The organism is Pseudomonas sp. GW821-FHT11D10 (genome assembly GCF_058808435.1).
Genome location: NZ_JBXARR010000006.1, coordinates 230,687 through 345,359, shown reverse-complemented (window position 1 = coordinate 345,359; position 114,673 = coordinate 230,687). Strand labels below are relative to the sequence as shown.

Annotated in this window: 101 protein-coding genes (1 of these 101 only partly in view); 51 read left to right on the top strand and 50 right to left on the bottom strand. The window is 61.3% G+C overall.

Going from position 1 to position 114,673, the window contains the following annotated elements; translation table 11 throughout:
• Positions 1-88, bottom strand: the 5' end (the start) of a protein-coding gene (locus AC1RT4_RS19965) for a YbfB/YjiJ family MFS transporter (RefSeq protein ID WP_493087300.1). 1,133 nt of this gene lie to the left of the window's left edge; only the first 88 of its 1,221 coding nucleotides appear in the window; the start codon lies at positions 86-88; its stop codon lies beyond the left edge, outside the window.
• 112 nt (positions 89-200) lie between these two features.
• Here AC1RT4_RS19965 and AC1RT4_RS19960 point away from each other — a divergent pair, with 112 nt between their 5' ends.
• Positions 201-1,076: a LysR family transcriptional regulator gene (locus tag AC1RT4_RS19960; protein ID WP_493087298.1), complete on the top strand. Its 876-nt coding sequence runs from the start codon at positions 201-203 to the stop codon at positions 1,074-1,076.
• Positions 1,077-1,403: 327 nt separating this feature from the next.
• Positions 1,404-2,066 carry a hypothetical protein gene (locus tag AC1RT4_RS19955; protein WP_493087296.1) on the top strand — a complete coding sequence of 221 codons (663 nt, stop codon included), beginning with the start codon at positions 1,404-1,406 and terminating at the stop codon, positions 2,064-2,066.
• A gap of 50 nt (positions 2,067-2,116) precedes the next feature.
• Here AC1RT4_RS19955 and AC1RT4_RS19950 read toward each other — a convergent pair whose 3' ends face one another.
• The gene (locus tag AC1RT4_RS19950) at positions 2,117-2,839 is read right to left on the bottom strand and encodes a pirin family protein (protein ID WP_493087294.1); all 723 of its coding nucleotides are present in this window, start codon (positions 2,837-2,839) and stop codon (positions 2,117-2,119) included.
• Positions 2,840-3,050: 211 nt separating this feature from the next.
• Between AC1RT4_RS19950 and AC1RT4_RS19945 the strand changes: the two genes are divergently transcribed.
• Positions 3,051-4,001 (top strand): GlxA family transcriptional regulator, encoded by a 951-nt coding sequence (locus AC1RT4_RS19945; RefSeq protein ID WP_493087292.1) that lies wholly within the window; start codon positions 3,051-3,053, stop codon positions 3,999-4,001.
• 90 nt (positions 4,002-4,091) lie between these two features.
• Positions 4,092-5,564 carry an ATP-binding protein gene (locus AC1RT4_RS19940; protein WP_493087290.1) on the top strand — a complete coding sequence of 491 codons (1,473 nt, stop codon included), beginning with the start codon at positions 4,092-4,094 and terminating at the stop codon, positions 5,562-5,564.
• On the opposite strand, the gene AC1RT4_RS19935 is transcribed toward AC1RT4_RS19940, so the two are convergent.
• Entirely contained in the window at positions 5,526-8,312 is a 2,787-nt protein-coding gene (locus tag AC1RT4_RS19935) for an ATP-binding protein (protein ID WP_493087288.1), read from the bottom strand. The two genes, AC1RT4_RS19940 and AC1RT4_RS19935, sit on opposite strands and share 39 nt — an antisense overlap.
• Positions 8,313-8,645: 333 nt before the next feature.
• Here AC1RT4_RS19935 and AC1RT4_RS19930 point away from each other — a divergent pair, with 333 nt between their 5' ends.
• Positions 8,646-9,215: a flavodoxin family protein gene (locus AC1RT4_RS19930; RefSeq protein ID WP_493087286.1), complete on the top strand. Its 570-nt coding sequence runs from the start codon at positions 8,646-8,648 to the stop codon at positions 9,213-9,215.
• A gap of 7 nt (positions 9,216-9,222) precedes the next feature.
• On the opposite strand, the gene AC1RT4_RS19925 is transcribed toward AC1RT4_RS19930, so the two are convergent.
• Positions 9,223-9,624, bottom strand: a complete 402-nt coding sequence (locus tag AC1RT4_RS19925; protein WP_064595111.1) for a helix-turn-helix domain-containing protein — start codon at positions 9,622-9,624, stop codon at positions 9,223-9,225.
• Positions 9,625-9,833: 209 nt separating this feature from the next.
• Between AC1RT4_RS19925 and AC1RT4_RS19920 the strand changes: the two genes are divergently transcribed.
• The 8 genes from AC1RT4_RS19920 to ycaC all read left to right on the top strand — a co-directional run bounded on the left by AC1RT4_RS19920 (position 9,834) and on the right by ycaC (position 18,548).
• Positions 9,834-10,757, top strand: coding sequence for a LysR family transcriptional regulator (locus AC1RT4_RS19920; RefSeq protein WP_493087284.1), 924 nt, complete (start codon positions 9,834-9,836; stop codon positions 10,755-10,757).
• A 126-nt stretch (positions 10,758-10,883) separates the two neighbouring features.
• On the top strand, positions 10,884-12,632 hold the full coding sequence (locus AC1RT4_RS19915; RefSeq protein WP_493087282.1) for a hypothetical protein: 1,749 nt from the start codon (positions 10,884-10,886) through the stop codon (positions 12,630-12,632).
• A 347-nt stretch (positions 12,633-12,979) separates the two neighbouring features.
• Complete coding sequence (locus AC1RT4_RS19910) at positions 12,980-13,351, top strand: DUF6124 family protein (protein WP_480400830.1); 372 nt, start codon at positions 12,980-12,982, stop codon at positions 13,349-13,351.
• 198 nt (positions 13,352-13,549) lie between these two features.
• The gene (locus tag AC1RT4_RS19905) at positions 13,550-14,845 is read left to right on the top strand and encodes an immunoglobulin-like domain-containing protein (RefSeq protein WP_493087280.1); all 1,296 of its coding nucleotides are present in this window, start codon (positions 13,550-13,552) and stop codon (positions 14,843-14,845) included.
• A gap of 90 nt (positions 14,846-14,935) precedes the next feature.
• The gene (locus tag AC1RT4_RS19900) at positions 14,936-15,352 is read left to right on the top strand and encodes a DoxX family protein (RefSeq protein ID WP_493087278.1); all 417 of its coding nucleotides are present in this window, start codon (positions 14,936-14,938) and stop codon (positions 15,350-15,352) included.
• The gene (locus AC1RT4_RS19895) at positions 15,345-15,971 is read left to right on the top strand and encodes an antibiotic biosynthesis monooxygenase (protein WP_493087276.1); all 627 of its coding nucleotides are present in this window, start codon (positions 15,345-15,347) and stop codon (positions 15,969-15,971) included. The genes AC1RT4_RS19900 and AC1RT4_RS19895 overlap by 8 nt, the downstream gene beginning before the upstream one ends.
• Before the next feature lie 45 nt (positions 15,972-16,016).
• Positions 16,017-17,855, top strand: a complete 1,839-nt coding sequence (locus AC1RT4_RS19890; RefSeq protein WP_085747770.1) for an amidohydrolase — start codon at positions 16,017-16,019, stop codon at positions 17,853-17,855.
• A gap of 66 nt (positions 17,856-17,921) precedes the next feature.
• A complete protein-coding gene (gene ycaC, locus AC1RT4_RS19885) occupies positions 17,922-18,548 on the top strand; it encodes an isochorismate family cysteine hydrolase YcaC (protein ID WP_096821302.1) in 627 nt (208 codons plus the stop codon).
• Between the two features lie 55 nt (positions 18,549-18,603).
• Here ycaC and AC1RT4_RS19880 read toward each other — a convergent pair whose 3' ends face one another.
• Positions 18,604-20,031 (bottom strand): mechanosensitive ion channel domain-containing protein, encoded by a 1,428-nt coding sequence (locus tag AC1RT4_RS19880; RefSeq protein WP_493087274.1) that lies wholly within the window; start codon positions 20,029-20,031, stop codon positions 18,604-18,606.
• A gap of 63 nt (positions 20,032-20,094) precedes the next feature.
• Entirely contained in the window at positions 20,095-21,111 is a 1,017-nt protein-coding gene (locus AC1RT4_RS19875) for an alpha/beta hydrolase (RefSeq protein ID WP_490841064.1), read from the bottom strand.
• A gap of 162 nt (positions 21,112-21,273) precedes the next feature.
• Between AC1RT4_RS19875 and AC1RT4_RS19870 the strand changes: the two genes are divergently transcribed.
• Entirely contained in the window at positions 21,274-22,173 is a 900-nt protein-coding gene (locus AC1RT4_RS19870) for a LysR family transcriptional regulator (RefSeq protein WP_179695662.1), read from the top strand.
• Positions 22,174-22,238: 65 nt separating this feature from the next.
• On the opposite strand, the gene AC1RT4_RS19865 is transcribed toward AC1RT4_RS19870, so the two are convergent.
• From AC1RT4_RS19865 to gspG, 3 genes are all read right to left on the bottom strand, one after another.
• Positions 22,239-22,799 carry a hypothetical protein gene (locus AC1RT4_RS19865; protein ID WP_493087271.1) on the bottom strand — a complete coding sequence of 187 codons (561 nt, stop codon included), beginning with the start codon at positions 22,797-22,799 and terminating at the stop codon, positions 22,239-22,241.
• Positions 22,800-22,878: 79 nt separating this feature from the next.
• Positions 22,879-24,066 (bottom strand): type II secretion system F family protein, encoded by a 1,188-nt coding sequence (locus AC1RT4_RS19860; RefSeq protein ID WP_007956102.1) that lies wholly within the window; start codon positions 24,064-24,066, stop codon positions 22,879-22,881.
• A gap of 14 nt (positions 24,067-24,080) precedes the next feature.
• On the bottom strand, positions 24,081-24,509 hold the full coding sequence (gene gspG, locus AC1RT4_RS19855) for a type II secretion system major pseudopilin GspG (protein WP_007956107.1): 429 nt from the start codon (positions 24,507-24,509) through the stop codon (positions 24,081-24,083).
• A 203-nt stretch (positions 24,510-24,712) separates the two neighbouring features.
• On the opposite strand from gspG, the gene AC1RT4_RS19850 reads away from it, so the two are divergent.
• The 22 genes from AC1RT4_RS19850 (at position 24,713) to relB (AC1RT4_RS19745) (ending at position 48,562) form a co-directional block, all read left to right on the top strand.
• Positions 24,713-25,324 (top strand): lytic transglycosylase domain-containing protein, encoded by a 612-nt coding sequence (locus AC1RT4_RS19850; protein ID WP_493087268.1) that lies wholly within the window; start codon positions 24,713-24,715, stop codon positions 25,322-25,324.
• Positions 25,325-25,524: 200 nt separating this feature from the next.
• Positions 25,525-31,371 (top strand): manganese-oxidizing multicopper oxidase MnxG, encoded by a 5,847-nt coding sequence (gene mnxG / locus AC1RT4_RS19845; RefSeq protein WP_493087266.1) that lies wholly within the window; start codon positions 25,525-25,527, stop codon positions 31,369-31,371.
• Between the two features lie 74 nt (positions 31,372-31,445).
• A complete protein-coding gene (locus tag AC1RT4_RS19840; protein WP_493087264.1) occupies positions 31,446-33,368 on the top strand; it encodes a YncE family protein in 1,923 nt (640 codons plus the stop codon).
• Positions 33,369-33,381: 13 nt separating this feature from the next.
• The gene (locus tag AC1RT4_RS19835; RefSeq protein WP_493087262.1) at positions 33,382-34,032 is read left to right on the top strand and encodes an SCO family protein; all 651 of its coding nucleotides are present in this window, start codon (positions 33,382-33,384) and stop codon (positions 34,030-34,032) included.
• Entirely contained in the window at positions 34,029-34,667 is a 639-nt protein-coding gene (locus AC1RT4_RS19830; protein WP_493087260.1) for an SCO family protein, read from the top strand. Before AC1RT4_RS19835 ends, AC1RT4_RS19830 begins: the two co-directional genes overlap by 4 nt.
• A gap of 9 nt (positions 34,668-34,676) precedes the next feature.
• The gene (locus AC1RT4_RS19825; protein WP_493087258.1) at positions 34,677-36,227 is read left to right on the top strand and encodes an ABC transporter substrate-binding protein; all 1,551 of its coding nucleotides are present in this window, start codon (positions 34,677-34,679) and stop codon (positions 36,225-36,227) included.
• Between the two features lie 15 nt (positions 36,228-36,242).
• A complete protein-coding gene (locus AC1RT4_RS19820; protein WP_493087256.1) occupies positions 36,243-37,196 on the top strand; it encodes a peptidylprolyl isomerase in 954 nt (317 codons plus the stop codon).
• A 221-nt stretch (positions 37,197-37,417) separates the two neighbouring features.
• Positions 37,418-37,951: a response regulator gene (locus AC1RT4_RS19815; RefSeq protein ID WP_085607714.1), complete on the top strand. Its 534-nt coding sequence runs from the start codon at positions 37,418-37,420 to the stop codon at positions 37,949-37,951.
• 83 nt (positions 37,952-38,034) lie between these two features.
• Positions 38,035-39,756: a GspE/PulE family protein gene (locus tag AC1RT4_RS19810; RefSeq protein ID WP_011333429.1), complete on the top strand. Its 1,722-nt coding sequence runs from the start codon at positions 38,035-38,037 to the stop codon at positions 39,754-39,756.
• The gene (locus AC1RT4_RS19805) at positions 39,737-40,540 is read left to right on the top strand and encodes a hypothetical protein (protein WP_493087253.1); all 804 of its coding nucleotides are present in this window, start codon (positions 39,737-39,739) and stop codon (positions 40,538-40,540) included. The genes AC1RT4_RS19810 and AC1RT4_RS19805 overlap by 20 nt, the downstream gene beginning before the upstream one ends.
• A 1-nt stretch (position 40,541) precedes the next feature.
• Positions 40,542-41,087: a PilN domain-containing protein gene (locus AC1RT4_RS19800; RefSeq protein WP_493087251.1), complete on the top strand. Its 546-nt coding sequence runs from the start codon at positions 40,542-40,544 to the stop codon at positions 41,085-41,087.
• On the top strand, positions 41,074-41,622 hold the full coding sequence (locus tag AC1RT4_RS19795; protein ID WP_007956132.1) for a GspMb/PilO family protein: 549 nt from the start codon (positions 41,074-41,076) through the stop codon (positions 41,620-41,622). Before AC1RT4_RS19800 ends, AC1RT4_RS19795 begins: the two co-directional genes overlap by 14 nt.
• A complete protein-coding gene (locus tag AC1RT4_RS19790) occupies positions 41,622-42,140 on the top strand; it encodes a hypothetical protein (RefSeq protein ID WP_493087249.1) in 519 nt (172 codons plus the stop codon). Before AC1RT4_RS19795 ends, AC1RT4_RS19790 begins: the two co-directional genes overlap by 1 nt.
• Positions 42,137-43,984 (top strand): secretin GspD/PilQ domain-containing protein, encoded by a 1,848-nt coding sequence (locus tag AC1RT4_RS19785; protein WP_007956135.1) that lies wholly within the window; start codon positions 42,137-42,139, stop codon positions 43,982-43,984. Before AC1RT4_RS19790 ends, AC1RT4_RS19785 begins: the two co-directional genes overlap by 4 nt.
• Before the next feature lie 2 nt (positions 43,985-43,986).
• Positions 43,987-44,460 carry a type II secretion system protein gene (locus AC1RT4_RS19780; protein WP_007956136.1) on the top strand — a complete coding sequence of 158 codons (474 nt, stop codon included), beginning with the start codon at positions 43,987-43,989 and terminating at the stop codon, positions 44,458-44,460.
• A gap of 5 nt (positions 44,461-44,465) precedes the next feature.
• Positions 44,466-44,840, top strand: coding sequence for a type II secretion system protein (locus AC1RT4_RS19775; RefSeq protein ID WP_007956137.1), 375 nt, complete (start codon positions 44,466-44,468; stop codon positions 44,838-44,840).
• Entirely contained in the window at positions 44,815-45,354 is a 540-nt protein-coding gene (locus AC1RT4_RS19770; RefSeq protein WP_007956138.1) for a type II secretion system protein, read from the top strand. The genes AC1RT4_RS19775 and AC1RT4_RS19770 overlap by 26 nt, the downstream gene beginning before the upstream one ends.
• Positions 45,351-45,743 (top strand): curli production assembly/transport protein CsgE, encoded by a 393-nt coding sequence (gene csgE / locus AC1RT4_RS19765; RefSeq protein WP_493087246.1) that lies wholly within the window; start codon positions 45,351-45,353, stop codon positions 45,741-45,743. Before AC1RT4_RS19770 ends, csgE begins: the two co-directional genes overlap by 4 nt.
• Positions 45,740-46,171 (top strand): curli assembly protein CsgF, encoded by a 432-nt coding sequence (locus tag AC1RT4_RS19760; protein WP_007956141.1) that lies wholly within the window; start codon positions 45,740-45,742, stop codon positions 46,169-46,171. Before csgE ends, AC1RT4_RS19760 begins: the two co-directional genes overlap by 4 nt.
• A gap of 29 nt (positions 46,172-46,200) precedes the next feature.
• Positions 46,201-47,061: a CsgG/HfaB family protein gene (locus AC1RT4_RS19755; RefSeq protein ID WP_007956142.1), complete on the top strand. Its 861-nt coding sequence runs from the start codon at positions 46,201-46,203 to the stop codon at positions 47,059-47,061.
• Between the two features lie 855 nt (positions 47,062-47,916).
• Positions 47,917-48,297: a DUF6124 family protein gene (locus tag AC1RT4_RS19750; RefSeq protein WP_493087243.1), complete on the top strand. Its 381-nt coding sequence runs from the start codon at positions 47,917-47,919 to the stop codon at positions 48,295-48,297.
• Between the two features lie 73 nt (positions 48,298-48,370).
• Complete coding sequence (relB, locus tag AC1RT4_RS19745) at positions 48,371-48,562, top strand: type II toxin-antitoxin system RelB family antitoxin (protein WP_493087241.1); 192 nt, start codon at positions 48,371-48,373, stop codon at positions 48,560-48,562.
• A 139-nt stretch (positions 48,563-48,701) separates the two neighbouring features.
• On the opposite strand, the gene AC1RT4_RS19740 is transcribed toward relB (AC1RT4_RS19745), so the two are convergent.
• The 7 genes from AC1RT4_RS19740 to AC1RT4_RS19710 form a co-directional block, all read right to left on the bottom strand.
• Positions 48,702-48,986 (bottom strand): type II toxin-antitoxin system RelE/ParE family toxin, encoded by a 285-nt coding sequence (locus tag AC1RT4_RS19740; RefSeq protein ID WP_493087239.1) that lies wholly within the window; start codon positions 48,984-48,986, stop codon positions 48,702-48,704.
• Positions 48,976-49,182 (bottom strand): type II toxin-antitoxin system RelB family antitoxin, encoded by a 207-nt coding sequence (gene relB / locus AC1RT4_RS19735; protein WP_034152589.1) that lies wholly within the window; start codon positions 49,180-49,182, stop codon positions 48,976-48,978. The genes AC1RT4_RS19740 and relB (AC1RT4_RS19735) overlap by 11 nt, the downstream gene beginning before the upstream one ends.
• Before the next feature lie 270 nt (positions 49,183-49,452).
• Positions 49,453-50,904, bottom strand: coding sequence for a curlin (locus AC1RT4_RS19730; protein ID WP_007956148.1), 1,452 nt, complete (start codon positions 50,902-50,904; stop codon positions 49,453-49,455).
• Between the two features lie 26 nt (positions 50,905-50,930).
• Positions 50,931-51,395 (bottom strand): curlin, encoded by a 465-nt coding sequence (locus AC1RT4_RS19725; protein ID WP_007956150.1) that lies wholly within the window; start codon positions 51,393-51,395, stop codon positions 50,931-50,933.
• Between the two features lie 99 nt (positions 51,396-51,494).
• On the bottom strand, positions 51,495-53,729 hold the full coding sequence (locus AC1RT4_RS19720; RefSeq protein ID WP_493087236.1) for an Ig-like domain-containing protein: 2,235 nt from the start codon (positions 53,727-53,729) through the stop codon (positions 51,495-51,497).
• A gap of 35 nt (positions 53,730-53,764) precedes the next feature.
• Positions 53,765-55,111, bottom strand: a complete 1,347-nt coding sequence (locus AC1RT4_RS19715; RefSeq protein ID WP_493087234.1) for a hypothetical protein — start codon at positions 55,109-55,111, stop codon at positions 53,765-53,767.
• Between the two features lie 194 nt (positions 55,112-55,305).
• Positions 55,306-55,536: a hypothetical protein gene (locus tag AC1RT4_RS19710; RefSeq protein WP_493087232.1), complete on the bottom strand. Its 231-nt coding sequence runs from the start codon at positions 55,534-55,536 to the stop codon at positions 55,306-55,308.
• A gap of 267 nt (positions 55,537-55,803) precedes the next feature.
• Here AC1RT4_RS19710 and AC1RT4_RS19705 point away from each other — a divergent pair, with 267 nt between their 5' ends.
• From AC1RT4_RS19705 to AC1RT4_RS19685, 5 genes are all read left to right on the top strand, one after another.
• Complete coding sequence (locus tag AC1RT4_RS19705) at positions 55,804-57,252, top strand: ATP-binding protein (RefSeq protein WP_493087230.1); 1,449 nt, start codon at positions 55,804-55,806, stop codon at positions 57,250-57,252.
• A 159-nt stretch (positions 57,253-57,411) separates the two neighbouring features.
• On the top strand, positions 57,412-60,219 hold the full coding sequence (locus tag AC1RT4_RS19700; RefSeq protein ID WP_493087228.1) for a multicopper oxidase domain-containing protein: 2,808 nt from the start codon (positions 57,412-57,414) through the stop codon (positions 60,217-60,219).
• Positions 60,216-61,307, top strand: a complete 1,092-nt coding sequence (locus AC1RT4_RS19695) for an SCO family protein (protein WP_493087226.1) — start codon at positions 60,216-60,218, stop codon at positions 61,305-61,307. The genes AC1RT4_RS19700 and AC1RT4_RS19695 overlap by 4 nt, the downstream gene beginning before the upstream one ends.
• A gap of 104 nt (positions 61,308-61,411) precedes the next feature.
• Positions 61,412-62,905: a sensor histidine kinase gene (locus tag AC1RT4_RS19690; protein WP_493087224.1), complete on the top strand. Its 1,494-nt coding sequence runs from the start codon at positions 61,412-61,414 to the stop codon at positions 62,903-62,905.
• Positions 62,874-64,310 (top strand): sigma-54-dependent transcriptional regulator, encoded by a 1,437-nt coding sequence (locus AC1RT4_RS19685; protein ID WP_273905366.1) that lies wholly within the window; start codon positions 62,874-62,876, stop codon positions 64,308-64,310. Before AC1RT4_RS19690 ends, AC1RT4_RS19685 begins: the two co-directional genes overlap by 32 nt.
• Here the strand turns inward: AC1RT4_RS19685 and AC1RT4_RS19680 are convergent.
• Positions 64,301-64,669, bottom strand: coding sequence for a hypothetical protein (locus AC1RT4_RS19680; RefSeq protein WP_493087221.1), 369 nt, complete (start codon positions 64,667-64,669; stop codon positions 64,301-64,303). The genes AC1RT4_RS19685 and AC1RT4_RS19680 overlap by 10 nt on opposite strands.
• A 164-nt stretch (positions 64,670-64,833) precedes the next feature.
• Here AC1RT4_RS19680 and AC1RT4_RS19675 point away from each other — a divergent pair, with 164 nt between their 5' ends.
• Positions 64,834-65,640, top strand: coding sequence for a class I SAM-dependent methyltransferase (locus AC1RT4_RS19675; RefSeq protein ID WP_493087219.1), 807 nt, complete (start codon positions 64,834-64,836; stop codon positions 65,638-65,640).
• Between the two features lie 49 nt (positions 65,641-65,689).
• On the opposite strand, the gene AC1RT4_RS19670 is transcribed toward AC1RT4_RS19675, so the two are convergent.
• The 16 genes from AC1RT4_RS19670 to AC1RT4_RS19595 form a co-directional block, all read right to left on the bottom strand.
• The gene (locus AC1RT4_RS19670; protein WP_179695632.1) at positions 65,690-66,382 is read right to left on the bottom strand and encodes a GNAT family N-acetyltransferase; all 693 of its coding nucleotides are present in this window, start codon (positions 66,380-66,382) and stop codon (positions 65,690-65,692) included.
• A 117-nt stretch (positions 66,383-66,499) separates the two neighbouring features.
• Entirely contained in the window at positions 66,500-67,288 is a 789-nt protein-coding gene (locus AC1RT4_RS19665; protein WP_493087215.1) for a ChbG/HpnK family deacetylase, read from the bottom strand.
• Entirely contained in the window at positions 67,260-68,447 is a 1,188-nt protein-coding gene (locus tag AC1RT4_RS19660) for a GNAT family N-acetyltransferase (protein ID WP_493087213.1), read from the bottom strand. Before AC1RT4_RS19660 ends, AC1RT4_RS19665 begins: the two co-directional genes overlap by 29 nt.
• A 4-nt stretch (positions 68,448-68,451) precedes the next feature.
• Positions 68,452-69,141: a GNAT family N-acetyltransferase gene (locus AC1RT4_RS19655; RefSeq protein WP_493087211.1), complete on the bottom strand. Its 690-nt coding sequence runs from the start codon at positions 69,139-69,141 to the stop codon at positions 68,452-68,454.
• 68 nt (positions 69,142-69,209) lie between these two features.
• Positions 69,210-71,129 carry a hypothetical protein gene (locus AC1RT4_RS19650; protein WP_493087209.1) on the bottom strand — a complete coding sequence of 640 codons (1,920 nt, stop codon included), beginning with the start codon at positions 71,127-71,129 and terminating at the stop codon, positions 69,210-69,212.
• Entirely contained in the window at positions 71,126-72,433 is a 1,308-nt protein-coding gene (locus AC1RT4_RS19645; protein ID WP_493087207.1) for a lipopolysaccharide biosynthesis protein, read from the bottom strand. The genes AC1RT4_RS19650 and AC1RT4_RS19645 overlap by 4 nt, the downstream gene beginning before the upstream one ends.
• Positions 72,430-73,431, bottom strand: coding sequence for a polysaccharide deacetylase family protein (locus AC1RT4_RS19640; RefSeq protein WP_493087205.1), 1,002 nt, complete (start codon positions 73,429-73,431; stop codon positions 72,430-72,432). Before AC1RT4_RS19640 ends, AC1RT4_RS19645 begins: the two co-directional genes overlap by 4 nt.
• A 13-nt stretch (positions 73,432-73,444) precedes the next feature.
• On the bottom strand, positions 73,445-74,581 hold the full coding sequence (locus AC1RT4_RS19635; protein ID WP_493087203.1) for a glycosyltransferase: 1,137 nt from the start codon (positions 74,579-74,581) through the stop codon (positions 73,445-73,447).
• A complete protein-coding gene (locus tag AC1RT4_RS19630) occupies positions 74,574-75,542 on the bottom strand; it encodes a glycosyltransferase (protein WP_493087201.1) in 969 nt (322 codons plus the stop codon). Before AC1RT4_RS19630 ends, AC1RT4_RS19635 begins: the two co-directional genes overlap by 8 nt.
• A complete protein-coding gene (locus tag AC1RT4_RS19625; protein WP_493087199.1) occupies positions 75,539-76,909 on the bottom strand; it encodes an O-antigen ligase family protein in 1,371 nt (456 codons plus the stop codon). The genes AC1RT4_RS19630 and AC1RT4_RS19625 overlap by 4 nt, the downstream gene beginning before the upstream one ends.
• Complete coding sequence (locus tag AC1RT4_RS19620; protein WP_493087386.1) at positions 76,906-77,958, bottom strand: glycosyltransferase family 4 protein; 1,053 nt, start codon at positions 77,956-77,958, stop codon at positions 76,906-76,908. Before AC1RT4_RS19620 ends, AC1RT4_RS19625 begins: the two co-directional genes overlap by 4 nt.
• A gap of 35 nt (positions 77,959-77,993) precedes the next feature.
• Positions 77,994-79,586: a GumC family protein gene (locus tag AC1RT4_RS19615; RefSeq protein WP_493087197.1), complete on the bottom strand. Its 1,593-nt coding sequence runs from the start codon at positions 79,584-79,586 to the stop codon at positions 77,994-77,996.
• Between the two features lie 17 nt (positions 79,587-79,603).
• Complete coding sequence (locus AC1RT4_RS19610) at positions 79,604-80,629, bottom strand: polysaccharide biosynthesis/export family protein (protein WP_493087195.1); 1,026 nt, start codon at positions 80,627-80,629, stop codon at positions 79,604-79,606.
• Between the two features lie 21 nt (positions 80,630-80,650).
• On the bottom strand, positions 80,651-81,298 hold the full coding sequence (locus tag AC1RT4_RS19605; protein WP_221535076.1) for a CpsD/CapB family tyrosine-protein kinase: 648 nt from the start codon (positions 81,296-81,298) through the stop codon (positions 80,651-80,653).
• A complete protein-coding gene (locus AC1RT4_RS19600; protein WP_493087193.1) occupies positions 81,298-82,044 on the bottom strand; it encodes a sugar transferase in 747 nt (248 codons plus the stop codon). The genes AC1RT4_RS19605 and AC1RT4_RS19600 overlap by 1 nt, the downstream gene beginning before the upstream one ends.
• Before the next feature lie 65 nt (positions 82,045-82,109).
• A complete protein-coding gene (locus AC1RT4_RS19595) occupies positions 82,110-83,462 on the bottom strand; it encodes a UDP-glucose dehydrogenase family protein (RefSeq protein ID WP_493087191.1) in 1,353 nt (450 codons plus the stop codon).
• A gap of 391 nt (positions 83,463-83,853) precedes the next feature.
• Here AC1RT4_RS19595 and AC1RT4_RS19590 point away from each other — a divergent pair, with 391 nt between their 5' ends.
• The 5 genes from AC1RT4_RS19590 to AC1RT4_RS19570 all read left to right on the top strand — a co-directional run bounded on the left by AC1RT4_RS19590 (position 83,854) and on the right by AC1RT4_RS19570 (position 90,472).
• Entirely contained in the window at positions 83,854-85,551 is a 1,698-nt protein-coding gene (locus tag AC1RT4_RS19590) for a sulfatase-like hydrolase/transferase (RefSeq protein ID WP_493087189.1), read from the top strand.
• Positions 85,552-85,601: 50 nt separating this feature from the next.
• Positions 85,602-86,255 carry an ABC transporter ATP-binding protein gene (locus tag AC1RT4_RS19585; protein WP_493087187.1) on the top strand — a complete coding sequence of 218 codons (654 nt, stop codon included), beginning with the start codon at positions 85,602-85,604 and terminating at the stop codon, positions 86,253-86,255.
• Positions 86,252-88,723 (top strand): FtsX-like permease family protein, encoded by a 2,472-nt coding sequence (locus AC1RT4_RS19580; protein WP_493087185.1) that lies wholly within the window; start codon positions 86,252-86,254, stop codon positions 88,721-88,723. Before AC1RT4_RS19585 ends, AC1RT4_RS19580 begins: the two co-directional genes overlap by 4 nt.
• Positions 88,713-89,780: a lipocalin-like domain-containing protein gene (locus tag AC1RT4_RS19575; protein ID WP_493087183.1), complete on the top strand. Its 1,068-nt coding sequence runs from the start codon at positions 88,713-88,715 to the stop codon at positions 89,778-89,780. The genes AC1RT4_RS19580 and AC1RT4_RS19575 overlap by 11 nt, the downstream gene beginning before the upstream one ends.
• Before the next feature lie 113 nt (positions 89,781-89,893).
• Positions 89,894-90,472: a hypothetical protein gene (locus tag AC1RT4_RS19570; protein ID WP_493087181.1), complete on the top strand. Its 579-nt coding sequence runs from the start codon at positions 89,894-89,896 to the stop codon at positions 90,470-90,472.
• A 329-nt stretch (positions 90,473-90,801) separates the two neighbouring features.
• Here the strand turns inward: AC1RT4_RS19570 and AC1RT4_RS19565 are convergent, their stop codons facing one another.
• On the bottom strand, positions 90,802-91,620 hold the full coding sequence (locus AC1RT4_RS19565; RefSeq protein ID WP_493087179.1) for a glycosyltransferase family 2 protein: 819 nt from the start codon (positions 91,618-91,620) through the stop codon (positions 90,802-90,804).
• 243 nt (positions 91,621-91,863) lie between these two features.
• On the opposite strand from AC1RT4_RS19565, the gene AC1RT4_RS19560 reads away from it, so the two are divergent.
• Complete coding sequence (locus AC1RT4_RS19560) at positions 91,864-92,685, top strand: VanW family protein (RefSeq protein ID WP_493087177.1); 822 nt, start codon at positions 91,864-91,866, stop codon at positions 92,683-92,685.
• 49 nt (positions 92,686-92,734) lie between these two features.
• Here AC1RT4_RS19560 and AC1RT4_RS19555 read toward each other — a convergent pair whose 3' ends face one another.
• The 13 genes from AC1RT4_RS19555 to AC1RT4_RS19495 form a co-directional block, all read right to left on the bottom strand.
• Positions 92,735-93,166, bottom strand: coding sequence for a hypothetical protein (locus tag AC1RT4_RS19555; protein WP_493087175.1), 432 nt, complete (start codon positions 93,164-93,166; stop codon positions 92,735-92,737).
• Positions 93,163-93,585 (bottom strand): hypothetical protein, encoded by a 423-nt coding sequence (locus AC1RT4_RS19550; RefSeq protein WP_493087173.1) that lies wholly within the window; start codon positions 93,583-93,585, stop codon positions 93,163-93,165. Before AC1RT4_RS19550 ends, AC1RT4_RS19555 begins: the two co-directional genes overlap by 4 nt.
• Before the next feature lie 71 nt (positions 93,586-93,656).
• A complete protein-coding gene (locus tag AC1RT4_RS19545; protein ID WP_492620416.1) occupies positions 93,657-94,277 on the bottom strand; it encodes a hypothetical protein in 621 nt (206 codons plus the stop codon).
• Between the two features lie 54 nt (positions 94,278-94,331).
• Positions 94,332-94,706 (bottom strand): hypothetical protein, encoded by a 375-nt coding sequence (locus tag AC1RT4_RS19540; protein ID WP_493087171.1) that lies wholly within the window; start codon positions 94,704-94,706, stop codon positions 94,332-94,334.
• Positions 94,707-94,756: 50 nt separating this feature from the next.
• Positions 94,757-95,209 (bottom strand): hypothetical protein, encoded by a 453-nt coding sequence (locus tag AC1RT4_RS19535; RefSeq protein WP_492620418.1) that lies wholly within the window; start codon positions 95,207-95,209, stop codon positions 94,757-94,759.
• A gap of 140 nt (positions 95,210-95,349) precedes the next feature.
• The gene (locus AC1RT4_RS19530; RefSeq protein ID WP_492620419.1) at positions 95,350-95,637 is read right to left on the bottom strand and encodes a barstar family protein; all 288 of its coding nucleotides are present in this window, start codon (positions 95,635-95,637) and stop codon (positions 95,350-95,352) included.
• A gap of 9 nt (positions 95,638-95,646) precedes the next feature.
• Entirely contained in the window at positions 95,647-100,317 is a 4,671-nt protein-coding gene (locus AC1RT4_RS19525; protein ID WP_493087168.1) for an RHS repeat-associated core domain-containing protein, read from the bottom strand.
• Complete coding sequence (locus AC1RT4_RS19520) at positions 100,317-101,054, bottom strand: DUF4123 domain-containing protein (RefSeq protein ID WP_493087166.1); 738 nt, start codon at positions 101,052-101,054, stop codon at positions 100,317-100,319. Before AC1RT4_RS19520 ends, AC1RT4_RS19525 begins: the two co-directional genes overlap by 1 nt.
• On the bottom strand, positions 101,044-103,086 hold the full coding sequence (locus AC1RT4_RS19515; RefSeq protein ID WP_493087164.1) for a type VI secretion system Vgr family protein: 2,043 nt from the start codon (positions 103,084-103,086) through the stop codon (positions 101,044-101,046). The genes AC1RT4_RS19520 and AC1RT4_RS19515 overlap by 11 nt, the downstream gene beginning before the upstream one ends.
• A 126-nt stretch (positions 103,087-103,212) precedes the next feature.
• Entirely contained in the window at positions 103,213-103,728 is a 516-nt protein-coding gene (locus AC1RT4_RS19510; protein WP_003226246.1) for an Hcp family type VI secretion system effector, read from the bottom strand.
• A 314-nt stretch (positions 103,729-104,042) separates the two neighbouring features.
• Positions 104,043-105,428: a 2-oxoadipate dioxygenase/decarboxylase HglS gene (gene hglS, locus AC1RT4_RS19505; RefSeq protein WP_493087161.1), complete on the bottom strand. Its 1,386-nt coding sequence runs from the start codon at positions 105,426-105,428 to the stop codon at positions 104,043-104,045.
• A 111-nt stretch (positions 105,429-105,539) separates the two neighbouring features.
• Positions 105,540-106,478, bottom strand: a complete 939-nt coding sequence (locus tag AC1RT4_RS19500; protein ID WP_007956226.1) for an alpha/beta fold hydrolase — start codon at positions 106,476-106,478, stop codon at positions 105,540-105,542.
• 16 nt (positions 106,479-106,494) lie between these two features.
• Positions 106,495-107,949 carry a flavin-containing monooxygenase gene (locus AC1RT4_RS19495; protein WP_493087159.1) on the bottom strand — a complete coding sequence of 485 codons (1,455 nt, stop codon included), beginning with the start codon at positions 107,947-107,949 and terminating at the stop codon, positions 106,495-106,497.
• Positions 107,950-108,139: 190 nt separating this feature from the next.
• On the opposite strand from AC1RT4_RS19495, the gene AC1RT4_RS19490 reads away from it, so the two are divergent.
• The 3 genes from AC1RT4_RS19490 to AC1RT4_RS19480 all read left to right on the top strand — a co-directional run bounded on the left by AC1RT4_RS19490 (position 108,140) and on the right by AC1RT4_RS19480 (position 111,396).
• Positions 108,140-109,213, top strand: a complete 1,074-nt coding sequence (locus AC1RT4_RS19490) for a diguanylate cyclase (protein WP_493087157.1) — start codon at positions 108,140-108,142, stop codon at positions 109,211-109,213.
• 84 nt (positions 109,214-109,297) lie between these two features.
• Entirely contained in the window at positions 109,298-110,536 is a 1,239-nt protein-coding gene (locus AC1RT4_RS19485; protein WP_493087155.1) for a M20/M25/M40 family metallo-hydrolase, read from the top strand.
• Positions 110,537-111,093: 557 nt separating this feature from the next.
• Positions 111,094-111,396: a hypothetical protein gene (locus AC1RT4_RS19480; RefSeq protein WP_085748230.1), complete on the top strand. Its 303-nt coding sequence runs from the start codon at positions 111,094-111,096 to the stop codon at positions 111,394-111,396.
• A 78-nt stretch (positions 111,397-111,474) separates the two neighbouring features.
• On the opposite strand, the gene AC1RT4_RS19475 is transcribed toward AC1RT4_RS19480, so the two are convergent.
• From AC1RT4_RS19475 to AC1RT4_RS19465, 3 genes are all read right to left on the bottom strand, one after another.
• Entirely contained in the window at positions 111,475-112,344 is an 870-nt protein-coding gene (locus AC1RT4_RS19475) for an isocitrate lyase/PEP mutase family protein (RefSeq protein WP_007956238.1), read from the bottom strand.
• Positions 112,345-112,504: 160 nt separating this feature from the next.
• A complete protein-coding gene (astA, locus tag AC1RT4_RS19470) occupies positions 112,505-113,539 on the bottom strand; it encodes an arginine N-succinyltransferase (protein ID WP_493087152.1) in 1,035 nt (344 codons plus the stop codon).
• Positions 113,540-113,594: 55 nt separating this feature from the next.
• Positions 113,595-114,611, bottom strand: a complete 1,017-nt coding sequence (locus tag AC1RT4_RS19465; RefSeq protein WP_493087150.1) for an arginine N-succinyltransferase — start codon at positions 114,609-114,611, stop codon at positions 113,595-113,597.
• Between the last annotated feature and the right edge of the window lie 62 nt (positions 114,612-114,673).

Below are 114,673 nucleotides of genomic sequence, written 5' to 3'. Positions count from 1 at the left end.
TGCTGACCAGGCTGGCGCAGAGTCCGGCGAAGATCGCCAGCCAGACACTCGTGTCCGGACGTTCGGGCGAAGCAGTTGAAGTGCGCATGACGGCAATCCTGTGGAAAGGTTTATGGCGTCCAGCATATCGGCTATCGTTGCTGCGTTAATGCAGCGAGTTTGCGTGGTTGTGATGCGTTTATGCAGCAATGGAGAACGGTATGAATTGGGATGACGCACGAGTGTTTCTCGCGGTTTGCCGCGAGTCGACATTACGTGGCGCCGCGCGTGTACTGGGCGTGGATCAGGCGACAGTCGGGCGACGCATCACCGCACTGGAAAAGTCGCTGGGCGCGACCTTGTTCCTGCGCACCTCCGAGGGCTATGCGCTGACGGCAGTCGGCGAAGCGGCGCTCAAGTCGGTGGAAAAAATGGAGCATTCGGCGCTGGAGCTGGAGCGGCGTATCCAGGGCCTGGACGATCGCCTGACCGGTAGCGTGCGGGTCAGCACCACTGATTCGCTGGCCATCGATTTCCTGATCCCGGCCATTGCGCAGTTGCACCAACAGCATCCCGACGTGCGCGTGCAGCTGGATGCCTCCACGCAGATCCTCAGCCTGGCCAAACGCGAAGCGGACATCGCCGTGCGCAACACCCGCCCGGACAATCCGGACCTGATTGCCCGACGCATCGCGCGCTGGCCGGTGGGGCTGTTTGCCTCGCAGGCCTATGTCGACCGCCATGGTGTGCCGACGCCGGGCAGTGCGTTCGAGGGCCATGATCTGGTGGTGTACCAACCGTATCTGCAAGGCAACAAAGACCTGACCCTGGTGACGGAACCCGTGACTCGCGGGCGGATCGTTGCCGGTCTGAGCTCCAGCCTGCTGGTACGCCGCTCGATTGCCGCCGGGCTGGGTGTAGGAGAAATCCCGGTCTACATGGGCGAGCGCGACGGTCTGGTCAGGCTGTGGCCGGAGCGTACGCGGCCGTTGCCTTATGAAGTGTGGCTGGTGACCCATGCGGATTTGCGCCATACCGCGCGGGTCAGGGCGGTGATCGAGCAGATTGTCGAGGCGTTTGCGCTGGAGAATGAATAGTCCTTGATGCCGTGTAGGACGGCTACATCAGCTGACGATCTTGCCTACAACAGTGCCAGAATCCGCTGGCTTGTGAGTTTTTTGGCCGGGCCCTATCGTTTCTCACACCCGGAGTGAACAGGTGAAGCGCTTCGAGGTGATCAATCCAGGGAAGTATTGATAAACGTCAGAGGTGCGGAATTGATTGCAAGGGAATTCAGCCAATTTCAAGCAAGCGACATGGCCGGGCAAACGGATAGTACTGAGTCTATGAACTACATAACGCGAGACGAATTCAGCGCCAGGATCGAGGTCATCGAGACAAGAATCGATGCACGGATCGAGTCCATGTCCGCCAAGATCGATGGCTTTCTGACCCAGCAGGCCGAGCGGGACAAGGTGCGGTTGGAGCAGGAGCAGTCTCAGGAAGCTGCTCGATTGGAGTTGGAAGCAACTCGACTGGAGCGAGAGCGCTCTCAGGAAGCCGCTCGTGTGGAACGAGAGCGCTCTCAGGAAAAAGTTCGACTGGAACAGGAGCAGGCTCGGAAAGAGGCTCGGCTGGAGCGAGAGAGGGCTCAGGAAGAAGTCCGCCTGGCTCGGGAGCGGTATCTGGAGGATTTTCGCCAGGAGCAAGAAAGGATTCGGTTGGGAAGGGAAAAGGCCAATGAAAAAGCCTGGCTGGAGCGAGAGAATACTGAACGAAAAATTCGTCTGGCGCAGGAAAAGGTTCATCAGGAGCGCGACAAACGTTATGCGTTGATGGCGGCTCGTATGGATCGATCCCTGGAGCGTATAGACGAGGCAATGAGAATGGTCTCGACGAACAAGGCGAACTACTGGGCCGCGACCACCGTACATTTTCTGGGGATGGTTGCCATTCTCGTCGGCTCCTACTACGCGAACCAGTCAAATGTGCTTGTCACGATGCAGGCCACCCTGGCCATGATTCAATCGGTGAAAGAGGCTGGAAATTCTGCGCCAGCAGTGCTGATGACCTTGCCTGCAGAATGAAAAACGGCCTTCAACGAAGGCCGTTTTTTTGAGCGATGAAAACCACGGGCTTATGGCATTTCCGGCAGTTCCTGCGGGCGCAGATCAAACACCAGGACTTCGGCATCCTGGCCATTGTTCAGGGTCAGTGCCTGTTCTTCACGAACCCGTACGCCGTCGCCTTCCTTCAATTGCACGCCGTTCAGTTCAACGCTGCCGCGAGCAACGTGCACATAGGCATAGCGGTTGGCAGGCAGCTTGAGGGTGGCGCTTTCCTCGCCATCGAACAGCCCGGCATACACCCGTGCATCCTGGCGCACTTTCAGCGAGCCGTGAGTGCCTTCGGGCGAAATGATCAGTTGCAGGCGACCGCGTTTTTTCTGTTCACTGAAGTGCTCTTGCTGGTAACGCGGTTTCGCGCCGCTGACGTCAGGCACGATCCAGATCTGCAGGAAGTGCACAGGCTTGGTCGCCGAGTGGTTGAACTCGCTGTGGGCCACGCCGCTGCCGGCGCTCATCAGTTGCACATCGCCGGGGCGGATCACCGAACCGGTGCCGAGGGTATCCTTGTGTTCCAGCGCACCTTCGAGCACGTAGGAGAAAATCTCCATGTCACGGTGCGGGTGCTGGCCGAAACCCTTGCCGGCAGCAACGCGGTCATCGTTGATCACCAGCAGGTCGGAAAAACCCTGTTCACGCGGGTCACGGTAGCTGGCGAAGGAAAAGGTGTGGAACGACTTCAACCAGCCATGATTGGCCAGACCACGGTCGGAAGCTTTACGAAGGGTCAGCATGATGAAATCTCCTTTCAGGACGTTGATTCGTCCGAGTGAGGAGAAGGTTACTGGTTACCCTGTGATGCAATAAGTAGATGAAAATTGAAATACTGTCCGTTTTGAGTTGACAGTTGTGAGCACTGGATCACGCATTCTTTTCCAACGGTTCCACCGTATCTGGCCATAATGCTCACACTTATGACTCTGCATAGATTTTGGTGATACCCCCATGAAGACCGTGGCAATGGTGCTGTTTCCCGATTTTCTGCTGCTCGACATGGCCGGGCCGCTGGAAGTTTTCTCGGTCGCCAACCGCTACCTGAAACCGCAAGCCCACTATCACCTGACCACCCTGGGCACTGAGCGCGGGCCATTGCGTGCGTCCAATGGCGTCCTCGTGCACACCGATCGGCATATCGACGAAGCCGATAAGCGCTACGACTTGCTGCTGGTGCCGGGCGGCCCCGGCGCCTACAACGAAAAACACCCGCCGTTGCTCGACTGGCTGCAGGGCGCGGTGACGCGCGCCGGGCAATATGGCTCAATCTGTACAGGCGCCTTCGTGCTGGGTCACGCCGGATTGCTCGACGGCTATCGTGTGACCACCCACTGGAATTACACCGAACGCCTGATCAAGGGATTTCCGAAGGCAAACGTCGCCACCGACCAGATTTTTGTCGAGGATCGCAACCTGATCACCTCCGGAGGCGTCACGGCCGGGATCGATATGGCGTTGGCGGTGGTCGCCCGCGATCATGGCAAAAAGATTGCCCAGGACGTGGCCAAGGTGCTGTTGGTCGTCATGAAACGTCAGGGCGGGCAAGCGCAGTTCAGCCCGCTGATGGCGGCAGTGGCGCCCCAGGAAACCCCGATCACCCGGGTGCAGAACCATGTGCTGGAACATCTGGAGGAAGCCTTCACCGTCGAGCGCATGGCGGGGCTTGCGAACATGAGTGCACGGCATTTCGCCCGGGTGTTCGCCCGCGAGGTCAACATGACGCCCATGGAATTTCTGCAAAGTGCGCGCATCGATTGCGCACGTAATCTGCTGGAAATCAGCGATCTGCCGCTGAAAACCGTGGCCTACAAAAGCGGTTTCGGCAGTGTGCGGCACATGCGGTTTCTGTTCGGCGAAAAGCTCGGGCTGACCCCGACGCAATATCGCGAACAGTTCAGCTAGAGCGGTTCTGTCCGTTACGGGCACCCGGATGTCCGTGCTGGACCCCGCGTGGTGGTTGTACCGTCATCGAGGCCTGCGAAGATAACGGACATGAACAGCCTCAACGAATTGAACTCCGCGTCGGTCCTGCGTTTCGGGCCGTACGCGTTCCATTTGCGCCAACGGCTGATCCTCGAAGGGGATCGGCAATTGCGCATGGGCGGTCGTGCGCTGGACATTCTGCAAGTGCTGGTCGAGCGCGCCGGCCGGGTGGTCAGCAAAGAACAACTGATCGCGCTGGTGTGGCCAACGTCGGTGGTCGAGGAGATCAACCTGCGGGTGCACATCGCCGCGTTGCGCCGGGCCCTCGGCGACGGCGAAAACGGTCAGCGCTACATCATCAATGTGCCGCAATGCGGGTACAGCTTCGTGGCACCGGTGCAGGGTGACAGCGTGGCGCAGGTGGTGTTCGAAAGCCTGCAAGCACCCCAACACAATTTGCCCGCACGGCTGACGCCGGTCACCGGGCGCGATTCATTGGTCGGTGGTCTGGTGCGCCAACTGCCGTTGTCCCGGCTCCTGACGGTAACGGGACCTGCCGGTGTCGGCAAAAGCACCGTGGCACTGCGTGCAGCGGAACTGCTGCTGCAGCATTTTCGTGACGGCGTGTGGCAGGTGGACCTGTCGCTGATCGACGAAGAGATTCCGCTCCTTGATCACCTGCTGAAAACCCTTGATATCGATTTCCCCACACTGGCCGCGCGTCACGCCTTGCTGGTGCTGGATAATTGCGAGCACCTTCACGCAGCCTGTCGGAGCTTGCTGGAAACATTGCTCGACGCCGCGCCCCGTCTGTCGATCCTGGCCACCAGCCGCGAACCGTTGCGTCTCGGTCTGGAAGTCCTGCAGCCATTGCCACCGCTGACCCTTCCCAAAGCGTCGGCCCTCAACAGTGTCGCCGAGGTCATGGGCTATTCGGCGGTGCAGCTGTTTGTCAGTCGCGCCCGCGCCCGACAACACGGTTTCTGTCTGCGTGAGCAGGATCTGGAAACGGTGCGCGACATCTGTCGGCGGCTCGACGGCCTTCCGCTGGCGATCGAACTGGCAGCCGCGCAGATCGATGCGCTGGCGCTGGTCGGCCTTCAGACCCAACTGGACCAAGGTCTGCAAGTTCTGAGTCACGGTCGCCGCACCGCTGTGCCACGCCACCAGTCGATGAAGGCTGCGCTGGACTGGAGCTATCAACACTTGAGCGAGCAAGAACAACGCGTGCTGCAGCGGTTATCGGTGTTCAAGATGGCATTCACCCTGGATGCCGCCATCGGTGTGATCAGTTGCGCACAACTACCACCCTCGACACTGGTGTCCGTCGTTGAGCAGTTGGCAGTCAAATCGTTGCTGACAACGGACCGATCCAGCGGAACACTGCGCTACCGAATGCTCAACACCACGCGCCGCTATGCCCGCGAACAACTGGAGCAGGGCGGCGAACTGAGTGATGTCGAGCGTCGGCACGCGCGTTACCTGGGCCGCACCCGGCCAGCCTCAAGCGGCCGACTGACCGCGCAGTTCGTCGAGCAATAAACGCACCTTGCGCAAGTCCGGTGTGGCATAGCCTTCGGTGAAGCGCTGGTAGATCGGTGTTAGCAATTCGAGTGCCTCACGGTAGCGCGACTGGCGCTGCCACAACTGAGCCATCGACGTTGCGCTGCGCAGTTCCCAGGCCAGGGCGCCTTGCGTCCGCGCAATTTCAAGCGATTGCTGCAAAGCGCTTTCGACCGTGTGATGGCAGGGCGATTCAGCCGCCAGCAATCGCTCGGCCCGAGCCCGCAAGATTTCCGCAGTACTCCAGCCGGCTGCGCCACTTTGCGCCCGTTCCAGCAACGCGTCATCGACGAAACCCGGATCCAGCGTGACCATGATTTCCCTGACCAGGCCGCTGTCGGCGGGCGGGATGGCGGAGGCCTTGTCAGCGTCGATCACCTGCGCGTAGTGCCGCGCCCACGTGTAGAACAGCAGCACCGAATGCTTCTGCGCCTGTTCGAGCAGCAGTTGCAGCAGCGCGCGGGCGTTTTGTACGTCGCCGTTGTAATGGGCGATCAGGCACGAGGCGAGTGCCAGGGTGTAGCAGATCGAGGTGCCGTGGTTGATCTGCACCGCGATGTCCAGCGCCTGCCGCGCCGTGCGCCAGGCCTGCTCGGGAAAACCTTGCAGCCACAACACTCGGGCGAGAACGGTCAGCGAGGCGACGCTCTGATCGTATTGCACGCCGAAACCGTGGGTGAAACGGTTGAGGTGGCCACTGTGGGCCATGCGCTGAATGACCTGTTCGGCGTGGGTTCGCGCCTGATGCTGATCGCCGGCGTAATGCAGCGCGAGTACCCGCAAGCGATGGGTACTCAGGGACAACTGCGCATCGCCGTGCACGCCGAGGCTTTCGAATTGCTCGCTCTGCTCCAGCGCCATCCGGTAATGCCCGCAACTGAGATTGACCGCCATGTGCCCCGACACCGCGCGCAACTGGCCGGCCATGTCGTCGTGCCGTTGCGCCAGCAGCCGCGCACTGACAAAGGCTTCGATGGTTTCCGGGGTGCCGCCCCAGGTGTGATAGCAGGCGCTGCCGAGGGCCAGTTTCAAGGCGATTTCCAGTCGCGGGCAGGGCTCGTCGGAGGACGCCAGCAACGCGAGTGCCCGACGCACATGAACGCCGTACTCCTTGAGCAGGGACAACTCCTGCCACAACGGCGCCGAGGTCGCCGTCAGGCGCACGCCGAGCGCGCGCGAGCCTCGGTCATTCAGCGTCCAGTCCAGCGCCGCGCGCAGGTCTTCAAGACCACGGGCGTAACGCTCGATCCAGACTTCGGTCGCTGTGTTTTCCCAATCGGCCTGGGCTTGATGCATCAGCGCCAGGCTGCGTTCGGCATGGCGTTCGCGGGTTTCGCCGAGCTCCGCGGCCTGGTCGAGTTTTTCCAATGCATAGCGACGAGTCGTGTCGAGCAGGCGATAGAACACTTCTTCATCGCCAACCTCGACGTTGAGCAGCGACTTGGCGACCAGTTGCGTGATCGAGGCAAACACTTCGTTCGATTCGATGTGCTGACCGACGATAACCGCCGCCGCAGATTCCAGGGTGAATGCGCCACGAAACACGCCCAGTCGACGCAGGCCGGTCTGTTCGCAGGCGTTGAGCAGGTTGAAACTCCAGTCCAGCGTAGCGCGCAGGGTTTCATGCCGACCGAGGCGAGTCTGATTACCCGCCGGCAAACGCCCCTGAAGCTGACTCAGCAAACCGTCCAGACCAAGGCCCGCCACCTGCGCGGCGGCTAGTTCCAGTGCCAGGGGGATGCCGTCCAGCCGTCGACAGATGTCGATGATCAACGGCAGATCAGCGTTGCCCGGCTCAAAGTGTTCGTGCGCCGCCATCGCCCGTTCGACGAACAGTTGCAGCGCGGAAAATCCCATCGCCTGATCGCGGTCGAGCACTGCAATCGGCGGCGGGCAATCGAGGGATTCCAGACGCTGCACATACTCGCCCTCGGCGCGCAGGCTTTCGCGGCTGGTGGCCAGAATATGCACCTGCGGCGCGCCACGCAGAATGCTTTCGCTGAGCAGCGCCACGGCGTCGATCAAGTGCTCGCAGTTGTCGATCACCAGCAGCATCTGCCGCTCGCGCAGGCTGTTGATCAGGCAGGCCATCGGTTCACTGGCATGCAGCGAAAGGTCCAGCAGGGCGGCGAGGTGCGAGCAGATCGAGCCCGGATCGTTGAGTGGCGCCAGATCCAGCAGACGAATCCCGTCGCGATAACGGCCGATCAGTTGCTCGGCGACACGTAGGGCCACGGTGGTCTTGCCGATGCCGCCGGGGCCGACCAGGGTGATGCAGCGCTGGCGCGGCAGCTGCTTCATCAGGCTGTCGACCACCGACTGGCGCCCGATCATCCGCGTGCGGCGCAATGGCAGGTTATGCCGGCCAATAGTGGCGGCGGCGGGGCGTTGTTCAATGGATTGCAGCACGACCGGCGCGACGAAACTGTAACCGCGCTGCGCCACGGTGACGATGTAGCGCTGCCCGGCCTGACCGTCGCCGAGTGCCTTGCGCAGCGCCGCCATGTGCACCCGCAGATTGATGTCTTCCACTACGCTGTCCGGCCAGACTCCGGCGATCAGTTGCTGCTTGCTCACCACCTCGCCGGCGTGGGCCAGCAGGATCAGCAGAATGTCCATGGCGCGGCGGCCCAGGCGCAAAGGCTGATCGCCCTCAAGCACCAGCCGCTGGCTGGGGTGGATCCGATAGGGGCCGAAACCGATGGCCTGATTCGGGGAAAGACTCAACCGCTCACTCCTTCGACGTTTTTTGTGATCCTGGTCCGCCTCGGTGAAGAATCCGTGACGGGCAGGGCGGGGAGCGACTCGAGGGTCACGCAAGCCGTCTAATCCGCAGTATCCGGGCATATTCCTCAGGATTTGTCGCCAGTGCAACGTGCGTGCAATGCACGCGCCCTGGCTTTGTTCGGCATCCAGTGCCGTCACCACTGTATTTAAAGGCCGGAACCTGTGCCGGCTCACCCGACAGCCGGGAAAAATTAACAACGATTAACTCGTCCGCGCCCGCGTCAGAGCCAAAACTGCGGGGCAATGGAATGCATACGTCCGGAGGACGCTGCGATGAGCAAGGTAGTGGTGGTCTATCACAGTGGCTACGGGCACACCCGCGTCATTGCGCAGGCAGTGGCCCAAGGTGTGGAGCGCCACGTGGGCAGCACCTGCCTGTTGCTGGCGGTGGAAGACGTGGAAGCCCATTGGGATGAGCTGCACCGCGCCGACGCCATCATCTTCGGCGCGCCGACCTACATGGGCAGCGCCTCGGCGGCGTTCAAGCAATTCATGGAGGCCACGGCCTCGTTCTACCTCGCCCGGCCATGGCGCGACAAACTGGCAGCGGGCTTCACCAACTCCGGCAGCCTGTGCGGCGACAAGCTCAATACCCTGCTGCAAATGGCGGTGTTCGCGGCTCAGCACTCGATGATCTGGGTCGGGCTTGATCTGCTGCCGGCCCGTGCGTGCGAAGGTGTGTTCGACGGCCAGTTGAATCGCCTCGGCAGCTCCCTTGGCGCGATGTCCCAATCCTGCGTCGAGGAACCGCCCGAACAGGCACCTCCTTTGGAAGACCAACAAACCGCCGCGCACCTGGGCGAGCGGGTGGCGCGACTGGCTCAGCGGATGGCTCGAGGCTGAAACCGCCTCAGCGGTTTTTCATGACCTGACAACGCCACGCAAACGGATTGATCCCTTCGCTGCGGGTGAAGATGTGGCAGAAGTGCGCCTGATCGCAGAAACCGCATTCGAGGCTGATCTGCGTGAGGCTGTGGTTGGTCTGCTGGATCAACAGCTTGGCCCGGGCGATGCGCTGGGTGCGGATCCAGTCTTGCGGCGAGTACCCGGTGCTGCACTTGAACGCCCGGGAAAAATGGCTGCGTGAGAGTGAGCAGGCGCTGGCCAGTTCGGTGACTTCAAGGCTGTCGCCGAGGCGTTCGAGGATCAATTGTTTCACCAGCCGCTCCCGTTGCGGGCTGAGGCCGCCGGTGCTGGTCTTGCGGGGTTCGCTGGCAGGGGCGCGGGCGACGGTTTGCTGTAAGTGAGCCATGGCCAAGGTCCGTGTCGGTGGGGAACGCACGGTCAGCGCTTTCCCTCAGGTCAATAAAACAACGCTGCGCAGAGGGATTCATTGTTTGGCGAGGGGCGAAGGCTGACGAGTTAAACGTTGTTAATTCCGCCACCGAAGCCGGTTTCGAATGACCGTCGATCAAGTAAAGTGCGCAGCACTTGCGCCTGGCCAATAAGGAAAACACGCCCATGAACCGAAACGATCTGCGCCGCGTCGACATGAACCTGCTGGTGATTTTCGAAGCGCTGATGTTCGAAAAGAACCTGACCCGTGTCGCCGAAAAACTGTTCATGGGCCAACCGGCGGTGAGCGCGGCGCTGGGCCGGTTGCGCGATCTGTTCGACGATCCGCTGTTGCTGCGCAACGGTCGCGGCATGGAGCCGACGGCGCGGGCGCTGGCGATTCTTCGGGAACTGCAACCGGCGATGGACGTGATTTCCGGCGCGGTCAGCCGGGCCAAGGAATTCGATCCGGCGACCAGTTGCGACTTGTTCCGCATCGGCCTGTCGGATGACGCCGAGTTCGGTCTGTTCCCACCGTTATTGCGCCAGTTGCAGGAAGAGGCGCCGGGGATCGTGGTCGTGGTGCGCCGCGCCAACTACCTGCTGATGCCGACCTTGCTGGCGTCCGGGGAAATCTCCGTCGGCGTGAGCTACACCACCGATCTGCCGGCCAATGCCAAGCGCAAGAAACTGCGCGACATTCCCTGCAAGGTTCTGCGCGGCGATAACCGCCCGGGTCCGCTGACCCTCGACGAGTACTGCGAGCGGCCTCATGCGATGGTGTCATTCTCGGGGGATCTGAGCGGCAACATCGACGTGGACCTGGCCAAGGTCGGCCGCAGCCGCCGGGTGGTGCTCGGTGTACCTCAGTTCAGCGGCCTGCGCGCGCTGTTGGCGGGCACCGAGATGATCGCCACCGTGCCGGATTACGCCGCGTGTGCGCTAGTCGAAGGCTGTGCGTTGCGGGCTGAGGATCCGCCGTTTCCGATTGATGCAGCACAACTGTCGATGGCCTGGAGTGGGGTGCATGACAACGATCCGGCGGAAAAATGGTTGCGGTCGCGGATCAGTCAGTTCATGTCGGTGACGCTGGATATTCCGGTGGAGTAGGTACGCCGTTCGTCCGGAAGAGTGTTTGACCTGTAAGTTCTGACAGTAGCGCTGGTCCTTGTGTGGGTGTGTTATTGATCCGATGCCTTTTCGAGGGCCATATCACACGCGCACCGGGACAGAACGATGACCGCCAACAGCTCCAACGCAAGCGTCGCCGCTCCACCGCCTCCGACCATTCAGGAAAACCCGAGCACATTCCTGCTGGACCCGCAGAATGTGCGCAACACACTGACGGTCGAGGTGATGGACCCCTCGCTGCAACCCGGCGACAGCGTGAGTGTGACGTTTAGCGGCGACCCGGCCACCGGAAGCAATGGCTCGCATACCACCCCTGCCGTCAGCGCCGGCACCGTTCGGCCAATGCTGATTCGACTGCCGTTCACACTGACAACCTTCAATCTGGGCAGGACGGTGACCGTGACCTACACGAACACCAAAGGCAGCACTGCCCCGGTGACCTCCGATCCGCTGGTGCTGTATGTCTTGACGCTGGCGCAACGCGATTTGCCCAGGCCTTTGATCACCGAGGCCGATCAGTTGGGCGAGGGTCGTTTTCTGAACCTTGATGGCTTGAGTCATTTCACTCTGCGGATCAACGCATGGACGCTAAGTACTCGGGGTCAATTTCTCTGGTTGCGCCTGCTTGGCGTCAATGCCGACAACAGCGTTTTTGACCGGTCATATTGGGGGCCGCCGGGCAATGTGATCGCGGATGAATTCAACCGTTTTGGCTACTACGCAACGGTTCATTCCACCACGGATCTGCGGAGTCTCAAGCACGGCAGCGTATTGAGCCTGATATTGATGGTCGGGTTGCAAGGCAGTCAGGATCCCGCGCTTGCCCAACCCTTTGCCCACGGAAACTACATCGTCCTGACGGATCCCACGAGCGCGCCAAGGATCGAGCAAATCATTGAACCGGACGGTCGGGAAGTCGGCGATCAAGGTGAAACGCTGTCCACCCGCGTCACCTTGTCCGGCGTAGCCACAGAGCCAGTGATCGTTTTTGATGGGGAAACACGGCTGGGCACGGCTCCGGTGATTGCAGGGGCGTGGGAATATTTGGCCAGCGGCTTGACCACGGGCCTTCACGTTTTCACAGGACGGTACGCCGCTGGAGGGGTATCCAGATCCTGGACGATCAACGTTCTGGAAAACCGCGAAGTGCGGATCAAGGAATCAACCGGCAACACCCATTTGAATCCTTCCGCAGCCATAAATGCGCTGACGTTTGTGCTCGATTATCTGAGCCAGCCTAGTGACAAGGTCACTGTGGAATGGAACGCCGAGCCAGGCACACCGCTGGCGGGTTCTTACAAATCGCTTCCTGTCGATGTCGGTATCACGCCCAGAAAACTGTCGGCGCCTGTCTCACTGGTGGCCTTCAGCATCGGTAAAACCGTTGAAGCCACCGCCTCCTACGTACGCGGTGGTGCACCCGCAGTGCAATTGCAGCCCTTGGCTCTATCCGTGCTGCCGATCCCGAGCAACTTGCTCATATCCCCCGTCATCGACGAGGCAAAAGGCACCCTTGAACTGGACAAGAAGGACATCGTGGCCGGAGCGAATCTGACGTTCGGCGGCTGGATACACATGGCGAGAAGCCAACGGCTGGAGCTCACCCTGATGGGCTTTTCGGCCAATGGCGCCGTGAACAATCGAAGTATCTGGACACCCGATCGCAATGCGGTTCATCAGGCCTGGGTCACGAATCGAGGCTACACCCTCAGACTCCCGGGCGACTATCTGCTTTCGCTCGGGGTCGGGACATTGGTGAGCATCCTGTTCTCAGTGAGAACGGACCAAGTACCGGACTCGACGGCAGGCACGGTTTTCGAACCGCGTCAGTACAAAATCGTGGACACGCGGTGAGGAGGAGGGGGTAAGGTCTTAGGTTTAACGTGCGGTGTTTAAAGGCGTTGATCGTTACTTGATGAAAGCTACAGCGCCTTGCGCCGTTGCCTACGCATAAGCCAGAATCCGCCGGCTTGTGCGCCTTGGGGCTGGGTCTTATCGTTTCCGGGTCGCTGACGAATCAGCGATCGGGTCTCGCAGCCCGCGATCTCTGGACGCACAACAACCTCCGGTTTTATGGCGGCTGTACGTGGGAGACCTTCGGGTCTGCCGGTTCTAGAGTCCCGGTCTGCGACCCGCGTATGGCTGCCACCCCTTCGTATCGCAGCGAATCGTGGCGGCTCAATGACTCTGGAGATGCACCCATGATCAAACCCACGCCAAATCCGCCTGAAACCGACACAACCTCGCCCTACGAAACCCTCGATTCCAAGAAATTCCATGAAGCCGCCGAGCGCGCCCTCGATCATTACCTCAACCCGCTACTTCCCAGAAAACCTCTGCTCAAACCCAATACCCGATACCTCATCGCTCCCGGTATCGATAGCGAAGAACTGCTGGCCGACGCCTCTGAAACCCTGACCTGTGCCAAAACTATGGCCACTGATTTCGCCGGGCTGGTGGACGGTTCGCATCGGCATGTGCTGCTGGGGATTGCGCAGCTGATCATGCTGGGTGAACTGGCGGTGAATCGGGCGCTGGATAATCTTGAACTGAAGGCTGACGCGAGCGTTTGAGCGAGAGCAATCAGAACGGCCCTTTAAAGGGCCGTTTTTTTGTGCCCGGGTGAAATCACTGAATGCCTCTCTAGCAGCGACCGTTGGTCTTTAAGTCACGCTGACCTGTCAGATCTGACAGGTGACGCATTAGTCCGTTCGTAGTGTGATGGGGTCTGTTCCGACACGGCTCAGGTTTGTCTTCCGAGGGGTTAAATAATGCAGATCAATCCTTATTCTCCGCAGGTCACGGCGGGACTTTTGTTGGTACCCATGTTTATCCCGGGATGGAGAGCGCCTGTTCTTCCCGCTGGAGTCTTCCACGGGGGAATTCCCCAGTCGATCTATCAGCCACCCAGTGGCCTGTACATGGTGATTGACCCGGTCAGAACGTTGTCCACCACGCTGGCCGTTGGTGACTCTGTGGAGCTGTGGCACAACGGCCAGCCAACAGGGGTAATCAAGAACATCAAGAAGGGAGAAGAGAACGACCGGATTGAAATGGATTTGCCGCCGGGATGGCTGGTGGACGGCCAGAACGATCTGTTTTATCGGGTAACTCGCCCCAGCGGTAATTACGAAGATTCGGCTCCGATACTGAATGTGCTGTATCACGACCCGGCCCCCGGTTATCCGGCGCCGGCCGGTATTACCATATCCCATCCGGCCTTTGTCGGTCCGACGGAAGCGGCGGCGGGGGTGGTGTTTCTCTTCAACGTCAGCTTTGCACGACAGCACGACGAGATTGTTTTGACTGTTGGGGTGTGGAAAACAACGATCAAGGTCACTGATCCAACCAAACCCATCACGGTCACCCTGACAGCCGCCGATTTCAAGCTGATAGGTGACAACCCCAACACGCCGGTCAGATGCGTGGTAACCGACCAGTTAGGTAACCGTAACCAGTCGTCGACTACGTTTATGGACATCCAGGCTACCCAAACACCGGGGCCAGTCATTGATCCCTCACCCATGACTCTGGACAGTTATTCGTTCTTCAATATCTATGGCTGGCCTTACATAGCTGAGAACGAAAGCAGCATGACGCGTCCCGCTATCGGTGGGGTCGCTCCACATACCTACTCCACAGCCGATCCGAATATTGCGACGGTGGACCGAATGGGAAAGGTGATTGCTGTCCGAAATGGAACAACAACCATCACTGTGACGGACGCCCTGGGCCGAAGTGGTTTTTATACCGTTCGGGTATTTAATGTTTATCAAACCGTGATCAACAACGCCATGATGACTGCCGACGAGGCAAGAGCATGGACCCTCAGTGTCGGTGGCAATGTAGATATTCACGTCGAGTATCTGCAGATTACTCACGTGGCCAATTACGCTCTGCATGTCTTCGACAACAACCTGTATCCCAATCCGCTAGGCCAGCGATTTGTTCAGATCATCTCGCAAGGTATGGCGTACAGGGCTTGGGAGGGTAACCGGCTATCGGGTGCGCATTGGCCTTGGGGAAGCACTGTGCGAATGAGAGCAATCACTTCAATCCCTTCCTGATCAGGCTCTCCCAAAAAGAGCACACCCATCCAATTTCCCCCCGATCAATCATTGCACTATTCCCTGCAATGATTGATCAAGGGTGGGCCCATGAGCGCTGTACAACGCGATGACCAGGCGCAAAACCTCGGCCTGTTGTTCCTGCGGGTGACCGGCGGGTTGTTTCTGCTGTTCGTCCATGGCTTGCCCAAGCTGCTGGACTTCACCGCGCAGCTGCAACAGATCGAAGACCCGTTCCACCTCGGTGCCCACCTCACTTTGATTCTGGCGATCTTCGCCGAAGTCCTCTGTCCGCTGCTGATCGTCGCCGGGGTGCTGGCGCGTCTGGCGTGCTTGCCTATTCTGTTTGTGCTGCTGGTGGCGCTGCTGCTTGTGCATCCGCAATGGAGTGTGGCCGAAGGGCAGTTCGGCTGGTTGCTGTTGATCCTCTTCACCACTGTTCTGATCGCCGGGCCGGGACGGCTGGCGCTCAATGTTCGTTTGCCCGGAGTACTCCGCTATGCCTGATGCCCAGACCCTGAAAAAACCGGGACCCGAAGAAACCGTGACGCTGATCGTCAAGCACCGGGTCAAGGCCGGTTTTGAGCAGCCGTACGAAGCCTGGCTGCGCAATATCGTCAGCGTGGCGGGGCGCGAAGAAGGGCATCTGGGCGTGGACGTGATGCGCAGCCAGCAGGGCGGGCTCGCGCTGTTCACCTGCGTGTTGCGTTATTGCTCGACCGAAGCGATGCAGCGCTGGCTCGATTCGCCGCAGCGTCAGAAGTTGATCGATGAAGCCGCGCCGATGCTCGCCGACGGCGACCAGACCGAGGTCAATGTGGCCAACGAATTCTGGTTCACGCCGACGGCCGAGGCCGGTTCGCCGCCACCGCGCTGGAAGCAGGCCGTGGTGACGCTGCTGGTGATCCTGCCGCACACCTTGCTGGTGCCGCTGATCTGGGGGCCGCTGCTGCAACTCAATGCCTTTCTCTCCAACTACGTGGTCGCCACGTTCCTGATCACCCTGACCATCGTGGTGTCGGTGGTTTACGTGTTCATGCCGCCGGTGACCCGTCTGTTCGCGCCGTGGCTGGAAGCCGGTCAGTCACGCAAAAAAACCGAATCCAATGCCAATCCGCCGCGCTGAAGCGGCGGGTCCGGGCTCCGTTTCACTTATCTCGAAGGAACTGCGATGAACGCCGATCTGATTCTGTTCAATGGCCAATTTCATACGGTAGACCGCGAAAAACCCCTCGCCAGTGCCGTGGCGATCAAGGACGGCCGCTTTGTCGTCGTCGGCAACGATACGCAAGCCATGGCCCTGCGCGGCGCCGGTACGCAAGTGGTCGACCTCAAGGGCCGCTGCGTGATTCCCGGCCTCAACGACTCGCACTTGCACCTGATTCGTGGTGGTTTGAACTACAACCTCGAACTGCGCTGGGAAGGCGTGCCGTCGCTGGCCGATGCGCTGCGCATGCTCAAGGATCAGGCCGACCGCACGCCGACCCCGCAATGGGTGCGCGTGGTCGGTGGCTGGAACGAATTCCAGTTCGCCGAAAAACGCATGCCGACCCTCGAAGAAATCAACCAGGCGGCGCCGGACACCCCGGTGTTCATCCTGCACCTGTATGACCGCGCGCTGCTCAACCGTGCCGCATTGCGCGTCGCCGGCTACACCCGCGACACGCCGAACCCGCCGGGCGGCGAGATCGTGCGCGATGCCAACGGCAACCCGACCGGCATGCTGGTGGCGCGACCCAACGCGATGATTCTGTACTCGACGCTGGCCAAGGGGCCGAAGCTTCCGCTGGAATATCAGGTCAACTCGACCCGTCAGTTCATGCGCGAACTCAATCGCCTGGGCCTGACCAGCGCCATCGATGCCGGCGGCGGTTTCCAGAACTACCCGGACGATTATCAGGTGATCGAACAACTGGCCAAAGACGACCAGTTGACCGTGCGCATCGCCTACAACCTGTTCACCCAGAAACCGAAAGAAGAGCTGACCGATTTCCAGAACTGGACCGGCAGCGTCAAGTTGCATCAGGGCGATGACTTCCTGCGCCACAACGGCGCCGGCGAGATGCTGGTGTTCTCGGCAGCCGACTTCGAAGACTTCCTCGAACCGCGCCCGGACCTGCCGCAGACCATGGAGCAGGAACTGGAGCCGGTGGTGCGCCACCTGGTCGAGCAGCGCTGGCCGTTCCGTCTGCACGCTACCTACAACGAATCCATCAGCCGCATGCTGGATGTGTTCGAGAAGGTCAACCGTGACATTCCGTTCAACGGTTTGCCGTGGTTCTTCGACCACGCCGAGACCATCACCCCGCAGAACATCGAGCGGGTGAAAGCGCTGGGCGGCGGCATCGCGATTCAGGATCGCATGGCGTTCCAGGGTGAATACTTCGTCGACCGCTACGGCAAGCAAGCCGCCGAAGCCACGCCACCGATCAAACGCATGCTCGCCGAAGGCGTGCCGGTCGGCGCGGGCACCGATGCCACGCGGGTGTCGAGCTACAACCCTTGGACTTCGCTGTACTGGATGGTCAGCGGTCGCACCGTTGGCGGTCTGGCGCTGTACGAAGAAGGTTTGCCACGCACTACCGCGCTGGAACTGTTCACCCACGGCAGCGCCTGGTTCTCGTCCGAGCAGGGCAAGAAGGGCCAGATCAAGGTCGGGCAACTGGCGGATCTGGCAGCGCTGAGCGCGGACTTCTTCCATGTTGAAGAAGAAGCGATCAAGTGGATCGAGTCGGTGCTGACCGTGGTCGGCGGCAAGATCGTTTATTCCGCCGGCGATTTCGAAGACCTCGGCCCACGCGCATTGCCGGTGCTGCCGGACTGGTCGCCAGTGGTCAAAGTCCCGGGCCACTGGCGCCCGAATTCGCCCTTGCAGGCCCAGGTTCACCAGTGCAGCGGTCCGTGCGCGGTGCATACCCACAGCCATGAAAAAGCGCGGATGTCGAATGCGCCGGTCAGCGACTTCGCTGGTTTCTGGGGCGCGTTCGGTTGCTCCTGCTTCGCTTTCTGATCCCGTAAACGGCGCCGGTCTGTATGGCCGGCGCTTGCCGCATCACCCATCCCCGAGGAGTTTCACATGAGCAACGTTCCTTACAAGCGCTTGAACAAAGACGACGCCGTGGTTCTGCTGGTCGACCACCAGACCGGTCTGATCTCGCTGGTGCAGGATTTCTCGCCGAACGAATTCAAGAACAACGTGCTGGCGCTGGGTGACATCGCCAAGTTCTTCAAACTGCCGACCATCCTCACCACCAGTTTCGACGCGGGTCCGAACGGCCCGATCGTGCCTGAACTGCGCGAGCAGTTCCCGGACGCACCGTTCATTCAGCGTCCAGGCCAGATCAACGCCTGGGACAACGAAGACTTCGTCAAGGCCATCAAGGCTACCGGCCGCAAGCAACTGATCATCGCCGGTGTGGTGACTGACGTGTGTGTGGCGTTCCCGACCCTGTCGGCACTGGCTGAAGGTTTTGAAGTGTTTGTGGTGACCGACTCGTCCGGCACCTTCAACGAAACCGTGCAGCAAGCAGCATGGGCGCGCATGTCGGCGGCCGGTGCTCAGCTGTTGAACTGGTTCTCCGTGGCTTGCGAGCTGCAAGGTGACTGGCGCAATGACATGGAAGGTTTGGCGAATCTGCTGTCGAATCGCCTGCCGAACTATCGCAATCTGATCAACAGCTACACCAAGTTTACTGCCAAGTAATTGGCTGAAGAAATGCCCGCTGAAGAGCGGGCATTTTTTCGTCTGTCGCAAAGGCTCAGCGCTTTTGCAACCACCCCAGAAAACCACCCTTGCGAACAGGCACAGGCTTGGCCATCAACGCCAACCGACTGTTCTGCTGCCGCACCGCCTGCAACTTGTTCAACGCCCGACCCACTTCACTGCGCTGCTCCATGCACTGGCGAGTCAGGTTCTTGTCGAGTCGATAAATGATCGAAGACGTCAGCGCGGTAAACGTCGCCTGCGAAGGGGTATCCGCCAGAATGCTCTGTTCGCCCATGACCTCACTCGGCCCCATGCGTCCGGCCTCGGTGAAGCCGTTGCCGTCCGGCACGCTGGCGCTGACCACGCCGGTGGCGATCACGAACAGGCTGTCCGGGACTTCCTCCAGATTGAGCACCACCTGCCCGGCGCTGTACTGCTGCGCGACCATCGACTCGGCGAGGCGATCGCGTTCCTCGTGGCTCAGCGAGCGGAAGATTTTCACTTCGTCGAGCAACGCGCGGGCGCGGGTCGACGGTTCGATCACACCGTCCGGATGTCGCGAAATGCCGGCCGCTTCGAGATGGCGGTGGGCGAGGTCGAACAGTTGATTGCGCACGTCGCTTTTCTTGCCCAGTTCGGCGATGAAACCGCTGGCCACGTATTCCGACATTTCGTCGCCGGCCTCTTTCAGCACCGCTTTCGGCGCAGGCGACAGCAACAGGCTGCTGCTGCCTTGCAGCGTACGGTCGAGGGCGTCGAGTACCCGGCGCGGGCGGATGTGGTTCGGCACCTTGATGCTGATCGACACGCCGTGCAGGTTGTTCGGCCGGCTGAGGTTGACGATCTTGGCCTTGGCCGCCACCGAGTTCGGCACCACGGCCAGGGTGCCGGTGCTGGTCAGCAGGTGCGTGGCGCGCCAGTTGATGTCGAGCACCTTGCCTTCGACGCCGTCGATGACCACCAGATCATCCACCTGATACGGCTTGGTTGTGTTGAGCACGATGCCGGAAAACACGTCGGCCAAGGTGCTTTGCAGCGCGAGACCGATGACGATCGCCACCACGCCGGAGGTCGCAAGCAGGCCTTTGACCGGCAGATCCAGCACATAACCGGCCGCCGCGACGATGGCCGCCAGAAACACCAGCGCACCGATCACGTCCTGCAACAGCCGGCCGCTGTGGCCGATGCGACGCATCAGGATCAGGCCGATGACTTCGGTCAGCACCCGCGCAGCGTACAGCCACCAGAGAATCCCCAGCGCCGTAGCCCCCAGTTGCGCCACCGGGTCATCGGCGAACGACGGCGCCTGCAACGGGCTGACACCGGCATTGATGGCCAGTGCGTTGAAGGCCAGAAACAGCACCAGTCGCACAGCGACCCGTTGCGCGCGATGTTTGAACGGCGCGAGGTGCCAGAGCAGGGTGTCGAGCACCAGCAGCAGGGCGCTCCAGGACAGCAGGTGGGCAGAAAAAAGGCTCATGGGAAGAACTCCGGCGGGCACAAAAGAAAACGCCACACCCGAAGGTGTGGCGAGGGGTTGCACTCAGTTCAGGTGGGTCTTGAGTTCTGCCGCTGCCTGGCGCACGGCGGCTTTCACCTCGGGGATGCCGTTCAGCGGGTTGAGCAGGCCGAAGTCGTGAATCATCCCGTTGTAGCGCACCGAGGTCACCGGTACACCGGCCGCGTCGAGGTGGCGGGCGTAGCCTTCGCCTTCGTCACGCAACACGTCGAACTCGGCGGTCTGCACCAGCGCGGCGGGCAGGCCCTTGAGCTGTTCGGCGCTGGCGTTGAGCGGCGAGGCATGGATCTGCGCACGCTCGGCCGGGTTGGTGGTGTAGTTGTCCCAGAACCACTGCATCATGCCCTTGGTCAGGAAGTGGCCCTCGGCGAACTGCTGGTACGAGCCGTTATCGAACCCGGCGTTGGTCACCGGCCACATCAGCAACTGGAAGCGCAGGGCCGGGGTTTTCTGTTCCTTGGCCATCAGCGCCACGACCGCCGCCATGTTGCCGCCGACGCTGTTACCGGCCACCGCCAGACGTTTGCCGTCGACACCGATTTGCTTGCCGTGCTCGGCCACCCATTTGGTTGCCGCGTAAGCCTGATTGATCGCGGTCGGGTACTGCGCTTCCGGCGACGGCGTGTAGTCGACATACACCGCGACCGCGCCAGAGCCCACCACCAGATCACGAATCAAGCGTTGGTGTGTCGGGAAGTCGCCCAGCACCCAGCCACCACCGTGGAAGAACATGAACACCGGCAGCTCGCCCTTGACCTTGGCCGGACGCACCACTTTCAGGTTGATCGTCTGGCCATCGACCTTGATCGCCTTGTCGCTGACTTCAACGCCGGACAGGTCAACCTTCACCGAAGCCTGGGCGCCGGTCAGCACCGCACGGGCGTCTTTCGGGCTCAATTGCTCGAGCGGTTTGCCACCGCCGGCGGCGAGGGCATCGAGGAAGGCCTGAGTGTTGTGTTCGACGCCAGTGCTTTCGGCGGCGAAGGCGTTGCCGATGGACAGGGCGAGGAGGGAAGCGGCGAGGGTTTTCTTGATGTTCATGTGCAATTCCTTTTTAAGTCGTTTGAGTTTTTGTGTGCCTTGGGATCGGGCTGCTGTGGCGCTGGGCTTCAGGCCTCAGCAACACCGTGAGCACAGATTAATGAGGTGCCGGAAAGTGAAAAAGCGGCTATAAAGCGTTTAACTGTCAACCAGGGAGTGACAATGAACCCGTTCGAAGACATGCGTATTTTTTGCCAGGTGATGGACTCCGGCAGCTTCACGGCGGCGGCCGATCAGTTGGGCCTGTCCAAGCAGTTCGTCAGCCGTCGGTTGATGCAACTGGAGGAGCGCCTCGGCGTGCGATTGCTCAACCGTTCGACCCGGCGCCTGGACGTGACGCCGCTGGGCCAGAGCTATTACGAATCGGCGCTGCGCTTGCTCGGCGAAGTGGAATCGGTGGAGCAGGGCATCGCCGGGCAGACCGCCGAGCCGCGCGGGGCGATTCGCGTGAGTGCGCCGCTGTCGTTTGCGCTGGCGCATCTGGGCTGTTTGCTGCCGCCGTTTCTGCAGCGTTATCGCGAGGTCACGGTGGAAGTGGACCTGAGTGATCGGCCGGTGGATCTGCTGGGTGAGGGTTACGACCTGGCGCTGCGCATTGGCGTGCTGGAGGACTCGACCCTGATCGCCCGACGCATTGCGTCAATCGAGCGGGTGTATTGCGCCAGTCCTGCGTATCTGGCCGAACGCGGTACGCCGGTCAAACCGGAAGACCTGCTCGGCCACGACTGCCTGCCTTACGGCCACGGGCGTTCGGTGCAGTGGCGGTTCAACGCGGGGCAGGGCAAGCCGCTGCTGGTGAATGTCACCGGGCGGATGCGCGTCAACAACGGCGAACTGCTGCGGGATGCGGCGGTGGCGGGGATGGGGATTACCTATCTGCCGACGTTCATCGTTGGCGCGGCGCTGAAGGATGGGCGGCTGGTGCCGGTACTGGATGAGTTTCGGCCGGAACCGCTGACGCTGTCGGCGGTGTACCCGCAGCATCGCCAGGCGTCGCGGCCGGTGCAGGCGTTGATCGAGTTTTTGCGTGAGCGGCTGGATAAGGCGCATGCGATTTTGTAGTCGCGGAAAAACATTGTGGGAGCTAGCAGGCTAGCTCCCACAGGGGGAATGTATTTCAGGCTGAATCAGTTGGCGCGCTTGTCATCGCCAGGCTCGCCACCGACGTGAACACCGCGATCATCACCGGGTTCGCCCGCCGCATGCAGACCTCGGTCATCACCGATTTCACCAGCGCGGTGTACGCCATGGTCGTCACCGATCTCACCGGCGCGATGCACACCGTGGTCATCGCCGGGTTCTGAATGCGTGCCGCTGCGGCCCGATGACGCCGTGTTGCCGGAATGGCCCGAGCCGTGGTCACTGCCGCTGTGGCCACTGTTGCCACCGCCGCCACTGCCACTGTTGCCGCCACTGCCGCTGCCGCCGTGACCACCACCATTGCCACCGCTGCCGCCGCCACCTCCATTCCCGCCACCACCGCCTCCATTGCCGCCGCCACCGCCACCGCTGCCACCCCCGCCGTTACCGCCTCCGCCACTACCTCCACCACCACCGCCGCCACCACCACTTCCCCCATCCTTGGCCTGAACACTCGACACCCCGGACAGGCTGTCCGGAATCAATACGGTAGACGCCGACAGGACTGCGCCGATGGCCATTGCGAGCACGAGCTTTTTAATGTGCATATCGTTCTCCGTCTTTGTTGTCTTGATTGGGAACGTGGATGTGCCTTGTTTTTGCGTGTGATCCGACCCGTTCCCGAGGTCAGTGGATACTAGAAGCCAGTTCGAAGATCGGGATGTACATCAGGATTACGATCACCCCGATCAACAGGCCGATGAAGGTCATGAGCAGCGGTTCGAACAGACGCACGAACCACTCGATCCAGCGGCTGATTTCCTCGTCGTAGAAATCGGCGCTGCGTTCCATCATTTGCCCCAGGTTGCCGGACTGTTCGCCGGCGCGCAGCAGGCGCAGGGACACGGGTGTCACCAGACGGTTGAGCTCAAGCGCGGTGGACAGCGACTGCCCCTCGCGCACCCGCTCGCAGGCCTGGTCCAGGCGGGCTCGCGAGGCTACCGTGAGCAGGCCGCGCACCATGCCCATGGCCGTCACCAGCGGAATCCCGCCTTGCAGCAGAATCCCCAGCGACCGGTAAAACCGCGCCAGCTCGTACATGAAAATCCGCTGGTGCACGGCAGGCAGTTTCTCCACCAGACGATCCAGCCCACGGCGAAACGCCGGTTGTTTCTGCAATACGGCAAGGGCGATGACGATTGTCGCCAACAGGCCGAAAAACTCACCCTGATGGGCGTGCAGAAACATGCCACTGCTCATCAGGATCTGCGACAGCCACGGCAGGTTCGAGCCCAGCCCTTCGAACACCAGGCTGAAGCGCGGCACCACGTAGCCCATCAAAAACAGCACCACGCCACCGCCCACCACCAGCAACAGCAGCGGGTAGATCGAAGCGCTGACGATCTTCTGCCGCACCTCGTCCATGCGCTGGCGATAGCTCACGTAACGACCCAGCGCATCGCCGACCGCGCCGGTCTTCTCGCTGGACTGTACCAGCGCCACATACAAAGGCGGGAAAACCGCCGACAACTGGCCCAACGCCTGGGAGAACGATTTGCCCTCGTAAAGCAGCCGCACCAGCTCGCTCAAGGTTTTGCGGGCGGCGGGGGCGGTTTCTTTTTCGGCGAGGCTTTCCAGCGCATCGATCAGCGGCAGACCGGCGTTGAGCAGGGTGGTCAGTTCCTGGCTGAACAACACCAGGTTGAAGGTTTCACGCTTGCTCAGGCGCAACGAGCGCCAGTGGCGCTCGGCGTGCAGGCTGACCACGCGCAAGCCCTGATCCTCGGCGATGCGCCGCGCTTCGCTCTGACCCGGCGCCTCGACGCTCAGCGATACTACCCCGGCCTTGCCCACTGCTTTGAGTTGAAATCGCATGCCGTGTGCTCCGCTTATTGCCAGTTGGTGACTTCGGCGTTTTCGCCTTCGCCGCCGGGCTGGCCGTCCTTGCCCATCGAGAGCAGGTCGTACTCGCTGTTTTCGCCGGGATAGCGGTAGGTGTAGTTACGCCCCCACGGATCCTGCGGCAGTTTTTTCTGCAAGTACGGGCCGGTCCATTTGGCTTCGTCGCTCGGTGCGGTCACCAGCGCCTGCAAGCCCTGTTCGGTGGACGGGTAATGGCCGACTTCCAGCCGGTACAGATCCAGCGCCTTGCTCAAGCCTTCGATCTGCGCCTTGGCGACCTTCACCTCGGAACGCCCCAGCTGGGCGAAATATTTGGGCGCGACGATCCCGGCCAACAGGCCGAGCACCACCAGCACCACGAGCAATTCGAGCAGGGTGAAACCGCGTTGGGCACGCGGACGAAAATGCAGCTTCATGATGACCTCCCGTGAGTGGCAGCCGTGTCGCCACAAGGGCTTATGCAATTGCCATGCTCAGCCCCCGATAATTTCGGCTGTCGGGCTGAAGCCCTTGTATTACGGGCTTTTCAAGAGTCGGCACAGTGCTTGCGTACGGCTGATTGACGACGGGTCAGTGGGGCATTTCCCCCAATTTTTCGGGGCCTGTCAGGGGAGGCCCAATGATCCATTCATTCACTGCAGGACTGCTCGGCTGCGTGCTGTCAGTCGGTGTCGCGCAAGCCGATGTCTTCGTATCCGTGGACGCCAAGGGCAGCTACGTGCTGTCCAACGTCCACCGTCCCGGACGCACTTACGAGCGGGTGATCCGCGAAGCCGATGCGCCACTGGTCAGCCTTGACCGGCAACCGCAATTGATCGCCAACCAGCCCTACGCCGAGCTGGTGTCAGCCGCCGCCAGCGCCAATCAGCTGCCCGAAGCCTTGCTGCATGCGGTGATCAAGTCCGAATCCAACTACAACCCCGGCGCTACCTCGCCCAAGGGTGCCGGCGGCCTGATGCAGTTGATGCCCGGCACCGCGCGGGACATGGGCGTCACCGACGTCTACGACCCCAAGGCCAACATCCAGGGCGGGGCCAAATACCTCAAGCGTCTGATGACCCTGTTCGACAACGACATCGCCCTGGCCGTGGCGGCTTACAACGCCGGGCCTGACGCGGTGCTCAGCCGGGGACGGGTGATTCCACCCTTCGCCGAAACCCAGCGCTATGTCCCGAGCGTGCTGCGTCAGTACCGGCGCCTGCAGGGGCTGGCGGTGGATGCGCCTTTGTAGGTCCGGCCCCGGTTTTCCCCACTATCGGGGCAAACCGATGGCCCCGGAAAAGTGGGGAATCGGGTGGGGAATATCCCCCGGATTCTCAAGTGGTTTGTGTAACTGGTTGAACCGAAAGACAAATTTTTGTGGCACGCGGATTGCTCCGAGGGTTTTGTCGAGAATCATTCCCGTGAGCACCCACTACGAGGTTTCTGATCATGGTCGGCCTTCATCACGCTCCGTCCCTTTTCAACCTGCTGGTGTTTGTCGCCTCGATGCTCAGCATCGAGGTCGCCAGCTCGGCCGTGCGCTGCGAGCGCAATCTGGTGGCCAATGTGGTCGCCTTCGATCAACCGCTGATGTTCAACCGCCTCGGTGCGCAGAACGTCAACGGGATGATGTTCGCGTTGCGCCGCGATGTGGTCGATGACCATGACGTCTCGCTGGCCTACGGCGGCAGCGCGGTGCCGGGCAAGGTGTCGTTGCGTGCGGACAAGCGTCCGCGGCCGCTGGTGCTGCGGGTGGCTGCCGGTGATTGCCTGACAATCAATCTGCAGAACCTGCTCGATTACCAGGCCAACCCCAACAAGCACTTCGAAGGGCCTGAGGGCGAAGAAGAAGGCGAGGAGGGCATCGAGAATGCCGGCGGCGCGGAAGACTTCAAGGTCGATGAGCAGGTCGCCGACCGCCATGTCGGTTTCCAGGTCAACGGCCTGCAAGCGGTGAACAGCATCGATGACATTTCCTCCTACACCGGACGCAACGCCAACACCCTGGTGCCGCCGGGCGCGAGCCGTTCGTACGTGCTGTACGCCGAGCGCGAAGGGGCGTTTGCCGTCAGCAGCCGTGGCGCGACATTTGGCGGGGAGGGCGCGGCCGGCAACGTCGCCAATGGCCTGTTCGGCCAGGTCGTGGTGGTGCCGAAATCGGGACGCACCTATCGCAACACCCTCACCGAAGAAGAAATGCGTCTGGCGACCACCGGCCGCACACCGGCCGGTCACCCGATCGTCGATTACCAGGCCCGCTACCCGCAGCGCGAACCGTGGTTGCGTGAAGGCAAGGCCGGCACGCCGATCATCAGCATGGTCGACGGCAACGAAATCATCTCCAGCGAAAGCGATGCAATCGTCATGGGCAGCAACGCCGATGGCAGTTTTGCGTCCAGCACCTATCCGCTGGAATCGGTGGGCAAACGCAACCCGGCGATCCCTAACCGCCTCGAACCGTTTCGCGATTTCGCCTCGCAGTTCCAGGACGAAACTGCTGCTACCCAGGCGTTCCCCGCCTATTGGGCCGACCCGGTCATGGCCCACGTGCTGGAACCGACCCGCGACTCGTTCATGATCAATTATGGTTCCGGCGGCATGGGCGCTGAAGTGGTCGCCAACCGCCTCGGCGTAGGTCCGATGCACGACTGCCTGTCGTGTGCCTACGAAGAATTCTTCCTCAGCTCGCACACCGTCGGCGACGTGGCGATGCTGGTGGACGTGCCGGCCAACACCGGGCTCGAGAACATCGCCCCCGGCCAGACACCGAGCGCCGATCAGGTCGGCGTCAAGGCCACCATGGCCCTGTATCCGTCGGAGCCTTCGAACGTCAATCACAGCTACATCGGTGACTTCGTCAAATTCCGCAACACCCACAACGGCCACGAGCAGCATATTTTCCACCTGCACGGCCATCAGTGGCTGTTCAACCCCAACGACGACAACTCCGATTACGTCGATGCCCAAGGCATTGGCCCAGGCGCCGGCTATACCTACGAAATCGCCAACGGCGGCTCAGGCAACCGCAACCGGGTGGCCGGCGATGCGATCTATCACTGCCACTTCTACCCGCATTTCGCCCAGGGCATGTGGTCGATGTGGCGGGTGCACGATGTATTCGAGGAAGGCACCCGGCTGGAAGTCTCGCAACAGGGCGCCGATGGTTATCACAGCGAACCTTATGCACTGCGCAGCGGTAAACCGGCCGCCGGTGCCCGGGCCTTGCCGGATGGCGAGATCATTGCCGGCACGCCGATTCCTGCCGTCGTGCCGCTGCCCGGCAAAGCCATGGCCCCGATGCCGGGCAAAGTAGTGGTGGTGCCGAAAATCGGTGAAACCCTGGTCGCCGGCCACGATGACGATGATGAGGAAGAAGAGGGCGATGACGACGGCGAACACCACGGCGGTAACGGTGGTTCGCAAGCCATTGGTTCCCTGGCACTGGTCGATCGCAGCGAAGCCAACCGCAACGCCGACGGCAGCCTGAAAAACCCTGGTTATCCGTTCTGGATCGGCGGCATGGAAAGTTCGGTGGGTCAGCGTCCGCCAACCCCGCCGCTGGACATGCTCGACGCCGCCACCGCGCAATCCTTGAAAGCCAGCGGCAAAGCGCTGTGGGCCAACCTCGACCCGAATCAGTCCGGCGGCTGGGACGGCGGCTTGCAGCGTCACACCCTCGACGGGGTGTCGGCGGGAGGCGCGGCACACACCGTGACCACCTCGCTGGACTTCTCCAAGGAAGTCACCCGCGCCAAACCGATTTACCTGCCCGAAGAAGGCACTGAAGTGGAACAGGCCGCGATGGCGTTCCATGCGAAAAAGGATCACCCAAGCTTTGCCTTGCTGCCCGGCAACCAGATCGTGGCCAAGGCCTTCCGCACCAACGGCGCCTTGCCGATTGCCGGCGCGCCGTACTACGAACCGTGCATGGACGACCGGCAAAAACGCCTGACCAGCAGCGCCGGCACCGGTGAATTCGCCAGCGGCGACCGGCTGGACGGCATGTCCTTCGTCGGCGCCTCAACCTTCACCGCCGACCGGCCACGGATCTACAAGGCCGCCAACATTCAGTTCGACGCGGTCTACAACAAGGTCGGCTATCACTTCCCGCAAGCCCGGATTCTGGCGCTGTGGGAAGACGCCTGGCCGGTGATCACCAAGCAGCGTCCGCCAGAGCCGCTGGTGATGCGCATGAACACCTTCGACTGCGTGCAATACCAGCAAACCAACCTGGTGCCCGCCACCTACGAGATGGATGACTATCAGGTGCGCACGCCGACCGACGTGATCGGCCAGCATATTCACCTGCCGAAGTGGGACCTGACGGCTGCCGACGGTTCTTCCAACGGCTGGAACTACGAGGACGGCGTGCTCTCCCCGGGCGCTGTTCAGGAACGCATTCACGCGATCCGCGAATTCAACCAGTGCGAAGGCACTGACCCGCGCGACGGCACCCAGGCGTGCCCGAAAGCCAAGGCGCATCCGTTCTTCGGCCAATTCGGGCGCAGTGACTGGATGGGCGCGCGCACGGCCATGCAACGCTGGTTCGTCGACCCGGTGGTCAACGCCAAGGGCGTGGATCGGGGCCTGGGCACCATCTTTACCCACGACCACCTCGGCCCATCGACTCACCAGCAGATCGGGCTGTATGCCACGGTGCTGGCGGAACCGGCCGGTTCCACCTGGTTCCACGCCGAAACCGGCGAGCCTCTGTACAGCGGCGCGCGGCAGGACGGCGGGCCGACTTCATGGCAGGCGGTGATCAACACCGGCGACCTCGATGGTGACGGCAAGAACGACAGCTTCCGTGAGTTCTTCCTCGAATACAGCGACTTCCAGCACGCCTATGAAGCCGGTGTGTACGTGGGCGCCGGCCCCAACGGCGTGCCTAATCCGCAGGCGTTCCCGGCCACCGCCGACAGCTTCCGCTACGCGATCAACCCGCCGGTGCGCAACAACGCCAGCACCCTGCTCGAAGGCGTGCTGGAAGTGCAGGGCGGTCAGGTGCCGGGCTGCCCGAGCCGGCCTTGCCCGCAAGCGATCTCCGTGGATGACCCGGGCATGTTCGTCGTCAACTATCGCAACGAGCCGCTGGCCCTGCGGGTCTACGACCCGAACAAGGTCGGCCCGGACGGCAAGCGCGGCATGCAGGCCGACGGCCTCGGCGGTGATCTGGCCTATGCCATGCAAAGCCGTACCGACCGGGCGATCCCGGCGATGAACCTGGCGCCGAATCTGGTGACGGCCGCCACCGGCCCGACTGGCGGCACTACGTTGTTCCCGCCGCACATCAACAAGGGCGGTAGCGAGCCGGGCGACCCGTTCACCCCGATGCTGCGTACCTACACTGGCGACAACGTGCGTCTGCGGGTGCATGCCGGCGGCCACGAGGAAGAGCACAACGTCACCCTGCACGGCGTGAAATGGCTGCAGAGCGGTTCCGGTTTCGGCAACAGCTCCAACTCGGGCTGGCGCGCCTCGCAGATGATCGGCATCTCCGAACAGATGGGCTTCATCGCACCTGTGTCGATGCTGTCCAGTTCTGCGGCGACCACCGGTGACTATCTGTACTCGATGGACGCTTCGATCGAAGGCTACTGGAGCGGGATCTGGGGCGTGATGCGCAACTACACGGCCAAACGCAATGACCTGTTCGCCATCCCCAACAACCCGAGTCCGGCCGGCATGCGCAACACCGTGGCGTTCGAAGGCAGCTGCCCACGGATCAGTGCCAACCCCAACGGCATCGGCACCCGTCCGACGGTGCAGCGCAACTATGAAGTGGTCGCCGCGCTGGCCAACGACATCCTCGGCAATTCGCTGGGCTTGAGCATCGGCGATTCGGCCGGGCTCGGTCAGCATGTCGGCGGGCCGCTGAATCCGGCGGGCGGCACCCTGGTGCTGAACTCGCGCACGGTGAGCATCCCGCAAGTGACCGTGACCGATCCGGAGGACGGCGAGACCATCACCATTGGTGGCCAGAGCGGGCCGCTGCATGATCCGACGGCGATCCTGTACGTGCGCAAATCCGACCTCGATCCGGTCAGCGGCAAGCTCAAACCCGGCATTCCGGTCGAACCGCTGGTGCTGCGCGCAGCGGCCGGGGACTGCATCAACATCACCCTGGAAAACCGTCTGCCGAGCGTGATGCCGGACCTGACCCAGACTGCGGTGATGCAAGGCATGGTCAAACGCGACCGCAACAGCGGCCTGGGCTCGACCACCTTCAGCAACAACCTGATGCGGCCGTCCAGCCACGTGGGGCTGCACGCCCAACTGCTGGCCTACGACATCACCAAATCCGACGGTGCCAACGTCGGCGCCAACCCGACCCAGACCGTGCCACCACGGGTGGGCAGCAGCGGCGCCTACCCGACCCGTACTTATCAGTACTACGCCGGGCACCTGGAGCGTGAAGGCAAACCGGTCACGCAACTGGGCCGCAGTGTCGACAACATCAACGCCACGGCCGTGGAGTTCGGTGGCCTGAACTTCACCCCGGCGGATGTGATCAAGCAGCCGCAAAAAGGTCTGGGTGGTGCGATGAGCATCCTGCCGATCGGCGCGACCTGGGTCGACGATGCGCGCAAGGTCAACGCCACGGTCACCGCACCGGGGCAGACGACTTACCGCGACTTCGCGATGGTCTGGCACAAGGCGCTGAACACCCGCTGGGCCAATGGCCGGCCGGTCGAAGGCATCGCTGCCGAGGGCTTCGGTGTGCCAACCGATCCGCAGGACAACTCGAGCATGGCGATCAACTACAAGACCGAACCGCTGTGGTATCGCTTCGGCCTCGCCCCGGATGCGCCGTTCGGTCGTGCCGATGGCGCGGGTTACGGCGACATGACCAACGCGCACATGGCGTACAGCAATGCGCTGGTGGGGGGCGATCCGCAGACGCCGGTGCTGTATGCCAAACCGGGTCAGCCGTTCCGTACGCACATTCTGATGCCGAGCGGCGGCAGTCGCGGCACGACGTTCCAGCTTGACGGACACGTCTGGTCGCTCAACCCGTTCCAGGCCGAGAAGAGCGACACCGGCGGCTACCCGATGGGCACGCCGGGCGTGGGTTCGGTGCGCTTCGGCTACAACCCGATGTCGATGTACATCGGAGCTCACGAGAGCGTCCTGCCGGCGGCGCACTTCAGCTTCATGATCCCGAGCGCCGGGGGCAGCAACGCGATACCGGGGGACTACCTGTTCCGCGATTACGCCGCCTATGGCAACACCTCGGGGCTGTGGGGATTGCTGCGGGTGACCAATGAGCCGGAGCCGGCGCCGCCTGCTCAGTAGGTGCCAATGCGCAACCTGTGGGAACCGGTGAAACCGCTCCCACAGGTGGGGAAAGGTTTGTAGGGGAGAGATGTATGAACAGGATCATCAACATCATCGGCGTCTGCCTGCTGGCGATGGCCGGCGCGCTGCTCACGCTGAGCGAGATTGCCCTGGCGCAAACCAGTGCGGAGCAGGTGCTGACCCGCGACGGCGTGTCGATCGCCTTCGATCTGAAGCCGCTGGCCAGCGACGGTCAGCTGCGTGAAGGGGAGTTCGCCGACGTGCAGTTTCGCGTCACCGACGGTGCGTCCGGCCAGCCGTTGTCCGGTGTGGCGCCGGGGGCGTGGATCGATCCGCAAGCCCTTGCCGCCGATCAGGCCCAGGGCCGCGACCAGAGCTGCAAGTCGCGGGTCGGTACGTTCCTCAAATCCAACATCGGCGCGCGGCCGCTGCTCGACCTCAACAGCTATTTCCTGCTGGTGATGAACCGCGATGCCAGCGTTTCGGTGGTCGATCCGTCAGTTTCGGTCGGCGGCATCACCAGCACCCTGGCGCGGATTGAACTCAAGCAGTCGCCGATGGACTGGGTCACGCCCAAGGACAACAAAAAGGTCTTCGTGTCGATGCCGACGGCGGGGGAAGTGGCGGTGATCGACAGCGAGCAATTCAAGGTGATCGACTCGGTGGCCGCCGGCAGCCAACCGGTGCGGGTCGCGCTGCAACCGGACGAGCGTCTGCTGTGGGTCGGCAACAACGCGAGCAAGGCTGAAGAGTCCGGGGTCACGGTGATCGACACCCAGAGCCTCAAACCGCTGAAACACCTGGCGACCGGGCGCGGCCACCACGAAATCACGTTCAGCAAGGACAGCCGTTTCGCCTTCGTCAGCAACCGCGACGACGGCACCCTGAGCGTCATCGACATTGCCAGCCTGAGCCTGCTGCAACAGATCAAGACCGGCTCCAGTCCGTTGTCGGTAGCGTATTCGCCGCTGTCCGGCGCGGTGTACGTGGCCGACGGCAAGGACGGCACCGTCACCGTGATCGACAGCAACAGCCGCGCCGTACGCCGGGTGATCAAGCTGCAACAGGGCCTCGGCCCGATGGGCTTCAGCGCCGACGGCCGTTTTGGCGTGGTGCTGAACACGCTGGAAAACCGCGCCACGGTGATCGACGCGGCCAACGATTCGGCGATCCATGATCTGGAAGTCTCGGCCGAACCCTATCAAGTGGTGTTCACCCAGGCCTATGCCTACGTGCGCGGACTGGCTTCGCCGAAAGTCACCATGATCAACCTGTCTTCGCTCGGCGAAGGGCGTCAGCCGATTACCCAGGGTTTTGATGCCGGGCCACAGCCGCCACGGCTGGCCGGCGATCTGCCGCTGGCGTCGAGCCTCGCGGTATCGCGCGATGACAACGCGGTGTTCGTGGTCAACCCGGTGGACAACACCACCTATTTCTACGCCGAAGGCATGAACGCACCGATGTCCGGTTACCCCAACCGGGGGCAGATCGCCCGCGCCGCGCTGGTGATCGACCGCAGCCTGCGCGAAGTCTCGCCGGGACTCTACAGCGCCCGGGTCAAGCTGCCGGCGGCGGGGCGCTTCGACGTGGCGTTCCTGCTCAACCAGCCGAACATCATTCATTGCTTCACCGCGCAGGTGGCGTCCGACGGCGCGCCTGAAAAACATGTGGGGGCGCCCAAAGTCGAGTTCCTGCTGGACAAGACCGCCGTGGCCCTCAATGACCCCTACGTGGTGCGCTTTCGCATCGTCCAGGGCAAACAGAAGATCCAGCGCAGCGGCGTGACCGACGTGCAGTTGCGCTACTTCCTTGCGCCGACTTCCCGCCCCCGTGAAGTGTCCGCACGGGAAGTCGACGACGGCGTGTACGAAGCGCCGGTGACTCTCGACCGCAGCGGCGCCTGGTATCTGCACGTGCGCGCGGCCTCGCTGGGCGCCGGTTTCGACGACAAGACATTTGCCAGTGTCCGGGTGCTGCCCGGCCAGACTCAGTGACGAGGAAAAGACCATGAACCGATTTGCATCCCGTGGCCTGCTGACCCTGTGCCTGTTGGCCGTCGGTATCCAGCAGGCCAGCGCCCACTCGGCGGACGAGCATGCCGGGCACACGGCACCGGCCGCCAACAGCCAGGAGCACGCCCAGGTCAAATTCGTCGACGTGCCGCTGCTCGACCAGAACGGCAAGACCGTGCACCTGGAGCAGGATCTGGTGCACAACAAGATCGTCGTCATGAGTTTCATCTACACCAGTTGCACCACGGTCTGCCCGGTAGTCTCGTCGATCATGGGCAAGGTGCAGAAACAGCTCGGTGCCCGGGTCGGCGCGGAAGTACAGCTGGTGTCGATCAGCATCGACCCGCAGCGCGACGACCCGAAACGCTTGCAGGATTACGCCCGCACCTTCCAGAAAGGCCCGGGCTGGAGCTGGCTCACCGGTTCGCCGCAATCGATCACCGCCACCCTCAAGGGCCTCGGCAGTTTCAGCGGCGACTTCAAGAATCATCAGCCGCTGATCCTCGTCGGTGACGGCAACAGTCGCCACTGGACGCGTTATTACGGCTTCACCGACCCGGCATTGCTGGCCAAGGAAGTCGAGAAACTCAGCGGCCTGCGCACCCACGCCAAACACACCGCGATTGCCATGGAGCAACAACCATGAGAACCCTGGACTGGATCACCCTGACGGTTTGTTTCTGGATTTTCAGCGCCATGGCCCTGGCTCACGAAGGCCACGAACAACCGGCACCGGCACCAGCAACGACAACGAGCAGCGCTGCGCCCGCACCGGCCAAAGGCACTCACGATGCGAAAACCTGGTTCACCGACACCCCGTTGCTCGACCAGCACGGCGACGTCCAGCGTTTCTACAGCGATGCGCTGCACAACCGCGTGGTGCTGCTCAACGTGATCTTCACCAGTTGCAATGACGCCTGCCCGCTGATCACCCGCAAGCTCAAGGAAGTCCGCGAGCTGCTGGGCGACAAGGCCGACGGCATCACCTTCATTTCCCTTACCAGTGATCCGCTGCGCGACACGCCGGCGGTGCTCAAGGCTTACACCTTGAAGCAGGGTGCCGATGACCCTCACTGGCTTTTCCTTACCGGCGACAAGGCGCAGATGGACCTGGTGCTGGGCCGCATCGGCCAGATCGTGCCGACGCCCGAGCAGCACTCGACCCAGTTGATCGTCGGCGATGTGGCCAACAAACGCTGGAGCAAAATCCGTCCCGACGCCCCCGCCGCCGCCATTGCCCAGCGCTTGCAGCTGCTGACAATGCCCGTGGCCGGCCGCTGAGTCCGCGCCATGAACCGCGGCCGCGTCCTCGCCCTGATCCTGCTCGCTGGCGTCAGCCTCGGCGCGGCCGCGTTGCCGCTGACCGATGAGGAAAGCGCCGGCAAGCGCCTGTACCGCGAAGGCCTGTCCGCCAGCGGCGAGCCGATCATGGCGCGGGTCGGCGCGGCGGATGTGTTGCTGCCGGCTACCAGCCTGCCGTGCGCCAACTGCCACGGCGCCGATGGTCTGGGCCGACCCGAAGGCGGAGTGCGTCCGCCGGAGCTCAACTGGTCGCGGCTGACCAGCATCCACGGTCAGCAACAGGTCAACGGCCGCAATTACCCGGCCTACACCGACAGCAGTCTGGCGCGGGTGATCCAGCAGGGCCGCGACCCCGGCAACAATCGCCTCGACCCGAGCATGCCGCGCTTCCTGCTGTCGATGAAGGATCAGCGCAACCTCACCGCGTACCTCAAACGCCTGGCCGATGACCGCGATCCTGGGCTTGATGACCAGACCTTGCACCTGGGCACCTTGTTGCCCAGCCAGGGGCCGCTGGCCGAGGAGGGCGCCACCATCGCGGCGGTGCTCAAAGGCAGCGTTGCGCGGATCAATCAGGCCGGTGGCATTCACGGCCGGCAGTTGCGCCTGACCGTGGCCGATCCCGGCCCGGATCGCGCCAGCGCCGAACAGGCCCTGCAACGGCTGATCGAGGAAGAGAAAGTCTTCGCCCTGATCGCACCGCTGGCCCCGGCGCTGGACAGCGAACTGGCGCCGCGTCTGGAGCAGTCCGGCGTGCCGCTGATCGGGGCCATGTCGTTGCTCGGATCGGTGCAGGCCAGCCCGCAGATTTTCGAACCGTTGCCGGGGCTGCGCGAGCAACTGTTCGCGCTGGCCGACTACGCCACCGCCAGTTTGCGAGTGCTGCAAGGGCCGACGCTGATTGCCTATCCCGACGACCCGGCTCAAGTGCTGGCGGCGCAGACCCTCGGCCGCTACTTGCAGGATCACGGCTGGCAAAAAGTCCATTTGCAGGCCTACGACCCGACGGCGGACAGCTTGCCGCTGGGCTCGCGCTCGGTGTTCTACCTGGGCAGCGGCGGGGGTTTCAGCCGGCTGGCGACCGGATTGCAGAATGCCGGGCAGGTGCCGTACCTGTTTGCCGCATCGAGCCAGGTAGCGGGGGATTTGTTGCAGGTGCCGGAGGGTTTTTCCCGGCGGGTGTTTCTGGCGTATCCGTTCGTGCCCAGTGACTGGACCCAGGCCGGGCGCATGGCGCTGACGCTGTTGCGTGAGCATCAAGGCCTCGGCGCCCAGCACGCGGTGCTGCAAGTCGGCGCCTACGCCTCGATGCTGTTGTTCAGCGAGGGCATGAAGCAGGCCGGCCGCGACGCCAGCCGCGAAAAACTGGTGGCGGCGCTCGAAGGCCTGCACGACTTCGATACCGGCCTGACCCCGCGCCTGAGCTTCGGCCCCGGCCGACGATTGGGCCTGAGCGGGGCGCACGTGGTGACCGTTGACTTGCCCGACCAGCGTTTTTATCTGGTCGCTCCCTACAAACCGATTATTGCCACGCCCTGACCGGAGGCCCTGATCATGAAGCTCAAAACCCTGTGTTTGCTGCTGACATGCTGGTTGCCGGTGGCGCTGGCGAACAATGAACCGGTGGCCGCCCGGGTCAACGGCGAGGCGATTTCCGAGTTTCGCCTGGAACGCTTTTTCGCCGAGTACCTGGAAGATCAGGGCCGCGCCGTGGCGAGCATCCGCAATCCCAAGGCCTATAAACAACTGCGTCAGGCCGCGCTGGACACGCTGATCGACAAGGAGCTGCTCTGGCAGGAATCGCGCAAGCGTGGGGTGAAGATTGATGAGCAAGCCGTGCGTGAACAGGTCGAACAGACCCGCACCGCCATCGGCGGCACCGATAAATTCCTCCAGCGTTTGCAGGACGCCGGTTTCGATGAGGCCTCGTTCACCGAGTACACCCACCGCGAACTGGCGGCGCAGCGGATGTTTGCCGAGCTGACCCAGGTCCAGGCCCCGGACGAGCAAACGGTGCGGGCGTTTTTTGCAGAACACCGCGCTGAAATGGGCGCGCCGGAGCAGGTGCAGGCCCGGCACATTCTGATCAAGGTTGCCGGCGATGCCGATGCCGCCACGGTTGAAGCGGCGCGACTACGCTTGGAAGAGTTGCGCGCAGCTATCGCAGGGGGGCAAACCTTTGCTAGCGTCGCTCAATCGGGATCGGAAGATGTCACCGCCAGCCAGGGCGGGGACCTGGGGTATTTCGCCCGTGGGCAAATGGTGCCGGCCTTCGAAACGGCGGCATTTGCCCTCAAGCCTGGCGAAGTCAGCACGGCGGTGCGTACACCGTTCGGCTGGCATTTGATTTTTGTCGAGAACCACAAGGAGGCGGCCGATGTCCCAGAGGAGCAAGGGCTGGAAACAGTCAGGGCGTACCTCGCCCGACAGCAACAGACCCAGGCTCGTCGTCAGGTGCTCGCGCAATTACGGGCAGAGAACAGGATCGAACGAATTGACGACGACTGAAGGTTCCCCCCCAATAGTGGGGAATGGCTTCGATGCCCATTCAGGTGCTTCCCCGTTTCTGGGGAACGGGGTACCGGGACGAGCGGGCATTTCCATTCAATTCAAGGACATGAAGACAAAAAATTACCGGCACTCAGCCTGGCATGAAGTGTGCGTTACCTCTTGTGAGGCGCACTCCAGCAGGCTCCGCTTTCGGGATCTGTAGCTGCAAGGAGTTCACCTTGGTTAACAAAGTACTGGTTGTCGAAGACGAACAGCTGCTTGCACAGAACCTTCAGGATTATCTGTCGGCGCAAGGGCTGGAAGTCCGGATTGCACATGACGGCGCAGACGGAATCGGCCAGGCCGAGACTTTCGCCCCCGACGTGCTGGTGTTCGATTACCGCTTGCCCGATATGGAAGGGTTCGAGGTGCTCGACGCGGTTCGCCAGAACAGGACGTGTCATTTCGTGCTGATAACGGGTCACCCGACCGCTGAAGTCTGTGAGCGGGCGCGGCAACTGGGGGTCAGTCACATCCTGTTCAAACCGTTTCCTTTGGCGGAACTTGCCCGAGCTGTCTGCGACCTTCTGGGGATCCAGCGCGAAGCGAAACCCGGTGCGAGCCCATCCGAAGGCTTTGTCGAACGACGCCAGAGCAGGACCGAGAGCTTCCCGTTGCAGTTGTACGATGGCAGTTGGGTGCTGGCGGACCGCCGACGAAACAGGTCGGAGGCCATGGCACCGGACGACGATCAAATGCTCACCGGGGAGTAATGGCGCGATAGACGTTCCGGCACTCGCCGCAATTGCCTCCCGCGCCGTCAGGGCCTCAAGCCCCGGGTGTTGGAGAGCAAGCCATGGATCGTCTGTCCGTTGTCGTCGAACCGCTGTCGGTCAATCCTCCGCAGGAGGCACAGACCCCGCCACGCTTTTCCAGTGAACAACTGGCCCAGGCCCGGGCACGGGCCACCACCTCCGGGGAACGGGTGCTCGATGCACTGGCCGTGCTCTGCGAACTGGCGCCGATGCCGTTCATTGCCAGCCTCGGCGCCACCCTGCATTACCCGGTGCTCGACACCGACACGCTGTTTCTGGCGACCCCGGTGTTCGACCGGGTCACCCTCGCGCAATGCCTCAAACGTGAATTCATCCTGCTGCGCCACAACGACGAAGTCATCGGTGTGTTTGCCGACCCCTTCGACACGTCGCGCCTGGCCTGGATCGACGAATGCCTGCACGGCGCGCCGCTGTATCTGGTGCACGCCGATGACCTCAAGGCCTATCTGGCCCGCCACGAAGAAAGCTTCCACGCGGTCGAATCGCTCAACGCCCAGGCTGACGCCGGCAGCGAGACCGACACCCTGCAAAGCCTGTCGCTGACCAGCATCAGCGAAGACTCGAGCGTGGTGGTGAAACTGGTCAACTCGACCCTGTACGACGCGCTGAAAATGCACGCCAGCGACATCCACCTCGGCACCACCGGCCAGGGCCTGGTGATCAAGTACCGGATCGACGGCGTGCTGAACAACATCGGCAAGATCCAGGGCAGCGAGTTCGCCGAGCAGGTGATTTCGCGGGTCAAGGTCATGGCCGAACTGGACATCGGCGAAAAACGCGTACCGCAGGACGGTCGCTTCAAGATCGGCATCAGCGGCCGGCAGATCGACTTCCGGGTGTCGATCATGCCGAGCATCTTTGGCGAAGACGCGGTGCTGCGGGTGCTGGACAAACAGGACCTGGCCGACAAGGTCTGCGGCGTGCAACTGCAAGCGCTGGGCTTTGAAGACGAAACCCTGCGCCAACTGCGCCGCCTGGCTGCCGAACCCTACGGCATGGTGCTGGTAACCGGCCCCACCGGCAGCGGCAAGACCACCACGCTGTACGCGATGATCACCGAGATCAACCACGGCGTGGACAAGATCATCACCATCGAAGACCCGGTGGAATATCAGCTGCCGGGCGTGCTGCAAATCCCGGTCAACGAGAAAAAAGGCCTGACCTTCGCCCGTGGCCTGCGTTCGATCCTGCGCCACGACCCGGACAAGATCATGGTCGGCGAGATCCGCGACCCGGACACCGCGCAGATCGCCGTGCAGTCGGCGCTCACCGGTCACCTCGTATTCACCACCATTCACGCCAACAACGTGTTCGACGTGATCGGTCGTTTCACCCAAATGGAAATCGACCCCTACAGCCTGGTCTCGGCGCTCAACGCGATTCTCGCCCAGCGCCTGATCCGGCTGGTGTGCAGCAGCTGCAGCACACCGGTCAACCCGAGCGATGAAGAGCTGCGCGCTTCGGGCCTCGATCCACAGAAAGTCGATCACTACCACTTCGTCCACGGCAAGGGCTGCGGCCACTGCCGGGGCAGCGGTTATCGCGGCCGCACGGCGATTGCCGAGCTGCTGCACCTGGACGACGAACTGCGCCAGATGATTGTCGAGCGCCAACCCATTACCCAAATCAAAGCCCTGGCCTGCGCCCGTGGTTTGCGCCTGTTGCGCGAATCGGCGCTGGAGCTGGTGGAGCACGGTCGGACCACGCTGGAGGAGATCAATCGTGTCACTTTTATCGCGTGATCAATTTATCGCCGTGCTCGGCGCCAGCGGTGTCGGCCTCGGCCAGCGCCGGGGCAGCGACACCCTGTGGCTGGGCAGCGTCGGCTACATCGACGAAGGCTTCCAGAGCTACGCGGTGGCGCTGGACACCCTCGACCGTCTGCTCGGCGAACACACCCGCGCCGGTGCCGAACTGAGCGTGGTGATCTCCGGCCACTTCAGCCGCTTCTGCCTGGTGCCATGGAGCGAGCAGATCAGCAGCCCTGACGAACTGCGCGGCTTCGCCCAACTGTGCTTCGAAGACCTGTTCGGCGCCCCGACCCAACCGTGGAGCCTGGTGTTGTCGGCCGAGCCCGCCGGGCATGACCGGATCGCCAGTGCCTTGCCGCAGGACTTGCTGGAACGCCTGCGCACGCTGGTCAACGGCCGTGGCCTGCGCCTGCGTTCGGTGCAGCCGTACCTGATGACCGCGTTCAACCGCTTCGACAAAAGTCTCGATGCCGGCGACTTCCTGTTCATCGTCGCCGAACCGCAACGCAGCGTGTTGCTGCTGGCAAGGGAAGGGCGCTGGTCGTCGGTGCGCTCGGTGGGCGGCAGCGACAGCGATGCAGCACTCAGCGCGCTGATCGGTCGTGAACGGCAACTGCAAGCCTCCACCAGCGAACGCGCCTTCAACGTTTATCTGCACGCCCCGGCGCGCCTTGATGCGCAACCGGATGTGGCGGGGGTGCACCTGCGCACCCTCGAAGACGACTCGATGACCGTGCGTGACGCCTTGTACGTCATGTCCCGGGCGGTGGCCTGACATGCGCACCTTGAACCTCGACTTCCAGCCTCGTCCGCGTTCCGGCCCGTTGGGCTGGAGCCTGCTCGGCGGCGGTGTGTTGCTCGCGCTGGTGTGCTTCGGCGTCCAGCAGCACCTCGGCGATCAGGCCGAACAACAGCAAGGTCACTTGCAGCACACCCAACGCCAGCTCACCGGCGACAGCGGCGCCAAGACAACCTTGAGCCCGGCGGAAACCCGCGAGCAGGCACAGAACCTCGCCGAAATGCGCAAGGTCTCGCAGCAACTGCGCCGCCCCTGGGAACGCTTGTTCGCCATGCTCGAAGCCATGCCGCGCGACGACATCGCCTTGCTGACCCTGACCCCGGATGCCCGCAAGGGCCAGGTGCGGATCAGCGCCGAAGCGCGGGATCTGCAAGCGATGCTGGATTTCCACAAACGGCTGGAGGCCAGTGACGAGCTGTCCGACGTGTCGCTGCTGAGCCACGAAATCGTCGTCAAATCGCCGGAGCAACCGGTGCAATTCAACCTGTCGGCGACCTGGGAGATAGGCGATGCGAATCCCTAGACTGATCGTTCACGAATACCTGCAAGGCCTCGGCGTTCCGGGCCTGGCCGGTCTGGCGCTGCTGCTGGTCACGGTTGCCTGGGCACTCGGCGGTTTGCTGCCGGGCTGGCAATCGCTGCAACAGCTCAGCCAGCAAACCCAGGAAGCCACCGAATACCTGGCCAAGGTCGAGGACGGCAGCATCGCGCCGCCGGTGGTGCCGCAACGCCAGCTGGATGATTTTCGCAACAAGTTGCCGGCCCAGCCGCAAGCCACCGTCGCCATCGACCGCATCTACGCGTTGGCCGCGCAGGAACACATCACCCTGGCGCGCGGCGAATACGCCCTCGGCGTCGATCCCAAGACCCATCTGGCGCGCTACCAGATCCTGTTGCCGGTGCGTGGCAGCTACCCGCAACTGCGCCGCTTCCTGCACGCCTTGCTCGGCCAGTTGCCGGCGGTGGTGGTGGAAGACGTCGAGTTTCAACGCAAGAAGATTGCCGACACCGACCTCAGCGGCCGGATCCGTATGACCCTCTACCTGTCGAGGTCGTGATGGGCACCAAACGCATAACCGGCTGGGTGGCGTTCTTCGGCGTGGCGGCGGCGCTGGCCTGGTTGCCGGAATATTTCTCGCCGAGCGACGAAGCGGATTCGACCGAAGTCGCCGTGGCCAGCCCGGCGAAAGCCAGCGCCCGTGGCGCCTTGCCCGCCAGCAGCGCCAAGGCCAATGCAACGCCGATCAAGGACCTGAGCCCGGCCGGCGACCTGTTTGCGAGCAAATCCTGGAAGGCCGCGCCAACCCTGGCGACGGTCACCGAACAAGCGATCAACCCGACCCCGGTGGTGCAAGCCCCGAGCCTGCCACCGGTGCCGTTTCAGTTCGTCGGCAGGCTGCATGACCGCAGCGACCTGCAGGTGTTCTTGCAGGACGGCGAGAAAATCTACGTCGTGCGCAGCGGGGATGTGATCGACGACACCTGGAAGATTGCGGCGATTTCCGATGTGGAACTGAGCCTGGTCTACCTGCCTTTGCATTTGTCGCAGACCTTGTCTGTGGGGAGTACGCAATGAACAGATCCCGTTTGCTGATGAGCCTCGGCCTGTGTGCCGGGCTGGCCGCGTGCAGTTCCGCGCAGGTCGCCAACAAGGAGGCTTCCGACCTGATCGAGCAGGGTCAATACGAGGCCGGGCTGGCCCGGATCGAAGAAGGCCTGCGCGAAGACCCTCGCGACACCGAACTGCATTTGCTGCTCAACAGCGGACGGGCCAAAGCCATCACCGCGCTGCTGACCTCCGGTGACACCGACCGCGCCCGCCGTGATTTCGCTTCGGCCCGCACAGCCTACAGCCGGGTGCTGACCATCGAGCCGAACAACCGCCGCGCCCAGGATGCCCTGCGCCAGCTCGACTACCTGCGCAGCATGGACGAGAAACTGGAGCTGGCCCGTGGCGACCTGCGCCGGGGCGACATCTACGGCGCCGACCGCCAGGTCAAACAGATCCTCGAACTCGACCCGAAAAACGACGGTGCGCTGGAGCTGCAAGGCAACATCCGTCTGGTGCAGAGCCGCAACGTGATCCAGTACCCGCAACTGCGCACCCGGCTCGACCGCCCGGTGACCCTGGAATTTCGCGACGCCAACCTCAAGACCATTTTCGAAGTGCTGTCGCAGGTTGCCGGCCTGAATTTCATCTTCGACAAGGACCTGCGCCCGGACATGAAAGCCACGATCTTCGTGCGTGACGTGCGCATCGAAGACGCCGTGCAACTGCTGCTGCAACAGAACCAGCTGCACCAGAAAGTGGTGAACGAAAACACCTTGCTGATCTTTCCGGACTCGCCGCAGAAGCTGAAGGATTATCAAGAGCTGGTGATGCGCACCTTCTACCTGACCAGCATCGACGCCAACACCGCGCTGAACATGATCAAGACCATGCTCAAGACCCGCGACGTGTTCGTCGACGAACGCCTGAACACCCTGACCATGCGCGACACCGAAGACGCCGTGCGCATGGCCGAAAAACTCCTGCAATCGCAAGACCAGTCCAACCCCGAAGTGGTGCTGGAAGTGGAAGTAATGGAAGTTGCCACCCAGCGCATTCTCGACCTCGGCCTGCAATGGCCGAACACCTTCGGTGTGGTCAACAGCGACGGTTCGGCGGTGACCATTCTCGATCAACTGAAGGGCATCAACTCCAGCCGGATTTCGATCTCGCCGTCGCCGCAAGCCAAGATCAACGCCCAGGACAACGACATCAACACCCTCGCCAGCCCGGTGATCCGCGTCAGCAACCGCGAACAGGCACGCATCCACATCGGTCAGCGGGTGCCGATCATCAGCGCCACGTCGGTGCCGTCGACCCAGGGCCCGGTGATCACCGAAAGCGTCACCTACCTCGACGTCGGTCTGAAGCTCGAAGTGCAACCGACCGTGCACCTGAACAACGAGGTGGCGATCAAGATCGCCCTGGAAGTGAGTAATGCCACGCCGCTGGAGCCGACCCGCCAGGGGACGATCCCGGTGCAGGTCGATACCCGCAACGCCCAGACCTCGCTGCGCCTGCATGACGGCGAAACCCAGATCCTCGCCGGCCTGATGCGCAACGACCACGGCGCCACCGGCAACAAGATTCCGGGCCTCGGCGACATTCCGGGTCTGGGCCGGTTGTTCGGCAGCAACAAGGACACCATCGGCAAATCGGAACTGGTGCTCTCGATCACCCCACGGATCGTGCGCAACCTGCCGTACCAGAGCCCGTCGGACATGGAATTCCCGACCGGCACCGAAACCAGCATGCACATCCAGGCGCCGGACCGTTCGCAGAACTACACCATGCCAGCGCCTGCCGCGCAGCCTCGTGCAGTCGGTGAAGCGGCCGTGGCAACCACTCACGTTACCGTCGAGAAGCCTTGATCATGAACGCCTCCCAGCGCGGTTTTACCTTGATCGAAGTCGTGGTGACGCTGGCCCTGATCGGCCTGCTGGCCGGCATGGCCGCGCCGCTGACCGAGACCCTGGTACGGCGTGGCAAGGAGCAGGAACTGCGCACCGCGCTGTATCAGATTCGCGATGGCATCGACGCCTACAAGCGTGCCTTCGATGCCGGCTACATCGAGAAATCCCTGAACAGCAGCGGCTATCCGCCGAACCTGAAAGTGCTGGTCGAAGGCGTGCGCGACGTGCGCAGCGCCAAGGGTGCGAAGTTCTACTTTCTGCGCCGGATACCGCGGGATCCGCTGGTGCCGGCCAAACGTGACGACAACGGCGGTTGGGGCCTGCGGGCCTACAACAGTTCGGCCCAGAACCCGCGCGATGGCGAGGACGTGTTCGACGTCTACTCCCACGCCCGGGGTAAAGGCCTCAACGGCATCGCGTACCGCGAGTGGTGATTCTCATGCGCCGGGAAAAGGGTTTTACCTTGCTCGAGCTGATGGTGGTGATGGCGATCATCGCAACCCTGATGACCATCGCCTTGCCGCGCTACTTCAACAGCCTGGAGGCCTCGAAAGAGACCACGTTGCATCAGAGCCTGTCGGCCATGCGCGAGGCGCTGGATCACTACTATGGCGACACCGGGCGCTATCCCGATTCCATCGAGCAACTGGTGGAAACCCGCTACCTGCGCAACGCGCCGCTGGACCCGATCACCGAACGCAATGACCAATGGGTGCTGATCGCACCGCCGGACGGCGTGGCGGGCGGCGTTGCCGATATCAAGAGCGGAGCTACCGGGAGGGCGCGTGATGGCAGCCAGTATTCCGAGTGGTAAGCACGTGGAGCAGGGTGGGTTCACCTACCTGGGCGTGCTGTTCCTGATCGTGATCATGGGCATGGGCCTGGCCAGTGCCGGCGAGCTGTGGTCGACCGTGTCGCGCCGCGATCGCGAGAAGCAACTGCTGTGGGTCGGCACCCAGTACGCCCAGGCGCTACGCAGCTACTACCGCAGCTCGCCGGGCCTGGCGCAGTACCCGAAAGAGCTGGTCGACCTGCTGCAGGACGAACGTTTTCCGGAAGCCCGCCACCACCTGCGTCAGCTCTATCCGGACCCGATCGGCGGCGGCGAATGGGCACTGCAACGGGGTTTCGACGGACGCATCACCGGCATCAACAGTGCCTCCACCGAAGTGCCGTTGAAGCAGGCGGACTTCCCGTCGCAGTGGTCGGATTTCGAAGGCATGCAGCGTTATTCGGACTGGCAGTTCGTGGCCGAGAAAGCCTTCCTTGATGGCACCAACGGCCCTGCAAAAGGCCAGTCAGCGCTGCCGCAGGCGTTGCAGCCATGAGCCGCCACGTGTGGTGCGCGTTGGTCCTCGCAGTCGTGGCGTCTTTCGCCAGCGCCAGCGAAGAAGACGAAATGATGGGCTTCATCGTCGACGACACGATCTCGCACATCGGCCACGACTTTTACTACTCGTTCAGCGAGCGCCTGCGCGACACCAGCCGCATGGATTTCAACCTGGTGGTGCGCGAGCGCCCCGACGCGCGCTGGGGCAGCCTGGTGACCGTCGAGTATCAACAACGCCTGGTGTATCGGCGCTTCCTGCCGCCGAACACCGTGGAACTGAAGGACGAGGCCTACGAGGCCGCCGACTCGGTTCGACTGGAGGTCGTCCGGCGCAAGCTGGAAGCCTTGTTGCAGGACACCACCGACCTTGAGAAGGACGAACTATGAACACGACAACGTTCTCACGGCGCAGCGGATTCTGGATCTCGGGGTTGTTGATCGGGCTTGCCAGCGCCGCTGCCGTCCAGGCCACCGAACTGGTCTACACGCCGGTCAACCCGTCGTTCGGCGGCAACCCGCTCAACGGCACCTGGCTGCTCAACAACGCCCAGGCGCAAAACGACCACGACGATCCGGATCTCAAGAAACGCTCGACGGTGGCCGGCACTTCGGCACTCGAACGCTTCACCAGTCAATTGCAGTCGCGGTTGCTAGGGCAACTGCTGGACAACATCTCCACCGGCAACACGGGGAGCCTGTCCACCGACGCTTTTATCGTCAACGTCGTTGATGACTCGGGGGCTCTCACGATTGAGGTGACCGACCGAGCGAGCGGCGAAGTTTCCGAAATTCAGGTGAACGGCCTCAACCCATGACGGGATGGCGGTTCCGGGGAGTGATGGACATGAAAAAAATAATAGCGCTAGGGCTGATGTTGGCAGCATTACAAGGGTGCAGTCTGCGCGAGCCGATGCCGGCCGAGCAGGACACCGATACCCCGACCCTGACCCCCAGGGCCTCCACTTATTACGACTTGCTGAAAATGCCGCGACCCAAGGGCCGGCTGATGGCGGTGGTGTATGGCTTCCGTGACCAGACCGGGCAGTACAAACCGACGCCGGCCAGTTCGTTTTCCACCAGCGTCACCCAGGGCGCGGCGTCGATGTTGATGGACGCGATGCAGGCCAGCGGCTGGTTTGTGGTGCTCGAACGCGAGGGGCTGCAGAACCTGCTGACTGAACGCAAGATCATTCGGGCTTCGCAGAAGAAGCCGAATACGCCGGTGAACATTCAGGGTGAGCTGCCACCGTTGCAGGCGGCGAACATGATGCTTGAGGGCGGGATCATCGCTTATGACACTAACGTGCGTAGCGGTGGGGAAGGGGCGCGGTATCTGGGGATTGATCTGTCCCGTGAGTATCGGGTTGACCAGGTGACTGTGAACTTGCGGGCGGTGGATGTGCGTAGCGGGCAGGTGCTGGCGAATGTGATGACCAGCAAGACGATTTATTCGGTGGCGCGCAGTGCGGGGATTTTCAAGTTTATCGAGTTCAAGAAGTTGCTTGAGGCTGAGGTCGGGTATACGACTAATGAGCCGGCGCAGTTGTGTGTGCTTTCGGCGATTGAGGCGGCGGTGGGGCATATGGTGGCGCAGGGGATTGAGCGGCATCTTTGGCAGGTGGCGGGGGATGCTTCTACCCCGGGTCAGGATGATGTTTTGAATCGGTACCTGACTCAGAACAAGGTTGATCCGGATGCCGAGTGAACGTGGCGGCCTTCGGGCCGACCAGGTTCTCTGGGTGGTTTGGGTGAATATCCGTTTTTTTGGGTGTTGCTGCTGGCGGTTCCGCTCTTACAGCGGCTCACTTTTTCAAACGCCAAAAAGTAAGCAAAAGGCTTGGCCCCGGCGTTCGGCCCCTCGCTGGGGCTCGGGGTTCCTTCGCTCCGGGATCCATCCGGGGGCATCGCCTCCGGTTTGCTTCGCTGCACCTCCTCTCGATGCATGCGGCTGCGCCGCACGGTCGCTGCGCTCCCACCCCCCGGATAAATCCCTCCACTCAGCCTTCCGAAGGGGCCAGCACGTCAAAAGCTTTACTCGAGCTAACGCTCATTGTGTTGAGTGGTGAGAAGCGAAAAGCGGAAAGCGGAAAGCGGAAAGCGGAAAGCGGAAAGCGGAAAGCAGAAAGCGGAAAGCGGAAAGCAGAAAGCGGAAAGCAGAAAGCGGATTGCTTTTGCTTTGATCGTTCCCACGCTCCGCGTGGGAATGCAGCCCGGGACGCTCCGCGTTCCATTCTCGAATGTTTAAAAGTTGTGTCTGTTTCAGCGATCCTTCCCACAAGGTTTTCAGGTTGTCCGTCGGAAGCGCGGGCTCTAGCCTGTTTCGGTCGCTGCCAATTCAGTGATCGGGCATGGAAACCCGCGTAACAACAGAGCGCACAAGCGCCATTCATAACGTATCCTGCGCACCTTCATGGTGTGCACTTTGTTATGGCGGCTGTGCGTAGGAGACCTCGTGTCTGCCGGGTTGCTCTGTCCCGGGTTTCCAGCCTGCGTACAGCTGCCACCTATTCGCTTGGAAACCGAATAGGGCCAGCTATAACCGTCATACAGGGTAAAAATCATGAAGAAACCAACACCCAACCCACCCGAAATCCAAACCAACCCCGAAACCGACCCAACCTCCCCATACACCTCCACCCACTCCAAAAAACTCCACGAAGCCGCCGAACGCGCGCTCGATCATTACCTCTGCCCCGGCGCCCACATCATGGGCAGCGTCAACGAACCCGCCCCGATGTACCTCGCCAACCCGGCCTACAACACCGAATCCCTGCTCGCCAACGCCAGCGAATCCCTGGGCTCGGCCAGCGAGATGCTCAACAACTTCGCCGCCACCCTCGACCCCGCCCACCGCAAGACCGCCCTGGGCATCGCGCAGATCCTCATGCTGGGTGAACTGGCCGTAAATCAGGCCTTGGATCACGTCGAGCTGAAGGACTGATCCAGCACATCCCCAATAAAAAAACGCGACCCGGCAACGGGGTCGCGTTTTTCACATACAAACTGGAGTCACCATGGATCCCCTGATCTCCACCATCGTTTCAGACTTCGAAAGCGAAGAGCAGGTCGCCAGCTACGACCGCTGGTTGATTGCCAAAATACAGGCTTCAATCGATGACCCACGACCCAGCATTCCGAATGAGCAGGTAATGGCTGAAATGTCGGCCCTGATGGAGGAAAAACGAAGAAAGCATGAGGCGAGGTAAGTGCTTTGCGTTGCAGACGGCAAGAAGGCTCAAGCCGCTATAAATCGCATGTTTCATCTCAATTAGCTGAGTACTGAGATACAAAAAACCGCACCTCCATGGGAAGCACGGTTTTGGGTGTTGAGACGAGGACGGGATCTTAACTGGGGTCAGGTCGAGGGTATTCCTGACGCGCATGCAAGATGCTCACAATCTCAATTCGGTCCGCCACTTGATAAACGACGAGATAGTTCGGGCTTACCACAATCTCCCGAGTGCCGGGAGAGCGACCTTTGCGATAAAGGTGTGGATGCCAAGGAAGCGCAGATGTAGTTTTTACGACTGACTTGTGAAGTGCTGTCGCCGCTACAAAATTTCGCTCGCCAATGTACTTCAGTATTTTCGAGAGTTCGACCCGAGCCTTGGGTCGCCACTTAATCTGCATCAGCGCTTTTGCGCATTGATTCCATCAAGGCGTTTATTTCCTCCATCACTTGCTCATGGGGAATACTCGGACGCGGATCATCGAGAGAGGCCTGTACTTCGGCCCGAAACCAACGGTCATAACTCGCAGCCTGTTCCTCAGGATCAAGATCCGAAACAACCGGGCACAGTGGGTCGATCAAAGACGGGTCGATCATGGAACCTCCGGGTTTGGTGCCTGGAAGTCTATTCGGTAACGGTATCGCTGTCGTCGCTGTCTGGATGAGTTGCATGTAGGCCAAGCTCCATGAGGATCAAGTTGTCCCGGCAAATCCTAGAGCCTGCACTTCCGACGGCCAACCGCCAGAATTCGTCAGAAAACTCCCCGATTTTCTGAAAACGTTCCGTTTTCCGTAGGACGCCACTTAAGCGTCAGCGCAAAAAAAACCGCGACCCTCAACAGGTCGCGGTTTTCCAACACCCAACACTTACTGCTGCAACACCGTCGCCTGGTTAGCCGACCCAAACTGCTGAATGGTCGCGGTCTGTGTCATCCCGCTCTGATCCACATTGGCAATGTTCCCGGTGCCGCCCTGGGTCACGTAAGCCACGTTCATGGTGTCAGCCTGTTTCACGGTGATCATGTTGTCGCTGCCATACAGCTGCGCGGTGTACGCCTGGTTGCCGGTGCCGGACTGGTCGAATTCGGCGCTGTTGCCCGAGCCGTTCGATGAGCCTTGAACCAGGTTGGTGGTGCCGCGTTGGTCGGCGATGAGGATGTTGTCGCTGCCGTTCTGGTCGAAGTACAGCTCGTTGTAGGAATCCGCTTGGCTGACCGTGGTCTTGTTGCCAGTGCCGGTCTGGTTGGTGGTCATGATGTGGCCGATGCCGTCCTGTTTGAAGCTGGCGATGTTGCCGTTGCCGGCCTGGGTGACTGTGGCGCGCTGGCTGCTGCCGAACTGGCCGCCCAGTTGCGGGCCTTTCCAGTTGCTGGCGTAGACCTTGTTGTCGTTGCCCACCGAGGTGGCGTTGAGGGTGTGGCTGTCGCCGTTCTGGTAGGTGAAGTGCACGTTGCCGTTGCCGACCTGGTAGAGCGCCAGGGTCGAGTTGACCGATTCGAACTGGTCGGCATAGATGGCGTTGGTGTTGCCGACCTGGGTGACGGCGGCGGTGTTGTTTTCGCCGAAGCTTTGGTCGACCACGGTTTCGTTGCTGTCGCCGTATTGGTTGACGGTGGCCTGGCTGGCCAGTTGCGAGTCTTGCCAGATTTCGGTGCCGTTGAGGTTGCCGAACTGGTTGATGGTGATGTTGCCGCCGGTGCCGTTGCGCTGGTCGCCGTAGGCGTAGTTGTTTTCGCCGGCCTGGTTGATGCCGATCTGGCCGCCGTTGTGCAGCACCTGTTCGGCGGTGCCGTAGTTGGCGGTGCCGTACTGGGTGATCACCGAGCTGTTGCCGGTGCCTTCGTACAGTTGCTCGATGTTGGCTTCGTTGCTGTCGCCGAACTGGAAGGTTTTGCCTTCGCTGCCGTTCTGCGAGTCCTGATAGACGAACGAGAAGTTGCCGGTGCCTTGCTGTTGTTGCAGGGCCTGGTTGCCGGCGCCGAAGCCGAGGGACTGGCTGGCGTGGGTGGTGTTGAAGGCGCCGACCTGTTGCTGGGTGATGGTGCTGTTGTCTTCGTAAAGCTGTTCGGCGTAACCGGCGTTGTAGTCGCCGACCGCGTCCTGGGTGATGACGCTGGTGGCGGTGTCTTGCACGGCGGCGGCGTCGTTGCCCTGGCCCAGTTGGGTCTGGGTGGCGGTGCTGAACGGCGCCTGGGTCTGCTTGACGTTGGCGATGTTGGCGGTGCCGAGCTGGCTCTGGGTGGAAATGCTGTCGTCGGCCATGGCCTGGGCACTGATCATGACCAGGATGGCGGCGGTGAGGGGCGTCAGTTTGAACATGATGAACTCTCCGATGATTGCAGTGCTTAGCGATATTGCTTGACCGAAACGCTCATGCCGTTGCCCGACTGGGTCACGGCGCTTTGCAGCCCCGTGCCGGCCTGCTCGATGCTGGCGTCGTTGTTGTTGCCGTTTTGCGAAATCTGCGCACGGTTGTGGCTGCCGGTTTGCGTAATGGAAGCGGCGTTGCCGGAGCCGTTTTGCGTGATCAAGGCCATCAGGTCGCTGCCTTGTTGCAGGATGTACGCCTCCTGATTGCTGCCCGACTGCACGATCTTGCCCAGCAGCGACTGACCGTTCTGCGAGAGCAGCGCCAGGTTGACCTGGCCGTTCTGGTCGATCAGGGCTTGCTGGCCCACGGGGGGCGGCAGTTCGCCGAGATCGGCGCTGTTGGGCGCCAGGTCATCGTTTTCCATCAGGTCGTCGGCGCGCACGCCCGCACTGACGCACAGGGCGAGCAGGCAAAGCAGGGCGGCGGTCGGCGTGTTCATGGCGTTGTCCTGTGTTGTGTGTTGCTCAAATCCGGAATCGCGGCTGAGTCAGCCCCACCCACCCCGCGCCAGGCGGTGTGGGTTGGGTGGGGCGTGGGCTCAGAGGGTGGTTACCGACACCGTGCGCACGGTGCCTTGGGACGAACGGATGGTGGCGGTCGGATTCGCCGAAGGCACCACGGTCGTGTTGTTCAGCGTCAGCCGCCAGCGTCCGGTCACCGGTACCGTGGTTGTACCCAGCGTTACCAGCCCGGTCGGGGTGGTGACCTGCACGGTGATAGTGTTGCCGGTGGTCACTGACGAGGTGCCGGTGAAGTCCCAGTTGAAGCGTCCACCCGAGCGGGCCTGCACCGTTGAAGCGGTAATGGTGAAGGTTTCCGCCGCTGGCCGTGGCGACACTTGCACCGTGACGGTCGCCGGCGTCGACTGGGCGTTGAAGCTGTCCCGGGCGATGTAGGTGAAGGTCGTGGTGAAGGCCGTGGTCACGGTGGCCGGTGGGGTGTAGGTGATCACCGTGCCGTCAGTGCTGACCGTGCCGCGTCCTGCCGGCGGTTGGGTCAGGCTGGCGACGCCCAGCGGTGTGTTGCCTTCCGGATCGGTGTCGTTGGCCAGGACGTTGATCGGGATCGCGACACCCAGGGTGGCGACGCTGTCGGCGACGGCGGTCGGTGGCCGGTTAGGCGCGACGGTCACCGTCACGGTCGCCGGATTGGCCGAGGCCAGACCTTTGCTGTCTTGCGCCTTGTAGGTGAAGGTCGTGGTCAACGGTGTCGTCACCACGGCTGGCGGGGTGTAGACCACCGAGGTGGTGCCGCTCAGCGCGACGGTGCCCTGGCCGGCTGCCGGTTGAGTCAACGCGGTGATGGTCAGCGGCACGTTGTTGTCCGGGTCGCTGTCGTTGGTCAGCAGGCTGAGGGTGATCGGCACGCCGAAGCTGGTGCTGCCGGTGTCGGCGTTGGCCAGCGGTGCCTGGTTTTCACCGGTGTCCGGTGCTGCACCGACCACTACGACTGGCTCGGTGTCGCTGCCGCCGGCGGCGGATTTGACCGTGACGGTGGCCGGAGGCTGGGTCAGGTCGGCGACGGTGATTTTTTGTAGCGTTCCGGTTTTCGACAGGCGTCCGTAACCTTGCGCGACCATGTCCGGCACCGCGACTTCATCGGTCGAGGTGGCCTCGATCAGCAGGCTGTGGTTGGCCCAGCTGTAGCGGGCAGTCTGGATTTTCACCACGTCGGTGAGCTTGGCCGAGACAGCGGTCGGACGGGTGGTGCCGGCCGGGTTGGTCGCGGTCACGACCACCACCGACGGCAGGGTGCCGTTGCCCAGACGCTGGCCGAAGAACAGCCCGTTGTTGTCACCCAACAGACTGGTCTGGCACGGCGTCGGCGGTGGGCCGGGCAGCAACGCCAGGGTTTCGCGGAAGCACAGGGTCGTGCTGCTGTCAGCCTTGGCGAACACCTCGGCGCGCACACCGGCCGACGTCCGGCGATAGGTGGCGCGGTCGATGGCGACGTGGGTCTGTTGACGGTTGTCGAGGACCTTGCCGGCGACCGTGAACAGGTTGGTCTGAATCGTGCCGGCACCTGACGGACCGACGATCCGCAGGAAGTTGGTGTTGAACGGGCTGCCGGTGACCGCTTCGTTGAGGTTCGGGTCGCCGACGAAGGTTTCGATGCCACCGGTGTCCGGGTTCACTTCGGTGTAAGGCCCGTTGACGCTGCGCAGGAATGGCCCGAGAGCGCCGTTGAGTGCACCGCTGAAGTTGCCCGGCGCGCCGATGCCGATGTCTCTGGTGATGTTGATCGCCCGCCGGCCCGGCGTGGTGACGTTGACGGTTTCAACGCCATACGGGTGGGTGATGGTGTAGGTGCCGGCCACCGGGACGTTCACCCGGATACGGATCCGCGCGAAGCTTTGCTGATCGCCATCGACCGGATTCTCCGAGGCGAACGCCGCTTCGATGCCGGCGACGTAGGCGTCCACACCGAAACCGGCGCCGTTGTTGGGGATCGCGGTTTCAGCCAGGAACCAGAAGGCTTCCGGTGGCCAGTTGTCGGGGAACACCATCGGCAGGGTGTCGTCGAACACGCCCGGTTCCGGCAGCAGGGTGCACATGTACGCCGGCGGGGTGCTGACCGGCACCCGCGAACTGGCGGCGCGCGACTGGCAGAGCTCCATCGACAGCAGGTTGTTGTCCTGGTACCACATCGGGAATTTCCCGGTGGCGAAGGTGTAGGGGCCGGGATCGACGGCGGCCAGTTGCGCGAACGCACTGCCGGTCAGCGAGATTGTCAGCCCGAGCGCGTTGAGCGCGAAGCGTGGCCACTTGTTCATGATGCCTCCTGATGCGGATCTGGGCATGTGAGCGTTCATTGCACGATGACCACTTCTTCGGTATCGCTGCCGCCGTTGGACGACGTCACCCGAACCCTGGCCGGTGGAATCGGCGTGATCCCGGTGGCCAGGGTTTTCACCGCGCCGTCACCGCCCAGCGCACCAATGGCGGCGCCGGTGCCGGAGGTGGCGGTGAGCACCGGTGGCGAGGTTTCGTCACTGGTCGAGGCCACCACGGTCAATTGCCCGGAACTGAGGCTGTACTCGGCGCGCTGGATCACCACCAGGTCGGTCAGGGTCATGGGCAGGGTGGTCGGCGAACTGGTGGCGATCGCCAAGTGGTTGTCGGCGGTCACTTGCAGCACGGTCGGCAAGGTCGGGTTGACCGCCGATTGCGCGTACCAGCTGCCGGTGCTGTCGGCTTCTGTCATGTTCAGCACTGGCGTACTGCTGGTGACGGCGGCGGTGCCCGGCGCAGGCGGGGCCTGGACGAACACGTCTTGCTGGGCCACCGGCGCACTCTCGCCCGGTTTGCGCGAGTAAGTGCTGCGCTGCGGGATCAGCGGGGTCGGCCGCACCACCGTCGACAACTTGCCGGACACGGCGAAGGTCGTGGTGCGCAGGTCAATGCCGCCCGGGCCTTCGATGCGCACGTAGTTGGTGTTGAACGGGCTGCCGGTCACGGCTTCGTTGAGGTTCGGGTCGCCGACAAACTGCTCGGCCGCACCGCTCACCGGATTGGTCTCGGTGTACGGCCCGTTGACGCTGCGCAGGAACGGACCGATGTCACCCTTGAGCGCGCCGTCGTAGGTTTGCGGGGTGCCGATGCCGATGTCGCGGGTCATGTTGATGGCGCGGCGACCGGGGGTGTCGATGTTGAACACATCGACGCCGTACGGGTGGGTGATGACGTAGGTGCCGGCGGTGGGCACGTCGACCCGGATGCGGATCCGCGCGAAGCTGACCTGATCGCCTTCGACCGGCTCTTCGGCGGCGAACGCGGCTTCGATGGCGCTGACGTAAGTCAGGTCGATTCCGCGTGCCGCATCGACGATGGTGGTCTCGCCGGTGAACCAGAACGCTTCATCGGGGAAGTTGGTGGGGAACACGATCGGCTGCGCGTCATCGAACACGCCGGGGGTCGGCAGCAGCGAGCACATGTACGACGGGGCGCCCGGGGTGCTCGGCACGCGGGAGCTGAGCGCTTTGGACAGGCACAGATCCAGAGTGCGACCGTGGGTGTCCTGATACCAGCTGGCGAAACCGCCATTGGCCGGTGTGTAGGGACCCGGATCGACGGCGAACAGAGCGGCCTGGGCAATGCCCTGGGCCAAGGCGCTCACGACCAGGACGGTCGCGGTTTTGGACAGTAAAGGGTGCATGAGTTAATCCCTCTATCAAAGTACCTGCCCCTTGGGGATGGGTCAGTTGCAGAGGGCTTTACAACTTCCATACCAACGACGGGCCCATTGTCAGGAGAGTGCCGTGGCGCAAGGGCTGCGGGGTTGACGAGAGAGGGACCGGGTGGCGCGGGATAGGGCCACAGTCCCCAGAGTTGGGGGGACTGTGGTGGGGGCTAAATCTTCCTCAGGGTGGCGAAGAGTATTTTTTGGAGCTCATCCGGAGCTGAGTAACTCACACGGTCATTTATGGCCAGCAAGGTTCTCAAACCCGCTCCAAAGACGATATCCGGGCCTCCGTTATCCGGTGTGACGGTGACAAGGCGCGGAGGCAGGCCTGGTGTTTCATTTTCCGTGATCCGTCTCACCACGCCACTGGCGGTGTTTGCAGTCATCGGCGTTGCCATGTGGATCCTCCTTGATCTGAACGTTGGATTCTTGAGTCTGCGACGGTTTTGAATGCGTCACCTGAATCAGACTCCAGTGCTACCGCATTGCCAACTGTCAGATCTGACAGGTGAAATGCTCCATGCTGTCAAAGAGGCAGCCGGTCGTCGGTTTGCGCTCCATTTTGTGGAGTTGGTCGGGACGTGGGGGGAGCGGTTCCCCCGCATCCGGGCAAACACCCAACCGTGGGCTATAACCCTATAGGGACGTATCGGGAAGTCGCCGCCATGAACATGCAGTCAAAATCGCTACCGGTCGAGGAGAGCAGCCAGCGGCTGAACTCGCGCAAGCAGCCGTTCAATCTGTTGCGCTGGTTTTCATTGATCAGCATGGCAGTGATCGGCACCGTGGCCGTGGCACTCGGGGCGGTGTCGACACGGTTCGTGATCGAAGAAAGCGTGCAGCGTGATGCCTTGCTGACCGCGCAGTTCATTCAGGCGATTGCGGCGGCCGAGGTGCGCCACGTTTCGATCCCCAATGTCCGCACCATGGGCGAATTGCTCGATCCGCGCCAGGACAAGGACTTTCCCGATGTCGACCCGGAGGCACGGGCCAATGCACGAGGCGAATTTCTCGATCACATTGCACACTTGCCTGACGTGATCCTTGCCACCATTTATGCCCCCGACCGCCAGGTGATCTGGTCAACCAACCCCGCCCTGATGAGTAAAACCATCGAGGCAGATGACGATCTTGATCGCGCCTTCAATGAAAAAATCCCGGTGTCAGCCAGTTATCACGACGTCGACAAGGCCCGTGAGGAGCAGAAATTCATCGTGCCGCCGGAATACATCTTCATCGAAAACTACATCCCGCTGTTCGACGCCGAGGGCAAGAACGTCACGGCGATGGTCGAGATCTATAAAGAGCCCAAAGACCTGATCGCCCGCATGGAGCGCGGTCTTACGCTGATCTGGCTGGCCACCGCGCTGGGCGGCGGGCTGATTTATCTGGGGCTGTACTGGATCGTGCGGCGGGCGGCGATTCTGCTGGCGGCCCAGCAAAAACAACTGATCGCCAACGAAACCTTTGTCGCGCTGGGCGAGATGTCTTCGGCGGTGGCGCACAGTCTGCGCAACCCGCTGGCGACCATTCGCTCGAGCGCCGAACTGGCGCTGGAGTTCGACGCGGGGCCGGCGCAGAAGAACATCAAGGACATCATCGGCCAGGTCGACCGCATGTCGAAGTGGGTGCGCGAACTGCTGCAATCGTTGCGACCGCTCAATGACGACCCGGAACCGGTGAACCTGGTGGCGGCGCTGCACGACAGCCTGATGGCGTTCGAGCAGCAGATCGCCAAGGCTGGCGTGCACGTGGTGTTTCATCCCCAGCAGACGCCGATGGTGTTGAGCCAGCCGGTGCAGCTCACGCAAATCCTCAACAGCCTGCTGGCCAACGCGCTGGAAGCCATGGACAAGGGTGGCACGCTGACCATCACCCTCGAACCGAGTGACAACCGTGGCGTGAGCGTGATGCTCAGCGACACCGGCAAAGGCATGAACGAGGAACAGCGCAGCATGGCGTTCCGGCCGTTCTTCACCACCAAGCAGGGCGGCCTCGGCGTGGGGCTGGTGCTGGTCAAACGGATCATGGAACGCTTCGGCGGGGGCGTGAGCCTGGACAGCCGCGAAGGCGAGGGCACCACCGTTCGTCTGGCGTTTCAGCTCATTCAGTAAATTGGGGTGAACTTTCCCCCAGCAGTGGGTGTCAGGCCCCGGTCACCGGGGAGTGGGGAATGCAACAGCGCGCGCAAGTCCCTGTAACAACTGGAAATGATTTTTTGGCGAGGTAATTGCAAAACACCATCACCCCTTCCTTAGATGAGGCGGCTGGTGATGGACAGAGCAATGCGTGACCCCAAAAAGCTGTTCCTGTTGACGCCATTGAGCGTCTTTCTGATGTTGACCCTCGGCCAGATGACCGCGGTCCGAGCGAGCCCGATCGACGACGAGAACCAGCCGGAAGTTTCCGACCCGTCGGCCTATTACGACGAGCCCGCAGACCGCGCCGGTGCGCTCAACGCGATCCTGACCATGCCCGAGGCCAACGAAGACTCCTTCGATCTGCCCGATGGCATCAAAGGCACGCGGAACACGACGCGCACGGAAAACATCCTGCCGCCCACCGTCCAGACCAGTTTCAATTACCCCACCAACGGCAAGCCGAGCCCGCTGTACGGTGCCCAGCCGTTCACTCAGCAACTGGTGCTGTTCGAAGAGTTCGGCCCGGAAAAACTCGACCCGACCACACCGGCCGCGCCGTTGAGTTTTCCGCCGGCGGCCATCGGCCCGGCGCCGGCGCAAGATCCGAACAACATCGCTCGCAGCGCGCCTCCCGGCACCGCGCTGGATGCGTTCCTGCGTCAACCGGGGCTCACGCCATTTCCGAGTCAGTTCGCCAACACGGTTGACCGCAACCCGTGGCAGGCGCAGATCGAACTGTTCCTCAACCGCCACATCGGTTCGTCTGCCGAAGGCCGGCCACCGGGAAAAGGCTGGGCCCACCAGCGCTGGAACGAGTTCTACCCGCAAGTCGCCTACAAGACCGTGCAGACCGGTGCGCGGCTGAACGGCGGCCTGCGTGACAGTCGGCAGATGCACGGTTATGCCGTCGGAGAATTCGGCCCCGGTGGTCTGTACCACAACGTCGCGGGCGTGCCGGCGACCGATGGCACGGCCAAGGGTGTCGACCCACGGTTCCACCCGGCGATGCCGGTGCAGGACCACAATTCGGTGTGGACCTTCGACGGCACGCTGCCGCCGAAACTGTTGATGGTGCGCTACGGCCAACCGGTACTGATGCGTCACTACAACGGCTTGCCGATCGACCCTTCCGCCAACCGCGGTTTCGGTCTGCACACCATCACCACCCACGAGCACAACGGCCACGCGCCAGCGGAAAGCGACGGTTATGCCAACGCGTTCTTCTTTCCTGGCCAGTACTACGACTATCGCTGGCCGATCCAGCTCGCCGGTTACGACAGCATCAACACCAAGGCTGAAGACCCACGCGCGGCGTTCCCGTGCGCACCGGGGGAAACCCTGTGGGTCAACGACATTCAGCCTGCGAAAAAGACCTGCGACCACGGCACCATCAAGATTCGTGGCGACTGGCGCGAAACCATGAGCACCCACTGGTTCCACGACCACATGCTCGATTTCACCGCGCAGAACGTCTACAAGGGCAACGCGGCGATGATGAACTACTACAGCGCCCTGGACCGCGGCAACGAATCGGTGAACGACGGCGTCAACCTGCGTTTCCCCAGTGGCAGCGCCTTGCCGTGGGGCAACCGCGACTACGACGTCAACCTGGTGTTCGCCGACAAGGCCTGGGATCAGCAAGGTCAGCTGTGGTTCAACCCGTTCAACACCGACGGCTTCATTGGCGATCAGGTGCTGGTCAACTGGCAGTGGAAACCGACCCTCGACGTGCGGGCCCGCAGTTATCGCTTCCGCATCCTCAACGGTTCGGTGTCGCGCTACTTCAAGCTCGCCCTCGTGCGTGAAGTCAAAGGCAACGGCGGCGAATTCCAGGGGCCGAAAAACTCCGGCGTGTCGTACACCCGTGTGCCGTTCCACATGATCGCCAACGACGGCAACATCATGGAACACAGCGTGCCGTTCGACGGCTCGATGGACCTCGATGCCGACGGCGACAAGCAGAACCACAACGCGATTCTGCCGACCCAGGGCATCGCCGAGCGGTTCGACATCATCGTCAACTTCGCGAAAAACGGCATCAAGCCGGGCGACAAGGTGTTCTTCGTCAACCTGCAAGCCCAGGACGACGGCAAAGGCCCGAAAGAGGTGATCTCGCTGGCCGATGTGCTTTCCGAGAAATACCTGCCGGTGATCAAGCAGACCAGCAAGGGCCCGCAGTGGGACAAGGGTGACCCGGTGGTGGGCAAGGTTCTGCAACTCAACGTCAAGGCGTTCACCGGGCAGGATCTGGCGATGGACCCGGCGGCCTACGAACCGGCCAAACCGGGCAAGGCCGAAGGCATGGTGATGATTCCGCTGAAGATCCACCGCGACAACGCTGCCGACAAGGCCTTGCTCGCCAAGGCGCTGCACCGGACCTTCATCTTCGGTCGCTCTGACGGCACCGACGAAGCGCCATGGACGATCAAGACCGACGGCGGTTTCGGCTTCCACATGGACCCGCGCCGGTTGAATGCCTCGACCAAACTCGCCAGCGGCCCGACCGACGCCGGGGTCAGCGGCATCGGCACCCTGGAAGTGTGGAACATCAAGGCCGGCGGCAAGGGCTGGAGCCATCCGGTGCACGTGCACTTCGAGGAGGGAATCATCCTCAGCCGTGGCGGCAAGGCCCCGCCAGAGTGGGAAAAGTGGGCGCGCAAAGACGTCTACCGCATCGGCTCCGAAGCCGACGGGCTGGACAGCGTCGAGATGGCGATCAACTTCCGCGAATTCGCCGGGACCTACATGGAGCACTGTCACAACACCCAGCATGAGGACAACTCGATGCTGCTGCGTTGGGACCTGGAAAAACCCGGGCAACTGCAGTTGATGCCGACACCGCTGCCGAGCTGGGATGGCGTGCGCTACGTCAACTCCGCCGCACTGCCAACCTTCCGCACTGGCGATGGCTTCGGCCCGCAAGTGACCGTGAAACCATGAGCAGGGAGGGAGCCGACATGACACAGCCAACGCCGCGCTCCCGCGCCCTGGGCATGCACCTGATTCTGGTGCTGGTCACCTGCCTGCTCGGCAGTCAGGTGCTCATCGCACATCAGGCGCAACCCGAAGGCGCCAGCGAATCCGCCACCCCGTGGGGTGGCGACTATTTCCCCAACACCCTGCTGACCGACCAGGACGGTCGGCAGGTGCGTTTTTTCGATGACCTGATCAAAGACAAGGTGGTGGTGATCAACTTCATCTTCACCTCGTGCAGCGACTCCTGCCCACTGGAAACCGCGCGTTTGCGCCAGGTGCAGAAACTGCTGGGGGACCGGGTCGGGAAAGACATCTTTTTCTACTCGATCACCATCGATCCGCTGAGCGACACCCCCGAAGTGCTCAAGGCTTATTCGCAACGCTTCAAGGTCGGCCCCGGCTGGAAATTCCTCACCGGCGAGTTCGAAGACGTCACCGACCTGCGCAAGAAACTCGGGCTGTTCATCGAAGGCGTCGACAACGGCCGCACCAAGGATCACAACCTGAGCCTGATCGTCGGCAACCAGAGCACCGGGCGCTGGATGAAAGCCTCGCCGTTCGAGAACCCGTGGATCCTCGCCGACCAGCTCGCCAATACCTTGCAGAACTGGAAGCAGGCCAGCACCGAAGAAAGCTACGCCGACGCTCCGCAGATCCGTCCGCCGAGCAATGGCGAAGAACTGTTCCGCACCCGCTGCGCTTCGTGCCACAGCCTCGGCCCGCAGGACGGCGAAGGCATCGGCATGCGCAACATCGGCCCGGACCTGATCGGCGTGACCCGCCAGCGTGACCCGGCCTGGCTCAATCGCTGGATCCGCGAACCGGATCGGGTGCTGGCGGAGAAAGATCCGATCGCACTGCAACTGTTCGAGCAATACGAGCGCATCCCGATGCCCAACCTGCGTCTGGATGAAGTTTCGGCGCAGTCGATCATCGAGTTTCTGAGTGCCGAAACCGAGCGTCAGCATCCGCCCGTGCAACCCTTGGCCGACGGGGCGTTGACGCCAGTAAAACCGGGTTCTGCGAGCGACGCGGTGAGTCGTATGCAGTAGCGGCTAAATAGCATCATTGAACCGTGTGTCACGGTCATTGCCACCTACACTCATTCGAGAAGGCGGCTGTAACGGGCTCGACACAAAAACGCCAGGGCATTCCCATGCAGCGACTGGAAGAACAAAAAACAGCAGCGCCGAACGTAGCGTTGGCAGCCATCAAGAGTTGGGGCGGGCAGTTCAATCTGCTGCGCTGGTTCTCGCTGGCCAGTTTTTTCATCATCGCGGCCGTGGCGCTGGGGCTGGGGTATATCTCCACGCGCTTCGTGGTCACCGAAAGCGTGGAGCGCGATGCGCTGCTCACCGCGCAATTCGTGCAGGCCATCGGCGATGCGGAAATGCGCCACGCCAACATCACGCCGCAACGCACCATGGGCGAGATGCTCGACCCGCGCCAGGACGGGAACTACCCCGACGTCGACCCGCTGGCCCATGCGTCGGCCCGCGCCGAGTTTCTCGATCATGTCGAACACTTGCCCGACGTGTTGCTGGCCACGGTGTATGCCCTGGATCGCACGATCATCTGGTCGACCAACCCCGAGCTGATCAACGTCAAGATCGAAGACGACGACGAGCTGGACGAGTCGTTCGAAATGAAGGTGCCGGTGTCTTCCAGCTACCACAAGATCGACGACGAAAAGCCCGAGCAGCGGTTGTCCCGCGAACCCAAATACCTGTTCATCGAAAACTACATTCCGATGTTCAACGCCGACAAAAGCAAAGTCGTCGCCATGGTCGAGATCTACAAGGAACCGGCGGATCTGGTGGACCGCATCGACCGTGGGTTCGCTTCGATCTGGGCCGCGACGATCCTCGGCGGCGCGGCGATTTACCTCGGTCTGTTCTGGATCGTGCGGCGCGCCTCGACCCTGCTGCAGAGCCAGCAACAGCAACTGATCAGCAACGAAACCTTTGTCGCCCTGGGCGAGATGTCTTCGGCGGTGGCCCACAGCCTGCGCAATCCGCTGGCGACCATTCGTTCCAGCGCCGAACTGGCCCAGGAGATCGCCAGCCCCGGCGCGCAGCGCAACATCGGCGACATCATCAGCCAGGTTGATCGCATGTCGCGCTGGGTGCGCGAGCTGCTGGTGTCGTTGCGCCCGATGAGTGACGACGGCGAGGCGGTGGAATTGCTGGCGGCGGTCGAAGACACCCTGGGAGCGTTTGACGCGCTGATCCGGCGCAATGGCGTCGAAGTGCGATTCACGCCACAAAATTGCCCGCCGGTCGTCAGTCAAAAGGTGCTGCTGACGCAAATACTCAATAGCCTGTTTGCCAACGCCCTGGAAGCGATGCCCAAGGGGGGCGTACTGAGTGTCGAGATTGAAACACCGCACACCGGTCATGTGCGCATGACCCTGAGCGACACCGGCAAAGGCATGAGCGCGCAGCAGCAACAGCTGGTGTTCAAACCGTTTTTCACCACCAAGCAGGGCGGCCTCGGGGTTGGCCTCGCGCTGGTCAAAAGAATCATGGAGCGGTTTCAGGGTTCGGTCGTCCTGACCAGCCGGGAGCAGGAAGGAACCCGCGTCAGTCTCAACTTTAGAGTGGCATCGGGAGGGGAATATGGAACACAGCATTCTGCTGGTCGAGGATGACGAACTGCTGGCCGAGAATATTCAGACCTACCTGGAGCGCAAAGACTTCGAGGTGACGGTCTGCCACTCGGCCGAGGACGCGCTGGGGCAACTGGAAAGCTTCATGCCGGACATCGTCCTGACCGACAACTCGCTGCCGGGCATGAGCGGTCACGATCTGATCCAGAAGCTGCGCATCAGCGCGCCGGAACTGAAAGTGATCATGATGACCGGTTACGGCAACGTCGAAGACGCGGTGGTCGCAATGAAGGAGGGCGCCTTTCATTACGTCACCAAACCGGTCGCGCTGCCGGAACTCAAACTGCTGCTGGACAAGGCCCTGGCCACCGAACGGATGGAACGCACGCTGTCGTTCTATCAGGAGCGCGAAGCGCAGAAGTCCGGGGTGCAGGCGCTGATCGGCGAGTCGTCGCCGATGCAGTACCTGAAAAACACCATCGGCCAGTTGCTCGACGCCGAGCGGCGCATGGCCAACACCGATCTGCCGCCGGTGCTGGTGGAAGGCGAAACCGGAACCGGCAAGGAACTGGTGGCCCGCGCGCTGCATTTCGACGGCCCGCGCAGCAAAGGCCCGTTCATTGAATTCAACTGCGCGTCGATTCCGTCCAACCTCGTGGAATCGGAACTGTTCGGCCACGAGAAAGGCGCGTTCACCGACGCCAAGGATCGCCGGGTCGGACTGGTGGAAGCGGCGGACGGCGGCACGCTGTTTCTCGACGAGATCGGCGAAATGGACCTGCTGCTGCAGGCCAAACTGCTGAAGCTGCTGGAGGATCGCACCATTCGCCGGGTCGGCTCGGTGAAGGAACGCAAGGTCAACCTGCGGGTGATCAGTGCCACTAATTGCAACCTTGAGCAGATGGTCCAGCAGGGCAAATTCCGCCGTGATCTGTTTTTCCGTCTGCGGATCATCTCGATCAAGGTGCCGCGCCTGTACGCCCGGGGCGAAGACATCCTGCTGCTGGCCCGGCACTTCCTCGCCAGCCACGGCAAGCGCTATGGCAAACCGAACCTGCATTTCAGTGATCAGGCCGAAGAGCTGCTGCTCAGTTACACCTGGCCGGGCAACGTGCGCGAACTGCGCAACATGCTCGAACAGACCGTGCTGCTGGCGCCGGGCGACACCATCGCCGCGCATCAACTGAACGTGTGCATGAGCCTGTGCGATGAGCTGCCACCGCAGCATCAGCACGAGGTGCCGCACACGCACTTCGAGCCGCGCCCGGCGAGCAATACCGAATCGATGAACCTGCCGGAGGTCGAGCGCGACATGGTGCGCAAGATGCTCGACAAGACCGACTGGAACGTCACCAAATCGGCGCGTCTGCTGGGCCTGAGCCGCGACATGCTGCGCTACCGCATCGAAAAGCTCGGCCTGGCGCGCCCGGACAAGCGTCAGTGGTAAACCGCGTTGCTGCGTGGATTCGGCGGGCTCAGGCATTCGAGCACGCACGTCGGGTCCAGCACTTCGTCGTTGACGTAAATGCCGCGCTCGGCATCGTAGGTGCGGATAAACACCCGCACCGTCGCATCGGCCACGGTGGGCAGCTGCGAGTCATGGAACACGTGGCGATCCGGGATGACGATGAAATCCTGCGGCGACGCGTCATCGAACGGCCGGGGCGGCTGGGCGGACAGCGACGGCGGAGCAGGGTGGGCAAAAGGCTGGTCCGACCCGTAGTAGTTGAAGTTGCTGTCCAGCGCCTGTGCCTGGGCGGCGGCGAGCAGACAGGCGGACAACAGCAGTCGATTGAACATTCCCATGGCAGCACCTGTGGAAGCGGATTTCCCCAAGGCTATTAACTATAGCTGTCCGTGGTGCACGGCGTTGGTGCAGACGTGGGCGGCTTACAAGTTCGCAACAACCTGTAGCGCGAGGCTGAACTAGACTCGGGCGGCTCAATTGTGAGCATCGCCCGGAGTGCGCCATGGAAGTGCCAAACAATAAAAACGCCGTCGAGAGCAATCGTCAGGCGTGGAATGATTCCGCCCGTCATCACCAGGATTCCCCCGACTGGCAGGCCTTGCTGACCGAAGTCACGCAGGCTGACTTTTCCTGCCTCGACGACACCCTTCGCGGTTTGCTCGAGCAGGTCGGTGTCGATGGCAAAGACGTCGTGCAGCTGTGTTGCAACAACGGCCGCGAAAGCCTGTCACTGTTCGCCCTCGGCGCGCGGAGCGTGGTCGGCATCGATCAATCGAGCGCGTTTCTCGAACAGGCCCGCGAACTGAACAAGCGTTCGCCGCACAATGCCGAATTCGTCGAAGCCGATATTCATCATTTGCCCGAATCGCTGCGCGCCCGTTTCGACGTCGCGCTGATCACCATCGGCGTCTTTGGCTGGATGCCCGATATCGGCGAATTCTTCCGCCACGTCGCCTCGACCCTGAAACCGGGCGGACGGCTGGTGATCTACGAAACCCACCCGTTCCTGGAAATGGTCGACCCCGAGGCCGAAGACCCGTTTCGCCTCGCCACCTCGTATTTCCGCGAAGAACCGTTCGTGCTGGAAAAACCGATCGTCTACGTCGGCAAGGTCGAACAGCCGGCGGCGAAGTCCTACTGGTTCGTGCACAACCTCGGCGCGATCTTCACCGCCGCCATCGAGGCCGGCCTGAACATCACGCACTTCAAGGAATACCCGCACTCGAACCGGGAAGAAGTGTATGACCAGTACCAGAACCGCGAGGCGCAGATGCCGATGTGTTTTACGTGGGTGGGGGTGAAGCGCTGAAGCGCGAATGGAGCATTACGAAGGCGGCCGAATGGCCGCCTTCGTTGTTTCAAGCCTGCGCAGCCGCCGTCACCACCGGCCGTCCCGGTTTGCGCAGCGGGTCCAGGCGTGAGCCTTCGTAGCGGGTTTCGCGGAAGAAGCGCCATTTGCCGAACAGGCAATAGACGTGCATGACGCGGCCCTGTTCGTGATAGCCCATGCGGATGTGCAGTTTCAGCGCCGGGATGTTGTGGGTTTCGCAGACGTCCACCACTTTGTTGCAACCCTGGGCGGCCATGGCTTCCCAGAGGGCGACCTGGACGTCCACCGACAGGCTGCTGCCGAAGTAGGCGCGGGTCATTTCGCCGCCGAATTCGAAGAACTCGCCGGGTTTGACCGGGAAGGTGCAGCCGTAATAGTGACGGTCGTGGTAGTCGCGAATGCTGCCCCAGATAAATCCGACCGCGTGGCCGTCGGCGTCGAGGTACATGTGCCCGGTGTGGCCCTCGTTGGCCAGCTCGGCCATGGTCTCCACGCGGTCACCGAAGTGCTTGGCGAACGCGCCGGCATTCTCGGCGGTGATGTCGACTTTGCGCAGGCCGTCGTAGGGGCGCAGCTTGTGCGGCGGTACCGGGCTGACCAGGTCGCGCTCCATCCACAACAGCTCCCAATGGAAGAACACGTAGCGTTTCCACAACGTGCCGAAGGTGCGGCCCAGGCCTTTTTGCTTGATACGTTCGCGCAGCTTTTCAATGACGCTCATGATGCCCTCCGTGGCCGAAGCCCGGGTGTTGTGGATGACGCTTTTGTGGGTATAGATCACCCCTGCAAGTCCATGTCAAAGCGCCAGCTTTGAATGTATTGCAAGTTGTGTAACGTTTCAGAGTGCCGCGGCACCGCGTAGAAAATCCTTGTTCAGATCGGCATAGGAAACCCGGGGAACGCCCGCCAGCCGCTGCTCTAGCACGCGGCTCAGGGACTCTCCGGGTTGCAGATAGGCGTCACCGAAATCCGCACCGAGCTGGTTCGGATGGGCGACGATTTCCAGCACGCCGTCGGTCGGCGCAGCAGCGTTGCGCAGGTCCACCGGCGTGCAGACGTAATCCGCCGTGGCCCCGGCCAGACCTTGCAACCGACGGTTGAGCAAACCCTTGAACACGCGTTTGGGCAGGCTGAGGTTTTGCCCCAGGTTGCGCGCCAGGCGCACCGGCACACCTTGATGGGCAGCGAAGCGCGCGACGATCTCGCCGATCGGCCAGATGTTGTGCACGTGCTGATGCGAATCGAGGTGGCTGGGACGCACGCCGTGATCGACGCAGCGCTGCCACTGCGCCTGCAACTCTTCCTGCACCGCTTCGCGATCTTCCCGGCCCAGCCACAGGCTGTGGCGAGGCAGGTTGAGGTCGAACACGCCGTGGCTGTCGCAGAAGGTGCGACGCTTGAGAATGGCCCGGCTCAGGGGCCGGCCGTAGGTCAGGTTGAAGTGCAGGCCGATCCGGCCTTCCAGCAGCGGCAGCCGGGCCATGGCGCAGGCCGCTTCGAACGCCGGCATGTTGGCCATGGCGGTGGCGGAACTGATGACCCCGGCCTGGAACGCACCGAGGATCACCGCGTTTTCGTTCGGACTGAGGCCGAAATCGTCAGCGTTGACTATGACTTGGCGAGGCATGTTCGCCCTCCTTGGTGGGGTTGATCACAGGTGTCGCAATGACTGCCGCTTTGGCCGCCGCACGCTTCGCCCGCCATTGTTGCAACGCAGGCTTGAGCCGGTGCCAGACGCGCAATCCCAGCCCCAGCAACAGGCCGCTCGGGCGCCACGAGTAGAAGCTCCAGCGCCAGTGTTCCAGTTGCCCGGTCATGCGTTCGTGCAGTTGATGGCTGGAGTTTTCCAGACTGACCCGCGAGGCATCGATCCAGTGCCAGTTGTCGTCCAGCCCCCAGCGAATCCATTCCTCCAGCAGCACCCGGCCGCTGCCCAGATCGGCGTATTGCGGCAGGAAAGCGAGGTTGTAATCGTAGAGCCGGCCCTGCTCGAACAGGCCGAGTCGATAGCTGATGCAACGCCCGTCCAGTTCCAGCATCACGACGCGCACACGGTCCGAAGCGGCGAGGGCGGTGAAGGCGTTTTCCATGCAGCGGCGGCTGCGCTCGCTGGCAAAGATCCCGACGCCTTCGTCGCCTTTCCAGCTCACTGCTTCGACTTCACTGATGGCCTGCAACAATGGGCCCATGCTGGTCGCGTCGGGAATGATCCGCCGGACCTCGGCGCCGCACGCGGCAATCCGCTTGCGCGCCCGGCGCAGTTTGTAGCGTGGGTCGCCCGAGACTTCCTGGCGGTCAGCGTCGCTGATCAGGTGCACCGGCACCCGACAGCTCAAGCGACGTTCGCCGGTGGAGCTGTGGGCCATCCATTCGGTGAGCACGCTTTCGTCGCCGACCGGTTCGGCGATTTCGTTGAGTTGCAGCAGGGCGTGGGGCACTCGCTGGCGAATCAGCCGCAGGGCCTGGCGCATGTCGTTGGCGTTCAGCAGTGATAGCAACGCCAGGCGATCGGCCAGCGGATAACCGAGGTGATGCACGACCCGAAACGGCAAACCGAAAAACCGTTCACGGCTCGCCACCAGTGGCAGGCACAGGCGCAATTCGTCTGCTTCCCAACCCAGCAATACGTGCAGCCGCTCGTGCGCATCGAGCGCCTGCTCTGCCGCACACAGCCAGTCGAGGCTGTTGAACGGCGTGTGATCCGTCACCCGCAGGCGCAGCGCTTCATAGGCCGCCGCCGGGAAGTCAGGTGCGCACAGCGAGGTGCGCCATTCGAATTGCGCCATAGGCTCAGGTCGCCGTTGCTGTGACAGGTGGACGGGAAGGTTTGCGCAGCGCGTCCAGACGCGAGCCGCTGTAGCGGGTTTCGCGGTAGAAGCGCCAGCGACCGAACAACTCATACACATTCATGATCCGGCCCTGTTCGGTATAGCCCATGCGCAGGTGCAGCTTGAGCGCCGGGATGTTGTGGAACTCGCAGACGTCCACGACCTTGTCGCAGCCCTGGGCGGCCATGGCTTTCCACAGTTCCAGTTGCAGATCCACCGACAGCTCGGTGCCCCAGTACGAGCGGGTCAGCTCGCCGCCGAACTCGAAGAACTCGCCGGGTTTCACCGGGAACATGCAGCCGTAGTAGTGGCGGTCGAAGTAGTCCTGGGCACTGCCCCAGATGAACGCCACCGCATGACCCTGATCGTCCAGGTGCATGTGCCCGGTGTGATTTTCCCGGGCCAGTTCGGCCATGGTGCCGACGCGGTCGCCGAAGTGACGGGCGAAGGCGCTGGTGTTGTCCGGGGTGATCTTCACCACCCGCAGTGGCGGGTAGGGTTTGAGGCTGTGAGGTGGCACCGGACTGACCAGATCGCGCTCCATCCACAGCAGTTCCTGATGAGAAAAGACGTAGTGCTTCCACACCTTGGCCGCGGTGGCCCGCAGGCCTTTGTGTTTGATGTGATCGCTGACTTTTTGCAGAACATTCATGGTCGTTGCTCCTGATGACGAGTCATCGCGCGGCCAGAGGCCAGCGCGGCCGGACATCAACAGGGCGGTCATGAGGCGCTCCAGCTCAGGGCAAACAGGGTTTGTCCCGGCAGCTCGAAGCGCACGCGACCGTCCTGACAGCGGAAAGGTGCGTCGCGGCTGCGGTTGTCGGCGCCGAAGTAGCGCAGCGCGCCGTTGTTCAATGGGCATTTGGCGCCCGCCAGATCGACACGCTGCAAACGCGTGCCCTTGTTCACGCCGAGCAGCCCGCGCTGATCGTCGCCGGCCATTGCCAGCACATCGACTTCGAACGCATCGTTCTCCAGCCACAGCACGTTGTGCAGCCAGTGCTGCTGGATGAACTGCTGGGCCAGGCCCACCGGTTTCAACTCGAAGCGGTCATCGCCCAGCACTCGCAACATGCCTTTGGGGTACTGCGGCTCATCGGCGGCCTGGAACCAGTTGAGCATCGTCAGCAAACCGTCCTGGGAGGCGTTGATCACCACCGAGGCCCACCACAGCGAAGTGAAATGTGTTTCCTGATCGTAGGGGCTCAGGCTCGAGCCGCTGGACAGGTTGGTCTGGTCCAGCAGCAAGGCCTTGCGCGGCTGGCCCTTGGCATCGAGGCCGACCAGATCGGCAGCGCGGCGCACACTGTCGCGGTACACGCGAGTGGCGAGCAGGTCGCGAATCATCCATTCGTGCCAGGCCAGCGCATCGGCCTGATCGGCGGACTCACTCAGCAGGCGCCGGGCCCAGTCGATGCCACGCTTGTTGGCTGCGTTGTCGGCGAACGGGCCGTTGACCAATCGCGAACTGGCCGGCATCGCAATGCGCACGCCGGCCTTGGCATTCGCCGGATCGCTGCGCACCTGCCGGGCCATACTGGTGAAGATCGAACGGTATTGCTCGTAGCTCGAATAATTCAGGTTGGGCTCGTCGGCGAACCCGATGTAGTGCGTGCCGTTGCCGCCCAGCGCACGGGTGCCGGCGAGCCAGGCGTCGAGGCCGCTGTTGCTTTGCACGTCGGCGCGCAGATCGGCCTGACGCTGGCTGCCGGCGAGCAAGGTGATGTCCTGACGAATGCCGAAACGGTCCTGATAGACCTGGCGGAAGGCGTCTTCGAAGTGCGGCTTCTTCGCCATCACGTCGACGAAACTGTAGTAACTGGCGGCCGTTGGTTTCAGCGCATCGAGCACCGGATGACTGGCGGGCGGCGGCATCACATAGGGCAGGGCAATGCCCAGATCCGGGGTGCGACCGAGGACTTTGTCGTGCAGGGTCAGGCGCGTCTGGCCATCGTTTTCGCGCAGCGGTTTGAGCTGTTGCGGGTTCTGTGCGAACAGGTTGGCCGTGCCGTCGAGCCAGAACGCCGCTTTGCCGCTGCCTTGCAGACGCAGGCGCCAGACCTGCTCGCGCTCGCTGACCGGCAACGCCACCTGATCGAACTGCCAATAGGCGCGATAGGGTTTCAGCGCCAAGGTCAGGGGCTGCCCGTCACCGACCCGCTGCGCTTGCAGGGCGCCGACCCCGCCGTGAAACTTGCCCGCCAATATCGCGTGCTCACCCGCGGCGACCTTGAAATACAGTTCATCGCCGTTACGGGTTTCCGCGCTGAAATGCACCTTGGCCGGGGCGAACAGGGCGACGGTGTTTTCGTCGTGTTCGACCCGGTAACTGCGGAAGCTGTAGCCGGGGATTTCCAGCTGATAACTCGCGGCGCCCGGCGCCAACGGCCAGCTCTGGCTGCCCCGGGTTTCACTGGCCTTGATGAAGCGCTCGCCCTGCAATTGGCCCCGGCCGTCGAGCAGGAAAATGTGCTCTTCGTTGGCCTCCGCCTGCCATGCCGGTGCCCAGCGCACGGTCACCGTGTCGGGGCGATCCGCTTGCAGGTACAGGCTGCCGTCGCGAATGTCGCCCCAGCGCATCGACGCCGCGAAGGCGTCCAGCGACAGGCCGAGACCGAACAGCAGGGCCAGGCTTTTCATGCTGCTTTGCGACGCTGCAACATCAGCCACATCGGCGTGAGGTCGCTGGGCAGAATGATCAGGGTTTGCCAGAACGCCACGCCGCTCAGCCGGCAGTACAACACCAGCATCGCCACGGTCACCGCCAGATAGGCAATCGACGACGCCGCCGCCGCGCCGACGATGCCGTAGGCCGGAATCAGCAGCAGATTCAGCGCAAGATTGAGCAGCGCGCCGATTCCCATCAGCAGCGACACCGTGCCGGGGCGGTTCTTGCCGATCAGATCCAGGCGCAGGATGCTCGCGTAGCACAGGCCCAGCAGCCCCGGCAGCAAGGCCAGCAGCGCCGGATACGCCGGTTGGTAGGCGACGCCGAACAGGGTGACGATCAGCCATTCGCCGATCACGGCCATGGTCAGGCAGGCGCCGAGCATCACCGTGGCGGTCAGGCGCAGGGCCAGCGGGGTGACCTTGTCCATGCCTTCGTCCTGTTGCAGCAGGCGTTTCATCAGCGGCGTGGTCACCGCTTCCGGGACGATCAGCAGCAACTCGGCGGCGGCGCTGGCCATCGCGTAATGCCCCAGAGCGGTGCTGCCGAGCAGGGCGCCAATGAACAGGTAATCGGAACGCAGGATCACCTGCTGGAACAGCAGATCCGGGTGGCTGCGCGCACTGAAGCGCAGCAGTTCGTTCTGGCTGGCGCGATCCCATTGCAGCTGCAACGGCTGCGCGCGTTTGAGCCACAACCAGCCGACCAGCACCACCAGGCTGATGCCGGCCAGCCAACTGATCAACGCGGCTTCGAGGGCCGCTTCTTTCCACATCCAGAACAGTGCGAGAAACAGCAGCAGCGGCGCCAGGGATTCCACCAGCCGCAAGGCATTGAACGCGACCACCCCGCCGGACGCATTGTGCAGGGTCAGCAGACCGCTTTTGAGCACGGTCAACGGCACCGCCAGCAGCAACAGCCACGCCAGCAGACCGAGTTGCATCGTCACGTCCAGTTCACTGCCGAACTCGCGCACCAGCGACACCACCAGCAAGGTCAACAGACCTGCGAGCAGACAGCCGAACACCAGCACCTGAGCCAACAGCAACCCCATCGGCCGTTGCTTGGCCGCCTGATAACCGACCGCCGAATTCAGGCCGCCGCTGGTGGCGGCGCTGATCAGGTCCGGCAGGGTGCTGAGCAGGGCGAACAGCCCGCGCTCACTGGGCCCGAGAATTCGCGCCAGCAACACATTCCTCAGCAGGCGCAGGGCGATCATCGCCAGTTTGGTGCCCATGCTCAGCGCCAGGTGTTTGAGGTAGTTGCCTCGGCTCATGGCCGCGCTCCACGATAGATCCGCCACGAGAGCAGTTCCGGATTGCGCGCGGTGCGCTGACTGACACCGAATCGCGGCAGGTTCAGCGGATCGCCCGTGCCGCGATAGAGGCCGGTGCCAGTGCCGAGGGCGAACGGGTAATCGTGATTGGCAACCTGTTCGCGCACACGCTCATCGTTGTCTCCGTTGGGATAGCAATACACCGGCAACGGCCGGTTGCAGCCATTGTTCAGGGCGTCGCGGCTGCGGCTGATTTCTTCGCCCAGGCGCACATCATTCAGGCCAGTGAGGATTGAGTGGCTGGCGCCATGGGGGCCAAAACGTACCAGCCCCGACGCTTCCATTGCCCGCACCTGATGCCAGTCCAGCGCTTGCGGCAACGATTCCTGCGGACATTCGTCGGTCAGGCGTTCGAGTATCTGCGGATCGAGTTCCTTCAGCCCTTGCAGGTAATGCAACAGCGCCAGACTGCGGCGATCCACATCGATGTCGTCCAGCAGTACCGGCAATGGGTGGTGGATCGAATGCAGGTATTCGATCAAATGCATGCGCGGTTTTTCGCCATGGCTACCCCATAGGGTTTCGCCGATGCTTTCCCACCAGAAACGCTGACGGCTGCCGATGAAATCGGTGGAGAGAAAAATGCTCGCCGGCACCTGATGTTTCTGCAGCAGCGGGAAGGCGTTGGCGGCGTTGTCGCGCCAGCCGTCGTCGAAGGTCAGCGCCACTTGCGGACGCTCGGTGCGCAGGGCGTTGGGCTGAAGGATTTCCATCAGCGGCACGCAATCGAAATGCTTGCGCAGCCACACCAGCAAGTGTTCGAAGGCCTTGGGCCCGACGCACAGTTCATTGCGGTGCGGCAGGTCGGCGGCGCGATCGTTGGACAACACACGGTGCAACATCAGAATCACGCCAGCGCCGTGCAACTGGTTACGTCCTACGGACGAGTTGAGATAGAGCCAGCCGCTGGTGCGTTTAATCAGTTGTTTGATCGCCATGGCTCTGTCCCTCTCAACGGTTTTGGTCAGGGTTCCACTGGGCGTAACGCTGGCCGCGCAGAAACTGCCACAGGCCGATGCTCATGCCCGCCAGTGTCACCAGCAGGAATGCCGCAAGGCGGAACGGTTTGGGCAAGCGGTGCTGCGAATCCAACAGGCCGGCAATGGCGATGGCGTAGCCGAGCAGTTGCGCGATCAGGCAGAGGCGATAGAAACCGTGTTCTTCCCACAGCCAGAAATTGCTCAGCAGCAGCGGCAGCAACAGGATCGGCGCCAGGCGGCGGATCAGCTTGTGGCTGATCAACGCAATCGAATACAGCCCATGCTTGAACGGATTGAGCAGTTCGCTGCGTTGCGCCAGGCTTTGCAGCCCGCCGACGGTGACCCGCTGGCGACGGCGAAATTGCTTGTCCGCTTCGTCCACGCCGTGGTCGATCACTTGCGCTTCGGGCACGTAGACGATGCGTTTGAATTTCACCGGGGCGCAGGTGCTGATGAAGAAATCGTCGTTGACCTCGGCCGGCACGTTCTCGAACAGTTCGCGGCGCAGGGCGAGCAGGGCGCCGTCGGCGGAGACCATGCAGCCGGTGCGGTTCTCGACCCGACGCAACCAGCCCTCGTAGTGCCGATACAGGCTGTCGCCGATGCTCAAACCGCCACCGGTGACCGGAATCACCATGTGCCCGGCGCAGGCGCCGACCTGCGGATCGCTCAGCGGCGCCAGCAGGTAGCCGAGGGTTTCCCGCGACCATTGGTTGTCGGCGTCGGTGAACACCAGAATGTCGCCCGTGGCCAAAGCCGCGCCGGCGTTCAACGTGGCGGCCTTGCCCTGGCGGGGCAGGTCGAGCACGGTGATGCGCGGGTCGACGACCTTGTGCGCGCAGGCCACGGTGTCGTCGGTGGAACCGTCGCTGGCCAAAATGATTTGCAGGGTCGCCGGCTGATAATCCTGGGACAGCAGCGAGCGCAGCTTGTGTTCGATGTGCCGCGCTTCGTTGTGGGCGGCGATGACGATGCTGATGTTCAGCGGCGGTGCCGGGCTGTGGCGCCAGGCCGGGAACAGCGGCGCGAGCAGCGTCAGCAGCAGCGGGTAGCCGACATAGGCGTACACCGGCAGCAGCAGGCACATCCAGAAAATGAATTCAGCCACGGGCAGGCCTCCTGGCGTTCCAATGACACAGACTGAGAATGAACGCGGCGCCCGCCAAATGCAGGCGCACCCAGTGCAGGCCCCACAGTTGCAGGGTGAAACCGAGGTCATGTTGCCGGCGGCTCTGGCGCACGCTGAGTACCAGCCCCGGCACCAGCGTCAGCATCACCATGATCGCTGCGTGATGGGGAAAACCGTCGAGCAGGGCGGAAATCGCCAGAAAATCGAGAATCCAGACAACGATCGACAGCATCGGAAACCGCAGCAGCCGCAAGCTGAAACCGTGGGTGCGCAGCAATTGCAGGTGACTGCCCTGACGCCACAGCTCCTTGCCCATCCATTCGCGCCAATTCATTTCGTAGCCCCAGTGCAGAGCCACGCTTTCGTTGACCGCGAGCAAGCGCGCGCCCTGTTCACTCAGGCGCAGGGTGAATTCCTTGTCCTCGCCGGTGCGCAGGGTTTCGTTAAAGCCGCCAACCTTGTCGAACCAGCGCCGGCGCAGCAGCAAGTTGGCGCTGGGCAGCCAGTCGACGACATGGGCGGCGTGGTTCGTCGGACGCAAGGTGCGGCGCTGCCACGCGTTGGCGTACCACGGCGCGGCGGCGGGGGTGTGCAGGTCCAGACCGAAGACATCGGCCTGGCCTTCGGCTTCGAGGGCGAACAGTTGGGTGAGCCAGTCTTCGGGCATTTCGATGTCGGCGTCGATGAACGCCAACCATTCCCCGGTGGCGATCGCCGTACCGCGATTGCGCAGGGCGCCGATCAGCAGGCCCGGCATCACCAGCACCTGGGCGCCGAACTGCCGGGCGATCTGCGGGCCGTCGTCGCTGGAGCCGTTGTCGACCACGATCAGCTCGCATTCGACATTTGCCGCGTGGGCGGCTTTCTGTGCGGCCAGCAGGGTGCGGCCAATGTGCCGGGCCTCGTTGAACATCGGGATGACAATGCTGATCCGGCTCATGCCCTGGCCTCCGTCGTGGGTGCCTGCTCGGCTTTGAGGCGCAGGACGCTGGTCAGCGCGAGCATGATCCACAGGTATTTCTGGTTCGGTGCGCTGAGGAACATCAGGAACAGCGTCAGCGACAGGAAACTCACCCCGAGGTGGGTCATCAGATCCGCCTGTTGCCAGTTGCGCCGCAGCATCCATTCCTTACGCGCGCGCATCAGGTTGTACAGGCCCAGCGCGAGCATGCCGACGAACATCAAACCAGCGGGAACCCCCAGTTCGCTGAAAATTTCCAGGTAAGTGTTGTGCGCCCGGCGGTACAGGTCGCCGATCTTGCGGTTGGCGGAAAACGCCTTGGCATAGCCGGTGGTAGCGTAGTGCAGCGGAAAGGTGCCGGGGCCGGAACCGAGCAGCGGGTTTTCGCGGATCATCTGGCTGCCGACCACGATGTACGAGGCGCGACGGCCGAGGGATTCGTCGTTGTGCCCCTTGGCGCCGGCGCTCAACACGCTGAGGGACTGGATACGGGCGATGTAGCCGGCAGGCATCGCGTAGATCGCCAGCGGAATCACGATCGCCGCGCCGAGCATGGCAAAGCCGAGGTGACGCGGGCGAATCCGCGCCAGTTGCGCGCGGTAGTGCCAGCAACCGATCACCAGACTCAAGGCCAGCACCACCAGCCCGGAGCGCGATTCGGTCTTGGTCATGCCGCCGAGCAACAGCAGGCAGCAACCGCCCCAGAACAAGCGATGCAACAGGTTCGGGCTGCGGATCACCAGCAGCAGCCCCAGCGGAATGGCGAAGGCGATCAGCAGGGCGAAGGCGTTGGGGTCTTCGAGCAGGCCGGCGGCGCGGCCCTGATCCTGGAATTTGGTGGAGAACATGGCCATGGCGCAGGTCGTGCTGACAGCCAGGGTCACCAGCCGGGCGAACAGGTCGAGGTTCAGCTCGCGGCCGATCAGCAGGGTGATGACAAACAGAATCAGGCCGACGCTGATTTCCCGCAGGTGACCGAGCGACATGCCCATGTCATCGGTATTGAGCAGGCTCAGAAAGTACAGGGTCATGAAGGCGATCAGAAAGCGCCAGATATTGCTGCGCAGGCGATCCGAGGGAATCTGGTGCATCGCCAGTTGCAGCATCAGGATCACCGCCAGCGACGCGCCGATCAGTTTGCTGCCCGACAGTGAGCTGTCCTTGAAGAAACCCTCGAACGGCACCAGCGCAGCAATGCCGAGCAGGCCCCAGGTCGGTTTGCGGTACAACACCGCGAACCCCACCAGACCGAGCACTGCGCCCGGCGCGAGGTAGGGCCAGGGACTGGCCAGCAGAGCGATGCAGACCAGACCCAGCAGACTGACGATCGAGAGCGGGAAAATCATGCGCGTGCCTCCCGTGCCGTGCGGATGTACAGCTGCGACCAGCGTTCGGCCAGGGCCTTGAGGTCGTAGCGGTCCTGTTGCGTGCGTTTTGCGTTGTCGCGCAGTTGCCGCGCGAGGCCAGGCTCGGACAGCAACGTGTCGAGCTGGCGGGCGAGGGCGGCGCTGTCGGTGGGGGCGGCGAGCAAGCCGTTGTGGCGGTTCTCCAGTACATCGGGAATCCCGCCGACGCCGAATGCCACCACCGGCACCCCGGCCTGCATCGCTTCCAGCAGAATCATCGGCGTGCCTTCGGTGCGCGAGCTGATCACCAGCGCATCGAGTTGCTGCCACCAGTGCCGCATGTCGGTCTGATAACCCGGCAAGCGGATGCGCTGCTGCAAGCCGGCGGCGTCGATCCGTGCCTGCAAGTCTTCGCGTTCCGGGCCGTCGCCGAGCATCACCGCGTCGAGTTGCGGGTGCTGGTGACACAGCGGGATCAGCGCGTCGAGAAACAGATCCGGACCTTTCTCACTGCTCAAACGCCCGACGTAACCGGCGAGCCAGCGTTGCCGGGGCGCATCGGAAAGCAACGCGGCGGCGGCCGGCAATCCGTTGGGGATCACCTGCAACTTCTCCGCACGTACGCTGGCCTGGCGGTGCAACACCGCAATGCTTTCGGCGACGCACACCACCCGATCCACCGACGCCGTGCGGCACAGTTGCAGGCTCAGCCAGGTGTAGAACTTCTGCTTGCGGCTGCGCGGAGTGAAGCCGTGTTGAGTGATCACCAGCGGCAGGCGCAACAGCGTGGCGCCGACCCAGCCAAACAACAGGCCTTTGAAATTGTGGGTGTTGATCAATGGCCGTTCGCCGCGCCGCTGACGCAAGTGCCGCAGCAGGGCAGCGAGCCCTGCGCAGCCTTGTGCATCGACGCCGGCTTCGCGAAAGCGCGCGATCAGTTCCGGCGGCGCATCGAGGAACAGCACCTGGTGCTGCCCCAGCGTCGCCAGGCAATGATCGAGCAACATCCGCTCGGCCCCGTAGAACCCGCCGCTGCTGAGCAAATGCATGATCGGCAGCGCGGCGTTCTGGGTAGAGGGCGTGCTCAATTGCGCACCCAGTGCAGGAAGCTCGGTACGGTCCAGTTCTTGTGCGGATTGCTCGGTTGCGCGTTCTGGTCGTTGATCACCAGCAGCACCGGCAGGCCCAGCTCGTGGCTGATTTGCGCCGGGTGTTTGAAACGGTGATCGAAGAACTCACGCACATAGACCAGTGCAATCGCCAGCAACAGACCGGTGAACAGCCCGAACGGAATGATCAGCATCGGTTTGGGGAACGCCGCTTCGGTCGGCTCGAACGGCGGGCTCAAGACCCGGGCGTTGGACAGGTCATCACTCAGCGAGCGGGTGGTGCTGCTTTCGGCGAAACGCTGGGCGTAGGTCGAGAACGCGGCGTGCAGGGCGTCGATCTCGGTGTCCATCTGCCGCAGCTTGCTCTGGGTCTGCTGCAACTCATGGATGCGCGCCTTGAAATCGGCGATGCGCGCGGTTTTCTGATCGATCACCTGCTGGACCACCGCCAGATCGTTGGTACGCTCCTGGATGCGGTTGCTCACCACCTTGAGGAACTGCTGACGGGTACGGGCAATCTGCTCGCGGGTCAGCAACATCGGTTCGCTGCCGGGCTGGAACACCGCCAGATCGTTCATGTAACGGCTGACCTGTGTGGTCAGTTGCTCGCCCATCTGTTTGATTTCCCGGTCTTCGAACGCCACGTTGTCGACGGTGGTGGTGAAGGTGTAGGGGAAGGTGTAGTCGTTGAGTTTGTTGTTACTGGCGGCGGCCAGCGCGGTCTTCAGGTATTCGAGCCAGCGCTGGCTTTGCAGCAGGCGGTCGCGATACAGGTTCAGCGCCTGTTCTTCGGTGTTGATCGCGTTCAGGCGGAAGGTGATTTCTTCCTTCGGATCCGACGCGCCGACACTTTCCAGCAGCGCCTGGCGATTGCCTTCCAGCCCATCGAGGCGCACCTGATACAGGTGCTTCTTGGTTTCGTAGAACGATTGCGGCAGGTCGATCGATTGCAGTGCCTGACGGCTCACCAGATAGTTCTGCAACAAGGCAGAGACGAAGGTCGTGCCTTGGTGCGGATCGGGGAAGCTGTAGATGATCGAGATCACGTTGGAGCCGGGCAGGGTCTCGATTTTCAGGCTGTCCATGGCTTGCTGGGTCAGTGCATCGAGCGCGGTGTCGCGCACCGGATCGGTCTCAAGCCCGAGGGTGTTGCGCACCGGGTTGATCACGTACTGGCGCAGCGGCGAGCTGATGTAGCGCTTGAACGGCTCGCTCACCAGTTTGCTGAACAGGCCGGGCGACGGGGTGTATTCGCCCTTGTCGCGCAGTTCGCTGATGGTCTGACGGATCAGCGCCGGCGAGCGCAGGATATTGCTCTCGGTTTCCATGTCCGCCAGCGATGGCGGGATGAAGGTGGCGTTGTCCACGGTGAGCGACGTGGTGGCGTCGCCCTGTGAAAGTTTTTTCGACTGCACGATCACCTGAGCGGTGATATCGAAGCTCTGTTTGAGCAGCAGCGGCAACACCAGCGCGATCACTGCAAAGACCAGGAAGACCCGTTTCACCAGTTGTTTGTTGGCGAAGAAGATCCTGAAGAACTCATGCAGGTAGTTTTCCTTTGGATTCATGGTCGGTCACCTGAGAGTCAGTTGTTGTTGCTGTCTTTGTTGTCGACGCGGTAGCCGAAGCTGAAGCCCACGCCCTGGAACAGCACCACGTCGGCCAGTTGCCGGGCGAGTTCGCCGGCGCTGGCCAGTTTGGTTTTCGGCACGTACAGCATGTCGTCCGGTTGCAGGTAGGCGATTTGCGGCGCCTCGCCCGACAACGCTTTCTCGACGTCGTAACGCACGGCCTGCACCTGATTGCCGTTGCGCCGCATGATCACCACCGAATCGAGCCGCGCCTTGACGTTGGTGCCGCGCGCCAGGGTCAGCGCCTCAAGCACCGACACCGGCCGGCGGATCGGGTAGGAACCCGGCTGGCCGACTTCGCCGAGCACGTAGATCTCGTTGCCGGCGGTGGACTTGAGCAGCACGTCCACGGTCATCCGGCCCGGCAGTTGCGCGTACTTCTTGTTGAGGAAGGTTTCGAGCTGGTTGACGGTCATGCCCTGCAGCGGCACCGCGCCGATTTCCGGGAAGCTCGCGTAACCGTCGGTGCCGACGGTGATCTCGCGGCTCATGCCGGTGGCCGGGTGGTTGAGGGCGTTTTTCAGGTTCTGCTCGTTGGTCAGCGGGCTGATGATTTGCACCGTCAACTGATTGCGGTTGGGCTGGAACAGTTGTTTGCGCTGGTAGGCGCGCTGGATTTCCTGGCGCGCTTCTTCGCTGGTCAGCCCGGCGATTTTCACCGAGGTGTTGGCGCCCGGCAGTTCGATGGTGCCGTCCGGCAGCACCAACTGGTTGCCGTTGAGCTGGCTGGCGGCGGTGAAGTTCAGGCCGATCTGGTCACCCGACTGCACGCGGTAAGCGTCCGAGCCGCTGGTGCTGATGTGGAAGATCACGTCCAGCACATCCTGCGGACGCAGGGTCTGCTCGATCTTCGGCATGTCGGTGGCCTGGGCGTTGGCCGGGGTGGCGGTGAGAATGTTCACCGGCATGTTCTGTGTTTCGGAAGTGCTCGAGCAACCTGCAAGCGGCAGCATCAGCAGAACCAGTATCTTGGCGTTCATGGCGTCATCCCTCGCGTTTGCTTACAGGTTTTTGTAGAGCCATTTGGGCATGTAGTACTTGCGCCGGTTGAACACGCTGCCGACCACTTTCGCCCCGGCCTGGGTCAAGCGCTGCACCGCCGCTTGTGCGACTTCCCAGCGGGTGTCTTCGGCGCGTACCACGAACACCACGCCGTCGACCTGGGTGCTGATCACCAGTGTGTCGGCGGCCGAATACACCGCGTCGCCGTCGATCACCACAAAGCGGTACTGAGCGCCCAGTTGATCGAGCAGCGGGCTCAGGCGCTCGGCGGTCAGGTGTTCCATGGTGCGGATCGGCCGGCCGTTGGGCAGCACGTGAAACGGCAGGCTCGACACCTGCACCACGCAGTCCTGCAACAGCGGCGGGGTTTCCCGGTTGAACAGCAGATCGCGCAGGCCGCGCTCCTTGCTCAGATTCAGTTGTTGGGTGAGGTTGCTCGCCGACTGGCTGGCATCGACGTACAGCACCTGGCCGCTGCTCATCTGTGCCAGTTGGCTGGCCAGCGCCAGCGCGCTGGTGGTGGTGCCGGCGCCGGGGTTGGCGGCGGTCAGGAACAGGATCCGCAGATCCAGGTCCAGCACGGTCGAGGTCAGGTTCGACTCGCTGGGGCTGGCAATGCTCAGGCTTTTATTGGTTGAACCGTCCATTAGCTTGCTCCGTGGCCGCTGAATACTTTGAAGGGGGTTTTCAACAGAATCTTCAGATCAAGCAGGAGGCTCTGCTCGGCGATATAGCTGAGGTCCAACTCAACGCGCTGGTCGAAGTCGATATTGCTGCGTCCGGAGATCTGCCACAGGCCGGTCATGCCGGGGTAGATCGCCAGACGGGCGAGGTGACTGTCCTTGTAGCGGTAGGCGTTGAACGAGGTCGGGCGAGGGCCGACCAGGCGCATGTCGCCGGTCACTACGTTGATCAGGTTGGGCAATTCGTCGAGGCTGGTGCGCCGCAGGAAACCGCCGATCCCGGTGATGCGCGGGTCTTTGTCGATCTTGAAATCGATGGCGTCGGCACCGTGCTTGTTCAGGTGGCGCAGCGACTCCTTGAGCTCTTCGGCGTTGGCGACCATGGTCCGGAACTTGTACATGCCGAACTTGCGCCCGCGATAACCGGTGCGTTTCTGCACGAACATCACCGGGCCGTGGCTGGTGAACTTGATGGCCAGCGCCAGGCCGATCAGCAGTGGCGAAATCATCAGCAGAATCATGAGTGCGCCGAGGCAGGCCACCACCCGGTTGGTGCGCGACAGTTGCCACGGCCGGCCACCTTCGCGACCGGTCATCCAGCCCTGACCCTGGCGATGGATTGCCGCGTCGAGGCGCATTCGCTGTTCCGGATCCATGCGTTTGTCACGCACCAATTGTTGGATCGGTACACCTTTCTCATGTCCAGTCATGGAGTCCTCCGCTGATGGTCAGCCGCGAGCGGCGCGTGGGCGATAGGCAGTGGGTAAGAGGATGTTCATGGTCGCCCCTCGTCGGGCGCGATGTGGCGCAGACCGATGCCGCTGTAATGCAGGCCGGCGGCCGCCACTTGTTCCGGGTTGTAAAGGTTGCGTCCGTCGACGATGACCTTCGCGCGCAGCTTTTCGGCGAGCAGTTCGAAGTCCACCACGCGAAAGTTTTTCCACTCGGTGCAGATCACCAGTGCATCGGCATCTTCCAGGGTGTCGTCGCGGGTGGCGCACAGGTGCAGGTCGTTGCGGTAACCGTAAATGCGCCGGCACTCGGACATCGCTTCCGGATCGTAGGCCTGCACGCTGGCGCCTTCGGCCCACAGCGCATCCATCAGATAACGGCTCGGAGCTTCGCGCATGTCATCGGTGTTCGGCTTGAACGCCAGCCCCCAGATCGCGATGGACTTGCCGGCCAGGCCTTGAGGGAATTGCGCCCTGAGTTTGCTGAACAGGATGTGCCGCTGCGCATCGTTGACGTCGGTAACGCTGCGCAGCAGTTTCAGCGGCATGCCATTGTGTTCGGCGGTGTGCAGCAGGGCGCGCAGATCCTTGGGAAAGCACGAGCCACCGAAGCCGCAGCCGGGGTAGATGAAGTGATAACCGATGCGCGGGTCGGAGCCGATGCCCTTGCGCACCGCTTCGATGTCGGCGCCGAGCAGCTCGGTGAGGTTGGCCAGCTCGTTCATGAAGCTGATGCGGGTGGCAAGCATCGCGTTGGCCGCGTACTTGGTCAGCTCGGCGCTGCGGTTGTCCATGAACATCAGTTTTTCGTGGTTGCGGCAGAACGGTGCGTACAGCTCGCTCATCTGCTCCCGGGCTTCAGGGTCCAGAGTGCCGACAATGATCCGGTCCGGACGCATGCAGTCAGCGAGGGCGCTGCCTTCCTTGAGAAATTCGGGGTTGGACACCACCCGCACCGCCAGAGCACTTTTGCCGCGACGCTGCAGTTCTTCTTCAGCGGTGTGCAGCACCTGATCCGCCGTGCCCACCGGCACCGTGGATTTGATGATCAGCGTGCGATCGTCCTCCATGAAACTGGCGATCTGCCGCGCCACGTTGAGCACGTGGCTGAGGTCGGCGGAGCCGTCTTCGTCGGCCGGCGTGCCCACGGCGATGAAGATCAGTGCGGCATGTTCCACCGCATCGCTGGCCTGGGTGCTGAACAACAAACGCCCAGCCTTGATGTTTTCTTCCAAAGTTGCCGAAAGACCCGGTTCGCTAATAGGCGGGACCGCCTGTTGCAGTTGTTTAATCTTGTTCGGGTCAATATCGACGCACAATACGCGATGTCCGACATCGGCAAGTGCGGCTGCTTGTATCAGGCCAACATAGCCCGTACCAAATACGCTCACGTCCATATTGGCGTGCCTCGTAAGACGGTGATGGAAGATCGAAAATGAACTGTCAAAAGGGGTATAGCGCAGCGTGGGGAAAGCATGTCAGCAAAATGACATGTTGCAGGGGTATAACACCCCCAGTTTTGGGGGCGAATGGCCATCAAGTGCTTGCTGTAGATGGATTTGTCCCGTCCTTGACATGTTTTTCACATTTCAAAGAAAACGATGGACGGTCACAGGCCGTGAAATTCAAGGGTTTTAACGACTTGGGTGTGTCAGATTTGAGTCAATGTTTTTTTGACGCTTTTGCCCGATGTCGGGCATTTCTTGCGCTTTGATGGCTCGGTGCTAGTGTCAGAATTTGACCGACAAACGATTGACCATGCCTCGTCGGACGCGCCCCGGAATCGCCATGTTTCGATATCTGAAAGAACTGCTTTTAATTATTTATCTGCTGCTTTATTCCGATTATTACCTTGAACGTTTAAGCGCCATGGGAGTCGGTCCGGCAGTACTTCTTTTTGGCGCGATGTTTTTGGCGCTCACTTTCGCATTATTACTAACGGCCTATATACGTCAGACTTTCATTCGGCATTTGTTCGCATTAACCCTGTTTGTTTCGGCGGTGTTCTTCGATGTTTATACGAGGGTCACCGCCGATTACCTGACCTACAGCAGTTTCGTCTCGCTGGTGTACTCCGGCGGCTTCATCCAGGAAGCGGCGTATCAGTACCGGGGGGCGATCATCCACGGGCTGCTCAACGGGTTGTTGCTGTTGTTCGGGGTCGGTCTCAAGCCTCGTCACGCGATCCCGGTGCCCAATGCCTTGCGGATCGCTGCGCCGCTCTGCGGTGTGTTGCTGCTCAGCGCCGTGTTGTTCGTGCGCGCCGGCGAGGGCGCGCGCGGGTTGCCGATCATGTACACGCCGCTGGCCTATCTGAACCTGTTCGGCTACGAAGCGCTGCACAACACCGTCGGCCCCCGTGAGCCGGTGACCCTGGCGCGCAATGGCCCGGCGGTCGGCCACGACATCGTGCTGATCATCGACGAGAGCATTTCCGGCAATTACCTGGACATCAACGCGCCGTTCGGTGTGCACAGCAACCTCAAGCAGGCCCGTCCGGGCGTCGAGATCTTCAATTACGGCTACGCGGCGTCCATCGCCAATTGCAGCGCCGACACCAACATCACCCTGCGCTATGGCGGCACCCGCGCCGACTACATGCGGATCAACAGCACGCTGCCGTCGATCTGGCAGTACGCCAAAAAAGCCGGCATGCGCACGGTCTACATCGACGCTCAGCGCACCGGCGGCAACCTGCAGAACCTGATGAACGATGCCGAGAAAAAGGACATCGACGAATTCGTGCAATTCGACCAGACCAGCGTGCGCGACCGCGACATGGCCGCCGCCGCCAAGCTGATCGAACTGCTCAACGACGACAAATCCGAGCTGGTGCTGATCAACAAGGTCGGCGCGCATTTTCCGGTGCACGACAAATACCCGGACGCCTTTATGGCTTACCGCCCGACCTTGCCCCGCGGGCAGTTCACGGAAGTCGCCGACACCGGCGAACGCACCGGTTTCAATGGCCAGCCGGATGACTGGGTGCTGTATCGCAACGCCTACAAGAACACCGTGCTGTGGAACGTCGGCGAGTTCTTCTCGCGAGTGTTTGCCCAGGCCAATCTGAACAACGCGCTGCTGATCTACACCTCGGATCACGGCCAGGATTTGCACGAGCGCGGCAATCCGGGGCTGAACACCCACTGTGGCGGCGACCCGGTGGAGGAAGAAGGGCTGGTGCCGCTGGTGGTGATCCAGGGCGATCAGTTGCAGACGCTCGACTGGTCGACGCAACTGGCGGCGAACAAGGATCGCTCCAGTCACTACAACATCTTCCCGACACTCTTGCAGTTGATGGGTTACGAGCTGCCGGGAATCGAAGCGGTGTACGGCAAACCGCTGAGCGTGGCGACGGCGGATGAATTCACCTTCAACTACCGCTTCAACGCGCGGCTGGGGGCCAAACCCGAGTGGAAACACATCGACCTGAACAGCATCGTCACGCCGGGTGAAGCGCCGACGAGTGTGGCGGTGGGTCAGTAACGCGTCGGTATCCGCTATCCTTGGCCCACACGGATCGATCGGATGGCGGCATGCTCCAGGTTCAAAACGTCTTCAAAAGTTACCTCACCCCGCAAGGCCCGTTGCCGGTGTTGCAAGGCATCGACCTGACGCTCAAGCCCGGCAGCAGCCTGGCACTGATGGGCGAGTCGGGCAGCGGCAAGAGCACGCTGCTGCACCTGATCGCCGGGCTCGACAAAGTCGACAGCGGCAGCATCAGCAGCGGCGAACATCGGCTGGACCGGATGAACGAGGCGCAACTGGCCAACTGGCGGCGCAGCGAAATCGGTCTGGTGTTCCAGCAGTACAACCTGATCGGCAGCCTGCGGATCGAGGACAATCTGGCGTTTCAGGCGCGGCTCGCCGGGCGGCATGACCCGCGCTGGCAGCATCATCTGGTGCAGCGTCTGGGGCTGGGCGAATTGCTCAAGCGCTATCCCGAACAACTCTCCGGCGGCCAGCAACAGCGGGTCGCGCTCGGTCGGGCGCTGGCCGCGCAACCGAAACTGCTGCTGGCCGACGAGCCCACCGGCAGCCTCGACGAAGCCACCAGCGACGAAGTGCTGCGACTGTTGCTGGAATTGCTCGATGACACTCCGACCACCTTGCTGATGGTCACCCACAGTCAGCGCGTGGCGGCGCGGCTGGCGGAGCGCGTGGTGCTGTCCAGCGGTCGGTTGACGTGAAGGTTTTCCGCCACGCGCTGATGGCGCTGCTCAGTCACTGGCGGCGCCATCCGGTGCAGTTTTTCAGCGTGCTGACCGGATTGTGGCTGGCCACCAGTCTGTTGACCGGGGTCGAAGCGCTCAACAGTCAGGCGCGGGACAGTTACGCCCGGGCCAGCCAGTTGATCGGCGGCGAACCTCAGGCCAGCCTCAGCACGCCAAACGGCGCGACGTTCCCGCAACAATGGTTCGTTGACCTGCGGCGTCTGGGCTGGCCGGTGTCGCCGGTGTTGCAAGGGCGCCTGATGCTCAAGGGCCACGAAAATCAGCGTCTGCAATTGATGGGCATCGAGCCTGTGTCCTTGCCCGGCGACAGCGCGGTGGCCGGGCAGGCGATGCCGATCGAGCGCATCGTCGAATTCTTCAGCCCGCCGGGCAGTACCTGGATTTCTCCCGAAACCTTGCGAGCGCTGAACCTCGCCGAGGGCGCGACCCCGGCCACCGAAACCGGCCAGACGTTGCCGCCGCTGCGAGCGCAAACCGACATGGCTCCCGGCGTGCTGCTGGTGGACATTGGCATCGCTCAGCGCGTGCTCGAACAACCCGATCAACTGTCACGTCTGCTGTTGCCGAAGGATTTTCACGCCGACGTCCCACCCGCGTTCAAAGGCCAGTTGCAGCTCAAGAGCAGTGGCGAGGAAAACAACCTCGCGCGACTGACCGAGAGCTTCCACCTCAACCTCGATGCCCTCGGGTTTCTCTCGTTCATCGTCGGTTTGTTCATTGTTCACGCGGCCATCGGTCTGGCGCTGGAACAACGCCGGGGATTGCTGCGCACCTTGCGAGCCTGCGGGGTCAGCGCGCGGATGCTGATCGCTTGCCTGATCGTCGAGCTCGGCGCACTGGCGTTGATCGGCGGGTTGTTCGGCGTGGTCAGCGGTTACTGGCTGGCGAGCGTGCTGTTGCCGGACGTCGCCGCCAGCCTGCGCGGTCTGTACGGCGCGGAAGTGGCGGGGCAATTGCGCCTGAGTCCGTGGTGGTGGTTCAGCGGCATCGGCTTGAGTCTGCTCGGCGCGTTGCTGGCCGGGGCCAACAGTCTGCTGCGGGCGGCGCGTCTGCCGTTGCTGGCGGTGGCGGATCCGCAGGCCTGGCATCAGCAACATGCGCGCTGGTTGCGGCGTCAGGGTTGGGTGGCCGGCGTGTGTGCGGTGATTGCGTTGGCCGCGTTGGTGTGGGGCAACAGTCTCGCCAGCGGTTTTGTGTTGATGGCGGGGCTGTTGCTCGGCGCCGCGCTGGCGCTGCCGGTGTTGCTCAGTGCGTTGCTCAACGGTTTGCTCGGACGCAGCCGCTCGGTGCTCGGGCAATGGTTTCTCGCCGATTGCCGCCAGCAATTGCCGGCGCTGAGCCTAGCCTTGATGGCGCTGCTGCTTGCAATGGCGGCCAACATCGGCGCCGGCAGCATGACCGCCGGTTTCCGCCAGACCTTCAACGACTGGCTCGAACAACGGCTCACTGCCGAGCTTTATCTGAACCCAAGCAACCCGGCTCAGGCGCGAGAGCTGTACACCTGGCTCAAACAGCAACCGAGCGTCACCGCGATCATGCCCAACTGGCAGGTTTCGGTGACGCTGCAAGGCTGGCCGGCGGACGTGTTCGGGATCATCGATCATCCGCACTATCGCCAGCACTGGCCGTTGCTCGAAGCGCGGGGTGATGACCCATGGGCGGCGCTGGCCAAGGACGATGCGGTGATGCTCAGCGAGCAACTGGCGCGTCGCTTGAAAGTCACGCCGGGCGATCACCTGACGATTCCCACGCCGGGCGGGTCGTGGTCGCCGCGTATCGTCGGGATCTATGCCGACTACGGCAATCCCAAGGGCCATGTGCTGGTCAACAGCAATCACCTGTTGCGCGGCTGGGCGCAGTTGACGCCAAACCGCTTCAACCTGCGTATCGACCCGCCGAACATCCCGGCGCTACTTACGGCCTTGCAGGCACGCTTCCAGCTTGATGACAGCCGGATCGTCGATCAGGCGCGGCTCAAGGGCTGGTCGGTACAAGTCTTCGAACGCACCTTCGCCGCGACCGCCGCGCTGAATAGCCTGACGTTGGCCGTCGCCGGTGTGGCGCTGTTCATCAGCCTGCTGACCCAGAGCCAGAGCCGTCTCGGCCAGCTCGCACCGTTGTGGGCGTTGGGTGTGACGCGGCGGCAATTGATGCTGCTCAACCTCGGGCAAACGTGGCTGTTGGCGCTGCTGACGCTGGTGCTGGCGTTGCCGTTGGGCATCGGCCTGGCGTGGTGTCTGGACGCGGTAATCAACGTTCAGGCCTTCGGCTGGCGTCTGCCGCTGCGGGTGTTTCCATTGCAGTTGCTGCAACTGATGGGGCTGGCGCTGCTGGCGACGTTGCTGGCCTCGGCGTGGCCGCTGTATTCGCTGTACCGCACGCAACCGGCGGACTTGTTGAGGACGTTTGCGCATGAGGACTAGGTTTGCGTTGGTGTTTTTGGTGTTGTTGCTCAGTGGTTGCGACAACCCCGCACCGGAGCAGAAGGGCTTTGCCGGGATGGGCGCTCAGGCGCAGGCGTTTACGCCGGTGGTGCCGGGGCGGGTGTTCAGCTTCCCGGCGGATCACGGCGCCCATGACGGTTTTCGTATCGAATGGTGGTACGTGACGGCCAATCTGAAGGATGCGCAGGGGCACGATTTCGGCGTGCAGTGGACGTTGTTTCGCAGCGCTCTGAACGCCTCGCCGCAGCAGCCGGGCTGGGCTAATCAAACGATCTGGCTCGGGCATGCGGCGGTGACCTCGGCCAGCGTCCACCACGCCGCCGAGCGTTACGCCCGTGGCGGCGTCGGGCAGGCAGGCGTGCGTGCAGCGCCGTTCGAGGCGTGGATCGATGACTGGCGCTTCATCAGTCAGGCGAGCGATCCGCTGGCTGACCTGCAACTCAGCGCTCGGGACAAGAACTTCAGCTACCAACTGCGCCTGACTTCCAGCCGCCCGCTGGTGCTGCAAGGTGACAAGGGTTTCAGCCAGAAATCCGAACAGGGCCAGGCGTCGTATTACTACAGCCAACCGTTTTTCCAGGCCAGCGGCACCCTGCAGATCGACGGCCAGACCTACACCGTCAACGGCCCGGCGTGGCTCGACCGCGAATGGAGCAGCCAGCCACTGACCGCCAACCAGACGGGGTGGGACTGGTTCTCTTTGCATCTGGACGGCGGCGAACACGTCATGCTGTACCGCATGCGCCAGAAGGATGGCGCGCCGTACCTGACCGGCACGTGGATTGCTGCCGATGGCCAGACCGAAACCCTGCACGCCGACCAGATCAAGCTGACCCCACAGGACACTGCGAAGGTCGCCGGCCGTTCGATGCCGGTGCGCTGGTCGATCGGCATTCCGGAAAAAAACCTGCAGATCACCCTCGATGCAATCAACCCCGACGCCTGGATGAACCTGCGCATTCCGTATTGGGAAGGGCCGGTGCGCCTGAGCGGCAATCGGAGCGGGCAGGGTTATCTGGAGATGACCGGGTACTGATTGACCCGGATCGAGGAGCAACGGCCGATCAGCGTCTATGCTCCTTGGCACGCCCGGTGCCGACACCGATTCGGCGCCGGGTGCTGCCATCCATCACAGGGAAAGTACCGCTTATGAAGCTCCAAGCACTGACGCACGCCATTGCACTTGCCACTGTCCTGTCCGCTTCCACGGCTTTCGCTGCCGATATTCCGTTGTCGGCGGCTGTCGAGGCCGATCAGGTGACCACCAAAGTACTGGCGGTTGACCCGGCCAATCATCAGGTCGTCCTTGAAGGCGCCGAAGGTCGCCAGGTGCACATTCAGCTCAGCGACAAGGCGAAAAACCTCGGCAACCTGAAGGTTGGCGATCAAGTTCAGATCCAGGTAACACGTTCGGTCGCCGCTTATCTGGACACCGACGTGGATAAAGGTCTGCCAGGCTCCACCGAGCGCACCGGTGAACTGCGCAACGCCGTGGGCAGCAGCAACCCCGGTGGCGAGGCATTCCGCCAGGTTCAGGTGCAACTGAAAATCACCAAAATTGATTTGGCGAAAAACCAGGTGACCCTGGAAAACCCGTCGGGCCAGTCGAAAACCTTGAACGTCGAGAAGCCTGAGATTCAGGCCAAACTGAAAAACCTGAAAGTCGGACAGAGCGTCGTGGTCACTTATACCGATGTATTAAAAGTGACCAGTCAGCATGAAAGTTGAGTATTGACTCTACAGAATGACTGTTCTTGTACAAGTAATTGTATGAGAGCAGTCATATAAAATGTTCGAGTCGGATAATTCTGAAAGTTTGTCGGGAAATATCGGCCATCAATATCCGTTAACTTTTTAGTACATAAATTTCATCTTCAATTAGCACGACATATCCGCCAACTTCCATTAAAATCCCTCCCGTTCGCCCAGTGTCAGGGCTCTTTACCGGTGCATGGATTGCCAGGCCATTACACTGGGCGAACACCTCCCCGGAGTGGAGGCCAGAGAATTCAGATGCAAAAAGGGCGACTTTGAAGTCGCCCTTTTTTATTGTCTTACTATTTTGCAGGTCGCATGCCTTGTTGTAACTGAAGGCGCTTGAGCGTTTCCTGATACATGGTGGTGCGACGGTGTTGCGTACCGTATCCACCGATCGCGGCCACGGTGCCGGCCTGGATGTGATCGAGGTAACGGAAGATCGTGCGCGGCGAGAGGCATTTGATGCCGTAGCCAAGGCTGCTTAAACGATCCTGCAGCGTGTATCCCGGGACCCGGTCGTCCATCGAAAAATGCAGCCCGTGAGCCTTGATCAACCGTGCATTCCACAAGGTGCAGAAGCTTTTCAGGTGGGTTTCCCGGTAGGGTTTTGGGTCTCTGGACGGCAATCCCAATTGCTGTTTTGCCCGGCGGAAATAGTGTTTGAAGTAACGCGAAGACAAGCGCCAGGTGTCTCTAAGGACGCCGCGATCTAATTGCTCGACGCAACCTACCGCTGCTGTATCCAAAGATTGCATGCACTCATTCATCATCATCGAAAAGACAGTGCTGTCAAAAACGAAAGTGTCGGTGTGCAGCAAAAAAAGGTAATCGGTTTCAACTTTCGCAAGTGCCAGATCAAGTGCCTTGCCATGAGCGATATGTCCCGCTTCCTTGCCGGGTGAAGGGCGCTCGATCAAGTTGATCCAGTCCAGAGAGCGCAAGTAGATCAGGCTTTCGTCGGCGGAATCGTTGTCCACCACCCACACCGGAATTTCATGCTCCTTGACGTATTGCTGGAGAAACTCCAGGCACATCCGGGTTATTTCCGGCGTCTTGTAATTGACCAATACAAGGCTGAAGGCGGGCAGTTGTTTAGAGGTGGAATCGATCGCACTCATGGTCCGGGCTCACTTCAAGTTGAAGGGTTCTGCTGACGGCAATCAGCACACAGAACCGCTGCTTTGTGGCCCGGATGGTAGGGACGCAACCTTAGTTGAAACTTAATTTCCGAGCGCCCGGGCCGGGCGACTTGTTACGGCTTGCGACACCGGCGAGGCGCTTGGCGATCAAGCGCGGTTCCACGGTAAGATGCGCCGCCATTCAAGCTCAAGGAAGACAACGGCCCGCGCCGTTCGCCACGGATGAAACCACTTTCCCTCTACCACCCGGCTCTTTATTGGCTGCGCGTGCGGCAAAAAAGACTGTTCCGCCACATCGCCTGGCACTGCTCGAGCAAACGCTATGCGCGGCCTGCCACGACGTCCGAGCGCCTGCCTTACCGCTACCTTAAACACACCTCAAAACTGATCCGCAAACTCGGCGACTCCGACCTTGCGCTGCAACACAACAAAGTCATCAACCTCAAACTCGCCGTCGCTGCCATCGATGGCGTCACCATCGCCCCCGGCGAATATTTCTCCTTCTGCCGCCTCGTCGGCCGCTCGACCCGCCAACGCGGCTACGTCGAAGGCATGGAACTCTCATTCGGCGAAGCCCGCACCGGCATCGGCGGCGGCATCTGCCAACTCAGCAACCTCATCCACTGGATGGCCATTCACTCACCCCTGGTCGTCATCGAACGCGCCAACCACAGCTTCGACCCCTTCCCGGACGACGGCCGCGTCCTGCCATTTGGCTCCGGCGCGGCGATCTTCTACAACTACATCGACCTGGTACTGCACAACCCGACGGATCGCAGCTTTCAGCTGAAATTGAAGGTGGGGGAGACGCAGTTGGAGGGGGAGTTGTTGTGCGATCGGGAGCGGGCGTATCGGTATCACGTGTTCGAGGTGGGGCATCAGTTTGTGCGGGAGGGGGAGCGGGTGTATCGGGAGAATGAGATTTGGCGGGAGGTGAGGGAGAAGGGGCAAGTGGGGGCGTTGGTGGAGAGGGAGAGGCTGTATGGGAATCGGGTGGTGGTTAAGTATGAGGTGGGGGAACAAGTCATTGAAAGGCAGCAGTAGGTTGTGTTTCTTGCCTTAGGGTTTCCAGAGTATGACGGAAATAACGCAATTACAGGTTTCGGTAGGGATACGTTTCGCCGGATAGGTGAAACGTATCGTCCAAATAATAAACTCCGGAAATCGAGTTTATTACCACTTCTAGCTTTTCCTTTGATGGGAATAGCAAATAGAGTAGCTCAAAGAATAAATAGTCCTTGATGAGGGTTGCTGCTACGTCTGGATGGCTTTTTATAAGGATTGAAAGTGGCGGGTAATTGCAATCTCGTAATTCGGGGATGTCGGCGTAGCCTTGTTTGTTATCGTCTTGAATGCATTCGGTGATGAATGCATTTGTTAGCTCGTGGAATTGCTCGGGCAGTTCGTGAATTTTTATTGATAAAGTATATTTTTTGGCATGGTTGGAGAGAGGTTCACCGAAGCCAAGGCTGCGGTAGGTTACAGAGGCTGGGTCAATGATGTTGTTTTCAGATTTGAAGATCATGATTTTTTAATCGCTGGAGGGAATGAAGTCGATGCTGTATGTACACAATCGTGGTCGTCTACATAAATTAAGAAGCTAAGGGCCGTATTAGTTATCCAGAATGGAAAGCCAGACGTTTCTGAAAGCATTATTTTCAAATCGGATGATGACTGAAGCGTCCAGGCATGGATTTGGTTGTCGAGGACGATTAATGTTGGTTTCTCAGAAGGGTATAGGAGATCGACCTTTTTCCAAAAATCTGGGTCGTGTTGTTTTGTTACGAATTTTAGATTCAAGGGGTCAAGGGTATTTGTGTTGGAGTAAAAGAAGCGGGTTTTTACGTCTGAAATTATTTTTTCTAATTCATCTTTTTTGAGTTTCTGGTTTTTTAGATGATTTGTTTCGAGTGCTGATGTGATTTCTTTTTCCAAGTAACTCATCGAGGTATTCCTGTTGTTTTTTTTGGAGCGTGAATGGAAGTGAGTTAATTCCCTTTGTGGAAGTGTTTTAATTATTGATTGTAGATTCGATAGCCAGCGCAAAAGTTGCTAGTGGTGTGAGTGTTGCTATATGTGGGGTCGAATAGGCCTGTGAGGGGTGGTTGAGTAGGTTTTTCTCTTGAGTTTAGTTTTTCTAAAGATTTTTGAAGCTCGGGGTAGCTCTCAATGTATGTGTGGTCTGATGAGTTAAATTCAAGTGTTACAGTGTCGGGTGAAATGAATGCGAAGTTAATCAAAAGCTCAGGGGTCGAAAAAACTCTTCCGCTGATGTCGTAAATCTTGTCTCCGGTATTTAATTTTTGACCGTAGCACTCGTGGGTTAAATATCCGTGATCTTGGTTTGATCGTCGCAGTAGTTTTTCGTAGCCTTTTATTGACTCAAAGGAAATGCTGGCTTGTCTTATTATAAGGAAGCCGTCTTCGGTCATGTTCTTCAAAAACGTTGAATTCTGCCTGTTGATCGAATCGATGACGGTCTCGTCGATCAGGTTAAGTACAAAATTTGATAGCTTAAGGCGAAATTTTTCCTGAGGATTCTCGATGGGTGGGATGCTGATACAGCTTATAATCCCGCCTGCGTTATCGGAGTCGATTGCGCCAAAGCACTCTGTGATATCAATTGAGAAAATCATTGCGCTCTCCAGCGAGAACTGAATACACCTATAAGATGTTGGAAGTGGATGTTTTTAATCTTCTTTATTCCATTCCGCATGGATCTCAATGGCTATTTTTAGCCACGCGCTAAAGTCAGGATGTTCTCCGTGAAGCTCCCATCCCTCTGAAGCATATGCATGTATTATTAGCACTTTTGGATTGCCGGATAAGTCATAGCCGTCAAAGCAAGCAATATCATCATTGGCGTTGAACTTTGCGAAAGGAACTAACGTGCGGTTGGGATACAGATTTTTTAGCGTGTTGTGCCAGTAATTTATTTTTCCCTCTTGATATATTAGTAACCACCAAGGCTTGATGTCCGGTTCAGGTTCCGTAGTCGCGAATTCTATAAAAGTACTAGGGAAGTTATAGTTTTTCAGATGTTCAATGTTGAGAAAAATTTTCATTTTGGTTGTTCGAAAAGGGGATAGATTGTCCCTTTGATTCTGTTTTTTTATTAAGACCATTCTATGGAAAGGTTGTCTGGCCGATCAATGGGTACTATTGCTAATGTGCCGCTTGATGATTGAACATGGATGCTGCTGTTGTAAATGATGATTTTTTCAAATGGATTGGTTCCACTCAATACGATCAGCCAGACTAGTTCGCCGGTGTATTTTTTGGAAAGTGCAATGAAGCCATCGTCCCCGGAGGCTAGGCATTCGCCGCAAGTAAAAGAATTGTTATTAGACCCTTCTGCTGTATAAATGGTCGATAGGCCCTCGCATGTATCAGTGTGGTTTAGCAAGAAATCATTTGCCGGAATCCATATTTTTTTTGTTAATTTTTCTTCTTTTGCTGAGTGCTCGAAGAAGCAATAGAATCCATTATTGAACGTAATTGAGTTTTGTCGAGGGTATATTTCTTCAAGCCAATGTTCTTGAATTTTATTTTTGTCGGCGGTGAACATTTTTACTTGCCAATTCGTTTATCTTTGGTCGGTCTTTCAAGCCTGTTAGCTGAAAGGGGATAGATTTATTCTCTTCAGTAAAAAATAAATCTACCCCCTTTGTTTTGTAGTTTTGATAGCCCGTTTTAGCTTTCTAGTGGTTACTCTAGATAATAGTTAAATTTTTCCTCCCATCCGAAATTCACATCCTGTTGCTTCGTACGTTCAAAAATATTTATTATTTTATTGTATGAATCTCCCATGTTTTTTTGAGAGTGTTCAGAATTTTTCCATATTAAATCTACTGGGCGTTCCACGTCGGTGCTGAGTAGGTCCCATAAGGCGCTGAGATTGTTTCCATAAAAATCTGTCACCGCAAAAGCAATGGCTATTTTTTTATGAAACTCTTGCTCTGATGAAATGGTTAAGCCATCAAGTACAATTATCATTTTTAAAACTCACTTCCAGGTTCCAATAGAGCTAACGGTGTCGTAGTGGTCGCTAGTTATATAAAGAAGTCCATCGTCTGAATAAAGTAGTCTTGTTCCTGGTTGGTTGCTACGAGACATTGTATTGTTAAGGCCTACATCAGCTTCATACCAAGTTCGACCAGGGGCTGAAGGGAGTACGTTTGTATCATTATGGAAAACATCACCACCTAGCTGACCACCAGGAACGCTATTGTTTAGTGCTTTTCCCGGTTTCCATCCACTCTGCGCTGCTTGAGTCTTTGTGACATAGTTGCCTGGAAGTTGTCCCGTCGTTCGTAGGCTTTCAACCACAGGGTTCGCAGCCTCAGTCGTTTTTAGGTCTCGCTTCATTGCCGCGTATTTAGCAGCGTTATGAGCCGAGTTGTCATACGTTTCGGGTCCATCGCATTCTTTACTCGCTAATCCCAACGGATCCACCCACCCCGTAGGGTTAGGCACGTACTGGTAGTTATTCAACCCACCAGCAAGCTTGATCGGATCCGGAGTCAGAAAACGCCCAGTCCCCGGATTGTAGTAGCGATGACGGTTGTAGTGTAGGCCCGTCTCTGCATCGAAATACTGACCCTGGAAGCGCAACGGGTTATCGATTTCGCTGACGTCCAGCGCCGCGAGGTTGCCGTAGGCGCGGTACTTCGCGGACCACATGATCTCGCCACTGTAGTCAGTGAGTTCCTGCGGCGTGCCCAGATGATCGAGCTGGTAATAGAACGGGGTCGCCTTGCGCGGGCCTTCGCCGTCAAGCATTACAAGCGGGCGGAAGCTGCCGGGTTCGTAGATATAAGTGCGATAACGATTGTCACCGCTTTCGGCGATCAGGCGTTCGCCTTGCCACAAGAATTCGGTGGTATGGCCATCGACAGTTTTCTCGATGCGGCGACCGAAGGCGTCGTACTTATAGGATGCAGTGCTGCCGCCCGCTAGGCTGGCGCCAATCAAGCGGTGCTGGCAGTCGTAGCGATATTCGGTGACGAGTTTCTGTCCGGTGCCACGGCGTTCGCGGATCAGGTTGCCATAGGCGTCGTAGTCGTAGTGGCGGTCGCCCTGCATCAGCAGACGGTTGCCTTTGACGTTGGCGAGGTTGGCTGTGCCTTCGTTGTTCTGGCCGAGCAGGTTACCGGCCGGGTCATGAGCAAAGCTTTCCGGCGTAGCGCCACGAACGCTGATCAAGCGATCGAGCGGATCGTAGTGGTAGCTGCGGTTGCCCTTGCGACTGTCATCGATGCCGGCGAGGTTGCCGTTTGCGTCGTAGTTGTAGCGGCGCTGGAACAGGTTTTTGTCACGTTGGCTGACGCTGTGGGCCTGCAAGCGGCCCTGTTCGTCATATTGATACTGGCTGAGCAGCAGGCCCTGCTGGCGCTGCTGTTCGCGACCACCGCTGAACTGGTGAGACGTCAGGCGCGAGCCATTGAGGTCGATGCCGCTGAGCAGGCCGCCGGGTTGGTGGCGATAGTCGAGTTTGCTGCCATCGGGCAAGCGACAGTGCTTGAGCTGGCCGACGCTGTCGTACTCATAGCGCAAGGTGCCCCAGCCCTGGTGTTCGGTGACGAGGCGATCTTGCAGGTCGTATTCGTAGGCGAGCGGCCAGTGTCCGTCGTCGACGTTGACCAAGCGGCCGAGGGCGTCGTAGCTGTAGTGAATTTCTTCGCCATCGGGAAGAGTTTTCACCAGCAGTCTGCCAGCGGCATCGCGTTGGTATTCAGTCACCAACTCGCTGCCGTCATCGCCGAATTCGGTTTTCTTCAGCAACTGGCCATTGAGGTCGTATTCGTACGCAGTGCGACGACCGTCGAAGCCGGTTTCCTGCTGGATCAGGCCATTCGGGAAGTAGTCGAGGTTGTAGTGCTCGCCGCGCTCGTTTTCGATTTCGGTCAGCAGCAGGCGCGAGTTGTCGTAGCGGTAGCGCAACTGGCTGCCGTCAGGATTGATACGACGGCTGACAAGGTGCAGGTTGTCGGCGTATTCGTAACGGGTGACGCGGCCGAGTTCGTCGCGTTCGGCAGTGACATTGCCGTAGGCGTTGTAGGTGAACGCGCGTGTTGCACCGCCCGGCAGGGTAATTTGTGCAAGGCGGTTGGCGGTATCCCATTGGTACTGGGTAATGGCCCCGGACTCTTCTTGCCGAGTAATCTGCCGCCCCAACGCGTCGTAGCGGTATTTGCGTTGACCACCGTCGGGCAGGCGTTCTTCAAGCAATTGACCCAGGTTGTTCCAGCCCAGTTGGTGACGGCTGCCATCCGGGTGACGGATCTCCAGCAAACGTCCTTGACGGTCGTAGCTGTAAAACGTCGAATTTCCGTCCGGGTCGATCTGCTGGGTAACATCGCCCTGTCTGTTGCGTTGATACTTCCAGCTGGCTTTGCCGCGATGAACATCGCTGACGAATCCGTTACTGTATTCGTAGGTGATGGCCTCATCTTCAGGAGGGATGACGGCGATCATCAATCCATTGTCGTCGTACCGGTATTCGGTCACGGCACCGAGAGGATCCTTTTCCGCGACCAATTGGCCTTTATCGTTATAGGCCTTGAGGTGCTCGGCTCCATCCGGATCGATCTTGCTGATCAATCGCGCCTGGTCGTCGTGGGTGTAGACCTCTTCGCTGCCATCGGCGTTGGTAACGGTCACGCTGCCTTTGTCATCCCAGGCGTAGTGCGCGTCCATCTGCGAGAAGTTTGCCCAGTGGTGGATACAACGAGCCAGTTTGCCTTCGTTCTCCCACTCCCAGAAGAAGCTCGCGCCGCCGGCCAGTTGCCGTTCCAGAATCACGTGTTGATCGTTGTAGCGATAACGCTCGGCTTCCCCGGCAGCGTTCTTTGCTTCGATCAACCGGTGTTGCGCGTCATAGGTGTAGGTGACCAGCGTCTGGACAGTGTTCCAGGCATCCTCAAGATTGTCTGCTGGAAGAAACTGCTGATAGTCGACCGCGACAATGTGTTTGCGGTCGTAGCGTAAAAGCAGGGCACGACCTGCGCCGTTGTCGAGGCGTTTGATCCGCCCGTGGATGTCCCGCGTGATGTGCAGGCGATTGCCATAGCTGTCGCTGATGGCGATCAGGCTGGCGCCTTTGCTGTTGAACCGGAAGTGGTAGAACGATGGGCGTTTGCCGGCTTGGGCTAGTACCAGTTCTGACGGGTCATCGCCGAGGAAAATGGCTGCACGCGAGAGGCTATTGGTGATCGCCGGGCGCTGCTCGCTTGGAAGCGGGAACGGTGTGGAGCGGTTTTCGTGGTCGGTCCAGATGACTTCATCGCCCACGATTTCGATGCGGTGAGCAAGGGCGTGACTCCACCCGTATCCCAAGCCACAGTCGATTTCCACGGCGCTGGTTCTGTACAGGCGTGTCCATTCAAACGGCAGCAAACCGTCAAGTTGGCCATCTGTCAGCGTCAATAGTTCTTCGCCGGTGACCATCGACACCGGGCATCCGTTGGTACATGTCTCCGAGGCCGGCTCGGCGCTCTTTTCCGCAGGCGTCTTTGCCTGTTTTGAAGCGTCATCACCGACTTCGCCTTTACCCAGCCTCGCATTCTTTTTCCCGTCGAAGCGCAGCTGAGAGACGCCATTTCTCACCTTCGCCGTCACCCCACGCGCCGCAACGGCAGTGTATTTCGCGACGTACTCCATAAAGCCATTGATGATCTTGAACAACGATTTCACGAAGCTGGTGACAGCGTTGATGACAAGCTCACCGTACTTCTTCAGTCGGGCGGCGAGGTAGATAACCCCTGTGCCTTCGGCCGCAATCGTCAGTACCACGCCAATCACGATGTCGATCGCGATGCCGACGACAATGGCCGTGGTCATCTTCGCAACGTCGCCGGCCATCTTCATTGGCGGCAAGCCTGCCAGCCAGATCACGGCACTGCGTACCAGCAGGAACAAAGCGGCTTCGTCGCTGGCCAGCAACATGGCTTTTTTCATGATGTCTGGCGAGCTTTGGGCGACTTTGATCAGGTCCTGGACGCCTGCGCCGAGATCATTCGCAAACTTCTTGGGGTCTTGCAGAATGTCGAGCACCAGGCTGATGCCATCCCACACGCCTTTGATGGCTTCCCAGCCACCTTCAAGAATGCCGTTGCCAATCGCCATCGCAGTGCCTGAAGCCGACAGGTTCGACCATTGCGGCTTGAACCCGGCCCACTCCTTGCGCAGGAAGCCTTCGAGGTCCGCTGTCACGCCGCTGTAGGAGCTGAACAGAGCGTCGATCTGCGCGGGTGTCACTTCGTTGTGAACACGGATTTTGTAGAACTTGCCGGGAATCCCACCGGTCCAGCTGGCTTTGCCTTGTTGATCGAGTTTGACCTTGCTGACTGCACCACCTTCCACCGCGACGATCTCGACTTCGATATCGCCTACAGGAATGTCATATACCGATTCGAACTTGCTCTCGATCAGCAGCGGTCCCTTCAATGGGCACTGGGCCACGTTCGAAGTGAAGTCGCCGTCGGTCATGCTCACCGATTTGCTGGTGTCACCAACCTTGATCACTCGCTCCATGCCCAGCAGGGAAGGGAGGTCAGCCGCACGGCTGGCTTTGTCGGCGACGTTGGCGTACCAGGTTTTGGTCTGTTCCTGATACAGCTTCAGACTGTCCTTGAAGGTGTTCAGTTGGTTGTCAACAAAGGCAACGCGATCCATCAGCCTTGCTCCAGAATCAGGTGGTTTAACAGTGCTTCTTTAAGGTTGTCCGGAGCATCCGGGCGACGCACGAAACGGGTGATTTTCAGTTTCAGGTTGTTCTCGGGCCATGCGCTGTAGAGGTCCGGGCGTGCTTCTTCGAGCCATTGCATCAAGTTGCCGATCAGGGTCGTGTGATCCTCTTTCGCCAACTGATCCAGCAACTTCTTCGGCACCTCCCACCACGGCCAATCCTTCGCCTTCGGCACCACTCGCGGCCCGACTTCCAGGCTCCGTCCATTAATCAGATACCGCTGAAACACCGGCAACACTTCCCCGGCGGTCTCACCCAGCCCTTCAAGAATCGGATAGATATGCCGCCCATCCCAAAACCGGAAAAACACTTCGGTCCCGTCCGGCATCTTCACCTGGGTCAAACTGCGCAGGTGTTCGAAGACTTCGTTGGGCTCCGAGTGGGAGACCGCCAGCCAGCCCCAGTCGAGGGCGTCGGTTTCGGTGATCCAGGGCAGGAAGGCGGAGTTGGCCTTGAGTTCGGCGACGTATGGCATCACCGGTTGCCAGGTGGAGTAGGGCGTTCCGCCCCAGACGGGAATGGCCTGGATGGACGGTTCGCTCTGATACAAGGTCTTTAGCGCGTCGGCATCGCTCGCGGCGCTGATGACCAGATACAGACGTTCGTCTTTCTGCAGCGGCTGTTGTGCCAGCCAATCCTTGGGTGTCAGTCGATTAGATGGCACAGGCACCTGCCTTGCATTTTTCACACTCTTCGCAGAACGGCGCATTACGTTTGAGGGTGTTGATTTGCGCCGGCGTTAGCACGGCGCCAGCCTTGTCGGCATCCGCCTGCTTCAGCACGCCCGGCATCAACGGCGCTGCGCCGGTGCCGCTGCCCGGCCCACCGCCGGAGTTGATGTTGATCGCCGGCCCGCTCATGGTCACGCCGCCGCCATCGATCTTGATGAAGCTGCCACCGCCGACCAGCGTCAGCTCAGCGCCGGCCTCCAGCACCACCTTCATGCCACTGCTCAGGTGAATTTCCTGGCCAGCGTCGATGAATTGCCCGGTGCCGATCTTGATGTGCTGGTTCACGCCCACGGTCAGGTGGTCGTTGGCCCTCGTTTCGACTTTGCGGTCTGCGTAGACGGTGTGGTGTTCTTCGGCCTTGAATTCCGTGTAGCTGTTCTTTTCCACGACGTCGTGGCGTTCGTTGCCGACGCGGATTTTCTGGTCGTGTTCGATGTTCTCGTCCCAGTCGCGCTGGGCGTGCAGGAAGATCTGTTCCTGGCCTTTCTTGTCTTCGATGCGCAGTTCGTTGAAGCCGCCACCGCCCATCGAGCTCAGGGTCTTGAAGGTGGTGCGCGTCTTGTTCGCCGGCAGGGCGTAGGGGACGGTGTTTTCCTTGTGGTACAGGCAGCCGCTAATCAGCGGCTGGTCGGGGTCGCCTTCGAGGAAGGTGACCAGCACTTCCATGCCGATGCGCGGGATGGCGATGCCGCCGTACTGGGCGCCGGCCCAGGCGCTGGAGACGCGCAGCCAGCAGCTGGTCTTGTCGTCGGCGAGGCCATCGCGGTCCCAGTGGAACTGGACTTTGACGCGGCCGTACTCGTCGCAGTGGATTTCTTCGCCTTTAGGGCCGGTGACCACGGCGCTCTGGCTGCCGAGGATGCGCGGTTTCGGGTGGCGCAGGGGCGGGCGGTTCGGCACGTCCCACGGGGTGGCCTGGAAGCGGTTGCGGTAGCCCTGATGGAAATCGTCTTTCAGCGCGGTGGTGTCGCTGGTGACCGACTCTTCCAGAACCTGCGGCTGTTTGCCTTCGTGCAGGACTTCGGTGAGGAGCCACAGGTCGTTCCACTTGGCTTTCGGGTGTTCTTTCAGCGCGAGGAAATGGCCGCTGACCAGCAATGGCTGATCACTCTTGCCTTCGGCGAGCTGGAAGTCGCTGCGATGGCGTTCGAGGGCGCGTTTGGCCAGGTGTTTGCCGCGTTCGCGGTCGACGAAACGGCCCGGGTAGTCGTAGTCCTCGAGGTCGGGCAGGGCGTCGCCGCGGTTTTCGCTTTCGAGGGTGATCCGCGGTTTTTCGAAGTCGTAGTCGCGGCGGGTGGTGCGGCTGGTGCGGGTTTCCAGGCGCAGGTCGAAGCGCTTGATCACCGGGTCGCTGGCGACCATGCCGGAGTCCTGCTGATAGGCCACCGGCGCCAGTTTCTTAAACACCGTCTGGTCATCGCCGAACACCAGCTTGTGCGCCGTCGCGGTGTGCTGGAAGTGGTAGTGAATGCCTTCTTCTTCGCACAGACGCTGGATGAAATGCAGGTCCGATTCGTCGTACTGCACGCAGTAGATGCGATCGGGGTAGATCGAACCGGTCTGGAACTCATAGGCGTTGCCCTGGATACCGTGTTCTTCGAGGACCTTGCCGATGATTTTCGGCACGCTGAGATTCTGGAAGATCCGCTGGTTGATCCGGTGTGCGAGGTACGCCAATTGCGGGCGCAGGGTCACGGAGTAGCGCGTCAGACGCTTGCCGGAATCGCCTTGCGCGGCGCGGTAGATCAGGCCGTGGATGCCACTGCCGTCGGGCGACAGTTGCAGGAAGGCCGGTTTGTGCAGCAGGGTTTCGAGGTCCAGCGACGGCTGCTCACTGACCAGCTCCACCTCGAATACGAAAGGCTGGCTGACGGCTTCCCGACCGGTGAGGGTAAACACCTGGAAATCGGCGGAAAGACCTTCGATGGTCAGGGCAAAGTGGGTTTCATTGGCCGGCGCGAACATCCCTTGTTCCTCGTGCTGTACAGCGGCGTTCGTCGACCGCTGAACGATCGGCGCACGCGAAATTCTGGAGGGCGTAAACAACATCGACCAGCAGAGCTGGCCGATGCTTGAAACGATCAGCCGTAATTAAACGACTGGAGCACGCCAGTCATCGGAACCCGAAGTACCGGATACTTCGTGGGTCCAGGTGATTTTACGGTAGGTGAACTGCACTTCTTCCAGGTGGGTGAAGTGCGAGTTGCCTGGATCCTGGCAGTTGTGCATTTTGTTGTTGATGGCGACGATGATCGCGTCTTCCAGTTTGGTGGTGTAGTAGTGCTCTTGGGTACCTTGAGCCGAAGTGCGGTACCACTGGATAACGATTTCGCTCATGCGCTCGCCGGAGGTCAGAGCAGCTTGCAGCAGTGGCGAAGCCTTGTCGTAGACCTTGGTGATGATCACTGGCTTGTGAACGCGCTGACCGGTTGGCTGACCGGATTGCGGGTCACGAGGGATGATCACGTCGTGGCTGAAAGCCTGAACCATGACCTGGTCTTCGTGACCTTCCTGGTAGGTGTTGCCAACGGAGTCGGCGGTGAAGGCGCCGGCAGTGATCAGGCCTTGTTTTTCGCCGGTAACCGACATGTACGCTGGTGTTGCCATGGGATGCTCTCCTTGCGGATAAAGTTAGGGTGCCCGGGAGGCGAAATCGCCCGGTGGGTGCCTAACTGTTATCAAGGAGCGTGCCAGCTTTTGGCACATGCCCGGGGGCTGGGGACTTCGCCGCTCTGTTTCGCGGGTTTGAGCGTTTTTTGAACAGCGAAGTGGCTGGAAGTGCGCAAGAAGTTGCGCAGTACTGCGCAACTTCTTGCGCACTTGGCTGGAGGCCTTGAAACACATGGCCTCCAGCGGAATCGGTGAGCGTTTTCAGGGAGCAAGTGCGCAACTTCTTGCGCAGTATGGCCAATCGCCGCTTTTCACGCGGAGCGGGTGATTGAAGCGAGGCATTCCTCGATCGAGCGTTGCTGGGTTTCGGCGTACAGGCCCAACTCATCAATGGTCAAACGCCCAAGGGCCGACTCGAACGCCTGTCGGTTGGAATGCTCGCCATAGTGCGTCTGCGCCGCGTCCCCCAGGTTCGACTGAAAAATCCCCGCTGCACTCACCGGCAGGAAATCTTCGTACACCAGCGGTTCGGCTTTCACATAGCCGTCGCGCAACAATGCTTGCAGCGAAACATCAGCGGGACGACTCGCTGCCAGTCCTTTGTCTGTCAGGAAATAACGGAAGTACGCCAGTTCCTGCTCGCGCATGCCATCGAGGCTGTCAGGGAATTCGCTGAAATGCTGGGTCATCAGCGCGTTGTAGCGTGAGGCGTTGGCTTCGTTGGGGAAATCGCCGAGTTCATCGCGCGCCGCGTTCAGCAGGCGGTCGTAAAGCGCGCGGCCCTTGGGTGTCAGCGCCGCGCCGCGTTGTTCGATTTCACCGAAGCGTGCGCTGTGGCTGCCTCGGTTTTGCGTCTGGTCGGTGAAGGCGATCGGCTCGTCCAGCGCCTTGAAACTGGTCTGACGCAACAGGATCGGGTGCTGTCGGCGCGGCGGGCCTTCGATCACCGCTTTGGGCGTGATGCCATGCAGCGGCATCTGCGCCTGGACGATGTCGATGTCCAGCGTGCGCGGGGTCAGGTGGTTGATGTGCGGGCCCTTGAAGGCCACGACATCGGCGATCAAGCGATGCTGAGCACTGAGGGTCTGGTATTGCGCGGCGGTGACGGTGGCGCTGTGGTGCCAGCGAAAAGTCTCCAGCGCTTGCAGGACAAATTCCCCGGCCTCGGATTCATTCAGGCCGCCAGCGGACTCGGCCTGTTCGATCAGCCTTAGCGCCGAAGGTGTAAAGATCGAACGCTTATCCAGCACCAATTCAGCAAAGGCCCGCAGCTCGGGAGCTTCAATCAATTCCAGTCGCAGCAACGAAGTGAACACCCGGAACGGGCTGACCTGCAGCGCATCTTCATGCACCGCGCGAAATGCCGTGGAATGTACCGGCACCCCGGCAGGGGTCAGGTCGTAATAACCCACCGGTTGCATGCCCATCACCGCAAACAGGCGGGCGAGGGTGGCCAGCTCGGTGGCGGTGCCGACGCGGATTGCGCCGTGACGCTCCATGTCCAGCCGTTCGATCTCACCGGTGCTGTGCAGTTGACTGGCGATTTGCGGCTCGCGTGCCAGCACGTCGCGGTTGGTCTGTTCCACCAGTTCCATCAACGCGCCGTACAGCGGCACTTCTTCGCGGTACATGTCGGACATCGCTTTGGAGAAGCGTTGGCGGATCAGGTCGGGGCTGACGAAAGGCTGCACGGTCATGAAAAAAATTCCTGGCACGGTCACGTAAAGGATGTCGGAAAAGATCGCAGCCTTCGCCGACGCGGGCAAACGAAGAATCCTACGAACTTCATTCTGCCAACGACTGACCGTTTACCTGTCCTGACGCGAATTCTCCCCCAGAAACTCCCGATACAGACGTGCCGTGTTCGACGGCTGTTCAACCATCGGCATATGGCCGACCCCGTCCCAGACATCGACCCGCAAATTGCTGATGCCTTTGCTCCAGACCGGCACGCTGCTGACGTCGATCAGCCGGTCCTTGCGGCCCCAGAGCAACAGCGCCGGGCACTTGATGTCCGGCAGTTTCGGCTCCATCGGCGGGCTGGCGCGAAAATCCCGGAAGATCTCTTCCAGTTCGTCGCGGCATTGTTCGTAGCGCTGGGCGATCGCGTCGAGCACCAGACCGGGTACCCACGGTGGCGAGGCCATGGTCATGGCATAGAAACGTCGGAATTCTTCCCGGGAGTTGATCAGAAACGGATTGTGCCCACGGGCCAGGTGGCGCTCCATGTCGCTGGCTTCGGGTGCAGTGACGCCGGCCGGGTCGATCAGCGCTACCGAAGCGATGCGATCCGGGTAAGTCGCCGCCAGCCACGCAGCGATGTAGCCGCCCATGGAGTTGCCGATCACGTGGACTTTCTCGACGCCGCAGACATCGAGCAACTGAATCATGCGCTTGGCCTGCACCGGGATGTCGTAGCCACCGCCGGCCTTGAAGCCGGTTTCGCCGTGGCCGGCGAGGTCCGGGATGATCACCCGGTACTGCCCGACAAAATGCCGGGCGAAGCGCAGCCACAGGTTCTTTTCCGCGCTGTAGCCGTGCAGCATCAAGATGCTGCTCGACGCTTCATAAGGCCCGCCTTGCCAGGTCGATACGGTCATTTCGGCAATCGGCACTTCAATCTTGTGCAACCGGTACAGCCTGGCCTCCAGGGCCGCGCTCAGATCGTAAAGCCAATGGCCGACCGCCGGGTAACTCAACCAGCTCCAGGCCACGAAAACCGCGAGGGCGACAAACAGCAAAAGCATCGTGGGTCTTCCTTGTTCAAGACAGAATGTGGTCGGCCGGTTTCAGCGCCCGGGTCAACCGGTGGTAGCTGAAACTGAAGCCGGGGAACATCGCGATCACATGACCGCTCCTGCTTTGATACCAACTGTGGCAGCCGCCGGTTTTCCAGACCGTGCGCTCCATTTCCCGGTGAATCATCTGAGTGTAGGTACGTTCTGCTTCGGGGCGAACTTCGATGCTGCGCAGACCTTTGGCCTGCAAGGTGCGGATGCAGTCGAGGATGTAGTTCATCTGCGACTCGATGATGAACAGCGCCGAGGTGTGGCCAATGCCGGTGTTCGGCCCGGTGACGATAAACAGGTTGGGAAAGTCCGGCAGGCTGGTACCGAGGTAGGCGCGCGGATATTGCGCCCAGACGTCGCGCAGTTGCACGGCGTTTTTTCCGCTGACCGGGTAGGAAATCACGCCGTCGGTGGCGTCGTAACCGGTCGACCAGACGATCAGATCGACGTCGATGTGCTGGCCGTCCGTGGTGACGATGCCGGTTTCATCGAGGCTGGCGATGCCTTGTTCGCGGCTGTGCAACGTGACGTTGGGCCGGGTCAGCGCCGGGTAATAGGTGCTGGAAAGCAGTACCCGTTTGCAGCCGATGGTGAAGTCCGGTGTCAGTTTTTGCCGCAACTCGGGGTCAGTCACCTGTCGTTTGAGAAACTTCAGGGCCTGGCTCTGCACCATGTGAATCGCCGGTTTCGAGTATTTGAAGGCGATGACCCGGGTTTCGAACTGCCAGTAAATCATCCAGCGCAGCAATTTGTAGGCCGGTTTCAGACCCAGCAGCCAGCGCTGGAACCGACCGAACGTACGGTCGGCGCGGGGCAGCACCCAGTGCGCGGTCCGCTGAAACACGTGCAATCGGGCGACCTTCGGCGCAATCGCCGGAATCACCTGAGCCGCACTGGCACCGCTGCCGACAATCGCTACCCGTTTACCGTGATAGTTGTAGCTGTGATCCCAATTGTTTGTATGAAAGGTCTTGCCCTGAAAGCGATCCTGGCCGGGGAAGTGTGGGATAACCGGTTGGCTCAGTGGCCCGGTGGCATTGATCAGGAACTGCGCATAAAAAATACCTTTGGTGCCGGTGTGTACGGCCCAGCGTTTTTCGGTGTCGTCCCATTCGACGCGTTCGACGTTGGCCTGCAGTTCCACCCGATCACGCAGGCCGAAGCGTTCGACCACATGGTCGGTATAGCGGTGCAGTTCGGCCTGTTCGGCGAACATCTGGGTCCAGCGGTAAGGCGCAAACGACAGCGAATACAGTGGCGACGGTACATCCACCGCTGCGCCGGGGTAGGTGTTCTGGCACCAGGTGCCGCCGAAAAAGTCCCGGCGTTCCAGCAAGCGAAAGTCGTCGATACCGGCCTTGAGCAGATTGACCGCCGCGCACTGGCCGCCAAAACCGCTGCCGATGATCAACACTTGATAGGTCTGCATGGGCCTCCTTCTTATAGTCTTTTTTCCATTTTCCTACTTTCATGTATAGCCAAACATTTGCCTGCCGTGTGGCGGTAATGACGGGGTATTCGGCCCGCTGGCCGGTGATGGCTATTTAACGTCGCCCTGATAGACTCCCAGCACATCCGGTCTGCGGTCTGCGCAGTGCCGTCGAGTGGTCGAGGCCCCTATGGGAAGAACGGGAGGAAAGGGACTTTCACTGGCCAGGAGGCTCTATACATCGCGAACCCTCGGGCTGGTCCTGGGGCTTTTGTGCGTGAGCGTCGCGATGTACCCGCTCGATCCGCCGGCCTGGGTCTGGGCGCTGATGCTGTTCAACGGACTGGTCTGGCCGCACCTCGCCTATCAATGGGCTCGCCGGGCCAAGGTTCCGTACCACGCCGAACACCGCAACCTGTTGATCGACGCTTTCCTCGGTGGCTTCTGGGTCGCCGCCATGCACTTCAATCCCTTGCCCAGCGCCACGACCATTTCGATGATGGCGATGAACAACGTCGCCATCGGCGGCGTGCGTTTTCTGTTGGCCGGGGCGGCGGCGCAGTTGCTCGGCGTCGGCGTTGGACTGGTGGTATTTGCCCCCGCGTTTGTCCCGATGACCACACCGGCGCAACTCTATGCCTGTCTGCCGCTGTTGATGCTGTATCCGCTGGCGCTGGGCTGGATCTGCTTCCGCCAGGCCTACACGCTCGGCCTGCATAAACGTGAATTGCTGGCCCTGAGTCGCACCGACAGCCTCACCGGTCTGCTCAATCACGGCGCCTGGAAGGATCAACTGGAAATCGAATTCGAACGCTGCAAACGTCAGCAGACCGGTGCCGCGATTGCGCTGATCGACATCGACCACTTCAAGGCGATCAACGACACCTACGGGCATGTGGCGGGCGATATCGTCCTGCGCCAGTTAAGCAAGATGCTCAAACAGAACCTGCGCATGGCCGATGTGGCGGGGCGCTACGGCGGCGACGAATTTTGCGTGATCCTGCCGGACTTGCCGCTGTTCAACGCGGCGCAGGCGATGGAAGCGTTGCGTGAGCGTTTTTCCTTTCTGGTGTACGAACAGAACCCGGCGCTGAAAGTCAGCCTGAGCATCGGTCTGGCGGCGCTCGATCCGACTCACAGTGATGCGACACGCTGGCTGGATGACGCCGATCAGGCGCTGTACGAAGCCAAGGCCGGCGGGCGTAACCGGGTGATTTGCTGCAGCGACGACAAGCCACGGCGCGAGGTATTCGATTCGGTTTGAACGGATTGGGTGTCGCATCCGGGATAGAGCCTCGGGGCGATGTCAGGTACGGTTCAGTACCCGACACGAAACAAGGATTGATTCATGACGTTCAAATTCCCTCGTTCCCTGCTGGCCGCCGGTCTCGGCCTGACCCTTTCTTTCGCCACCGCTGGCGCCTTCGCCGAACCGCACAAACAGGTGCTGGCCGACGCCGAGCAATACAAACCCGAAGCCCTGAAACTGCTCGAACGCCTGGTCAATATCGACTCCGGTTCCGGCTATGAATCAGGGCTCAAGCAAGTCAGCGACATCGCCATCGAAGAGCTGAAAAAGCTCGGCGCCACTATCGAGTTGGTGCCCAACACCCCGGAAAAAACCAACCACGTGCTCGCCACGCTCAAAGGCACCGGCAAGGCGAAAATCCTGCTGATGGCGCACATGGACACAGTGTTCAAGGAAGGCTCCGCCGCCGAGCGACCGTTCCACATCAAGGACGGCCGCGCCTACGGGCCGGGCGTGATGGATGACAAGGGCGGGATCGTCGCCGGCATCTACGCGCTGAAAATTCTGAAGAACCTCGATTTCAAGGACTACGCGCAAATCACCTTCCTGCTCGATGCCAGCGAAGAAACCGGCTCGGACGTTGCCACCGACCTGATCAAGAAAACCGCCAAACTCCACGACGTCACTCTCAACCTCGAACCGGGTCGTCCGGCGGATGGTCTGGTGGTGTGGCGCAAGGGCAGCGCGACCGCGCTGGTCGAGGTCAAGGGCAAGGCCGCCCACGCCGGCGTCGCGCCGGAACTGGGGCGCAATGCTGCGATGGAAGCGGCGCATCAGATCCTGCAATTGGGCAAACTCGGCGACGAAGCCAAGAAAACCACGATCAACTTCACCGTGCTCAAGGCCGGCGACCGCACCAACGTGATCCCGGATCAGGCCACGGCCAAGGCTGACGTACGAGCGGCAGTGCCGGAAGAGTTCGACCGGATCGAAAAGGATCTGGCGCGGGTGTCACAGGACAAGCTGATTCCTGACACCGAAGTGAAGACTTCATTGCAACGCGGCTTGCCGCCGATGTCGCAGACGGCGGAGTCGGATCGTTTGATGGCGATGGCCCAGGGGATCTACGGTGAGATTGGCCGCAAGTTGACCGAAGAAGGCAGCGGCGGGGCGGCGGATGCCAGTCTGTCGGCCGGGGTGGGGACGCCGACGCTGGACGGGTTCGGGATTGTCGGCGGCAACATTCATACGCCGGAGGAATACGCGGAGGTGGAGAGCGTGGCACCGCGGATTTATCTGTTGTCGCGGATGATTATGGAGTTGGCTAAGGGGCGGTGAGTGGATGTAGTTGATTCGGCGGGGTGTCAGGCAGGTTTTTCCCTCACCCCAGCCCTCTCCCGGAGGGAGAGGGAGCCGACCGAGGTGTCTTGCGCTATACATCGACCTGAAACACCGAGTCGATTACGGATTCAGAGGCAATCGTTCAAGTCGGCGTATCTCTCAAATTTCCCCCAATCGGTTCCCTCTCCCTCCGGGCGGTCCGACGTTTCGGGAGGGCTAGGGTGAGGGGGCTTTTGTGGGAAATGAGGAAAGCGTGAGCGGCGCACAACTTTCCAAGACCTTTCCTACAACGTACCCTGTTGCCGCGTTTCGGTACCGACCCCTATAGTCTGGGCTCGCGGAAAACTCCGCGAACGATCTTGGCCGGTCGGTAACCTGAAACGTAACAGCGCCATCGCTCAGAGCAGTTTCTGGGCAACGTGTTATGGCGGCTGTGCGCGGGACACCTTAGGGTGTGCCGGATCTTTCAGGTATCTGGTCGGCCAACCCGCTCACAGCTGCCACCTTTATTCGCTTGGCCGCGAACGGTGGTTGTCTTACCTGGAGTTACACCAATGTCGGATCAAGTAATCCCCCGTTACCTCCCCATCGACACCTACGACGCCGAATCCCCGGTGCTCTTCATCAATACTCAAAAAGAACTCAGCGACATGGCCGCGTGTGCGATGCACCGTTTTGTGGTCGTGCGCGATCTGGCGGACACGTTTTCCAGTCTCGACCTCAAGGGCATTTCCGATTGTGATCTGACGCGCATTACCAGCGCGGTGCATCTGCTGATGCGAGAGGGATGCGCCATTCTGAACGTGATTCAGACGCGGGCATTACAGCGGGAGGAGGGCTTCAAGACAGCGGTCTAGCGGTTTCGCGGCGGGCGCCATGCGAGTGGACTCGTGATGGCGTCGGGCCGCTCTGCCTCTTTGTAGCGTGGTGCAGGGTTACTCTTTGACGCTCATGTATTCCTTGGCCCAGAGGATGTATTCCTCAGGCTGGGTGTAGGTGTGGGTCAGTTCGGTGGCGCTCAGGTCGGAAGCCTGGGTGAAGATCTGGCGCTGTTCGCGAAGGCTGTCGTAAGTCGCCTTGATTGCCGCGAAGTAGGCACCGTGGCCGTCGATGGTCACGCGCACACCCAGTTCGGCCAGGCGTTTGTCGTCGCGCAGCGCCGGGTTGCCGTAGGTCACCAGCATCAGCGGGACGGTAAGGTGTTCGGCGATCTGCTCGAGCTGATCGAAGTCCTGGATCCCGACCATGCAGATACCGTCGGCACCGGCGGCCTGGTATTGCTTGGTCCGGCTGATGATTTCCTGGTTTGGCAGGATGCCGGCGTTGGTCCGGGCGATGATTGCCATTTCCGAATCGACCCGGGCTTCCAGTGCCGCGCGGATCTTGCCCACGCCTTCGGCGACGGTGATCAGGTCGGTGGATTTGCGGCCGAATTGAGCTGGCAGCAGGGTGTCTTCGATGGTCAGCGCGGCGACGCCGGCGCGTTCCAGTTCGACGATGGTGCGCATCACGTTGAGGGCGTTGCCGTAGCCGTGGTCGGCGTCGGCGATCACCGGCAATTGGGCGACGCGGCCGATGCGGGTGGCCTGTTCAGCGAATTCGCTGAGGGTGATCAGCGCAAAGTCCGGGGCGCCCAGCACCTGCAACGAGGCGACCGAGCCGCCGAGAATCCCTACTTCAAAACCCAGGTCAGCGGCGATGCGGGCGGACATCGGATCGAACACCGAGGCGGTGTGATAGCAGGTGTCGGAAGCCAGCAGCTGACGGAAGTTACGGCGCAAATCTTGATGAGAAAGCCTGGTCATACGAGTTCCACCAATACAAAGGAATGGAAAGGCTTGAGCAAAGGTGTCAACGCCGAAGGTGAAAAGGCTATCACGCCAATGGGTCAAGGATCATGACGAATTAACGAGGAAGTTAACCAGGAAAATCCTGTTCAGGCTTTCTTGCAGCAGGCAGAGGCGCTCAGGCCGCCACCGCCTGCTGCTGTTGATTGGGCAGCGGCACCGCCCGCACCGAGTTGCCCGGCTGCAATTGCAGGCGTTTGGCGGTGAGGCGGTCGATCACCAGACTGCTGCCGACCCGACGTCCCGGCGCGACGGTGATGCGGCAGTTTTCCAGGCGGCGGTTGTGGATCAGCCACAGCGGCGCCTGATCGTCCGGGGTGCCGATGCTCAGGGTCAGTTCCAGGCTGTCGCGCACGGTGCGGATGCTGCGGATCGGTGCTTCGATCACCGGGCCACCGTCGAAGATGTCGATGTAGCCTTTGTGAGCGAAACCCTCGGACTGAAGGATTTTCAATGCCGGCTCGGTGTTGGGGTGTGCCTGGCCGATCACGGCCTGAGCCTGTTCGGTGAGCAGGCAGGTGTACAGCGGCTGACGCGGCATCAGTTCGGCGATGAACGACTTGTTGCCCAGCCCGGACAGGTGGTCGGCGTGGCTGAAGTCCATCTGGAAGAAGTGCCGGCCCAGACTGTCCCAGAACGGCGAACAGCCTTGCTCGTCGGCACTGCCGCGCAGTTCGGCGATCATCTTTTCGCCGAACAGGTGCGGGAATTCGGCAACAAACAGCAAACGCCCCAGCGATAGCAGACGCCCATTGCTGCCGTGGCGCTGGTCGTGGCGCAGGAACAGCGAGCACAGTTCCGATTGGCCGGTCAGTTCGTTGTTGAGGAACAGCGTCGGGATCTGCCGCTGAATGCCCAGGTCTGGCGCCGAGCTGACGGTCAGCCCGACCCGATAGTTGTACCAGGGCTCGCGCAAGCCGACGGCCCCGGCCAGGGCGCTGACGCCGACCACTCGCTGCTCGTCGTCTTCAAGCACGAACAGGTAATCGGCATCGGCCCGCTCGACCTGTTCGGCGAAGGCGCGTTGCGCCCAGCGTACCCGGTGGGCCAGGCGATCTTCGTTGGCGGGCAGGGTGGTGAACCCCGGCCCGGCCTGTTGCACCAGCGTCATCAACGCTGGCAGGTCGCTGACTTGGACCGGACGGACAATCATGCTGCAACTCCTTTTGCGCGCCTGCTCGGGCACTGTCGTTGGGTAGGGGCGCGGTTCACAGGGCGATCACCCGGATCGTGCCGCCAGCGCGGACGTTGAGCGCCGCGCACAGGGCCGGGTCAAGCGCCAGGGGCTGACCGGGCTGGTAATCCAGCTCGGCGACCACCGCCCGAAAGCCATGCAGAGCATCGTTGCTCACCAGATAGCGACCGCGAGCATCGATCAGGGGTTCCTCCTGAACCGTGGCTGTCTGGCTCTGGGCGATCGAACGGATGTTGGCGGTGCGTGCATACAAGGTCGGGCCGGCATCGAACAGATCGATGTAGCTGTTGGTTTCAAAACCCTCGCGCTCAAGGATGTCGAAGGCTTCCTGACCGTCCGGGTGGATGCGGCCGATGCAGTCCTGCGCCGCTTGCGGCAGCATCGGCACGTAGATCGGGTATTGCGGCATCAGTTCGGCGAGAAACGTTCGGCTCTGCAAGCCGCACAGGCGTTCGGCCTCGACGTAGGGCAGGTCGAAGAAGTGCTTGCCCAGCGCATCCCAGAACGGTGAATGCCCTTGCTCGTCGCTGTAACCGACGATTTCGGTGATCACCGCCTCGGCAAATCGTGGCGCGTGGGCGGCGATGAACAGCAGCCGTGCCCGCGACAGCAATTCGGAAAACGGCGTGCGCACCAGCGCCTCATCGATGTGAAATCCGCGCAACAGCGTATGCCCGCTGAGGTCGTGGCACAGCGACAGCGCCGGCACGCCGTGCTCGATGTTCAGCTCCCGCGAGGCACTGGTGAAGTGGCGGTTGCGCAGGCTGTAGAACGGCTCGTTGAATCCTGCGGTCGCGAGAATTTCCGAGCAGCCGACCAGTCGACTGCTGTCGATATCTTCCAGCACGAAGAAGTAATTCTCCGGGCCCTGAGCCGCGGCATCGCTGTCGAACGAGGCGCAGGACGCGGCGATTTTTTCGCCCAGGCGCTCGCTGTCGTCCGGCAGGGATGTGACGCCCACCAGGCTGTCGCGCGCCAATTGTTGCAATTGAGGCAGGTCGTTTGGCTCGACTGGACGTAAGACCAGCATGGATGCACTCCTGTATCAAAAGGTTCGGCCCATTCGCCGAACCTGACTATCACTGTCGGTTT

What these genes read in the sequence shown, in the direction of transcription:
- AC1RT4_RS19960 (WP_493087298.1), top strand. Translation starts at nt 201, where the DNA reads ATGAATTGGGATGACGCACGAGTGTTTCTCGCGGTTTGCCGCGAGTCG.
- AC1RT4_RS19955 (WP_493087296.1), top strand. Translation starts at nt 1,404, where the DNA reads ATGTCCGCCAAGATCGATGGCTTTCTGACCCAGCAGGCCGAGCGGGAC.
- AC1RT4_RS19950 (WP_493087294.1), bottom strand. Translation starts at nt 2,839, where the DNA reads ATGCTGACCCTTCGTAAAGCTTCCGACCGTGGTCTGGCCAATCATGGC.
- AC1RT4_RS19945 (WP_493087292.1), top strand. Translation starts at nt 3,051, where the DNA reads ATGAAGACCGTGGCAATGGTGCTGTTTCCCGATTTTCTGCTGCTCGAC.
- AC1RT4_RS19940 (WP_493087290.1), top strand. Translation starts at nt 4,092, where the DNA reads ATGAACAGCCTCAACGAATTGAACTCCGCGTCGGTCCTGCGTTTCGGG.
- AC1RT4_RS19930 (WP_493087286.1), top strand. Translation starts at nt 8,646, where the DNA reads ATGAGCAAGGTAGTGGTGGTCTATCACAGTGGCTACGGGCACACCCGC.
- AC1RT4_RS19925 (WP_064595111.1), bottom strand. Translation starts at nt 9,624, where the DNA reads ATGGCTCACTTACAGCAAACCGTCGCCCGCGCCCCTGCCAGCGAACCC.
- AC1RT4_RS19920 (WP_493087284.1), top strand. Translation starts at nt 9,834, where the DNA reads ATGAACCGAAACGATCTGCGCCGCGTCGACATGAACCTGCTGGTGATT.
- AC1RT4_RS19915 (WP_493087282.1), top strand. Translation starts at nt 10,884, where the DNA reads ATGACCGCCAACAGCTCCAACGCAAGCGTCGCCGCTCCACCGCCTCCG.
- AC1RT4_RS19910 (WP_480400830.1), top strand. Translation starts at nt 12,980, where the DNA reads ATGATCAAACCCACGCCAAATCCGCCTGAAACCGACACAACCTCGCCC.
- AC1RT4_RS19905 (WP_493087280.1), top strand. Translation starts at nt 13,550, where the DNA reads ATGCAGATCAATCCTTATTCTCCGCAGGTCACGGCGGGACTTTTGTTG.
- AC1RT4_RS19900 (WP_493087278.1), top strand. Translation starts at nt 14,936, where the DNA reads ATGAGCGCTGTACAACGCGATGACCAGGCGCAAAACCTCGGCCTGTTG.
- AC1RT4_RS19895 (WP_493087276.1), top strand. Translation starts at nt 15,345, where the DNA reads ATGCCTGATGCCCAGACCCTGAAAAAACCGGGACCCGAAGAAACCGTG.
- AC1RT4_RS19890 (WP_085747770.1), top strand. Translation starts at nt 16,017, where the DNA reads ATGAACGCCGATCTGATTCTGTTCAATGGCCAATTTCATACGGTAGAC.
- ycaC (WP_096821302.1), top strand. Translation starts at nt 17,922, where the DNA reads ATGAGCAACGTTCCTTACAAGCGCTTGAACAAAGACGACGCCGTGGTT.
- AC1RT4_RS19880 (WP_493087274.1), bottom strand. Translation starts at nt 20,031, where the DNA reads ATGAGCCTTTTTTCTGCCCACCTGCTGTCCTGGAGCGCCCTGCTGCTG.
- AC1RT4_RS19875 (WP_490841064.1), bottom strand. Translation starts at nt 21,111, where the DNA reads ATGAACATCAAGAAAACCCTCGCCGCTTCCCTCCTCGCCCTGTCCATC.
- AC1RT4_RS19870 (WP_179695662.1), top strand. Translation starts at nt 21,274, where the DNA reads ATGAACCCGTTCGAAGACATGCGTATTTTTTGCCAGGTGATGGACTCC.
- AC1RT4_RS19865 (WP_493087271.1), bottom strand. Translation starts at nt 22,799, where the DNA reads ATGCACATTAAAAAGCTCGTGCTCGCAATGGCCATCGGCGCAGTCCTG.
- AC1RT4_RS19860 (WP_007956102.1), bottom strand. Translation starts at nt 24,066, where the DNA reads ATGCGATTTCAACTCAAAGCAGTGGGCAAGGCCGGGGTAGTATCGCTG.
- gspG (WP_007956107.1), bottom strand. Translation starts at nt 24,509, where the DNA reads ATGAAGCTGCATTTTCGTCCGCGTGCCCAACGCGGTTTCACCCTGCTC.
- AC1RT4_RS19850 (WP_493087268.1), top strand. Translation starts at nt 24,713, where the DNA reads ATGATCCATTCATTCACTGCAGGACTGCTCGGCTGCGTGCTGTCAGTC.
- mnxG (WP_493087266.1), top strand. Translation starts at nt 25,525, where the DNA reads ATGGTCGGCCTTCATCACGCTCCGTCCCTTTTCAACCTGCTGGTGTTT.
- AC1RT4_RS19840 (WP_493087264.1), top strand. Translation starts at nt 31,446, where the DNA reads ATGAACAGGATCATCAACATCATCGGCGTCTGCCTGCTGGCGATGGCC.
- AC1RT4_RS19835 (WP_493087262.1), top strand. Translation starts at nt 33,382, where the DNA reads ATGAACCGATTTGCATCCCGTGGCCTGCTGACCCTGTGCCTGTTGGCC.
- AC1RT4_RS19830 (WP_493087260.1), top strand. Translation starts at nt 34,029, where the DNA reads ATGAGAACCCTGGACTGGATCACCCTGACGGTTTGTTTCTGGATTTTC.
- AC1RT4_RS19825 (WP_493087258.1), top strand. Translation starts at nt 34,677, where the DNA reads ATGAACCGCGGCCGCGTCCTCGCCCTGATCCTGCTCGCTGGCGTCAGC.
- AC1RT4_RS19820 (WP_493087256.1), top strand. Translation starts at nt 36,243, where the DNA reads ATGAAGCTCAAAACCCTGTGTTTGCTGCTGACATGCTGGTTGCCGGTG.
- AC1RT4_RS19810 (WP_011333429.1), top strand. Translation starts at nt 38,035, where the DNA reads ATGGATCGTCTGTCCGTTGTCGTCGAACCGCTGTCGGTCAATCCTCCG.
- AC1RT4_RS19800 (WP_493087251.1), top strand. Translation starts at nt 40,542, where the DNA reads ATGCGCACCTTGAACCTCGACTTCCAGCCTCGTCCGCGTTCCGGCCCG.
- AC1RT4_RS19795 (WP_007956132.1), top strand. Translation starts at nt 41,074, where the DNA reads ATGCGAATCCCTAGACTGATCGTTCACGAATACCTGCAAGGCCTCGGC.
- AC1RT4_RS19790 (WP_493087249.1), top strand. Translation starts at nt 41,622, where the DNA reads ATGGGCACCAAACGCATAACCGGCTGGGTGGCGTTCTTCGGCGTGGCG.
- AC1RT4_RS19785 (WP_007956135.1), top strand. Translation starts at nt 42,137, where the DNA reads ATGAACAGATCCCGTTTGCTGATGAGCCTCGGCCTGTGTGCCGGGCTG.
- AC1RT4_RS19780 (WP_007956136.1), top strand. Translation starts at nt 43,987, where the DNA reads ATGAACGCCTCCCAGCGCGGTTTTACCTTGATCGAAGTCGTGGTGACG.
- AC1RT4_RS19775 (WP_007956137.1), top strand. Translation starts at nt 44,466, where the DNA reads ATGCGCCGGGAAAAGGGTTTTACCTTGCTCGAGCTGATGGTGGTGATG.
- AC1RT4_RS19770 (WP_007956138.1), top strand. Translation starts at nt 44,815, where the DNA reads ATGGCAGCCAGTATTCCGAGTGGTAAGCACGTGGAGCAGGGTGGGTTC.
- csgE (WP_493087246.1), top strand. Translation starts at nt 45,351, where the DNA reads ATGAGCCGCCACGTGTGGTGCGCGTTGGTCCTCGCAGTCGTGGCGTCT.
- AC1RT4_RS19760 (WP_007956141.1), top strand. Translation starts at nt 45,740, where the DNA reads ATGAACACGACAACGTTCTCACGGCGCAGCGGATTCTGGATCTCGGGG.
- AC1RT4_RS19755 (WP_007956142.1), top strand. Translation starts at nt 46,201, where the DNA reads ATGAAAAAAATAATAGCGCTAGGGCTGATGTTGGCAGCATTACAAGGG.
- AC1RT4_RS19750 (WP_493087243.1), top strand. Translation starts at nt 47,917, where the DNA reads ATGAAGAAACCAACACCCAACCCACCCGAAATCCAAACCAACCCCGAA.
- relB (WP_493087241.1), top strand. Translation starts at nt 48,371, where the DNA reads ATGGATCCCCTGATCTCCACCATCGTTTCAGACTTCGAAAGCGAAGAG.
- AC1RT4_RS19740 (WP_493087239.1), bottom strand. Translation starts at nt 48,986, where the DNA reads ATGCAGATTAAGTGGCGACCCAAGGCTCGGGTCGAACTCTCGAAAATA.
- relB (WP_034152589.1), bottom strand. Translation starts at nt 49,182, where the DNA reads ATGATCGACCCGTCTTTGATCGACCCACTGTGCCCGGTTGTTTCGGAT.
- AC1RT4_RS19730 (WP_007956148.1), bottom strand. Translation starts at nt 50,904, where the DNA reads ATGTTCAAACTGACGCCCCTCACCGCCGCCATCCTGGTCATGATCAGT.
- AC1RT4_RS19725 (WP_007956150.1), bottom strand. Translation starts at nt 51,395, where the DNA reads ATGAACACGCCGACCGCCGCCCTGCTTTGCCTGCTCGCCCTGTGCGTC.
- AC1RT4_RS19720 (WP_493087236.1), bottom strand. Translation starts at nt 53,729, where the DNA reads ATGAACAAGTGGCCACGCTTCGCGCTCAACGCGCTCGGGCTGACAATC.
- AC1RT4_RS19715 (WP_493087234.1), bottom strand. Translation starts at nt 55,111, where the DNA reads ATGCACCCTTTACTGTCCAAAACCGCGACCGTCCTGGTCGTGAGCGCC.
- AC1RT4_RS19710 (WP_493087232.1), bottom strand. Translation starts at nt 55,536, where the DNA reads ATGGCAACGCCGATGACTGCAAACACCGCCAGTGGCGTGGTGAGACGG.
- AC1RT4_RS19705 (WP_493087230.1), top strand. Translation starts at nt 55,804, where the DNA reads ATGAACATGCAGTCAAAATCGCTACCGGTCGAGGAGAGCAGCCAGCGG.
- AC1RT4_RS19700 (WP_493087228.1), top strand. Translation starts at nt 57,412, where the DNA reads ATGGACAGAGCAATGCGTGACCCCAAAAAGCTGTTCCTGTTGACGCCA.
- AC1RT4_RS19695 (WP_493087226.1), top strand. Translation starts at nt 60,216, where the DNA reads ATGAGCAGGGAGGGAGCCGACATGACACAGCCAACGCCGCGCTCCCGC.
- AC1RT4_RS19690 (WP_493087224.1), top strand. Translation starts at nt 61,412, where the DNA reads ATGCAGCGACTGGAAGAACAAAAAACAGCAGCGCCGAACGTAGCGTTG.
- AC1RT4_RS19685 (WP_273905366.1), top strand. Translation starts at nt 62,874, where the DNA reads ATGGAACACAGCATTCTGCTGGTCGAGGATGACGAACTGCTGGCCGAG.
- AC1RT4_RS19680 (WP_493087221.1), bottom strand. Translation starts at nt 64,669, where the DNA reads ATGGGAATGTTCAATCGACTGCTGTTGTCCGCCTGTCTGCTCGCCGCC.
- AC1RT4_RS19675 (WP_493087219.1), top strand. Translation starts at nt 64,834, where the DNA reads ATGGAAGTGCCAAACAATAAAAACGCCGTCGAGAGCAATCGTCAGGCG.
- AC1RT4_RS19670 (WP_179695632.1), bottom strand. Translation starts at nt 66,382, where the DNA reads ATGAGCGTCATTGAAAAGCTGCGCGAACGTATCAAGCAAAAAGGCCTG.
- AC1RT4_RS19665 (WP_493087215.1), bottom strand. Translation starts at nt 67,288, where the DNA reads ATGCCTCGCCAAGTCATAGTCAACGCTGACGATTTCGGCCTCAGTCCG.
- AC1RT4_RS19660 (WP_493087213.1), bottom strand. Translation starts at nt 68,447, where the DNA reads ATGGCGCAATTCGAATGGCGCACCTCGCTGTGCGCACCTGACTTCCCG.
- AC1RT4_RS19655 (WP_493087211.1), bottom strand. Translation starts at nt 69,141, where the DNA reads ATGAATGTTCTGCAAAAAGTCAGCGATCACATCAAACACAAAGGCCTG.
- AC1RT4_RS19650 (WP_493087209.1), bottom strand. Translation starts at nt 71,129, where the DNA reads ATGAAAAGCCTGGCCCTGCTGTTCGGTCTCGGCCTGTCGCTGGACGCC.
- AC1RT4_RS19645 (WP_493087207.1), bottom strand. Translation starts at nt 72,433, where the DNA reads ATGAGCCGAGGCAACTACCTCAAACACCTGGCGCTGAGCATGGGCACC.
- AC1RT4_RS19640 (WP_493087205.1), bottom strand. Translation starts at nt 73,431, where the DNA reads ATGGCGATCAAACAACTGATTAAACGCACCAGCGGCTGGCTCTATCTC.
- AC1RT4_RS19630 (WP_493087201.1), bottom strand. Translation starts at nt 75,542, where the DNA reads ATGAGCCGGATCAGCATTGTCATCCCGATGTTCAACGAGGCCCGGCAC.
- AC1RT4_RS19625 (WP_493087199.1), bottom strand. Translation starts at nt 76,909, where the DNA reads ATGATTTTCCCGCTCTCGATCGTCAGTCTGCTGGGTCTGGTCTGCATC.
- AC1RT4_RS19620 (WP_493087386.1), bottom strand. Translation starts at nt 77,958, where the DNA reads ATGCATTTGCTCAGCAGCGGCGGGTTCTACGGGGCCGAGCGGATGTTG.
- AC1RT4_RS19615 (WP_493087197.1), bottom strand. Translation starts at nt 79,586, where the DNA reads ATGAATCCAAAGGAAAACTACCTGCATGAGTTCTTCAGGATCTTCTTC.
- AC1RT4_RS19610 (WP_493087195.1), bottom strand. Translation starts at nt 80,629, where the DNA reads ATGAACGCCAAGATACTGGTTCTGCTGATGCTGCCGCTTGCAGGTTGC.
- AC1RT4_RS19605 (WP_221535076.1), bottom strand. Translation starts at nt 81,298, where the DNA reads ATGGACGGTTCAACCAATAAAAGCCTGAGCATTGCCAGCCCCAGCGAG.
- AC1RT4_RS19600 (WP_493087193.1), bottom strand. Translation starts at nt 82,044, where the DNA reads ATGACTGGACATGAGAAAGGTGTACCGATCCAACAATTGGTGCGTGAC.
- AC1RT4_RS19595 (WP_493087191.1), bottom strand. Translation starts at nt 83,462, where the DNA reads ATGGACGTGAGCGTATTTGGTACGGGCTATGTTGGCCTGATACAAGCA.
- AC1RT4_RS19590 (WP_493087189.1), top strand. Translation starts at nt 83,854, where the DNA reads ATGTTTCGATATCTGAAAGAACTGCTTTTAATTATTTATCTGCTGCTT.
- AC1RT4_RS19585 (WP_493087187.1), top strand. Translation starts at nt 85,602, where the DNA reads ATGCTCCAGGTTCAAAACGTCTTCAAAAGTTACCTCACCCCGCAAGGC.
- AC1RT4_RS19575 (WP_493087183.1), top strand. Translation starts at nt 88,713, where the DNA reads ATGAGGACTAGGTTTGCGTTGGTGTTTTTGGTGTTGTTGCTCAGTGGT.
- AC1RT4_RS19570 (WP_493087181.1), top strand. Translation starts at nt 89,894, where the DNA reads ATGAAGCTCCAAGCACTGACGCACGCCATTGCACTTGCCACTGTCCTG.
- AC1RT4_RS19565 (WP_493087179.1), bottom strand. Translation starts at nt 91,620, where the DNA reads ATGAGTGCGATCGATTCCACCTCTAAACAACTGCCCGCCTTCAGCCTT.
- AC1RT4_RS19560 (WP_493087177.1), top strand. Translation starts at nt 91,864, where the DNA reads ATGAAACCACTTTCCCTCTACCACCCGGCTCTTTATTGGCTGCGCGTG.
- AC1RT4_RS19555 (WP_493087175.1), bottom strand. Translation starts at nt 93,166, where the DNA reads ATGATCTTCAAATCTGAAAACAACATCATTGACCCAGCCTCTGTAACC.
- AC1RT4_RS19550 (WP_493087173.1), bottom strand. Translation starts at nt 93,585, where the DNA reads ATGAGTTACTTGGAAAAAGAAATCACATCAGCACTCGAAACAAATCAT.
- AC1RT4_RS19545 (WP_492620416.1), bottom strand. Translation starts at nt 94,277, where the DNA reads ATGATTTTCTCAATTGATATCACAGAGTGCTTTGGCGCAATCGACTCC.
- AC1RT4_RS19540 (WP_493087171.1), bottom strand. Translation starts at nt 94,706, where the DNA reads ATGAAAATTTTTCTCAACATTGAACATCTGAAAAACTATAACTTCCCT.
- AC1RT4_RS19535 (WP_492620418.1), bottom strand. Translation starts at nt 95,209, where the DNA reads ATGTTCACCGCCGACAAAAATAAAATTCAAGAACATTGGCTTGAAGAA.
- AC1RT4_RS19530 (WP_492620419.1), bottom strand. Translation starts at nt 95,637, where the DNA reads ATGATAATTGTACTTGATGGCTTAACCATTTCATCAGAGCAAGAGTTT.
- AC1RT4_RS19525 (WP_493087168.1), bottom strand. Translation starts at nt 100,317, where the DNA reads ATGGATCGCGTTGCCTTTGTTGACAACCAACTGAACACCTTCAAGGAC.
- AC1RT4_RS19515 (WP_493087164.1), bottom strand. Translation starts at nt 103,086, where the DNA reads ATGTTCGCGCCGGCCAATGAAACCCACTTTGCCCTGACCATCGAAGGT.
- AC1RT4_RS19510 (WP_003226246.1), bottom strand. Translation starts at nt 103,728, where the DNA reads ATGGCAACACCAGCGTACATGTCGGTTACCGGCGAAAAACAAGGCCTG.
- hglS (WP_493087161.1), bottom strand. Translation starts at nt 105,428, where the DNA reads ATGACCGTGCAGCCTTTCGTCAGCCCCGACCTGATCCGCCAACGCTTC.
- AC1RT4_RS19500 (WP_007956226.1), bottom strand. Translation starts at nt 106,478, where the DNA reads ATGCTTTTGCTGTTTGTCGCCCTCGCGGTTTTCGTGGCCTGGAGCTGG.
- AC1RT4_RS19495 (WP_493087159.1), bottom strand. Translation starts at nt 107,949, where the DNA reads ATGCAGACCTATCAAGTGTTGATCATCGGCAGCGGTTTTGGCGGCCAG.
- AC1RT4_RS19490 (WP_493087157.1), top strand. Translation starts at nt 108,140, where the DNA reads ATGGGAAGAACGGGAGGAAAGGGACTTTCACTGGCCAGGAGGCTCTAT.
- AC1RT4_RS19485 (WP_493087155.1), top strand. Translation starts at nt 109,298, where the DNA reads ATGACGTTCAAATTCCCTCGTTCCCTGCTGGCCGCCGGTCTCGGCCTG.
- AC1RT4_RS19480 (WP_085748230.1), top strand. Translation starts at nt 111,094, where the DNA reads ATGTCGGATCAAGTAATCCCCCGTTACCTCCCCATCGACACCTACGAC.
- AC1RT4_RS19475 (WP_007956238.1), bottom strand. Translation starts at nt 112,344, where the DNA reads ATGACCAGGCTTTCTCATCAAGATTTGCGCCGTAACTTCCGTCAGCTG.
- astA (WP_493087152.1), bottom strand. Translation starts at nt 113,539, where the DNA reads ATGATTGTCCGTCCGGTCCAAGTCAGCGACCTGCCAGCGTTGATGACG.
- AC1RT4_RS19465 (WP_493087150.1), bottom strand. Translation starts at nt 114,611, where the DNA reads ATGCTGGTCTTACGTCCAGTCGAGCCAAACGACCTGCCTCAATTGCAA.